This window comes from Paenibacillus sp. Dod16, assembly GCF_049893405.1.
GTDB lineage: Bacteria > Bacillota > Bacilli > Paenibacillales > Paenibacillaceae > Paenibacillus_AQ.
Genome location: NZ_JBNDYG010000025.1, coordinates 1 through 115,343, shown reverse-complemented (window position 1 = coordinate 115,343; position 115,343 = coordinate 1). Strand labels below are relative to the sequence as shown.

At 50.0% G+C, this 115,343-nt stretch carries 107 protein-coding genes, 3 pseudogenes and 1 other annotated feature (1 of these 111 running past the window's edge); of the genes and pseudogenes, 61 read left to right on the top strand and 49 right to left on the bottom strand.

Annotation, left to right across the window (positions count from 1 at the left end; genetic code table 11):
- Window positions 1-778, bottom strand: partial view of a dienelactone hydrolase family protein gene (locus tag ACPV3A_RS18460; RefSeq protein ID WP_426200551.1) — the 5' portion only. The gene continues 728 nt to the left of window position 1, outside the view; the window shows 778 of its 1,506 coding nt (coding positions 1-778); its start codon is at window positions 776-778; its stop codon lies beyond the left edge, outside the window.
- Window positions 779-982: 204 nt separating this feature from the next.
- Entirely contained in the window at window positions 983-1,237 is a 255-nt protein-coding gene (locus ACPV3A_RS18455) for an LPXTG cell wall anchor domain-containing protein (protein ID WP_426200550.1), read from the bottom strand.
- A gap of 244 nt (window positions 1,238-1,481) precedes the next feature.
- Here ACPV3A_RS18455 and ACPV3A_RS18450 point away from each other — a divergent pair, with 244 nt between their 5' ends.
- A complete protein-coding gene (locus tag ACPV3A_RS18450; RefSeq protein WP_426200549.1) occupies window positions 1,482-2,105 on the top strand; it encodes a class D sortase in 624 nt (207 codons plus the stop codon).
- Window positions 2,106-2,334: 229 nt separating this feature from the next.
- Here ACPV3A_RS18450 and ACPV3A_RS18445 read toward each other — a convergent pair whose 3' ends face one another.
- The 3 genes from ACPV3A_RS18445 to ACPV3A_RS18435 are packed head-to-tail and all read right to left on the bottom strand — an operon-like array spanning window position 2,335 to window position 5,214.
- Entirely contained in the window at window positions 2,335-2,940 is a 606-nt protein-coding gene (locus tag ACPV3A_RS18445) for a response regulator transcription factor (protein ID WP_194540180.1), read from the bottom strand.
- Window positions 2,937-4,058, bottom strand: a complete 1,122-nt coding sequence (locus tag ACPV3A_RS18440) for a sensor histidine kinase (RefSeq protein ID WP_426200548.1) — start codon at window positions 4,056-4,058, stop codon at window positions 2,937-2,939. Before ACPV3A_RS18440 ends, ACPV3A_RS18445 begins: the two co-directional genes overlap by 4 nt.
- Before the next feature lie 19 nt (window positions 4,059-4,077).
- The gene (locus ACPV3A_RS18435) at window positions 4,078-5,214 is read right to left on the bottom strand and encodes a DUF418 domain-containing protein (RefSeq protein ID WP_426200547.1); all 1,137 of its coding nucleotides are present in this window, start codon (window positions 5,212-5,214) and stop codon (window positions 4,078-4,080) included.
- A 538-nt stretch (window positions 5,215-5,752) separates the two neighbouring features.
- Between ACPV3A_RS18435 and ACPV3A_RS18430 the strand changes: the two are divergent.
- A pseudogene (locus ACPV3A_RS18430) lies at window positions 5,753-7,857 on the top strand (TerD family protein).
- A 114-nt stretch (window positions 7,858-7,971) separates the two neighbouring features.
- Here the strand turns inward: ACPV3A_RS18430 and ACPV3A_RS18425 are convergent.
- The 3 genes from ACPV3A_RS18425 to ACPV3A_RS18415 form a co-directional block, all read right to left on the bottom strand.
- On the bottom strand, window positions 7,972-8,529 hold the full coding sequence (locus tag ACPV3A_RS18425; protein ID WP_426200546.1) for a YdeI/OmpD-associated family protein: 558 nt from the start codon (window positions 8,527-8,529) through the stop codon (window positions 7,972-7,974).
- Between the two features lie 10 nt (window positions 8,530-8,539).
- Window positions 8,540-8,974, bottom strand: coding sequence for a VOC family protein (locus tag ACPV3A_RS18420; protein WP_426200545.1), 435 nt, complete (start codon window positions 8,972-8,974; stop codon window positions 8,540-8,542).
- Between the two features lie 94 nt (window positions 8,975-9,068).
- Window positions 9,069-10,514 carry a DEAD/DEAH box helicase gene (locus tag ACPV3A_RS18415; protein ID WP_426200544.1) on the bottom strand — a complete coding sequence of 482 codons (1,446 nt, stop codon included), beginning with the start codon at window positions 10,512-10,514 and terminating at the stop codon, window positions 9,069-9,071.
- Between the two features lie 266 nt (window positions 10,515-10,780).
- Here ACPV3A_RS18415 and ACPV3A_RS18410 point away from each other — a divergent pair, with 266 nt between their 5' ends.
- Window positions 10,781-11,653, top strand: coding sequence for an SMI1/KNR4 family protein (locus ACPV3A_RS18410; protein ID WP_194540173.1), 873 nt, complete (start codon window positions 10,781-10,783; stop codon window positions 11,651-11,653).
- Between the two features lie 76 nt (window positions 11,654-11,729).
- On the opposite strand, the gene ACPV3A_RS18405 is transcribed toward ACPV3A_RS18410, so the two are convergent.
- The gene (locus ACPV3A_RS18405) at window positions 11,730-12,083 is read right to left on the bottom strand and encodes a helix-turn-helix domain-containing protein (protein ID WP_220687130.1); all 354 of its coding nucleotides are present in this window, start codon (window positions 12,081-12,083) and stop codon (window positions 11,730-11,732) included.
- Window positions 12,084-12,421: 338 nt separating this feature from the next.
- On the opposite strand from ACPV3A_RS18405, the gene ACPV3A_RS18400 reads away from it, so the two are divergent.
- The 3 genes from ACPV3A_RS18400 to ACPV3A_RS18390 all read left to right on the top strand — a co-directional run bounded on the left by ACPV3A_RS18400 (window position 12,422) and on the right by ACPV3A_RS18390 (window position 16,025).
- Window positions 12,422-13,162, top strand: coding sequence for a Bax inhibitor-1/YccA family protein (locus tag ACPV3A_RS18400; protein WP_426200543.1), 741 nt, complete (start codon window positions 12,422-12,424; stop codon window positions 13,160-13,162).
- A 192-nt stretch (window positions 13,163-13,354) separates the two neighbouring features.
- On the top strand, window positions 13,355-14,833 hold the full coding sequence (locus tag ACPV3A_RS18395; RefSeq protein ID WP_426200542.1) for a protein adenylyltransferase SelO: 1,479 nt from the start codon (window positions 13,355-13,357) through the stop codon (window positions 14,831-14,833).
- Between the two features lie 202 nt (window positions 14,834-15,035).
- Entirely contained in the window at window positions 15,036-16,025 is a 990-nt protein-coding gene (locus tag ACPV3A_RS18390) for a phosphotransferase (protein WP_426200541.1), read from the top strand.
- A gap of 74 nt (window positions 16,026-16,099) precedes the next feature.
- Here the strand turns inward: ACPV3A_RS18390 and ACPV3A_RS18385 are convergent, their stop codons facing one another.
- Window positions 16,100-16,924 carry an SDR family NAD(P)-dependent oxidoreductase gene (locus ACPV3A_RS18385; RefSeq protein WP_426200540.1) on the bottom strand — a complete coding sequence of 275 codons (825 nt, stop codon included), beginning with the start codon at window positions 16,922-16,924 and terminating at the stop codon, window positions 16,100-16,102.
- Window positions 16,925-16,941: 17 nt separating this feature from the next.
- The gene (locus ACPV3A_RS18380; protein WP_426200539.1) at window positions 16,942-17,337 is read right to left on the bottom strand and encodes a MerR family transcriptional regulator; all 396 of its coding nucleotides are present in this window, start codon (window positions 17,335-17,337) and stop codon (window positions 16,942-16,944) included.
- 210 nt (window positions 17,338-17,547) lie between these two features.
- On the opposite strand from ACPV3A_RS18380, the gene ACPV3A_RS18375 reads away from it, so the two are divergent.
- The gene (locus ACPV3A_RS18375) at window positions 17,548-18,684 is read left to right on the top strand and encodes a VanZ family protein (RefSeq protein WP_426200538.1); all 1,137 of its coding nucleotides are present in this window, start codon (window positions 17,548-17,550) and stop codon (window positions 18,682-18,684) included.
- Window positions 18,685-18,867: 183 nt separating this feature from the next.
- Here the strand turns inward: ACPV3A_RS18375 and ACPV3A_RS18370 are convergent, their stop codons facing one another.
- The 4 genes from ACPV3A_RS18370 to ACPV3A_RS18355 all read right to left on the bottom strand — a co-directional run bounded on the left by ACPV3A_RS18370 (window position 18,868) and on the right by ACPV3A_RS18355 (window position 23,915).
- Window positions 18,868-20,031 carry a glycoside hydrolase family 18 protein gene (locus ACPV3A_RS18370; protein ID WP_426200537.1) on the bottom strand — a complete coding sequence of 388 codons (1,164 nt, stop codon included), beginning with the start codon at window positions 20,029-20,031 and terminating at the stop codon, window positions 18,868-18,870.
- Window positions 20,032-20,037: 6 nt separating this feature from the next.
- The gene (locus ACPV3A_RS18365; protein ID WP_426200536.1) at window positions 20,038-21,129 is read right to left on the bottom strand and encodes an acyltransferase; all 1,092 of its coding nucleotides are present in this window, start codon (window positions 21,127-21,129) and stop codon (window positions 20,038-20,040) included.
- Window positions 21,130-21,159: 30 nt separating this feature from the next.
- A complete protein-coding gene (locus tag ACPV3A_RS18360) occupies window positions 21,160-22,512 on the bottom strand; it encodes a glycosyltransferase family 2 protein (protein ID WP_426200535.1) in 1,353 nt (450 codons plus the stop codon).
- A gap of 488 nt (window positions 22,513-23,000) precedes the next feature.
- Entirely contained in the window at window positions 23,001-23,915 is a 915-nt protein-coding gene (locus ACPV3A_RS18355; RefSeq protein WP_194540161.1) for a phosphatidate cytidylyltransferase, read from the bottom strand.
- Between the two features lie 106 nt (window positions 23,916-24,021).
- Between ACPV3A_RS18355 and ACPV3A_RS18350 the strand changes: the two genes are divergently transcribed.
- From ACPV3A_RS18350 to ACPV3A_RS18330, 5 genes are all read left to right on the top strand, one after another.
- Complete coding sequence (locus ACPV3A_RS18350) at window positions 24,022-24,558, top strand: hypothetical protein (RefSeq protein WP_113057934.1); 537 nt, start codon at window positions 24,022-24,024, stop codon at window positions 24,556-24,558.
- A gap of 300 nt (window positions 24,559-24,858) precedes the next feature.
- Window positions 24,859-25,608, top strand: a complete 750-nt coding sequence (locus ACPV3A_RS18345; protein WP_426200534.1) for a class I SAM-dependent methyltransferase — start codon at window positions 24,859-24,861, stop codon at window positions 25,606-25,608.
- A gap of 79 nt (window positions 25,609-25,687) precedes the next feature.
- Window positions 25,688-26,635: a YafY family protein gene (locus tag ACPV3A_RS18340; RefSeq protein WP_339295162.1), complete on the top strand. Its 948-nt coding sequence runs from the start codon at window positions 25,688-25,690 to the stop codon at window positions 26,633-26,635.
- A 63-nt stretch (window positions 26,636-26,698) separates the two neighbouring features.
- A complete protein-coding gene (locus tag ACPV3A_RS18335; RefSeq protein ID WP_426200533.1) occupies window positions 26,699-27,241 on the top strand; it encodes a DinB family protein in 543 nt (180 codons plus the stop codon).
- A 249-nt stretch (window positions 27,242-27,490) separates the two neighbouring features.
- On the top strand, window positions 27,491-27,991 hold the full coding sequence (locus tag ACPV3A_RS18330; protein ID WP_426200559.1) for a cupin domain-containing protein: 501 nt from the start codon (window positions 27,491-27,493) through the stop codon (window positions 27,989-27,991).
- Between the two features lie 130 nt (window positions 27,992-28,121).
- Here ACPV3A_RS18330 and ACPV3A_RS18325 read toward each other — a convergent pair whose 3' ends face one another.
- Window positions 28,122-28,466, bottom strand: a complete 345-nt coding sequence (locus ACPV3A_RS18325; RefSeq protein WP_426200532.1) for a DoxX family protein — start codon at window positions 28,464-28,466, stop codon at window positions 28,122-28,124.
- Between the two features lie 116 nt (window positions 28,467-28,582).
- On the opposite strand from ACPV3A_RS18325, the gene ACPV3A_RS18320 reads away from it, so the two are divergent.
- The 4 genes from ACPV3A_RS18320 to ACPV3A_RS18305 all read left to right on the top strand — a co-directional run bounded on the left by ACPV3A_RS18320 (window position 28,583) and on the right by ACPV3A_RS18305 (window position 31,943).
- Window positions 28,583-29,281, top strand: coding sequence for a Crp/Fnr family transcriptional regulator (locus tag ACPV3A_RS18320; RefSeq protein ID WP_426200531.1), 699 nt, complete (start codon window positions 28,583-28,585; stop codon window positions 29,279-29,281).
- Between the two features lie 119 nt (window positions 29,282-29,400).
- Window positions 29,401-30,417, top strand: a complete 1,017-nt coding sequence (locus ACPV3A_RS18315) for an SDR family oxidoreductase (protein WP_426200530.1) — start codon at window positions 29,401-29,403, stop codon at window positions 30,415-30,417.
- 248 nt (window positions 30,418-30,665) lie between these two features.
- The gene (locus tag ACPV3A_RS18310) at window positions 30,666-31,007 is read left to right on the top strand and encodes a zinc ribbon domain-containing protein YjdM (protein ID WP_216533668.1); all 342 of its coding nucleotides are present in this window, start codon (window positions 30,666-30,668) and stop codon (window positions 31,005-31,007) included.
- A gap of 222 nt (window positions 31,008-31,229) precedes the next feature.
- Window positions 31,230-31,943: a sulfite exporter TauE/SafE family protein gene (locus ACPV3A_RS18305; protein ID WP_194540150.1), complete on the top strand. Its 714-nt coding sequence runs from the start codon at window positions 31,230-31,232 to the stop codon at window positions 31,941-31,943.
- Between the two features lie 28 nt (window positions 31,944-31,971).
- Here the strand turns inward: ACPV3A_RS18305 and ACPV3A_RS18300 are convergent, their stop codons facing one another.
- The 4 genes from ACPV3A_RS18300 to ACPV3A_RS18285 form a co-directional block, all read right to left on the bottom strand.
- The gene (locus ACPV3A_RS18300; protein WP_426200529.1) at window positions 31,972-33,081 is read right to left on the bottom strand and encodes a glycosyl hydrolase family 8; all 1,110 of its coding nucleotides are present in this window, start codon (window positions 33,079-33,081) and stop codon (window positions 31,972-31,974) included.
- A gap of 166 nt (window positions 33,082-33,247) precedes the next feature.
- Complete coding sequence (locus ACPV3A_RS18295; RefSeq protein WP_426200528.1) at window positions 33,248-34,543, bottom strand: polysaccharide deacetylase family protein; 1,296 nt, start codon at window positions 34,541-34,543, stop codon at window positions 33,248-33,250.
- Between the two features lie 38 nt (window positions 34,544-34,581).
- The gene (locus tag ACPV3A_RS18290; protein ID WP_426200527.1) at window positions 34,582-35,322 is read right to left on the bottom strand and encodes a hypothetical protein; all 741 of its coding nucleotides are present in this window, start codon (window positions 35,320-35,322) and stop codon (window positions 34,582-34,584) included.
- Between the two features lie 154 nt (window positions 35,323-35,476).
- Window positions 35,477-36,463: a glycerophosphodiester phosphodiesterase family protein gene (locus ACPV3A_RS18285; RefSeq protein ID WP_426200526.1), complete on the bottom strand. Its 987-nt coding sequence runs from the start codon at window positions 36,461-36,463 to the stop codon at window positions 35,477-35,479.
- 192 nt (window positions 36,464-36,655) lie between these two features.
- Between ACPV3A_RS18285 and ACPV3A_RS18280 the strand changes: the two genes are divergently transcribed.
- The 8 genes from ACPV3A_RS18280 to greA all read left to right on the top strand — a co-directional run bounded on the left by ACPV3A_RS18280 (window position 36,656) and on the right by greA (window position 45,441).
- On the top strand, window positions 36,656-37,351 hold the full coding sequence (locus tag ACPV3A_RS18280) for an FHA domain-containing protein (RefSeq protein ID WP_426200525.1): 696 nt from the start codon (window positions 36,656-36,658) through the stop codon (window positions 37,349-37,351).
- 159 nt (window positions 37,352-37,510) lie between these two features.
- Window positions 37,511-39,139: a glycoside hydrolase family 9 protein gene (locus tag ACPV3A_RS18275; RefSeq protein ID WP_426200524.1), complete on the top strand. Its 1,629-nt coding sequence runs from the start codon at window positions 37,511-37,513 to the stop codon at window positions 39,137-39,139.
- An 11-nt stretch (window positions 39,140-39,150) separates the two neighbouring features.
- Entirely contained in the window at window positions 39,151-39,348 is a 198-nt protein-coding gene (locus tag ACPV3A_RS18270; protein ID WP_426200523.1) for a hypothetical protein, read from the top strand.
- A gap of 97 nt (window positions 39,349-39,445) precedes the next feature.
- Window positions 39,446-40,879, top strand: a complete 1,434-nt coding sequence (locus ACPV3A_RS18265) for a PTS mannitol transporter subunit IICB (RefSeq protein ID WP_426200522.1) — start codon at window positions 39,446-39,448, stop codon at window positions 40,877-40,879.
- A 74-nt stretch (window positions 40,880-40,953) separates the two neighbouring features.
- Window positions 40,954-43,023, top strand: a complete 2,070-nt coding sequence (locus ACPV3A_RS18260) for a BglG family transcription antiterminator (RefSeq protein ID WP_426200558.1) — start codon at window positions 40,954-40,956, stop codon at window positions 43,021-43,023.
- A 16-nt stretch (window positions 43,024-43,039) separates the two neighbouring features.
- Window positions 43,040-43,480: a PTS sugar transporter subunit IIA gene (locus ACPV3A_RS18255; RefSeq protein ID WP_426200521.1), complete on the top strand. Its 441-nt coding sequence runs from the start codon at window positions 43,040-43,042 to the stop codon at window positions 43,478-43,480.
- Window positions 43,477-44,646 carry a mannitol-1-phosphate 5-dehydrogenase gene (locus tag ACPV3A_RS18250; RefSeq protein ID WP_426200520.1) on the top strand — a complete coding sequence of 390 codons (1,170 nt, stop codon included), beginning with the start codon at window positions 43,477-43,479 and terminating at the stop codon, window positions 44,644-44,646. The genes ACPV3A_RS18255 and ACPV3A_RS18250 overlap by 4 nt, the downstream gene beginning before the upstream one ends.
- A 318-nt stretch (window positions 44,647-44,964) precedes the next feature.
- Complete coding sequence (greA, locus tag ACPV3A_RS18245) at window positions 44,965-45,441, top strand: transcription elongation factor GreA (RefSeq protein WP_071220557.1); 477 nt, start codon at window positions 44,965-44,967, stop codon at window positions 45,439-45,441.
- 122 nt (window positions 45,442-45,563) lie between these two features.
- Here greA and ACPV3A_RS18240 read toward each other — a convergent pair whose 3' ends face one another.
- Together ACPV3A_RS18240 and ACPV3A_RS18235 are read right to left on the bottom strand one after the other, a co-directional pair.
- Window positions 45,564-46,778 (bottom strand): MFS transporter, encoded by a 1,215-nt coding sequence (locus tag ACPV3A_RS18240; RefSeq protein ID WP_426200519.1) that lies wholly within the window; start codon window positions 46,776-46,778, stop codon window positions 45,564-45,566.
- Window positions 46,779-47,428: 650 nt separating this feature from the next.
- Window positions 47,429-47,740, bottom strand: a complete 312-nt coding sequence (locus tag ACPV3A_RS18235) for a hypothetical protein (RefSeq protein ID WP_071220554.1) — start codon at window positions 47,738-47,740, stop codon at window positions 47,429-47,431.
- 153 nt (window positions 47,741-47,893) lie between these two features.
- On the opposite strand from ACPV3A_RS18235, the gene ACPV3A_RS18230 reads away from it, so the two are divergent.
- From ACPV3A_RS18230 to ACPV3A_RS18210, 5 genes and pseudogenes are all read left to right on the top strand, one after another.
- The gene (locus ACPV3A_RS18230) at window positions 47,894-48,250 is read left to right on the top strand and encodes a nucleotide excision repair endonuclease (RefSeq protein ID WP_426200518.1); all 357 of its coding nucleotides are present in this window, start codon (window positions 47,894-47,896) and stop codon (window positions 48,248-48,250) included.
- Window positions 48,251-48,519: 269 nt separating this feature from the next.
- Window positions 48,520-48,855 (top strand): ArsR/SmtB family transcription factor, encoded by a 336-nt coding sequence (locus ACPV3A_RS18225; protein WP_426200517.1) that lies wholly within the window; start codon window positions 48,520-48,522, stop codon window positions 48,853-48,855.
- Window positions 48,856-48,880: 25 nt separating this feature from the next.
- On the top strand, window positions 48,881-49,390 hold the full coding sequence (locus ACPV3A_RS18220; RefSeq protein ID WP_426200516.1) for an SRPBCC domain-containing protein: 510 nt from the start codon (window positions 48,881-48,883) through the stop codon (window positions 49,388-49,390).
- 263 nt (window positions 49,391-49,653) lie between these two features.
- Window positions 49,654-50,578, top strand: a pseudogene (locus ACPV3A_RS18215) (LLM class flavin-dependent oxidoreductase).
- A gap of 94 nt (window positions 50,579-50,672) precedes the next feature.
- Window positions 50,673-51,107, top strand: coding sequence for a hypothetical protein (locus ACPV3A_RS18210; RefSeq protein WP_426200515.1), 435 nt, complete (start codon window positions 50,673-50,675; stop codon window positions 51,105-51,107).
- 16 nt (window positions 51,108-51,123) lie between these two features.
- Here ACPV3A_RS18210 and ACPV3A_RS18205 read toward each other — a convergent pair whose 3' ends face one another.
- From ACPV3A_RS18205 to ACPV3A_RS18195, 3 genes are all read right to left on the bottom strand, one after another.
- Complete coding sequence (locus ACPV3A_RS18205; RefSeq protein WP_426200514.1) at window positions 51,124-51,867, bottom strand: zf-HC2 domain-containing protein; 744 nt, start codon at window positions 51,865-51,867, stop codon at window positions 51,124-51,126.
- Complete coding sequence (locus tag ACPV3A_RS18200) at window positions 51,864-52,352, bottom strand: RNA polymerase sigma factor (RefSeq protein WP_194540137.1); 489 nt, start codon at window positions 52,350-52,352, stop codon at window positions 51,864-51,866. The genes ACPV3A_RS18205 and ACPV3A_RS18200 overlap by 4 nt, the downstream gene beginning before the upstream one ends.
- Window positions 52,353-52,432: 80 nt before the next feature.
- Window positions 52,433-53,131: a Crp/Fnr family transcriptional regulator gene (locus ACPV3A_RS18195; protein ID WP_194540136.1), complete on the bottom strand. Its 699-nt coding sequence runs from the start codon at window positions 53,129-53,131 to the stop codon at window positions 52,433-52,435.
- Window positions 53,132-53,232: 101 nt separating this feature from the next.
- On the opposite strand from ACPV3A_RS18195, the gene ACPV3A_RS18190 reads away from it, so the two are divergent.
- The 4 genes from ACPV3A_RS18190 (at window position 53,233) to ACPV3A_RS18175 (ending at window position 56,848) form a co-directional block, all read left to right on the top strand.
- The gene (locus ACPV3A_RS18190) at window positions 53,233-54,006 is read left to right on the top strand and encodes an HAD-IIB family hydrolase (RefSeq protein ID WP_426200513.1); all 774 of its coding nucleotides are present in this window, start codon (window positions 53,233-53,235) and stop codon (window positions 54,004-54,006) included.
- 138 nt (window positions 54,007-54,144) lie between these two features.
- Window positions 54,145-54,735: a TetR/AcrR family transcriptional regulator gene (locus ACPV3A_RS18185; protein WP_426200512.1), complete on the top strand. Its 591-nt coding sequence runs from the start codon at window positions 54,145-54,147 to the stop codon at window positions 54,733-54,735.
- A gap of 91 nt (window positions 54,736-54,826) precedes the next feature.
- Window positions 54,827-56,191 carry an MFS transporter gene (locus ACPV3A_RS18180; RefSeq protein WP_426200511.1) on the top strand — a complete coding sequence of 455 codons (1,365 nt, stop codon included), beginning with the start codon at window positions 54,827-54,829 and terminating at the stop codon, window positions 56,189-56,191.
- Window positions 56,192-56,233: 42 nt separating this feature from the next.
- Window positions 56,234-56,848, top strand: a complete 615-nt coding sequence (locus ACPV3A_RS18175) for an FMN-dependent NADH-azoreductase (protein ID WP_426200510.1) — start codon at window positions 56,234-56,236, stop codon at window positions 56,846-56,848.
- Window positions 56,849-56,980: 132 nt separating this feature from the next.
- On the opposite strand, the gene ACPV3A_RS18170 is transcribed toward ACPV3A_RS18175, so the two are convergent.
- On the bottom strand, window positions 56,981-57,118 hold the full coding sequence (locus tag ACPV3A_RS18170; RefSeq protein ID WP_426200509.1) for a hypothetical protein: 138 nt from the start codon (window positions 57,116-57,118) through the stop codon (window positions 56,981-56,983).
- A gap of 240 nt (window positions 57,119-57,358) precedes the next feature.
- On the opposite strand from ACPV3A_RS18170, the gene ACPV3A_RS18165 reads away from it, so the two are divergent.
- Together ACPV3A_RS18165 and ACPV3A_RS18160 are read left to right on the top strand one after the other, a co-directional pair.
- Window positions 57,359-57,757 (top strand): hypothetical protein, encoded by a 399-nt coding sequence (locus tag ACPV3A_RS18165; protein WP_426200508.1) that lies wholly within the window; start codon window positions 57,359-57,361, stop codon window positions 57,755-57,757.
- A 135-nt stretch (window positions 57,758-57,892) separates the two neighbouring features.
- Window positions 57,893-58,378: a DinB family protein gene (locus ACPV3A_RS18160; protein WP_426200507.1), complete on the top strand. Its 486-nt coding sequence runs from the start codon at window positions 57,893-57,895 to the stop codon at window positions 58,376-58,378.
- A gap of 147 nt (window positions 58,379-58,525) precedes the next feature.
- Here the strand turns inward: ACPV3A_RS18160 and ACPV3A_RS18155 are convergent, their stop codons facing one another.
- The 4 genes from ACPV3A_RS18155 to ACPV3A_RS18140 all read right to left on the bottom strand — a co-directional run bounded on the left by ACPV3A_RS18155 (window position 58,526) and on the right by ACPV3A_RS18140 (window position 63,016).
- A complete protein-coding gene (locus ACPV3A_RS18155) occupies window positions 58,526-60,475 on the bottom strand; it encodes an FtsX-like permease family protein (protein WP_426200506.1) in 1,950 nt (649 codons plus the stop codon).
- Entirely contained in the window at window positions 60,465-61,226 is a 762-nt protein-coding gene (locus ACPV3A_RS18150) for an ABC transporter ATP-binding protein (protein WP_009591195.1), read from the bottom strand. The genes ACPV3A_RS18155 and ACPV3A_RS18150 overlap by 11 nt, the downstream gene beginning before the upstream one ends.
- A gap of 99 nt (window positions 61,227-61,325) precedes the next feature.
- Window positions 61,326-62,330, bottom strand: coding sequence for a sensor histidine kinase (locus tag ACPV3A_RS18145; RefSeq protein ID WP_426200505.1), 1,005 nt, complete (start codon window positions 62,328-62,330; stop codon window positions 61,326-61,328).
- A complete protein-coding gene (locus tag ACPV3A_RS18140) occupies window positions 62,327-63,016 on the bottom strand; it encodes a response regulator (RefSeq protein WP_426200504.1) in 690 nt (229 codons plus the stop codon). The genes ACPV3A_RS18145 and ACPV3A_RS18140 overlap by 4 nt, the downstream gene beginning before the upstream one ends.
- 251 nt (window positions 63,017-63,267) lie before the next feature.
- Between ACPV3A_RS18140 and ACPV3A_RS18135 the strand changes: the two genes are divergently transcribed.
- The 10 genes and pseudogenes from ACPV3A_RS18135 to ACPV3A_RS18090 all read left to right on the top strand — a co-directional run bounded on the left by ACPV3A_RS18135 (window position 63,268) and on the right by ACPV3A_RS18090 (window position 75,184).
- Window positions 63,268-64,779, top strand: a complete 1,512-nt coding sequence (locus tag ACPV3A_RS18135; RefSeq protein ID WP_426200503.1) for a copper amine oxidase N-terminal domain-containing protein — start codon at window positions 63,268-63,270, stop codon at window positions 64,777-64,779.
- A 264-nt stretch (window positions 64,780-65,043) separates the two neighbouring features.
- Complete coding sequence (locus ACPV3A_RS18130; protein ID WP_426200502.1) at window positions 65,044-65,997, top strand: DMT family transporter; 954 nt, start codon at window positions 65,044-65,046, stop codon at window positions 65,995-65,997.
- A 131-nt stretch (window positions 65,998-66,128) separates the two neighbouring features.
- On the top strand, window positions 66,129-69,827 hold the full coding sequence (locus ACPV3A_RS18125) for a collagen binding domain-containing protein (RefSeq protein WP_426200501.1): 3,699 nt from the start codon (window positions 66,129-66,131) through the stop codon (window positions 69,825-69,827).
- 84 nt (window positions 69,828-69,911) lie between these two features.
- Window positions 69,912-70,556: a class D sortase gene (locus tag ACPV3A_RS18120; RefSeq protein WP_426200500.1), complete on the top strand. Its 645-nt coding sequence runs from the start codon at window positions 69,912-69,914 to the stop codon at window positions 70,554-70,556.
- Window positions 70,557-70,692: 136 nt separating this feature from the next.
- Complete coding sequence (locus ACPV3A_RS18115) at window positions 70,693-70,935, top strand: helix-turn-helix domain-containing protein (RefSeq protein WP_071220536.1); 243 nt, start codon at window positions 70,693-70,695, stop codon at window positions 70,933-70,935.
- A gap of 4 nt (window positions 70,936-70,939) precedes the next feature.
- Window positions 70,940-71,458 (top strand): peptide deformylase, encoded by a 519-nt coding sequence (gene def, locus ACPV3A_RS18110; RefSeq protein ID WP_426200499.1) that lies wholly within the window; start codon window positions 70,940-70,942, stop codon window positions 71,456-71,458.
- 233 nt (window positions 71,459-71,691) lie between these two features.
- Window positions 71,692-72,669 carry a ring-cleaving dioxygenase gene (locus tag ACPV3A_RS18105; protein ID WP_071220534.1) on the top strand — a complete coding sequence of 326 codons (978 nt, stop codon included), beginning with the start codon at window positions 71,692-71,694 and terminating at the stop codon, window positions 72,667-72,669.
- A 202-nt stretch (window positions 72,670-72,871) separates the two neighbouring features.
- On the top strand, window positions 72,872-73,360 hold the full coding sequence (locus tag ACPV3A_RS18100) for a GNAT family N-acetyltransferase (RefSeq protein ID WP_426200498.1): 489 nt from the start codon (window positions 72,872-72,874) through the stop codon (window positions 73,358-73,360).
- Window positions 73,360-73,858 (top strand): annotated as a pseudogene (locus ACPV3A_RS18095) (phage tail protein). The gene ACPV3A_RS18100 and the pseudogene ACPV3A_RS18095 overlap by 1 nt, the downstream one beginning before the upstream one ends.
- 105 nt (window positions 73,859-73,963) lie before the next feature.
- A complete protein-coding gene (locus ACPV3A_RS18090; RefSeq protein ID WP_339295139.1) occupies window positions 73,964-75,184 on the top strand; it encodes a hypothetical protein in 1,221 nt (406 codons plus the stop codon).
- Window positions 75,185-75,251: 67 nt separating this feature from the next.
- Here the strand turns inward: ACPV3A_RS18090 and ACPV3A_RS18085 are convergent, their stop codons facing one another.
- On the bottom strand, window positions 75,252-75,656 hold the full coding sequence (locus ACPV3A_RS18085; RefSeq protein WP_426200497.1) for a YybH family protein: 405 nt from the start codon (window positions 75,654-75,656) through the stop codon (window positions 75,252-75,254).
- A 129-nt stretch (window positions 75,657-75,785) separates the two neighbouring features.
- On the opposite strand from ACPV3A_RS18085, the gene ACPV3A_RS18080 reads away from it, so the two are divergent.
- Window positions 75,786-76,124 carry a winged helix-turn-helix transcriptional regulator gene (locus ACPV3A_RS18080; protein ID WP_426200496.1) on the top strand — a complete coding sequence of 113 codons (339 nt, stop codon included), beginning with the start codon at window positions 75,786-75,788 and terminating at the stop codon, window positions 76,122-76,124.
- Window positions 76,125-76,252: 128 nt separating this feature from the next.
- The gene (locus ACPV3A_RS18075) at window positions 76,253-77,803 is read left to right on the top strand and encodes a BCCT family transporter (RefSeq protein WP_194540115.1); all 1,551 of its coding nucleotides are present in this window, start codon (window positions 76,253-76,255) and stop codon (window positions 77,801-77,803) included.
- Window positions 77,804-78,197: 394 nt separating this feature from the next.
- Here the strand turns inward: ACPV3A_RS18075 and ACPV3A_RS18070 are convergent, their stop codons facing one another.
- The 4 genes from ACPV3A_RS18070 to ACPV3A_RS18055 form a co-directional block, all read right to left on the bottom strand.
- The gene (locus tag ACPV3A_RS18070) at window positions 78,198-79,208 is read right to left on the bottom strand and encodes a FecCD family ABC transporter permease (RefSeq protein ID WP_426200495.1); all 1,011 of its coding nucleotides are present in this window, start codon (window positions 79,206-79,208) and stop codon (window positions 78,198-78,200) included.
- Entirely contained in the window at window positions 79,205-80,215 is a 1,011-nt protein-coding gene (locus ACPV3A_RS18065; RefSeq protein WP_426200494.1) for a FecCD family ABC transporter permease, read from the bottom strand. Before ACPV3A_RS18065 ends, ACPV3A_RS18070 begins: the two co-directional genes overlap by 4 nt.
- 69 nt (window positions 80,216-80,284) lie before the next feature.
- Window positions 80,285-81,262 (bottom strand): iron-hydroxamate ABC transporter substrate-binding protein, encoded by a 978-nt coding sequence (locus ACPV3A_RS18060; protein WP_194540113.1) that lies wholly within the window; start codon window positions 81,260-81,262, stop codon window positions 80,285-80,287.
- Window positions 81,186-82,058, bottom strand: a complete 873-nt coding sequence (locus ACPV3A_RS18055) for an ABC transporter ATP-binding protein (RefSeq protein ID WP_426200493.1) — start codon at window positions 82,056-82,058, stop codon at window positions 81,186-81,188. The genes ACPV3A_RS18060 and ACPV3A_RS18055 overlap by 77 nt, the downstream gene beginning before the upstream one ends.
- 324 nt (window positions 82,059-82,382) lie before the next feature.
- Between ACPV3A_RS18055 and ACPV3A_RS18050 the strand changes: the two genes are divergently transcribed.
- A complete protein-coding gene (locus tag ACPV3A_RS18050; RefSeq protein WP_071220523.1) occupies window positions 82,383-83,432 on the top strand; it encodes an NAD(P)/FAD-dependent oxidoreductase in 1,050 nt (349 codons plus the stop codon).
- A gap of 81 nt (window positions 83,433-83,513) precedes the next feature.
- Here the strand turns inward: ACPV3A_RS18050 and ACPV3A_RS18045 are convergent, their stop codons facing one another.
- Complete coding sequence (locus ACPV3A_RS18045) at window positions 83,514-84,125, bottom strand: TetR/AcrR family transcriptional regulator (RefSeq protein ID WP_339220568.1); 612 nt, start codon at window positions 84,123-84,125, stop codon at window positions 83,514-83,516.
- Window positions 84,126-84,297: 172 nt separating this feature from the next.
- Between ACPV3A_RS18045 and ACPV3A_RS18040 the strand changes: the two genes are divergently transcribed.
- The 6 genes from ACPV3A_RS18040 (at window position 84,298) to ACPV3A_RS18015 (ending at window position 91,194) form a co-directional block, all read left to right on the top strand.
- On the top strand, window positions 84,298-85,476 hold the full coding sequence (locus ACPV3A_RS18040; protein WP_426200492.1) for a YhgE/Pip domain-containing protein: 1,179 nt from the start codon (window positions 84,298-84,300) through the stop codon (window positions 85,474-85,476).
- Window positions 85,477-85,977: 501 nt separating this feature from the next.
- The gene (locus ACPV3A_RS18035) at window positions 85,978-86,631 is read left to right on the top strand and encodes a response regulator (RefSeq protein WP_071220520.1); all 654 of its coding nucleotides are present in this window, start codon (window positions 85,978-85,980) and stop codon (window positions 86,629-86,631) included.
- Window positions 86,632-86,678: 47 nt separating this feature from the next.
- A complete protein-coding gene (locus ACPV3A_RS18030; RefSeq protein ID WP_426200557.1) occupies window positions 86,679-87,752 on the top strand; it encodes a sensor histidine kinase in 1,074 nt (357 codons plus the stop codon).
- A gap of 207 nt (window positions 87,753-87,959) precedes the next feature.
- Window positions 87,960-88,895 (top strand): ATP-binding cassette domain-containing protein, encoded by a 936-nt coding sequence (locus tag ACPV3A_RS18025; RefSeq protein ID WP_426200556.1) that lies wholly within the window; start codon window positions 87,960-87,962, stop codon window positions 88,893-88,895.
- Between the two features lie 29 nt (window positions 88,896-88,924).
- Window positions 88,925-90,043 carry an ABC transporter permease gene (locus tag ACPV3A_RS18020; RefSeq protein ID WP_426200491.1) on the top strand — a complete coding sequence of 373 codons (1,119 nt, stop codon included), beginning with the start codon at window positions 88,925-88,927 and terminating at the stop codon, window positions 90,041-90,043.
- Window positions 90,043-91,194, top strand: coding sequence for an ABC transporter permease (locus tag ACPV3A_RS18015; protein WP_426200490.1), 1,152 nt, complete (start codon window positions 90,043-90,045; stop codon window positions 91,192-91,194). Before ACPV3A_RS18020 ends, ACPV3A_RS18015 begins: the two co-directional genes overlap by 1 nt.
- Window positions 91,195-91,268: 74 nt before the next feature.
- Here the strand turns inward: ACPV3A_RS18015 and trpS are convergent, their stop codons facing one another.
- Complete coding sequence (gene trpS, locus ACPV3A_RS18010; protein ID WP_220687177.1) at window positions 91,269-92,252, bottom strand: tryptophan--tRNA ligase; 984 nt, start codon at window positions 92,250-92,252, stop codon at window positions 91,269-91,271.
- Window positions 92,253-92,302: 50 nt separating this feature from the next.
- Window positions 92,303-92,580, bottom strand: a binding site (T-box leader).
- Window positions 92,581-92,840: 260 nt separating this feature from the next.
- On the opposite strand from trpS, the gene ACPV3A_RS18005 reads away from it, so the two are divergent.
- Complete coding sequence (locus ACPV3A_RS18005; protein WP_426200489.1) at window positions 92,841-94,421, top strand: sigma-70 family RNA polymerase sigma factor; 1,581 nt, start codon at window positions 92,841-92,843, stop codon at window positions 94,419-94,421.
- Window positions 94,422-94,584: 163 nt separating this feature from the next.
- Here the strand turns inward: ACPV3A_RS18005 and ACPV3A_RS18000 are convergent, their stop codons facing one another.
- Together ACPV3A_RS18000 and ACPV3A_RS17995 are read right to left on the bottom strand one after the other, a co-directional pair.
- Window positions 94,585-95,349, bottom strand: coding sequence for an SDR family oxidoreductase (locus ACPV3A_RS18000; RefSeq protein WP_194540105.1), 765 nt, complete (start codon window positions 95,347-95,349; stop codon window positions 94,585-94,587).
- A gap of 179 nt (window positions 95,350-95,528) precedes the next feature.
- Window positions 95,529-96,407 (bottom strand): MerR family transcriptional regulator, encoded by an 879-nt coding sequence (locus ACPV3A_RS17995; RefSeq protein ID WP_426200488.1) that lies wholly within the window; start codon window positions 96,405-96,407, stop codon window positions 95,529-95,531.
- Between the two features lie 183 nt (window positions 96,408-96,590).
- Between ACPV3A_RS17995 and ACPV3A_RS17990 the strand changes: the two genes are divergently transcribed.
- The 3 genes from ACPV3A_RS17990 to ACPV3A_RS17980 all read left to right on the top strand — a co-directional run bounded on the left by ACPV3A_RS17990 (window position 96,591) and on the right by ACPV3A_RS17980 (window position 98,685).
- Window positions 96,591-97,046, top strand: a complete 456-nt coding sequence (locus ACPV3A_RS17990; protein WP_220687179.1) for an SgcJ/EcaC family oxidoreductase — start codon at window positions 96,591-96,593, stop codon at window positions 97,044-97,046.
- Between the two features lie 23 nt (window positions 97,047-97,069).
- Window positions 97,070-97,876, top strand: a complete 807-nt coding sequence (locus tag ACPV3A_RS17985) for a phosphotransferase family protein (RefSeq protein WP_220687180.1) — start codon at window positions 97,070-97,072, stop codon at window positions 97,874-97,876.
- A gap of 140 nt (window positions 97,877-98,016) precedes the next feature.
- A complete protein-coding gene (locus ACPV3A_RS17980; RefSeq protein ID WP_426200487.1) occupies window positions 98,017-98,685 on the top strand; it encodes a hypothetical protein in 669 nt (222 codons plus the stop codon).
- Window positions 98,686-98,697: 12 nt separating this feature from the next.
- Here the strand turns inward: ACPV3A_RS17980 and ACPV3A_RS17975 are convergent, their stop codons facing one another.
- The 5 genes from ACPV3A_RS17975 to ACPV3A_RS17955 form a co-directional block, all read right to left on the bottom strand.
- Window positions 98,698-99,786: a DUF418 domain-containing protein gene (locus ACPV3A_RS17975; RefSeq protein WP_426200486.1), complete on the bottom strand. Its 1,089-nt coding sequence runs from the start codon at window positions 99,784-99,786 to the stop codon at window positions 98,698-98,700.
- A gap of 3 nt (window positions 99,787-99,789) precedes the next feature.
- On the bottom strand, window positions 99,790-101,721 hold the full coding sequence (locus ACPV3A_RS17970) for an FtsX-like permease family protein (protein WP_426200485.1): 1,932 nt from the start codon (window positions 101,719-101,721) through the stop codon (window positions 99,790-99,792).
- Window positions 101,696-102,466, bottom strand: a complete 771-nt coding sequence (locus tag ACPV3A_RS17965) for an ABC transporter ATP-binding protein (protein ID WP_071220513.1) — start codon at window positions 102,464-102,466, stop codon at window positions 101,696-101,698. Before ACPV3A_RS17965 ends, ACPV3A_RS17970 begins: the two co-directional genes overlap by 26 nt.
- A gap of 193 nt (window positions 102,467-102,659) precedes the next feature.
- Window positions 102,660-103,670: a sensor histidine kinase gene (locus tag ACPV3A_RS17960; protein WP_426200484.1), complete on the bottom strand. Its 1,011-nt coding sequence runs from the start codon at window positions 103,668-103,670 to the stop codon at window positions 102,660-102,662.
- Entirely contained in the window at window positions 103,667-104,368 is a 702-nt protein-coding gene (locus tag ACPV3A_RS17955; RefSeq protein WP_220687187.1) for a response regulator transcription factor, read from the bottom strand. Before ACPV3A_RS17955 ends, ACPV3A_RS17960 begins: the two co-directional genes overlap by 4 nt.
- A gap of 195 nt (window positions 104,369-104,563) precedes the next feature.
- Between ACPV3A_RS17955 and ACPV3A_RS17950 the strand changes: the two genes are divergently transcribed.
- On the top strand, window positions 104,564-105,979 hold the full coding sequence (locus ACPV3A_RS17950; RefSeq protein WP_426200483.1) for a hypothetical protein: 1,416 nt from the start codon (window positions 104,564-104,566) through the stop codon (window positions 105,977-105,979).
- Window positions 105,980-106,027: 48 nt separating this feature from the next.
- Here ACPV3A_RS17950 and ACPV3A_RS17945 read toward each other — a convergent pair whose 3' ends face one another.
- The 5 genes from ACPV3A_RS17945 to ACPV3A_RS17925 form a co-directional block, all read right to left on the bottom strand.
- The gene (locus ACPV3A_RS17945; protein ID WP_426200482.1) at window positions 106,028-107,233 is read right to left on the bottom strand and encodes a Ger(x)C family spore germination protein; all 1,206 of its coding nucleotides are present in this window, start codon (window positions 107,231-107,233) and stop codon (window positions 106,028-106,030) included.
- On the bottom strand, window positions 107,230-108,336 hold the full coding sequence (locus ACPV3A_RS17940) for a spore germination protein (RefSeq protein ID WP_194540095.1): 1,107 nt from the start codon (window positions 108,334-108,336) through the stop codon (window positions 107,230-107,232). The genes ACPV3A_RS17945 and ACPV3A_RS17940 overlap by 4 nt, the downstream gene beginning before the upstream one ends.
- A gap of 30 nt (window positions 108,337-108,366) precedes the next feature.
- Window positions 108,367-110,034: a spore germination protein gene (locus tag ACPV3A_RS17935; RefSeq protein WP_426200481.1), complete on the bottom strand. Its 1,668-nt coding sequence runs from the start codon at window positions 110,032-110,034 to the stop codon at window positions 108,367-108,369.
- A gap of 225 nt (window positions 110,035-110,259) precedes the next feature.
- Entirely contained in the window at window positions 110,260-112,452 is a 2,193-nt protein-coding gene (locus tag ACPV3A_RS17930) for a GH92 family glycosyl hydrolase (RefSeq protein ID WP_426200480.1), read from the bottom strand.
- A 35-nt stretch (window positions 112,453-112,487) separates the two neighbouring features.
- Entirely contained in the window at window positions 112,488-113,582 is a 1,095-nt protein-coding gene (locus tag ACPV3A_RS17925) for a GntR family transcriptional regulator (RefSeq protein WP_426200479.1), read from the bottom strand.
- A 367-nt stretch (window positions 113,583-113,949) separates the two neighbouring features.
- On the opposite strand from ACPV3A_RS17925, the gene ACPV3A_RS17920 reads away from it, so the two are divergent.
- Together ACPV3A_RS17920 and ACPV3A_RS17915 are read left to right on the top strand one after the other, a co-directional pair.
- Complete coding sequence (locus ACPV3A_RS17920; protein WP_194540091.1) at window positions 113,950-114,429, top strand: MarR family winged helix-turn-helix transcriptional regulator; 480 nt, start codon at window positions 113,950-113,952, stop codon at window positions 114,427-114,429.
- Between the two features lie 202 nt (window positions 114,430-114,631).
- Entirely contained in the window at window positions 114,632-115,162 is a 531-nt protein-coding gene (locus tag ACPV3A_RS17915) for a cysteine hydrolase family protein (RefSeq protein ID WP_194540090.1), read from the top strand.
- The last annotated feature ends 181 nt before the right edge of the window (window positions 115,163-115,343 follow it).

Here is a 115,343-nt window from a genome sequence, read left to right as displayed (position 1 = left end):
TCATGCGTCCGTCCGGAAATGCGGTCATAACGGTACTATAAGTATGATCGACTGCGAATACGATATAGCCGTGGCTGGCAAGATGTTCAGCCTGCGACGTATGCAAAATTCTGCCGACCCCCATGCCGTGTGACAGCAGTACCACTGGATACGGATTGTCCGCGGGATGCAAATCGGTATGGATAGATGTATTGGCCTTGCTGTATTTCCAGTAGTCGAGGGCGGGAGCGGGAAGGCCCAGATATCCGGAATAAGCTTGCATATAGGCATGGAAGAGCCCTCTGTCCTTAGGGAACACTGAATTTTTCTCGGCGCTCCGTCCAGATTCCGCAGCAGGGTACCATACCTGAACGACCAGCTCTCGCTTGTCGCCCTTCTGCTCGGTAAACGTTTCTTCCCGGTCGGCATCGATAAAATGGAATGTTTCCGTTCCCACACTGAACTCGCCTGAAGGCTTGGGTAAATGAAAGACAGGCAGCAATACAGATAAGGCAACCGATACGCCCAGCAAAACAACGGATAGAGCCAAAATCGTGTAACGAAGCGGTTTTCCTACCTTTTTGCGTCTAAATAAGACGAAGGTGAGGAGCAAAGCAGCGACGATATAGGCCGGAATCATCTGCCACCTATAGCCCTCAAACAGCAGTTGCGCTGCTAACAGTGAGCCACAAGCGACGCCGGCTATAGCCCCTGTCATCCGGTTGATTGTGTTACGAAATAGTAAGACCATCAGCACCAAAACGCTGGATGTTATCAACAACATTTCCAATACTCGCATACGTTCTCTCCCTTATTGCTCCAGTTTCTTCTAATCGTAACGGATCAAGGTTAAAACGAACTGGCAGTTCCGTTTAAAAATGGTTTAAATATGGGAGAGTCGTTTGCGTAGAGGATGGGCGTTTCAGCTCATTTAAGGAAAATCGCCTCAAAATAACAGCTGCCCCCCAAGTCGTCTTCACTTGGGGGGGCAACTGTTGGCAGTTTATACTTTTCTTCTTTTTCTTAACAAAAGCAATCCTACAAGAAGCATAATAGCTCCGGCTAACATGTAGCTGTACATATTCGTAGCCGTATTCGGTAATTTATTTCCGTTAGGCTCGTTCGTTGCCGGATCTCCGTACTCAGCCGGATCTCGTGGAGTCGAATCCGATACGCCTAAGGTTGAATCGTCATGATCTTCCGGTGTTTGTGCCCCTGTATTCGAATCCCCGTTGGAGTCTCCATTCGAGGTTAGCAATTGGACGAAGCCCCAACCTAATATAGATTCAGGTGGAGCAAATCCTTAGTACAGAGAGGGGGAAATCCTGCAGGGGGGACATATTACTTTTGGCTTATTGTGCAGCAGAAGTATGGCCTTCAGCTGGATTTTATAGATAAGAAACAGTAAGATAACATTGTAAAAATATAGAGGATAATCAAACTCTTATTGGCTATCCGGCAGTCATCAATTGATATATTAATGCAGACTGGAAGGAGAGAACATGCGAAGAATAGTAGGTATGCTGTTGCTGCTCGCAGGTATGGGGATCGTGACTTTCGCTGTCATTCAGTATGTCGAACACCAGGCAAACTTGAAGGAAGCTATGGCGGAAGCAAACGAACTGATTCGCCAGTCAAATACAATAGATGCTTCGAAAGAACGGCGTGCGGATCCTATATCCTATCGTGATCAAGTGATCGACAAATCCAAGTTCGATCCAAAACCGAACGATGTGATCGGAATGCTTCAAATCCCAAAGCTGGAAGCAGAACTTCCGATCATCGAAGGTACGGATGAAGAGATGCTCGAGAGAGGCGTCGGGCATTACAGCGGTACCGCTTTTCCAATGGATAACGAGCAGATTTTGCTGTCTGGGCACCGGGACACCGTTTTTCGGGATTTCGACATGTTGTCGGTAGGGGATCATTTTATCGTAAAGCTACCTTACGGTACCTTTGAATATGAGATTAAAAGTACGGATATTGTAGATAAAGACGATACATCGGTGATTCGTTCTATGGGAACCGAGGCGCTGGTCGTTTCGACCTGCTATCCGTTTCGCTTTGTGGGAAATGCGCCGGAGCGTTATATTTTCTATGCTTACCCGGTCGGGGAAGATGGATAGATTGGGACACAGACTCGCATTGCCTTTGTAGGTGTGTACTCTATAAAAAACAACGCAGCTAATGAGGCTGCGTTGTTTTTTTATCTAAAGAATGTATACTTTATTACCTTTCGAGCTTTTCGCTGACTTACATAACGCTACTAACCGGTACGGGGTTCAAGCAAAAACAGCAGCGCTGCAATAGCGGGAGCATGCTTATCGGTACCATTTGAGCTGTGTCCGAGGATGTTTACAGCCACCCTTTCTCCTCGGCGATCGCCACGGCCTGCTGCCGGGAATCCGCCTCCAGCTTCTGTATGGCGGAGGAGAGGTAGTTGCGAACGGTGCCTCTCGTCAGGAACAGGGCTTTGCTGATGTCGCCGGTGGTCATGCCTTCCTTGGTTAAGCGAAGCATTTCGATTTCCCGTTCGCTGAGCGGATTCTCCTCCTTCATGAAGAGCGCGGCCGCCAGATCGGTGCTCACAACCCGCTCGCCCTTCATGACCCGCCGAATGGATTCGATCAAGAAATCGATTGGCTCATCCTTTAACAGATATCCCTCTACTTGAGCATCCATTGCTTTTTGCAAATAACCCGGGCGCGCAAAGGTTGTAACGATCATGATTTTGCAGGGCAGACCTGCTTGTCGTATGGATTCGGCCAATTCCAGGCCGCTGATATGAGGCATCTCGATGTCGAGCAGGCACACGTCAGGCTGATGCTGCCGGATCGCGTCCCAGGCTCGCTGCCCGTCGGGCACCTCGGCAACGACCTCGATGTCATCTTCGAAATGAAGCAATGAGGCGAATGCACCGCGAAGCATTTTCTGATCTTCCGCAATAACGATTCGAATCATGAAGCGTCCTCCTTTTCATGCCGGCGAAGCGGGAGATTCAAGGATACCCTGGTGCCTCCCTCAGGCGATGGGGCGATGGCGAAAGAGCCGCCCAGCGTCTTCATCCGCTCCATGATCGACGGGATGCCGTTTCCGTCGCCGTTCCCCGCCAGCCCTACGCCGTCATCCGCGATAAAGATTCCGAAGGCATGGTCCTTCGTTTCTAGTCTGATCGTGCACCGCTTGGCACGGCTATGCTTGATGATATTGGTCATGGCTTCCCGGACGCAGAGAGCAAGCATCGTTTCCTCCACGCTGGATAACAGCGGGAGCTTCTCCGGATTCTCGATGCTCAGCGAAATTCCTGCTGTATGCAGCAGTTTGGCCGAATGCTCCAGCTCGCTTGCCAGCGAGATGAACTTCATATCGGATACCAGCTCCCTTACTTGCTTCAGGGCCGTTCGGGTGGTATCGAGAATCTCGCTTAGCTCTCGCTTGGCTTGGGCAGCATCCTTATCCACCCATTTCGTTGCCAGCTCGCTCTTCATTTTGATCATCATGAGGGTCTGTCCCAAGGTATCGTGGAGATCCCTGGCGATACGCTGCCGCTCCTCCTGCTGGATATACTTTGCAATCTGCTCGTTGGCTTCATCCAGCTCCCCCTGCAGGCTTTTCGCTTTCTCCTTAATGTAGATGACGATCGGATATACCGATTGAATGATCATGATCGGAAGGTAAATGGCATTGGACGTTTCAAGCAGGGGGGCCTTTCGGAAAACGAACACGAGCAGGAATGATAGGGCAATGGCCCCGCTGCCGATGGCGATATGCACCTTGGACTTGGACCGGCCCAGCAAGTCGGCAAAAATAATCCCGAACATCAGGGTGGTCGGCCCCGTATATACCGCGAGTACGCCAATGGCGAACAGGCCTGTCAGCACGGCAGCGAGCAGCCAGCCGTCCCGGCGCCACAGCGCGATATAGAACGAAACAAGGAACAGCAGGAGCAGCAAGAGGCTGCCCCACAGTCCCAGCGCCGTATCCGAACGAAACACCTGGTAGCATAAGAATACGGTCAGTACGACATCGATGAGCAAATAACTTTTAATCTGGTCCCTCGGATACAGCTTATAGAACATATCTAAGCCTCCAATTCGGCTATCTTGATTCGAAGAAACCTACCGCCTGTTTACGGACGCTTTCCATGGGTCCCAGCTTGAAGCCGCGAAGCCACAGGGATGCCATGCCCAGCTGAAACGCGGAGATTACCAGCCAGACGGCGATAATGGCAGTCGAATTCAGCTTGCCGGCAAGGCCCAAGCCCCAGCCGTAGAATACCGCGGATGCCATGATGTTCTGGAGCACGTAGCAGCTCAGCGACATTTTCCCGGCGTTCTCCAGAAGGCGCCACAGCCATTCCAACTTCGTATATTGTATCATTCTCGCCAAAATTGCTATATACCCCATGGACATCAGCGGGGCGAATAAATAGCGCACCGGCAGATCGAAAGCGCCGCCAGGCACAAAAATAAGCAGGTTGAGCGGTACGCCCACATATATCCCCAGCCTAAATAGCCTTTTCCGCAGGCTTTTGCCGTTCTCGTCCGGGGAGAATACGCCTGAGCGCATGAAGCGAATCCCGAGCAGGAACAGAAACACGTTAGTCGGTATCACCAGGATGGCTTCCATTCGCAGCGGAAGGAAGTTCGCCAGCCGATATTGGACTTGCTCCATCCAGGTGCCTTCCTGATAAAGGGCAACAACATCGTCAAAGCTGCCCAACGATACGCTTGCGCCGCTCGCCAGCATTAGTCCCGCGAGGGCCAGAATTGCAATAGCGAAGACGCTGCCGATTACGTTCATCGTACGTGCGATGAGCCGGTCGCCGCCCTTTACGATGAAGGCTGCAATGATGGCGGTTACTCCATAGCTCATTAAGATGTCATACTCCATGACCAATATAAAATGCAGCAGGCCTTCGAAGACCAGAAACAGGACGGCCCACAAATAAACGCCAGGCCACGGCTTTCCCTTGCGCTTGGCCTGCCGATACTTCATTTCCAGACCGACGCCGAACATGATGGTCAGCAGTCCGAGCAGTTTCCCGTTCACCAGAAATAAGACGATCATGCGAAGTAAGTCATTCGCTCCCCACCAACCGGAATGATCAAAGGTAGTAATGTACCTGAGGTCCCCCGCATGCGCAAAAATCCAAATATTCGTCCCGAGCGTTCCCAGGATCGCGAAGCCCCGCAAAATATCCAGCAGGCGGATTCTGTCCTTTCGTTGTTCCATCTCCCATTCCTTCTTTCTTCTAAGTTCTCTTGTCACTATTGTAGGAACGATCCGACCGGCGCAACATTCACACCTGTAAAGAGATCCGTATGACACGTGTCATAAATGTTGGGAAAGGGTGGTGTGAGATGGGGTTCTCGTCATGATTTGAAAATTGTGGAATAATAGAAGAAAACAGGAGGAGTGATCATGTACATCGTATCGGCACCAAAGCCGCTGTCGGATGGCCAAAATCAAGTGCTTGGAAAATCACGAATAAGAGTGAAATAATTCCTCATTTTCCAAAGTCGTAATACTTTCGCCCTGTTGGCCGGCTATCGGGTATGGGATGATGGGTTCATCAAAGATTTGAGGTCTTGGACTTTGAACCTTTGGCCTTCAGGCTATTGTGATCCTTCCTTCTATTTCAATTGGAGAACCTAGGGTCGCAGCTTTCCTGAAGGAGTTTTATTCAAGAGAGGAGGCGTCCAGGCTATCATATTCCTTCCTTCTATTATCCTTTAATGACATTAGGGATATGGCTCTCCTGGACTCTTTTATGATGATGAATACCATTTATTTGCGGAGAGCGAACAAATTGATTGTAAGCGAAGGTCAAGGGCCGGGTCGGCTCTCGAAAGCTTATTTGGCGACGGCCATAAAAAACATCGAACACCTTGGATTTGCGTTCTCATATCCACTATTACACGCGATCCGTACCTTATCCGAGGAGCAGTTTGAAGCGCTTTATCAACCACTAATTGACGATTTAAGGGTGCTGGTAGGTGCGCATGTGAAATATGAGCCGATGTATCCTGCTTTCCCGAAGCAGGTGATGGATGAGGAAGATGCGGAGCTCTATCTGAATGCCATCTATCATTATCTTACATGGGATTTGCCTGAGTATGAGCTTGAGGAGAGACCTCCGCTGCAGGACGAAGTCAAACTGAAGGTTATTGACCTGGGGAGCAAAGCGGACTTCTATGCCATGATACGTCAGCTTATCCAGGCTAAAGGCTCCATCTCCCAGACAGATAAAGAGGATATTGAGACCGTTATCGAGCATGCAAATCCCGATGAACTGGAAGCCATTCTTCCTCCCGAGATTCCGTTCAAGGAGAATGCGGGATTCGTGGCAGCCTCATTAATGAAGCATGACAAGGGGAATGTCGAGCTGATCGGGCGTTATTTCAAAACCGCAACCGATGTCCTTCGTCTGGCGGTGGCGTGGTCAGACGGAGATGTCAGTCTGGCGGAAGCCACGCGGTTTCGTAAATTTAAGCGGCGTGAAAGACGACTGCTGCTCGGATTGCTGGAACGCTGCCATCCGATAACGGAGGATATGCTCAAATTTAAGGACCGTTGGATTCGTTTGGGTGAAATTCTGCATCCATCCGAATATAAGCATCGGTATATACGCTGCGAGGAAGCTTTTGATATTTTACGCAATCGTAAGCCCTTTACCACGTATAACGGGAGTGTGGAGCTTGCTTTTCAGTACAACCAGGTCTGGAATTTGATTGATCTGTTGATGCAGCGTCCGGGGGAATTTGCCCGCAGATTGGATCAGTTATTGCGATCCACCGAACATACGGAGGAGTATGTTGTACTGGCCTTTGGCGAAGTCGCGAGTCAAGTATCGACGCCGGTATTGCTGCAAGTGAAGGACCATTTTGCCCGCCGCCGTGAGCCTCAAGAGCTGCGCGTCTTTTTTCCAAAAGGAAATGTGGCCAAAGCCTTTGCCGTACCCCATACGCTCCCGCAGATTGATGAAGCGGCATGCCGGAACATCGTGCAGGTATGCGAGCAGGCGTTGATCCAGCGGTTTGCCGCACTGCCGCCCTTAGGAAAGGCCTATGTCGACGAGCGCTTGAAGGACTATCACGTGCCGTTCTCCCAGAGATCGGCAAGCAAAGCCCTGCATACGTTGGTTCGGGGAAGCTGCGTGCCGATGACGGAAGGGGATACCATTCGTTTCTTCAGCTGGTGGAAGGAAGGACACGTTGACGGGGAGCCTACGGGCCGTGTGGATATTGACTTGTCCGCCGTCATGTATGATCAAGATTGGCAGTACGTCGAGCATATCTCTTATACGAATCTGCGGTCATCCAATTACAAGGCTGTGCACAGCGGAGATACGTGTCGGCTCCTCAAGGAGCATGCGAGTTCATTGATTTGCATATTCCATCCATCGTCCAATATGGGGGGCGTTATATTGTAGCGACTCTTCATTCGTTTACGAATCAACCGTACTGCAACCTGCCGGAGTGTTTCGTGGGCTGGATGATGCGCAAGAAACCCGGTTCCGGTGAAATATTCGAGCCCTCGACGGTGGCTAATAAAATCGATGTCGCCGCAGATACGCAGATCGCTATTCCTGTTATCTTGGATTTGGTGGAACGTACGGTTATCTGGACCGATCTGTCCCTGACGAGACATCCACATTACTACAATAATGTAGAAGGGAATCAGAAGGGAATGGTCTTGATGGGCAAAGCCATGACAACCCTACGGAAACCTGACCTGTATGATCTTTTCATACTGCATGCCAAGGCAAGAGGAGAGTCGGTAGATACAGCGGATCAGGCGGAAACGATCTTTTCGGTGGAAAATGGGGTTACTCCATTCGATATTGAGCAGATTATGGCGGAGTATGTGGTGTAAAAAGTGGATGCAATGGGAGGTCATGATGAATGAGGAGCAGCTTACGCTGCTCCTTTTGGGGCTGGAGCGTGAAGTAACATAGAAGGTGAAGCATAGTTTCGGCTTTGAGGAGGTTTACTTCCCTAAAAGACGACCATCATCATTCCATTTTCCATACATTTTATTCATACGAGTATGTTCTATAAATTTATCCAATCGTGTATGATACAGACCTGCGTCGCTCTGCACAGACTGGATGTTGTCGATCCTGACTCTAACATACAGCTCTGGCAGGGCTTTGAAGTTGTGATACAGCCCTTCATCCTGCTGCAACTCCATCAATATAGATTCTTGAATTACAAAAGCTTCGGTCCTCATATCAGGCAGTACTTTCTTTCCTGCTTCAGTCATGAGGCCTAATCGCTCTAACCGTCGGACACGCTCTTTATTGAGCTCTGACCAGTTGCTGTTTTTCTTCCTGGGTGAGAATCGTTGTGCTGTATGCGTGGCATCCATTTTTTTACGTGTGCTGTCAATCCAGCCAAAACATAAGGCTTCCTCAACCAAATCCAGATAATTTACGGAAGGATCGGTAATGATCGACCAACAATAATCTTTAGCACGGTGATTATCGCTTAACCACTTCCGCCAATCCTGCCGAGTCTGCACGTGTACCGTCTTATCGATTTCCATGTTTTTTGGGTCACCCCTGGCTTCGTGAATTCAGCATCTCTAGATAGTGAGCATTGTACATAATACCGAGCACGTTGCCGAATGGATCTGTAACAGATGCCGTGATGAAGCCTTCCCCCCGATGTACGAGCGGCTCGTACTCTTTAGCACCCATGGATTTCAATTGGCTGAAGGTGGCTTCTATATCATCGACATGCCAGTACATGATCGCTCCGCCGGGGCCGGACATTGGTTGTGCAGGGGCAAAACGGCGATCAATGAGACCCAGCTCGTGCTGGTAGTCTCCAACTCGAAATTCGGCATAGGCCAGTTGACCATCGGGTCCCGAACGTTCGAAATAAGGTGTTATACCCAGCAGATCCGAATACCAAGCCTTTGCCGCTTCCATATCGTCCGCCCAGTAACTGATGGTCGCAAATCCTCGTAAAGCTGGATGTGTGCTCATAATTTATATTTCCTCCTATAACCCGTTATGATGGTTGTTATAGCTATTATGAGCTGCGATGACTGACGGCGTTATGTCAGTGTTCCTACAAGTTTTATTTATTCCCTTGGCGCACCTTTAACAGTTTGCCTTTTACCGTCGTGTTTTTCATCATTTCAAGCACAAGAGGTCCCTTGCCATTCAGAATCTCAACATCCGTCACAAAATCGTGGATCGTAATAATCCCAATATCGTCGGCGGTTACCCCTTCAAGCTTGGCAATCGTTCCGACAAAGTCTACGGCTCTAAGCTTCTTTTTCTTGCCGCCATTGAAGTTAAGCTTCATAATTTGTTTGTTTAATTGCTCACGCTTATCCTTTTTCAGCTCGGGTTGGATTCTTAGTTTGTGCCCGAAAGCTTCTCGCCGGTGATCGACTTCTTCTTTGGAGGGAGATTTCACTACTGGTATGGGAAACCCAATATACTCTTCAATGTCGGCTAATCTTCTATCGTCCCTTGGTGTGACGAAAGTAATCGCTTTACCGGTTTTGCCTGCTCGTCCCGTACGTCCCGTGCGATGAACATAGCTTTCCTTCTCAAGCGGGATATCGTAATTAATCACATGAGTGATATTCGTGATATCGATACCTCTGGCGGCTACATCCGTCGCTATCAAGTAACGGAATTGCCCTCTTCTGAACGCATTCATGACCTCGAAACGCTCTTCCTGCTCCATTCCACCGTGAATACGATCACATGGGTAGCCAAGATCAGCCAATGATCTGAATAGATTATCCACATGCTCTTGCGTACGGCAGAACACGATACAGCTCTCCGGACTCTCAACAATGAGCAGATCCTGAAGAAGGGCGAGTTTCCTCGTCTCCATCACCTGAATAAGCTCGTGTTCTATCGTGGCAGTTGTTATACCGCTTGCTTGAATCTCAATGTGGGCAGGATGGTTCATATATTTGTGGGCCAAATTGGCCACATCCTCAGGAAACGTAGCGGAGAATAACATGGTGACCCTATCACGCGGCAGCCGTTGAATAATCGACTGAACCTGCTCAATAAAGCCCATATTCAGCATCTCATCCGCTTCGTCAATGACGAGATAAGCAATCCGCTCCAGTGAGAGCGATCCGCGTTCCATATGGTCCAGCACACGTCCCGGCGTACCCACAACCATGTGTGTTCTTTGCTTTAACTCGGCTTTTTGTATGTGAAAAGGATGTTTCCCAAAAAGAGGTGTTGCTTTGATTCGCTTAAAACGCCCAATATTCGTGATATCTCCGTTGACCTGTAACGCCAGTTCGCGGGTTGGCGTCAGGATTAATGCCTGCGGCTTATTCTCATTCCAAACCACTAGCTCGCAGAGCGGGATCCCATAAGCAGCTGTTTTGCCGCTACCTGTTTGTGATTTGACCACCAGGTCCCTTTTCTCAAGCGCAACCGGAATGACTTCCTGTTGTACCTCCGTCGGTGTCTCATAGCCCAAGCTATTCAGCGCTTTCACAATCGATTCGCTTAATTGATAATCCGTAAAGTGTTTCTTACTCATCTTCAACCTCTTCTACGCTATATTCGAATACCTATATATACCGGCTCTCACCGTACATCTACAGTATGCTCATTTATTATACTGTGAATCTGGTTTTGATATTGAAATTTATACATTCTAACCAGAAGGGATCGTAAAGCAGATCCAAATAGAGCATAATCACGTACAAGGGCATAGTATGCACCGCTAGCTTCACTATGCTGGAGAGTGACATGCCGGAATGGTATAATCTCAGAAAGGATGATTAGTGTGGGAGGCGTGAAACGATGAGTGAGGAGCTAATAGAGCAGCTGGAAGAGTGGCATGAAGAGGATGAATTTGAAGAGATCGTAGATGCGATTACGGAGATTCCTGCGGAAGATCGCGATTATGTGCTGATCAGTCACTTGGGCAGAGCGTTGAATAATCTTGAACGTTATGAAGAGGCGGTTGAGCAATTCCTGGCCATTCAAGAAGAGGGCAAGGACGATCCCTTATGGCATTACCGCATAGGCCTTGCTTATTACTATTTGGAGCGGTATGAAGATGCTCGCAAAGCATTTGAAGTGGCCGATCACCTGGATCCCGGCGATGAAGATACGTTGGAGTTTCTGGAGTGGATTCGGAACAAAACCGCTCCGCAACCTGCTAAGGAACCCAATGCGGTGTCTTATACGGACCCCGATGTGCTGAATTTCTGGGATGATGGCGCGCTTGAGGCAGACCAATACGTGTCGGCTCCGCCTACGGATGAATTGATTGAATCCGTGGAGGAAGCACTGGTCTTCAAACTTCCCGCCTCTTATATCCAAGCAATGAAATTACATAATGGCGGGATTCCCCGCAACCGGAAGTTTCCTATCGGAGATGGAGCCCAGGATTATATTGAAATTACAGGTATTTTGGGCATTGGACGAGAGAAGAAAAAATCATTGTGCGGAAGCTTGGGCAGCCGCTATATGATAGAGCATGGCGGATATCCTGAGATTGGTGTGGTCATTTGCGATTGTCCTTCCCAGTCCGAGGTCGTGATGCTTGACTACCGTTCATCCGGAAATGACGGGGAGCCTGAAGTCATCCATGTGGACAAGGCTAATGATTACAAAATAACCCGCCTTGCTGCGAATTTCGAGGCTTTCGTTGGCGGCTTGAAACAATAACATAAGCATAAAATGAATGAAGCATCTCCTACCGTGGGAGATGCTTTTTCTTTGTATATGTAAAGATGGGGGTTGATTAGTTCTCCCGATGATCCAGTGTATCCACGATGTCTTTAAGTACACGAAAGAGCAGCTTGCTTTCAGACAATGTACGAGAATAAAGCAGCGAGCTGATGGATTCTAGGACCTCTGCCTTCTCACTTGCGGTATCCAGACTATCTGTCTCGTGGAACTGGAACATAGCTGCTGACGATACTCCTAATCCCTCGATGATCTTTTCCAGTGTTTCAATGGATATATTTCGTTCCCCGCGTTCTACCGTTCCTATGTAAGAGGCGTTTATCCCAGCCTTTTCTGCTAGTTCCTCCTGTGTCATTCCCTGTTTTTTTCTGAGCTGCTTGATTCGTTCGCCTATCATTTTTAGGAGCATCTTTAACCACCTCTATTTCAGATTAAAGAAGTAGTATGGCAACAAACAGAATATAATATTCAATATTTTATTGTAAATAGTGCTTATATACACTAAGAGTATGGATGTTTGCGGGAACAAAAAGGAAGTTCGATGCGTAGCACAAAAAAGACTAATGGTGTGGATTGCAGAAGAAGATCTTCATGATTTTCAGATCTATGGATTTTATCAGCTTCATCAATAGAGTTATTGAATTGATCCCAATTCCAATTCACCCGTGATGCTATATTTTTTGTATCCTAAAATATTCCAACCTATGCTAAAATGGATACAAAAAAGAAAGTTAGGGAGGCATTTAATTGATAGGGCGCAGTGGAAATCCGACACTAAACGAAGAAACATTTGAGAAGAGTGGGTATTACAACGGTCAGGAAACGATGACGATTGGCGGAACGGTGAATAAATCGTTCATGCTGCTCGCGCTGCTGATCGGGGCAGCGGTCATTTCATGGGCTATGTATTTTAACGGGTATGATGTATTCCCGTTCATGATCGGGGGAGCGATAGGCGGCTTTGTTCTGGCGCTGATCATCAGCTTTGTGCCGAAGGTAGCCCCTTACTTGGCACCGATCTATGCGATCGTGGAGGGGTTTTTCCTCGGTGCATTATCGGCTCATTATGAATATCTGTATTATGGAATTACATTACAAGCGGCTTTACTGACAATGTGCATATTCCTCGGTATGCTGCTCGCTTATAAAACAGGTCTGATCCGGGCAACCGCAGGCTTCAAAAAGGGTATTATAGCAGCAACCATCGGCGTTGCACTTGTATACCTGTTTAGCTTCGTTCTGGGCATGTTCGGTGTGGCGGTGCCTTACCTGCATGACAGCACCCCGATCGGCATCGGAATTTCGGTTGTCATCATCATTATTGCAGCCCTGAATTTCATACTCGATTTTAACTTTATCGAAGAGGGAGCACAGCAAGGTGCACCCAAATATATGGAATGGTACGGCTCTTTCGGTTTGTTGGTTACGCTCGTGTGGTTGTATATCGAAATTATCCGGTTGCTGGCGAAGCTGGCGAATCGGGATTAATATCTGGATGGGTACGGTCAACATCGCTGTCGGGGCATTCTCGACAGCGATTTTTTTTAAGATATCAGAAAGGATATGGCCTTTGAAACAGTCGAATAATAAATTTCCTTCAGTAAACCCTACAAAGAGCGACTTGTGTTTAAATAATAAGTAGATACTGTCATCATCATACTGCTTGAAGAAGGAGATCCCATGACCAATAAGAAAGCCATGATCGATATAGGTTGGAACTTTGAGAACAGTTATGCCAAGCTGCCGGAGTCCTTTTTTACCAAACAAGATCCCACGCCTGTGCGCTCACCGGAGCTGATAATCCTTAATGAGCCGTTGGCGGCATCCCTGGGTTTAAACGCCGAGGGGCTGAAGAGCCCAGAGGGTGCAGCGATCCTCGCGGGTAACGAGATACCTAAGGGGGCATCGCCGCTCGCACAGGCTTATGCCGGGCACCAATTCGGGTATTTTACGATGCTGGGCGACGGCCGTGCGATTCTGTTGGGTGAACAAATCACGCCGCAGGATGAGCGTATGGATATTCAGCTTAAAGGCTCGGGCCGGACGCCGTACTCCCGTGGAGGAGATGGTCGGGCCGCTCTGGGTCCGATGCTGCGCGAATATATCATCAGCGAGGCCATGCATGCGCTGGGGATACCGACTACCCGCAGCCTGGCGGTGGTGTCCACCGGCCAGCCTGTCACTCGTGAGAGGGAGCTGCCAGGTGCGATTCTGACCCGCGTGGCCTCGAGTCATGTGAGAGTGGGGACTTTTCAATACGTAAGGGGAGCGGGTACAACCGAGGATCTGCGGATTCTAGCGGACTACACCCTGCAGCGGCATTACCCGAAGGCTGACGTTGGTGACGGTGCCAACCGTTATCTCGCCCTGCTTCAGGAGGTCATCAAGCGTCAGGCCGCTCTAATCGCCAAGTGGCAGCTTGTCGGATTTATCCATGGGGTGATGAACACCGATAATATGACCCTTAGCGGCGAAACGATTGATTATGGCCCTTGTGCCTTCATGGATACCTTTGACCCGAATACGGTATTCAGCAGCATCGATTCACAAGGTCGTTATGCCTATGTGAACCAGCCGTATATTGCGGCTTGGAATCTCGCAAGATTGGCCGAATCCCTGCTGCCATTGCTGCATGAAGAAGAGGAACAGGCCGTCAAGTTGGCCGAAGGTGCGATTGGGAGTTTTACCGATCTGTATCACGAGCTGTGGCTTGCAGGCATGAGAGCCAAACTGGGGATCTTCGATGAAGAGGAGGATGACGAATCCCTGATCGAAGATCTCCTCAAGATGATGAAAAACCACCAGGCGGATTATACCAATACCTTCCGTGCGTTAACGTTTGACAAGCTGGAGGATACGCCTCTAAACGGCACACCCGAATTGGCTTCCTGGTATGAGCGCTGGCAGGCGAGACTTGGCAGCCAGCAGGAATCGAAGGAACAATCCCATCAATTAATGCGCAGCAGCAATCCTGCGGTCATTCCCCGGAACCATCGGGTGGAGGAAGCGCTGGAAGCAGCGGAGCAGGAGGGGGACTACAGCGTGATGGAGCAGCTGCTTCATGCGCTGTCCGATCCATATGCGCATTCGCCGGAACAAGCGGAATATGCTATCGTGCCGGAGTTGTCGCGTCCTTACCGAACCTTCTGCGGCACGTAAGGATAGCGGAAAGTTCCAATAGCGAGCATGAATCGGATGCTATCACAAAAGCCCTTGGACTGGTGTCCAAGGGCTATTCATCGTATGGCTATTTTATTCGAGACCTTATTCAGCAGAGCCGAAAGAAACAGTCTATATTTTTGCCCGGAAATGCCATAGAGTGGGGAAGCCGGCAAAACCAAATGAAATGGAGCGTGGTCTCATGAGTTGGACTTGTCACCTCGATGAAACAGATGTACAGGAGTATGTCGGAAAGGTTTTGGGTACCGGTTATGTTGTGGCGGATGTCACGAGGATGCATGGCGGGGCGCAAAAGGTTGTCTATAAGATCCAGTGTCAAAATGGATTCTCCTGCGTGTTGTATGTGTGGGACTTGACGAAGAATTATTTTCAGGAAGAAATAGGGAACGAAAGTGTGCATGAACGATCCTTTGGCGGGCATTCGTTCGAAATCAATAACAGATGGTTAAAGGAGCATGGTATTTCGACGCCTGCTCTATATGATCTTCACACGGAACGGGAGCGATACCCTTTTGACTATGCTTTAGTCGAATATATGGAGGGACAGAAGGCGGAAGCCTACTTTCAGCATCCGGATCAACGGGTTCGGGATGAGGTCTTTGAACGGGTGGGCAACATGATCGCACGCATGCATGCAAACCACAGGCAAAACTATGGTAAGCCTGATCAAAGCTGGAATCAACGGGAGCGATGTCATCTTGTGCAGTTGGAAAATGCTAGGGAACAGCTGTCCTACATCATCCTTCATAACGAGAGTATCCTGAACAATCACGACAGGCTGCTCGCTATATTGCATGAGCTTGAATCCAGGATCGATTCCCGTCGGCGTTATGGCTTTATCCACGGCGAGTTGGGCCCTGACCATATCCTGGTTACAGACCGTTTAGAGCCCTATCTCATTGATATTGAAGGTGCGCAATACTTTGACATCGAGCATGAGCATACGTTTCTTGAGCTGCGATTCGGGAAGCATTACCCTTACTTCCACCAAACCGGGCTTGATTTGAATCGGATGTTGTTTTACCGTCTGCATCACTATATCTCATTAACCTCGGGCGGCTTGAAGCTGCTTCACCGTGGATTCCCGGATCAGGCATTTGCATCAAATTTGGCTGATTATCACGCACGCAACACGATCCGTTTCATCGAGGAATGGCAGCAAACCCGATAACAGGGCCTTCATGAGATGGGTTGAACACCATTAACTCTGCTGCATGGGTTTAAGAAAGCGCGGTAAACTCCTGCTTATAGATCCGCTCTACCATGCCAAGCACCTCCATACCCTGGCTCGAGAATTTTCAAAGGCGTTACTTTCCCCTTGTTGAGAAAGACTCCGGTCGATTGTGGGAAACTGCCTAGCGCTGCTTCATACAGACGTGAAGCTCCCTCACTGGGATGAGAGAAGAACAGGTGGCGGATCGGGATCATAAATTTTGGCATCCCGGCGTTGTTGGTGATGGTTGTTTTATTTGCTCCCGGACAGACACTCCGGATCATAATGCCATCCTTCTGTATGGAATTGGCGATCTCCTGAGTCCACAACGATAGCGCTAATTTACTCGCAGCGTAAGGTCCAACCAGCTTTTTGAACACGGTAGGGGAAGCCAACGCATTGTAATCGAACTGTTTGAGATAGAGCAGCGCATTGGAGGACGTATTGATTACCGTCTTGAAGCTGCCTCTCGCTAGGAGCACTTTCATTTCCATCAAGATGATATAAGGCACTACGGAGTTTACTTCAAAATGCATCTCGCGCCCTTGTTTGGAGTAGGATAATTCGCCAAAGGAAACACCTGCGTTATTAAACAGCACATCGATATGCTTCTCGTGTTTCTTGATCTGATTCAGCGAGGTTTGGAGATCCGTAAAATCCGACAAATCGGCCGTGTATATTCTCAGCTGCTGCGACATAATGCAGTCTTGTACAAGGGAATCACCGGATGGAAAGGCAGAACGGATCAAAGCGAGGACTTGCCAGCCTTCGGATAACAATCGCTTGGTTAGCTCCAAGCCAATGCCGGAGCTTGCGCCCGTGATCAAGGCGACTCGATTATTTCTTTTATGTGTCATGTGTCATTCTCCTATACTTAAGATTCTTCGCTGGTCGCCCTATCGGGATTTAACAGGGACTGGTTATGGATCAACTTGTCATCGATGAACCGCAGAATGCGCTGCAGGTCCGAAATTTGATCGGTAATTTTCTGACGGTAATTCTGGAGCATGGCGTTCAGCTCCGGAACGGATTGAATATTTTCCTTAAAGGGAAGATGCACATAGGCTTTCATATCCTCCAGTGACATTCCTGTCTTCTTTAGGCATGTGATGAGTTCCATAATTTCGGCATCCTCTATGTGATATACACGATGGCCATTATCTTTCCTTGCGGGAGGAGGAAGGAGACCGATCTTCTCGTAATGGCGAATGGCATCCTCAGTCAAGCCGGTTCGTTTAGATACTTGTTTGATGGAAAATATGTCTCCCATGTTTGGCACCTCTTTCTGCGGCAGCGCTTGGTTTGCCCTATTATCGTACAACTTGGTGTTAACACCAAGTCAATATCGATTTTTATTCACAGATCATGTACGCTTTCTGTGCACTTTGGTGAAATGGATCATAAGGTATTGGCAAATCAATCGTTTGGAAATACTAATATAAACACTAAAGACTAGCTGCTTCTAGAAAAGGAGAATGAAATGCAAGCCTATGTAATGCCTGTTTTCATTGCTTTATCCATATGTTTTATATTAGCGTCCTTTCTGACGCTCCCTTGGGCCGTTTATCAGTATCGTAAACATGGGTACTTTAGCTTTTGGAGAACATTACTTATCTTAAGTTTTATCTTTTATGGATTAAGTGCTTTCTTCTTAGTGATTTTTCCACTCCCCAGCGCTCGGAATAATTGTGTTTCAATGGATCCCGGCAGGATTTTCATTCAATATCGTCCTTTTCAATTTATACGGGATATTCAACGTGAAAGCGGATTTCGTTGGACGGCCCCTTCGAGTTATATTCATTTGTTAACAACGCGGGCCTTTTATCAAATGTTTTTTAATGTTTTGCTTTTGTTTCCATTAGGTGTGTTTCTGAGGTATTTTTTTAAGGGGAAAGCGAAATGGATTCATGCTGCTCTTATTGGCTTTGGGGTTTCGCTTTTCTTTGAAATAACCCAACGAACCGCTTTGTTTGGCTTTTATGAATGCCCCTACCGTATATTTGATGTAGATGATTTGTTGACGAATACGGTTGGGACTGTACTTGGCTTTATACTCGCCCCCATGTTTTTGGTGTTAATACCATCGCGGGAAACGCTTAGTGAGCAAAGCCACTTCTTTCACAACCAGAGAAAAGCAACCTTTGGTGCACAGCTCATGGAGGTTCTTCTAAATATTATTATTGCCAGAGTGATAACCGGCTTTATATTCGGGTTGCTGAAGAGTCCAGGATTACTTGTTGACGAGATCATCTTTGCCATTGTTTTCTTTGTGTTGATGGTTGTTATCCCTGTGATTTGGAAAGGAAATACGGTGGGTTCTAAGATCGTTCGCATGAGGTTACTTCCGGAAAAGGGGAATTGGATAGGAAGTTTGAGTCGACGTTACGCCATTGTCTATTTGCCTTTATTGTGTTCAGCTTTATCGGAGATATTTTCTAATCATATGGGTGAAGATCTTCTAGCCAACCTTTTTGCAATTGGAGTGGCTTTCCTTACAGGACTGTTATGGTTCTTTATCTTCTGCCATATCGTGATTAGATGGATCAAAAAGGACAAAGCTCTTTACTTTAATCGATACAGTCACATAGAGGCTGTTAGAATTACGGGTGAAAAGTGATCAGGCAAGCTCTTAAAACGACCGTATTAGGCACTCGAGGGAGTCTGATAGAAAATATTAAAAAGCCGATGATCCGCATTCGACTGCGATGATCGTCGGCTTTTTGCGGTAGGGGTGTGGTGACGCCAGGCGCATACCCCAGTAAGGATGCTGTCCAGGATAGCTTAGAAAAGGTTTTGAATGTTACCGCTTGTCGTCTTGCTGTCTCTCATTCAAATGCTCCGTCAGATACTTCACGATGCCATCCTCCGCGTCCTGAGAGTACTGCCAGACCATCGCTCCTCCGAGATTCTTACTCTGGATGTAGGCCACCTTCTCCTTCAAGGCTTCTTGATCCTCGTAACTGATGAAGGTATGGCCGTCATAGAGGTAGGCGGCCTTCGCTTTGTTGTCGTAATAACGCGTGAAGCCGTTTTTGTTCAGGTAGGCTTTCTCGATTTGCTTATAATTGAGGTTCACCTTGTCGATGTCGATGGGCGTTCCGGGAGCGAAGAGTCCGTCTTTGGTGCCCTTGGCTCCGTTCACGTTTTTCCAGCCGTACGAATAAGCAGGGACGCCAAGCAGCAGCTTCTGGCTGTCGATATCATGGTCCAGGTACATCGAGATAATTCCATCAATGGAATGCTTGGATTTCCCCTGGCTGTCCACATACAGATTGGAGTTAAAGCCGGTGGTGTCGGACCACTTGCCTGTCAGGTCGTAGGTCATGACGTTGATGTAATCCACGTATTTCTCCACTTTTTTGACCTCGACGTTTTGGAAATACCAGTCCTGGGTTCCGGAGGCAAACGTCAGCAGATATTTCTTGTTCTTGTGAGGCAGCCTGTACAGCTTCTCGCGCAGCTCCTTCATCAGACTGGTGAAATTCTTCGTATCCTCCGGGCGCGCTTTCTGCGTATTCCAGGCATGAAACGCCGGATACTCCCAGTCAATATCCACGCCGTCCAGATCCAGCTCCTTGACCAGATTGATGATGCTCTCGGTGAAGAGGTACCGGTTGCCGTCCAGCGAAGCGTCGGAGAAGCCGTCTGCACCGTAACCACCTATGGCCAGAACCATTTGGGTCTTCGGATTCGCCGCTTTCAACTGTTTGATGTTTTCTTTGATCTGGTTGTTGGTTGTGCTGTCTTCATGGAAACAGAGATCCGTTCCCTTAATCTTGGCAAAAGCGATAAACGCGATGTCCACGCCTTTCTCCGATAACTTGATGTGTCGGTAATCCTGCCAGGCTTCCACGTAGACTGCCGTGATTTTCCGGTCCTCCGCGGCGGAGATCTGATAGAAATAGAGACCCATACCGACAAGCAGCACCACAATGAATATTTTCGTATATATCGTTATCCGCATCGTTCTTTAACCCCGCCCGCCGAATAGAATGTAGGTTGCCGTCTTGCTTAGGTTCAGCACCTTGACGGTGATGTAGCTGATGGCGAAGATGATGGAGATATTCACGATCAGACTGAGGGAGGCTTCCAGAAACGTGGCCTCGACCTCGGTTCGGCCGGATAACATCATCTCGACCAGCAGGTGAATCAGATAGATGCTGAAGCTCGCCCGGGAGACCGAGCTGATCAATTTCTGGATTTTATGGTTCACTTGATTGCTGATTCGGGCGTCCTTCTCCTTAAAGAAGATAAACAAACCGACAGCCATGAAGAAGGTGGTGACGGAATAGTTGCCGTAGAACATCTCATCCAGGACACCGCTGCGCAGCGAGACAAAATAGGTGGCCACCGGCGTGATAAAAAACGAGATGATGCCCAGATTGTATAGAATGCTCTTGGTTTTGAGCGGAAGCTCAAAGTGGAAGAGATAGTACCCTAGGATAAAATAGCCTAGGAAGCCCATGAAGAACGGGATGTTCATGATGGGAATGTTGATGTATTGATCCGTTGCACGAAATACGGCATCCGAGATGAAGCGATAGGCGATACTGACGATGAACCAGAGGAGCAGATAATACCGGAGATCCTTCTCGCTGCAGGATTTGATAAATTTGCTCATCAGCGGCACCGTCATGTAGATGGCAATAATGGCGTACAGGAACCACAGATGCACATAATTCCGGTCGGTCAGCAGCCGATACCCGAAGTCAACAACGAACTCATAGGCATTCAGCTTGCTTCGCATCAGATAGTATTGATTGTACAAGCCATAGATGAGCGACCAGGTCAGAAGGGGAATGAGCAGCGGTACGACGCGCTTTGCATAGAACTCCCGGTAGGATGTAATCTTCGTGCGCAGGATCATCGCCCCGCTGATCATGAAGAAGACCGGCACGGCGAAGCGGGATATGGAGTTGAACCCGTTGCTGATCCACCAGGAGGAGGAATGGAAATCATTCGTGCTGGTCAGTACCTCCGCTGTGTAGTGCAGGATGATGACGGCAACAATGGATAGGATTCTTAGGATATCGACATAGATAATTCTTTTATTGGGAACCATGCTGTTTCAGGCAGCCTCCTTCACCATAAGTTAATTCGATCCTGCGGCGATGTTCTGGCTGATGGCGGCCACGCCTTTGCGCTCCACGAAGCCCCAGCCTTCATCATTGTCAAAATATTTGAATGTCCCCGCAATGTTAATGTACAGCAGCAAATTTCGGTAGGTTAACAGCTCCGCTTGGCTGAACAAGAACATCTTCATATAATCGGAAAATGTATAGGTACTGCCATATTTACGGCATAAGTACAGGGCGATTATGATCTGTGCCGCATTCAGCAGCACGCTCATCAGCAGGAAGATGATGGCATGCAGGAGGTTTCCGCCAACGATCAGGGTCTGCCCCAGATAAAAAATCGTAGTAAACGCGGAGAGTGTCCCCAGCATAAATCCGTCAATCGCAAAGAACAGGCTCACGCTGACGCTGAATTTTCGGGACAGCCTGGACCAATAGATGAGGATGCAGTCAATAAAGGCCTTTTGCCAGCGGATGCGCTGCTTATAGAAGTTGGGTAGATTCTCCGGACATTCGGTGTAGCATACCGCTTCGGGAGCGTAGACGAGTTTTTTCTTCAACTGATTGGCTTTGATGTACTCGTGGATTTTCAGCGTAATGTCGATATCCTCCCCGACCGTGCTGCGGAAGCCCTCAACATGAACGAGAACGTCTTTATAGAAGGCGCCAAACGCGCCTGAAATCACCACGATGGAATTAAAATACGATTGCGTGAGTTTGCGGACGTAGAAGCCGTGCGTATAATTGATGATCTGGCTCTTGATGAGCCCTCTTCCGCGAAACTTCTCAACGATGGCCCCGTTCTTGTCCCGCGCGGCGCCCTGTACAATTTTGACGGTACCGCCCAGCGCAATGATGTCGTTATCGTGAAAATATTGATTCACATACTTGAGCGAGTCGGCTTCCAGCATGCTGTCCGCATCCAGGGTGATGACGATATCGGAGGCGGCATGATCGATTCCGGCATTCAGCGAATCCGCTTTTCCGCCATTCATCTTATCGATAACGTAAATATGGCGGTAGAGATTCGAGCGATAGAATCCTTTTATCGGCTTGTAGTTCAGCTTGCTGTCGGCCGATCTGGTACTCGGCTCCAAATCCAGAAGCTCGTCTAGGGCGGATAAGGTTCCGTCCTTGGAGCCGTCGTTGATGATCATGATCTCATAGTTGCTGTAGCGCAAGCCCGCCATGGCATCGATGCAATTTCGAATCGTCAGCTCCTCGTTGTAAGCGGGGACGAGCACAGAGATTGATTTTTCGGCGAGATCGGGATTTAGCTTCTTCACCTTGCTGCACAGCAGCGGGATGAAGGTATACAGGGTTTGAAACACGAGAAATACGCCGGCTAATCCATAAAAAAAGTACTGCAAACTCCTCACTCCTCTCTTCTTCGTCTCTCTTTGTGATGAAGACCAGTATGGTGCGCCTACTCTATTGGACTTTAGATTAGGTATGCGCTTTTTCTATAACAAGCAATGTCAAGGGGGAAAATCTAGGTATTAAGGGATAATATAATCCAATTAAAACCTTTCATTCCATATAAACCCATATAACACTCTATGTAATAAACTATCGTAATGGACTCCTAAATGTAAAACCGCTCTATAGAGCAAGAAAACGAATACATAGATGCTTTTCGAGAGCAGTCTCTGTTTTGGTTCCACTTTCTATATTTTAGGCGGATAAAGCGATTTGGCAGGGGGTGCCCATGGATTCTGGAACAAGGATTCAGGGGGATTCGCACTAATAGGATTTCATGCATTGTAAAAAGCCATAACCAAGTTGAGCCTAGCTCGCATGGTTATGGCTTCTAAAGGTTGTATCGCCCCGTGCTGCACCTGAGGGTTGTCTGGCACTTCTACATAAAGTCGTAAAAGTAACGGATGAAATGAAAAAAGATTGGTGAGGTATAGGTCAGGCTGTCGACCCGGCTCAGATAGCTTTTCTTCAAGGCATCGAACCGCCCGTCATCCCCGATTAACAAATCGCGCTTCAGCACCGAAACCGTCAAGCTGCCGAAGAATCCGGCGAGGCTGATCAGCATACCGGACAGAAGGCCAAACGTCGGGCTAAGCGGCGTCAGATAGGGATAGATGAGATAGGAGCTTGCGGTGGTTGCGATAAACGCGCAGGCAAAGCCTTCCCAGGTCAGATTCGGGTTCGAGGTGGGCACGATTCTCCTTCTCCCAAAATAGAGTGAAGCGATTGTGTGCACCACATCGTTTAGCTGCGTTAAGACGACGAGAAACAGCACCAGCCCTGCTCCATACTGAGGCGTGGCGAATTGGAAATAGGCCAGGTGGCTGAGACCGAACACCATGAGCATCAGACCCCATTGGGTGGAGCTGACGCTACGCATAAAGCCGACGGTGCCTTTGTTAATCAACCGCGGAAGCGGCAGCACCAGGAATACATAGATCGGAATAAACACGATAAACATCCCGTACCATTCGATGTAGATCCAATAGAATTGGACGGGTATGGTTAAATACGCCCATAGAAACAAACGACGATCGGCTTTTCGTGTTTTGATCATCGAGAAATATTCTTTGAGCGTAAAGAAGGTTAACACCATAAGGGATAGCAGGGAAACCACAGGATTCAGAAGCGTGGCCAAGCAGAAGATGACCAGCATGCCCCACCAGGTTTTGATGCGAAATCCGACTTCCGTATAGTCGATATTCGGCTGCGTCTTGCTCATCACATAATAGAGCAGCTGGATGACCGATAAGACGGAGAATATTAGAATTAAGGTTAAAAGCGAGCTGTCCATATGCCTATCATCACCAACTTATCACGGGTATCATTCTTGTTCTACTAAAGGAATCATATGTTATTATGAAGGAATAATTCAATACGGATAAGGGGAAATTTCGTAAATGGTAGAGGATCAATCGGTCTTTATATTGCTTACCAATACCGGAACGCTCTTTACGAAAGTCATTCAGGGCTACACGAGGGCGCCTTACAACCATGCTTCGATCTCCTTTAATCGGGAGCTGTCGGAGCTGTATAGCTTCGGGAGAAAGAATCCGAACAATCCTCTGAACGGCGGGTTCGTGAAGGAGGATTTGAAGACAGGAACGTTCAGTAAATATCCCAACACGACGTGTGTCATCTATGAGCTTCAGGTATCGGAACGCGACATCGCGAAGATGAAGCGGGTTCTGCAGGCTTTTATCCGAAAGGACAAAAAGTATTTTTATAATATATTGGGCGTCCTGGGCATCGCGCTAAAAGAACCGATCGAATTCAGCAACTCCTACTTCTGTTCGCAATTCGTGGCGGAGATTCTGCAGCGGTCCGGAGTCAGGCTATGGGATAAGCTGCCGGCCTTGGTGACGCCGGACGATTTTCGCCAAAGCGAGCGCCTGCAACTGGTCTATGAAGGGAAACTGAGCGAGTATGAGCCATAGATACAACTGCGCCGGCAGGTTCGGCAACGACAATTACGACTCAGCTTGACAGACGTCCGTTCCAGTCCTGCAATCCCAGAGAACCCCGGTTTGCCTGCCCAGGTGAATGTGGGGTTATCTGTATTGCAAATGCTCGCACGAGAGTTTCGCCCATCTGGTTAGGCTGTTAGACAATAAATGCTGGCTAATAAGCGAGTGTTGCTATAAAATGGAATTAAAAATGAAATAAGGTTTCATCTAGTGGAACAATAATGTCGTTGTCTGGATTTCGCTTATATCTTGGATGGGAGCGTGGTTAGGATGAACAGCAAGGAACGGTTTTCGAATCGCGTCGATTCGTATACGAAGTATCGCCCGAGTTATCCGCAAGAGGTCATGGATTATTTGTATGATACGGTAGGATTGGATGGCGAGATTGCTGATATTGGCGCCGGGACGGGGATCTTCTCGAAGCTGCTGCTGAAACGGGGAAGTCGCGTGACCGCTGTGGAGCCGAATCAGGCGATGCGGAAAGCTGCCGAGTCGGACCTTGAAGGCGAACCCGGCTTTCGAATGGTCTCGGGTTCAGCCGAAGTGACGGGACTGCCTGATCAATCAGTGGATCATATCGTGAGCGCCCAGGCCTTTCATTGGTTTGACCGTGATGCCGCCCAATCGGAGTTCCGGCGGATCCTGAGACCGGGCGGAAAGGTTGCGCTGATATGGAATTCCAGGCTCACGCAGGGAACGCCGTTCCTGGAAGCGTATGAGCAGCTGCTCCTTACCTATGGCACCGATTATCAGGAAGTGGATCAGAAGAACATTTCGCGTGAAACGCTGGCTGCTTTTTTTCGGGGAGGGGACATGAGGGAGGCGAAGTTCTTCAATCGGCAGACATTTGATTACGAGGGATTGTGCGGCCGCTTGCACTCGTCATCTTACGCTCCGCTGCCGGGACATCCGAACTACGATCCAATGATGAACGAACTGCGCACGATATTTGAACGGAATGAGCAGGCTGGCTGCGTGTTTTTTGATTATGAGACGAAGGTGTACTGGGGAGAGGTGTGAGCTGTCCTTCTTGCTCGGTTTCGCTGTTTGCAGAATAATAGAGCACCGGCTTTAATAATGGAACGGGAGGTACAGCAGCATGAACAAGACAGACCGGATGCTGGCTATCGTGCTTGAGCTGCAGCAGCGAAAGGTTGTTCGGGCTGAAGATTTGGCATCTATATTCGAGACGAGTGTCCGGACCATCTACCGGGATATTCAGGCCCTTAGCGAATCGGGCGTACCCGTGATGGGAGCTCCCGGGCAAGGATACTCATTAATGGAGGGATATTTCCTTCCGCCAGTCATGTTCACGGTGGAAGAGGCTGTGACTCTGCTCATTGGAACGGATTTCGTCGAACAACGCTTTGACCCGGAATATGGTCTGAAGGCTCGGACTTCGAGTAAGAAGATAGAGTCCATTCTGCCGGAGCCTGTCCGCGCAGATGCTTCGCGGGTTCGGAAGACCATGCGGCTGCTCTCACCGGGCAACAGGGTAAGTTTAGGAGAAGAGAAGGATTATGTTGAAATCGTTCGCCGAGCCATCCTGCAGGAGCGTAAGGTCGAATTCAATTATGTGAAAAAAATGCCCGATTCTAACGGCAACAGGAAGAGTTTTCGCTCGGCAGCTCCTTATGGTCTAGCGTTTCTCCAAGGCGCATGGACACTAATTGCATGGTGTGACCTGCGGCAGGGAATCCGCCATTTTAGGCTGTCCCGCATGAAGGAATTGAAGGTCCTTGAGGAGCGTTTTGAGATGCCGCCGAATTTTGACTTGGAAGACTATCGACCTTCGGATGACCGTAACCTGCGGGTGCAAGTTCTGGCAAATCCCGATATTGCGGATCGAGTTAAGGAATCCGACAACTATTACATGGAGACATTAGAAGAATGCGAGGACGGATTGCTTGTGAGCTTCCGCGTTCGCCAGCTGGAGGAGATCCTGCAGTGGGTGCTCGGCTGGGGATCGAATGTCGTCGTCCTTGAGCCGGAATCCTTCCGTGACCGGATCCGCGATGAAGCGGAAAAGATGTTAAAACGCTACTGACATGACGTTGTCAGTAGCGTTTTTGTATATTCGGTACAAAGACGATGTAAGGGAGTGGTTGATATGAATACAACGGAAGCATTGCAGCGGTTTGAAGAGACGGTGCAGGTGTATCTACAGGAGCTGGATGGTTTCAGCATGGAGGAATTAAAGTACAGACAAGCAGAGGACGAGTGGTCGATCGGGCAAATGTATCAGCACTTGATTCAATCCGCGTTATCCATGCATCTGCGAAATATTGAGTTATGTTTAAACCCGATTGAGGATGCAGCAGTCTCTTCAGCGGGAAAAACGGAAGTAGGTATGGCGATATTCGAACAGGGCAGTTTCCCTCCCGTCCGTATTCAGGTTCCGCCGTCTCCCCAATATACCCCGGAGCAGCCTGCAACGAAAGAGCAGTTGATTCGAGGTTTGGATACTGTCGTCCAACGAATGAGACAAACCGAGCCAATGCTTGGAGAGGCATCCCTGCAGGATACCGTTCCCCATCCGAGTTTCGGAGGATTGCATGCCCTAGAGTGGTTTTTGCTCATCGAGATGCATTATCGGCATCATGTCCGGCAGCTAGAGCGGTTGAAACAAGCCTTGGAGCAGCAGCGTGTATGATGGAACGTCAGGTCGTGGACTATCAGGATGTGTTGGAGCAATTAAAAGAGCGGACCCGTTATTAGATTGGAGTAGTATCGGAATCGCATGTGAAATTGGGGGAATGCCTTTCGTTATGGGCATTTCGAGATCAAACGAGAGGATTTTCTGATGATTGCGGAGGCAATGTTGAACAACTCGGTTTGAAAACGGCTCGCCCCGGGTACTGGTACTACGAGTGCATCAATGAGTAGAAAGGAGCGGATGACCGTGGAGGTACATGTCAGATCATTTTTCGTGAAAGACGATGGAGAGGTTCCCAATAATCCCGATCTGCCGGTCATTGTGTACAATGGAGTATTCGCGGATGACCCGAGCGGCTTGGAGGCTGCTTTCCGCCGGCATCACTGGAGCGGGAGCTGGACAGGCGGCGTATACGATTACCATCATTATCACAGCAATACGCACGAAGTCCTGGGTGTGCGGTCCGGAAGCGCGACCGTCCTGGTGGGCGGCGATGCGGGAGAACGGCTGGAGCTTGCCACAGGCGATGTGATTGTCTTGCCGGCAGGCACTGCACATATGAAACTCACCAGCACCCCTGATTTTGAAGTGATTGGTGCTTATCCCGAAGGGAATACCCCGAATATGAGGGAGCGGAACCCGACGGATCGGGCGCAGGCGATCAACGAAATCCGAAGCGTGCCTGTACCGGATATGGATCCTGTCTTTGGAGAGGAAGGGCCACTGCTGCATAAATGGGTGAAATAAAGGAATGAATCGCCATATAGGGAAAAGAGGAAGAGGCTTGCACACGTCTGTTTGGAGACAGCATGTGCAGCCTCTTTTTACGGTGCAGATTACAGAAAGTCTTATACGGCTGCTTTCTTATTCGGAGCGACTACTGAAGTAAAAGGGTAGCTGACAACATAAGCATGAGCAGAGCATTCAGAGCCATGAAGGGTTTATGCCTGGCCCGAACCAGATGGGCATGAATGGCTCCCACCATTAGAACCGTAAATAGAGAAGCAGCGTAGAGCTTGTTCTCTGGAATCCAGAATGCTGATATCATAAGGACAATCCCCGCTGCCTCCAGACCGGCAACAACGAACATCCCCCAGAGGGGGTATCGGTATTCGGTCCAGTGCTGCACCATCGAGCGGGTGCGGAGAAACTTGAACGATGTGGAAAGTGCAAATATACCGATCAATATACTTTGAAACAAAATAATCCAAAGTGGTTCCATGGTGATCCTCACTCCTTTGTTTTCTCTGGTGGCTCATCCTGTCGAGGATTAGTTTACACGCCACAAAACATTGGAGTATGTAGTCCAGAATACACAGCGAAAGGGCGAAACATGGTATGGAGATGATTAAATATCTATCACGAATGGATCTGTTTCATGGACTTAGCGAAGAAGAGCTGCTGCAATTGAACCATGTGACGCCACTTGAAATCCGTAACAAAGGAACCGTGGTAGCCTCTCCTCATATGGAGCCGAAGGTACTGTACATCGTAAAATCGGGAAAGGTGCGGCTCTATAAGCTGACGGCAGAAGGGAAGGAGCTGACGCTTGATATTTTGGGCGCTGGGCATCTGTTTGGGGAAATGACATCCTTTCATACGGGATCCGCCATGTTTGCCATCACGATGGAAGACACCGTCATTTGTGAAATCGAGAGCCGTCAATTCCGAAGGTTGATCAGCGAACAGCCGGATCTGGCATTAAAGTACATTGAACTCGTAACTGGCAGGTTAAAAGAGATGGAAGAACTGCTGGAGTATATGGCTTACGGGAGCGTGCGACAACGTCTGCTATTCTTGCTGCATAAGCTGGCCACCAAATTCTCACCAGATTCGAAGGCTGCAGGGGAATGGGCCCCGCTAGAGATCGAGCTTACCCATCAGGAGCTGGCAACCATGACAGGCAGCATACGAGAAACCGTAACGCCGATCATCAATCAACTGGTGTCTGAAGGGGTATTGCGTAAAGAGGGGGCACGTAAACCGTTCTCGATACATAGGAGCCGTTTAGAGGCTGCATTGGCGGTGTGCAAATAACCAACTTGCTGCTGGCCAACCCTTTTTGGAAATTGTAATGGCAACCGTGCCCATGCTATCGTAAAGGTTAGAAGGTCAAGTTGCAGGTCTTCTCATTATTGCTAGCGGAGGTGCAGTTTATGAAAGCGTTGTTTATTGGAGGAACCGGAACGATCAGCTCGGCGATTACGAAGCAGCTGCTGGAACAGGGATGCGAGTTATACCTGCTCAACCGAGGGAACCGAAACGACACATTGCCCGAGGGCGCACATATTTTGCAGGCCGATATTCATGACGAAGACCAAGTGGCGAAACTTATTGAGCCTCTCGATTTTGATATTGTGGCCGACTTTATAGCATTCGAACCGGCCCATCTGGAGAGAGATTATCGTCTATTCAACGGAAAAACCAAGCAGTTTATATTTATCAGCTCCGCTTCCGCCTATCAGACGCCACTATCCGATTATCGCATTACGGAAGGCACGCCTTTATCCAATCCATACTGGGCCTATTCCAGGAATAAAATCGCTTGCGAAGACTATCTGATGAAGCAGTATCGGGAACATGGCTTCCCGGTAACAATCGTAAGGCCTAGCCATACGTATGATGAGCGGTCCATTCCACTCGGCGTGCACGGCAGCCAAGGAAGCTGGCAGGTCGTGAAGCGGATGCTGGAGGATAAACCGGTCATTATTCATGGGGATGGGACGTCTCTGTGGACGTTGACGCACAACAGCGATTTTGCAAAAGGATTCATCGGTCTGATGGGCAACATTCATGCCATCGGGGAGTCGGTGCATATTACCTCCGACGAGTCGCTCACCTGGAATCAGATCTACCAAATCATTGCGGATGCCCTGGGCGTACAGCTGAATGCGGTGCACGTGTCCTCGGAATTTTTGGATGCAACCAGCACGCAGGACTTTAGAGGTTCATTGTTGGGGGACAAAGCGAATACCGTTGTGTTTGATAACGCCAAGCTCAAGCGGCTTGTCCCTGAATTCGTGGCAACCACCCGGGCGGATCAAGGAATCAGGCAAACGGTGAACTATATCTTGTCCCATCCAGAGCATCAACGGGAAGATGAAGAGTTTGATATGTGGTGTGACAAGGTTGTTTCGGCGTTGGAGAAGGCGAAGTCGATCATAACGGGGTAGGTGGGTTTTGGAAGAGGACGAATGGAATATATAAGAGAGGGCACCCGATCCGGGTGCTCTTGAATCGATTCTGGCTATGGCCCAGCAAAGTGATGATATGGAAGGCTTCCTGGAGGGAATGGTTCATATGTTCTTCTACGGTGTCCGCGGAAAGGCTTAATCCTCGGTAACCGAAGTATGGGTATTGGCCAGCATAGGTTTCTAATATAGGGTATAGTTAGTATAAAACGAATGGAGAATACGAAACGATGTCTACTTTGCCGAATTGCCCGAAATGTAATTCAGAATATACATATGAGGATGGAAACCTCCTGGTTTGCCCGGAATGCGCTCATGAATGGACCTTGGAGTCCGAAGGAGAGCATGATGCAGATACGAAGGTCATCAAAGACGCGAACGGCAATGTGCTGGCCGACGGCGATTCTGTAACGGTAATCAAAGATCTTAAAGTAAAAGGCAGCTCCTCTGTATTGAAAATCGGCACAAAGGTGAAAAATATACGTTTAGTCGATGGCGATCACGATATCGATTGCAAAATCGACGGATTCGGAGCTATGAAATTGAAATCGGAATTTGTTAAAAAGATATAATGTGCATATCGAATATCATCGTGTATATATGGTAACAACAACCCTCCAATCCTGGAGGGTTGTTCTCATCTAACCAAGGCACGCGTCTTACATTTGGTGCACAACATGCACAAATTAAGTACCCCGACTTACCCGTGCCGATGATTCCATTATGTTACAATGGTAGGATGGGGTTGCCTCAAATAGGAGTCTCCCGCAATACGTGAAGAAGGCAGGTGCAGCGTGGATATTATACTGTTTGCGGTCATTATTTTCGTGGCGTCCATTCTTCAGACCAGCACCGGATTTGGGTTCTCTATCCTGGCTACGCCGTTTCTGCTGCTCTTGTTCCAGCCTAACGAGGCTATTCAGATTAATTTAATTCTTTCTCTTGTCATCTCGGCTGCCCTAATCGCGAGGATACGCAAGGACATCGACTATGGCATCCTCAAGCGATTGGTGATCGGAAGTGCGGCAGGACTCCCGCTCGGCATCGTTATTTTTTCCTTTATCGATATTCGTTATCTGAAGTTAGGCGTTAGTCTGATCATATTGGCATTAACCGTCATGCTGATGCTAAAATTCAGAATCCGTCAGAGCCATGGCAGGGACCTGGCGGTAGGGGGGCTCTCAGGCTCTCTAACGACCAGCATTGGAATGCCGGGTCCGCCCCTGCTGTTATATTTCTCGGGCACCGACACGCAGAAGGCAAAGCTCAGAGGGACGACACTCGCCTTCTATTTGTTCATCTATTCCCTGAGTTTGATCATTCAGGTGATCGTGGCGGGAACGAGCAAGACGGTCTGGGTATCGAGTGGAATTGCGCTTCCCTTGGTGTTCGTCGGGCTGTTGATCGGACAGCGACTATTCATTGTCATTAATCAGAGAGTATTCCAGATATTCACCTATATCATTTTAATCTTTACAGGGGTGTACATGCTCATCGAGAGTCTGTAAAGAGATCAAAGATTGCAGCGACGACGGATTATTTCACGGTTGGTTCTAGCAGCGTCTCCGCGAGCAGAGGAAACAGGTTATCAAAAGCATGCGTATTCCCATCAAACACATACCCTCCCGGATAAGCGGGATCTTGGCCTCGGAATTGGATCATTCGATCATGCAGCTCCCGGGCCCAAGGGAGGTCATTCGTTTTTGACGCCAGGATAATAGCCAGTCCGTAGACGGCAGGTGACTCGTATGCCGCGTCAGGCTTTCTTGTCTTCCGGTTGTAGCGCCCTGCCAGCTTCTGATTCTTCTGGAATTCTCCCTTCAAGAATTGTATGAGCTCCTTCGGCGGATGATCCATCTCCGCCAGATGGATGCCAACGATCAGCTGGTCGATTAGATTGACCGATGCGTCATACTCATATTGACCGGAGCGAATTTGATAGGTTTTGGGATAGAAGATGCCGTCAGAAGGCATGTGGGAGAGCAGGTCCTGATACTGTTTATACTCCTGACGGGACAGGATTCCGTTATTCTGCATTTCGCGCAGTGCCGATATGTCAGCGTAGACCAGGCTTAACACGGCTGCCGATGCATTCCGTTCAAAATCATGATAGTCCACGAAGTATCCTTGGGTTTGGGCAGATGCTTGCAATGATGAGCCGATCTCCTTCGCCAATTGAAGGTATTCGTCCCGGTCCCAGAGTTTGTAAGCCTTAAGCAGGGCATCGAGGATTCGGAGATCATCGCCCAGCGCATGGGTCGTTACCTCGGATTGACCGTCTGGTCTGAGCTTCCACCGGATATAAGTTTCCTGACCCTTATGGAGGAAATAGGTTGTAAGAAGCTGGGCGCTATCATCGAACCGGGCTCGATCGCCGGATAAGACAGCATACTGCATCCAAAGTCCGAGCGACTCGGATAACGCTTCTCTCCCGGCAACGATGTCCGGGTTCTCGGAAGAAGCGGGCTTGAGATAGGTAGCAATGGTACCGTTATCGTTGGTCATATGCTCTTCAATAAACGCTGCTGTCACGTCGGGGTTCTCCTTGCTATGGATGATAGCGTAGGCGATGAAGACGACGCCGATTAGAGCAAGAATGGCGATGATCGCAAGAATGGCCTTCTTGCGGGAAATCCGGGTTGTCATAGGTTCACCTCGAACATACTATTCTACGCTTGCGTTCCTAAAGCCTTTAAGAAGACCGAACGAATAAATTTAGCTTCTGAGGCCCCATCGTTCGTTTATCCATAAAAATGCCGTACCCGATGTTTGCAGAACAACGGATACGGCATTCTCTTAAAGGATAGGTTCGCTATTGCAAACTGACGATCGTGAGTCCCTGATCCTGCAGGTGCTTAATAATCTTCGGCAAGGCGTCCACAACCGCCTGCGATTCATGCAGGAGGATGATGGAGCCGGAAGCTTCGATGTGCTGGACATACTCGAGGATTTTATCCTCGTCGCGGGTCAGCCAATCCTCGGGATCCCGGTTCCAGAGTACCATCTTACTGCCTTGCTGTTGGCTTAACGCCTCGGTCCGATCGTCAAAGGCACCGTAGGGCGGACGGAAGAGTACCAGCTTCTCGTCGGTAATATGCTCGATGAGGTCGGACACGCGGGTCACCTCTGCCTGCTGCTGTTCATAGGTAAGGCTTGTCAGCTGGCTATGAGTCATGGAATGGCTGCCGACAGAGTATCCGTTCGCATGGATGGCCCTGACATAGTCGGGATGTTTTTTTACATTGGTGCCAACAAAGAAGAACGTTCCGCCAACCTCGTGGTTTTTTAAGACATTCATAATATCGATAGAGTGCTTCGATGGCCCATCATCAAATGTAAGGGCTACATACCCTTTGGGCAGGCTAAACGAGATGAACTTCTCCAGCTCTAGCTGTGGAATGGAAGCAGAGGGTTTGTTATCCTTCGGTTTACTCTCCTTCGGTCTGCTCTCCGCTGCTTCCTCCTTTGAGGCTGCCACGGGTTTCGCGATGATGGCGCTCCGGTTCTCGGCAAGCAATTGGGTAACGGTCTCTGCTTCCGCAGTGGCCGTTACTGCAGGATAAGGCTTAATATCACCGGGATACGAGTAATTAAATGAACTTAATAACACAACAAAAACCAAGCTCATCATGATGGCGCTTACCAGCTTAAGCGGAAGATGGCGCCGTTTCCTTGCGAAACGATTGGTTTTCAGGTCCTCTTCGGCGGCTGGTATCTCTTCGGGCTGATCCGCTTCGGATCGATGCGTGGAGAGGAAAGGCAGCGTATGCAAGTCATCTGCATGCCGGATCTTCTTAATTGACTCTAATTCGTTCCTGAACGGAACGGAGCAGGCAAATGAAAACCGCTCACTATGTTCACGATATGTACGCGTAATGGAACCTATGTATTGCTGTTTGTTTGCATCCCATGCGGTATGTAAGGATATTCGGTGTTTATGAACCCCGTCGAACTCCGTCACGGCTGCTATATTCGCTATGGTCTCGTTATCGGTTAACCATAATGGCTCCGCTGATTCTATTAGGGATAGCTTGATTCGTAGACCGAATGCTTCGGTATCCCTCTCGATCGCCAGCAGCTCTATGATTCTGCCATAGGATTCTGACATGATGGCCCCCCTTTCTCTAGCTGTTCATGCGGGTAAGATTATTCCGATGGTGTATTGGAAGCCGTGGTTTTCGGTGAGAAGGAGAAGGACATCTTCTCGGTAAAATCATTGATGGTCTGCATCAGCTTGGCTTTATCATCCAGGATATTCTGGTATTGCTCCGCGTACTTCTGGTTGGCAATCTCCAGCTCCCGGACCTTCTCTTCAAGCGAGTTGATCTTGAGCATGCTCTGATATTGGGTGTTGTTAGACTCCTCATAGAGCTTGTTGTACTTGGCGGTCTCCGTTTCGAGCTGATTGGAGAGCTTCTCATACGCCAGGTTCGACGTTAACTGGTATTCCTTGTAATCCTCCAGCAGCTGATCGTAGGCCATCTGTTTGTTCGTCAGCACGTTCTCGAGTTCGCGGATTTCCTTGTTCTTCTCCTGAACCAGCTGATCTCTCTTGATCTGCTCATGCTTATACCGGTTGATCGTCTCGTTCGCGGTAAAGAGCTGATCCTCGAGGCCTCTATTCTTATAGGCCAGCAGCTGCCGTTCCTTCAGCATGTTCTCGATCGAAACAATGACATCGAGGCCGATCTTGTCCTGATTATCCTTGGAGAATAGAGGTTTGTTTCCTTCTGCAGCGGGCAGTTCTGGCTCCGCGGAATAAGCCGCCTCTTCTTCTGCCGTTACAGCAATATCCTCTTGTTCGGTACTGTTCTTCTCGGGCTGGTTCTGATTCGAGCGGGCACTCTTAAACCACGCCATTCCTTTTTTCTCTGTTTCCCTGGCCAAAATATCAACTCCTATATATTCAATGATTCTAGTATGAAATTAGGCTAAAAGACCCCTATTAATAGTAATCGGTAAAAACGTCCCAAAAACTTTGCCCTACACCCCGTGAAAATAAAAAAAGCCCCGCAGCGGGGCGGAGGGGCTTTCCCTTCGATTATTCATTCTTCTTGATGGTCAGCTCCGGGGCGATAACGTCGACCCGATTCGTCCAAATGCCGCCGCTGTAGCCTTCCGGCAGTCGCTCCAAATCCGACACGGAGTCGAACCCTTCCGACCAGCCGCCATCCCCGGCGACGAGGATGACCCGTGTATTGATGCTGTCCATCCGGTTCAGGAATTTATCCGGCCATCCCCACAAGTAACGGGCGTATTTCTCCGGGATATGCAGCTGGGTGTTGCGGCAGACCGATGGGAGGTAGCCGCTCCAGCCGGCTCCGGCGTAGGATGCGAGACAGCTCTTCAGCGTGCCCATCGACATGACGCGTAGGGAGGGGAGCTGTGATTTTAATGCTTGGATCGGTTCGTCATCCCCATATACGGTCAGCTGGCTGAGACGCTTCATCGGCAGTCCGGACAGATACTCTGCCAGGAGTTTTCCCTCTTCGGGGTCGGTGCTTTTGATATGGATCAGGAATGAACCGTCAGGAAATGCCTCCAAGACCTCGTCTAACGACGGAATCAGCCCGACTCCTTTTCCCCGAAAAGGATATGTGGCTCCCTGATCGGCGGTGTAACCATACCCGATGTCTATGTTTTTTAGCTGCTCCATGGTATAATCCTTGACCGAGCCCTCCACGTTGGTGCGGCATTCCAGGGTCCAGTCGTGGAACACGGCGAACTGTCCGTCCTTGGTTGGCTTGATATCCAGCTCGACGATATCGGCGCCTGCTTCGAATGCGGCTTTCATGGACGGGATGGTGTTCTCCAGGTAAGCATGCTCCGGCACATAGATGCGGGAGGCGGTGCAAGTGTCAGCTTGAATGCCTTCCATCGAGAAGGTTTGGCCAAGCCCCCGATGCGCCAGCAGCAGCGGCTCGGCGTCGCGGTCTTTGGTGAACAGGGATGTATTATTTACAAACAGAAATACAAACAACACGAGAAAAAACAGTATGATTTTCTTCCATCTTTTTAGTTTTCGCATGATCCAATCCCCCAAAATCGTATACAATATGCAGTAGTAGATTTATATTTATCTCTATCTAAGTTCTCTATATTAAATCCTTCTTCCATAAATCTTAGTGATTTTGGGCGCATACTCAATAGCTGGATCATAACAATTGCATAATAGCGAACTGATAAACACAATGAGCAGCATATAAGAACGGGAGGGAGCATGATGGACAAATCCTCCTTTTTGATGGTGGAGCGGGGGAATCCCTACGAGCGTGGGGACGTTATAGCTTTGACCAAACCCATAACGGTGCTTGGCCGCAAGGGCCAGCATTTTGATCCGGATATCGCGTTTGATAATATCTTTGTGTCCCGGCGGCATGCAGCGCTGCTGTATCGAAACGGGAAGTTCAGCATTAAGGATCTGAACAGCAAGCATGGTACCTTCGTCAATCAGGAACGGTTGGCTTCCCATGATGAAATTCCCCTCCAGCATGGAGATACCATTGTACTCGCTGGAGATCTGATCGTGTTATCCTTCTCCATCCTCAGCATGGATGAGACGATGGACATTACACCGCTTATCAAACAGCTGGCTGCAGTCGAGGCTTCAGGCGGGCTTAGGTTGAATCCGTTCAAGCAGGAGCTGGTATACGGCGAGGATGTGTATGCTTTTTCGGAAAAAGAGTACAAATGCATGGAGCTGCTGTTCAACCACCGAGGACAGTTTGTGTCCAAGGATCAGCTCAAGGCCTGCGTTTGGCCCGAGCGAAGCTACGGAACGGATGAAGTGCCCGATGTGAGCTCGGAGGAGCTGAATGCGCTGATTTATCGGGTCCGTAAGAAGACGAGAGACGTTCTGGACATTGAGAGCATCCGGGGAAAAGGTTATATTTTGCAGACGCAAGCCGATGGCTAAAAATACACACCAGACAAGCTCTTCCTCATGGGCAGGAAGGGCTTTCTTCATTTTGCATAGCATTTTATAGAGCGGATGAGAGGGGATTGGCAATCGTTATCGAAGTTGTAAAGCGTGGAAGTTTCGAAACGACAATCGGAAAGGGATGAACAGGGGAGCATGAACAATGAGCATGGACAGCATAACAGCATTGCGGTCAACCAGCTAGGCTATCGCAGCCAGGATGCCAAGGTTGCCGTCATTGCCGGTCAGGGTGGACGGTTTTATATCGTCCATGCGTTGAATGGCGAGGTGGTTTGGCAGGGCCATACATCACCCGCCATCGAGGATGTGGCCAGCGGGCAGACGGTAAGCCGGGGGGATTTCGCCGCATGGGCAGTGCCCGGCACGTATCGGATTGAGACGGAGCAGGGGCAAGCGTCTCTGCCTTTCGTCATAGCTGACGAGGTGTTCGAGGATGCGCACCGCGCATTGTTGAAAGCGTTTTACTATTTCCGCTGCGGGACGAAACTGGATGAGCTGCATGCCGGCCCCTGGCAACACGAAGCCTGTCATCTTACGCCCGCCATCGTCCATGGAGACGAATCGCGGCAGGTGGATGCCTGGGGAGGATGGCATGATGCCGGTGACTATGGCAAGTATGTCGTTCCCGGTGCCAAAGCGGTAGCCGACCTGCTGCTGGCTTTTGAGTTTTATCCAGAGGCGTTCGCGCAGCAGCTGCCACTGCCGGAAAGCGACGGTCGCATGCCGGATGTGCTTCATGAGTGCCGGTATGAGCTGGAATGGATGCAGCGCATGCAGGAGGAGGAATCGGGAGGTGTGTTCCATAAACTCACGACCCTGCAGTTTCCGGCGGGAGACGTTATGCCGGAGGACGATACGGCTCCGCTGTATCTGTCACCGATTTCTGCAACGGCAACCGGTTGTTTTGCCGGAGTCATGGCGATGTCATCGCGGATCTATTTCCCCTATGATGAAGCCTTCGCCGCAAGCTGTCTGCAGGCAGCAGAACGTGCTTGGGCATGGCTGGAGGCGCATCCCAACATGCCGGGATTCCGCAATCCGCCAGATATCGCTACAGGTGAGTACGGCGACGGCCAGGATGCGGATGAACGGTACTGGGCCGCGGCAGAGTTATACCGCGCAACGGGCGAGGCGCGGTACCATGATGCTTTTCAAGCATTAGCCAGGCAGGACTCATTCGGGAAATACGAATTGGGTTGGGCGGACATGGGCGGCTATGGAACCTTCGCCTATCTGATGTCGGAGCGGGAAGAGGAGCCCGCGCTGGCACGGGAATTGATGGCGGGTCTGCTTCAGCGTGCGGATGAGCTTGCCGCTGTCAGTGATCGGGACGGTTATGGGATCTCGCTGCTGCCGGATCAATATATTTGGGGCAGCAATATGGTGGTATTGAATCACGCGATGCTTCTGCTGGTGGCGGGAAGACTGTCAGGTTCCGAAGATTATGATCGGCATGTTCACGAGCATATCCACTATGTGTTCGGGGCTAACGTGACGGGGATGAGTTATGTGACCGGGTATGGGACAAAGCCCATCCTGCACCCCCATCATCGTCCTTCCGAAGGCGATGGCGTGGAGGAGCCGGTGCCGGGCCTCGTCTCCGGCGGACCGAACAAGGGGCTTCACGATGACTATGCGCGTGAGCACTTGGCAGGCAAGGCGCCCGCAGCATCTTTTGCCGATGTGATGGAGAGCTATTCTACCAACGAGGTGGCCATCTATTGGAACTCGCCGGCTGTGTTCGTGTTATCTCATTTTGTATAGAAGAATAAAGGATGCTGAAGCAAAAGAAGCGCCGAGAGATGCTCGACGTTTCTTTTTTGTATCGGCCGTTCATGGCTAGCGTCTTGATCAATGGACAGGCTTGCCCTACGAATGAAACCGCGGTGTGGCGGTATTTTCATAAAAACGACATGATCCTTTTAAAAGTTGTCAACAATATTCTTGACGAAACCCGCTTTTCCTTTCGTTGAGCCTTTTGCCGGGCTGACTTAACATAGAGATGTCAGATGAAAGCGACACACAACTACATTCCGTTTTATTTTCAAATATGACTAGGAGGTCTATACGATGTCCAACGAGACAAATACAAACGCTTCCAAAGGCATTCGCGTAAGGGTACAGCAGCTCGGCCGTCTCCTTAGCGGTATGGTGATGCCGAATATCGGTGCGTTTATTGCTTGGGGTCTGATTACGGCTCTGTTCATCCCGACCGGTTGGTTCCCGAATGAGAATCTGGGAGCGCTGGTTGACCCGATGATCAAGTACCTGCTCCCGCTCTTGATCGGTTACACGGGCGGGCAGATGATCCATGGCAAACGCGGTGCGGTGATCGGTGCGGTTACCACGGTCGGCGTTATCGTCGGGGCGGAGATACCGATGTTCCTCGGCGCGATGATCGTCGGTCCGCTGGCCGCATGGGTATTAAAGCAGTTCGACAAGCTGATTGAAGGCAAAATCAAATCCGGCTTCGAAATGCTGGTGAATAACTTCTCGCTCGGGATCATTGGCGGCGCGCTGACATTGGTCGCATACACCGGAATCGGGCCGCTTGTACAAGGGATTACCCAAGCGTTGTCAGCCGGTGTTGACGTACTGGTCAATGCGAATCTGCTGCCGCTGGTCAACATTATCGTTGAGCCTGCAAAAGTATTGTTCCTTAACAATGCGATCAACCACGGGATCTTCAGTCCGATCGCTACAGAGGAGTCGGCACGGATCGGTCAATCGGTCCTGTATATGCTGGAATCCAATCCGGGTCCGGGACTTGGCATTCTTCTCGCCTATTGGTTCTTCGGACGCGGATCTGCCAAATCTTCCGCACCGGGGGCAGTTGTCATTCACTTCCTGGGCGGTATTCATGAGATTTACTTCCCGTATATTCTGATGAAGCCGGTTCTGATCTTGGCTGCCATCGCGGGTGGCGTTGCCGGAACATTCACCTTCCAGATTCTTGGAGCCGGTTTGGTGGGCCCAGCGTCGCCGGGCAGCATCATTGCTTACTTCGCCATGGCGCCTAAAGGCGGCTTGATATCGGTCCTGGCCGGTGTTCTTGTTGCAACGATTGTCTCCTTTGCTGTAGCGGCATTACTGCTCAAAACAGGCAAAAAGACCGACGAAGAGCCGAATCTTGAAGAAGCATCCGCCAAAATGCAGGAAATGAAAGCCGGCGGTATGAACGACCAAGTCGCTCCTGCTTCGGCGGCTGTAGCTAACCTGGACAAAGAGAATGTGAACAAAATCGTGTTTGCTTGCGATGCCGGCATGGGCTCCAGTGCGATGGGCGCTTCGGTACTAAGAAAGAAATTGCAGCAGGCGGGCGTCGATATTACGGTTGTGAACTCGGCGGTAAGTGAAATACCGGATGACGCGGATATCGTCATTACCCAGAAGACACTCACCGAGCGGGCCATCGCGAAGAATCCGAATGCGGAGCATATCTCCATCGACAACTTCTTGAAAAGTCCGAGATATGATGAGCTGGTGGAACGACTCAAAGACTAACATAAGCCTAAAACCATATGACACGCTGGCGTAGCAACGCCGGCGTTGTCTTTCATTTCATGAAGAAGGGGGCCATGCGTCTGGGACACATCACTGCCCGCCAACGACAAATCCTTCTGCTCCTGATGAGCAGGAACGAGGGCATGACGGCTGCAGAAATAGCCGCTGAGGTCGGGGTCAGCGTCAGGACGGTTCACCGGGAAATGGAGGAGATTGAGAAGGAACTGCAGGGCACAGGCGTTCTGCTTCATAAAAAGTCGGGCACGGGCATCCGGCTGGAAGAGGAGACGCCTGAGGACATGGCTCAGCTGCGGAAAAGCCTGCTTACAGGGAAGCCGGCCGATTATTCCGTGGAGGAGCGCAAAATCCTCATGCTCTGCGCCCTGCTTGAGGCGAATGAGCCCGTCAAACTGTTTGCTTTGGCCCATAGTTTAAAGGTCACCGTGCCGACGATCAGTAATGACCTGGATGAACTGGAGCCATGGATGAAGCGGTTTAACCTTACCCTAATTCGCCGCAGAGGCTATGGTATCGAGATTGAAGGCTCGGAAGGCGTAAGGCGGTCGGCGATTTGTCGGCTTGTCGAGGAATATTTGGATTACTCCGATCTTGTCGGGGATGGATATCGTGATCATAACGAGCCTGTGACCGCACGTCTGCTCTCCATGATTGATAAACCGGTGCTGCTGGATGTAGAGAAATGTTTATGGGATATGAACTGGGATTGGACGGAGGGGCTTAGCGAAGGTGCATATACCGCGATGCTCATAGCATTATCGGTTTCCGTAAACAGGATCAAGCAGGGGCGGAGCATTGAGACAACGGATATTACGGCATATGGTAAATCCTCCTCGTCGGTGGAGGAGGCACAGGATTTTGCGAGTCGCCTAGGCCAAACCTTGAAGATTGATTTTAATGATCCTGAAATGAAATATATAGCTCAATTATTCGAATCAGCCAAGGACATGTCCGAGATCAGCGAACTGGCTCACACGGATGTAGAGATGGTGGAAATCGCTCAGCGTCTTATCGAACGAGTTCAGGGGCGCACCGGCATTCCGTTCCAGGAGGACCGCACGCTGCGGGCAGGTCTGGTGGAGCACATCGGGGCTGCCATGAAACGGATTCGGGAAGGGACCCGGATCCGGAATCCCTTGCTGAGCCCGATCCGGAAGGATTATGAGGAGCTGTTCGGAATCGTCCGTCGTTCAGTTGATGACATGAAGATGGACATGATTGTCCCGGATGAAGAAATCGGGTTTCTGGTTATGCATTTCGGTGCTTCCAGCGAACGGCTGAACCAGCTGGGACATCATCTGAAGGCCATCCTGGTATGTTCCAGCGGTCTTAGCTCCTCTAGGCTTCTCGGGACCCGGCTGAATAAGGAGATGCCGCAGATTGAGGTGCTCGGCAACGTCTCGTGGTATGAAGCGGCCCGGATACCGAAGGAGCAATATGACCTTATTATTTCGACTATTGATCTTCCGCTGCCGAAGGATCGGTATGTGAGATTAAGTCCGCTGCTCACGGCGGATGATAAAGAGGCGCTGCTGCAATTTATCCAGAGCACATCCCTGAAGCCGGCTGCGGGCATGGCTGCCAGTAAGCGCATCGAGGAAGAGCGTAAGGTTGCATCATTCGAGCGTCTGCGCATGCAGGCAGCCCTGATGAACGAGATTGTATCGCTACTGGATGGCTTTCATGTGTACCACCTGGATAATCGGCAGGATGATTTGCAGGGCACCTTGAGCGAAGCTTTGACTAAGGTGGTTGAGCGCGGGGCTGTTCGTGATGCGGAGAAGGTGAAGGAGCGTTTGCTTGAGCGCGAACGGATGGGCACCCAGCTCATTCCGGATACGACGCTGGCCTTGTTCCATACGCGCAGCCGCCATATTACCTGGCCGTCGCTAACCTTGTTCCGGCTAACGCATCGAGCGCCGCTGGAGGACGGGGCGGAGGCGGGTGTCATACTGCTGATGCTGGCACCGAAGCAGCTTCCGAAGGAGAGCTTAGAGGTGCTCAGTGAAATTAGCGCCATGCTGCTTCACTCCGAGCTGATTGAGCTGATGGAGCGGGGCAGCGAGGAAGAAATCCGATCCTATTTAGCGGAAGAGCTTCAGCATTTTTTCAATCACAGACCATAGAAAGAAGGAGACCAACATGAGTAACATACTGTCCAAAGATAAAGTCGTACTGAACGCAAAGGCTGATAACAAGAGCGAAGCCATCCGCATGGCGGGAAATCTGCTTGTGCAGGCAGGCCATGTATCCGAAGATTACGTAGATAAAATGCTGGAACGCGAAGAGATTGCCTCCACGTATATGGGCGGAGGACTCGCGATTCCCCACGGCACCAAAGAGGCTAAAGGCATGGTAATCTCGACGGGATTATCCATCGTCCGCTTCCCGGAAGGCGTAGATTTCGGAGGAGATGAGCCGGCGTTTATTGTCATTGGTATCGCGGCTGCCGGTGGTGACCACATGGAGATTCTGACGAATGTGGCCATGATCTTCACGGACGATGAGAGCATTGAGAAGGTGATGAACGCTTCCAGCGAAGAGGAGATTCTGGCCATCTTCGAAGGAGGAATGGGCGCATGAAAGCAGTCCATTTTGGAGCAGGGAACATCGGACGCGGTTTTATAGGGCTCTTGCTGTCACAAGCCGGTTACGAGGTTTGTTTCATCGACGTGAATGAAGAGTTGGTGTCGGAGCTGAAAGCGCGCGGGGAGTATCCCGTAACCTTGGCCAGCGAAGGACAGGAGACCACGATCGTTAAAGGCATCACGGCACTCAATAGCGCCTCGGAGCCGGAAGCTGCTGCACGTGCAGTAGCGGAAGCGGATCTCGTGACAACAGCGGTAGGCGTGAACATTCTGAAGTTCATCGCCGGTACCATTGCCGAGGGGCTGAAACTCCGGCTGCAAGCGGAGTCGGCCGCTCCCCTTCATATTATTGCATGCGAGAATGCCATCGGCGGCAGCACGCAGCTGAAAGAGCACGTCTACGGGAAGCTTGATGATGAAACGAAGCAGAAGGCTGATCAGCGGGTTGCTTTTCCGGATGCGGCCGTAGACCGGATTGTGCCGCTGCAGCAGCATGAGGACCGTCTGAAGGTCGTGGTGGAGCCGTTCTATGAGTGGGCGGTGGACCGCTCGCAGATGTTTAAGGACTATATCCCTGTGGAGGGCATTCACTATGTGGATCGCCTGGAGCCGTATATTGAACGGAAGCTGTTCACGGTAAATACCGGACACTGCTCAGCAGCGTATGTAGGCTTTCTTAAGGGCTACGAGACCATTCAGGACGCGATGAAGGACGAAGAGGTAGCGAGTCATGTCCGTGCGGTGCTGGAGGAGACGGGGGCTGCGCTCGTGCATAAACACGGCTTCAATCCTTCCGAGCATGGAGCCTATATCGATACCATCCTGGAGCGGTTCCGCAATCCGGCGCTGACCGACGAGGTGTCTCGCGTAGGCCGCTCCCCGATTCGGAAGCTGTCCCCGGGCGACCGCCTGGTGTCGCCAGCCATGCTGGCTTTCGAAAGCGGGCTTGCGTACAAGAGCTTGGCGAAATCCATGGCAGCGGCTCTGATGTTCGATGTTCCGGAAGATCCGGAGAGTGTGGAGCTGCAAGCATCCGTCCGGGATATCGGTGCAAGCGACACAGCTTCCCAATATACCGGCATTGCCGGTGAGCATCCGATCATGGGTGAGCTGATGGAGCAGTATGATGCGTTGAAGGCTGATATCGAAGCGGGTTCGTAAGGTATTGGCGGTGAATATCATAGCAGGCGGATGCATGTGCCGATAGGCCACGGCATTCCATCTACCTTGCATAGCCCCTGGTTCTCCTTGCGGAGAAATCAGGGGCTATTCTGGTTCTCTTTTGGGTATACAACGATCCTGATTTGTTTAAAATAATCCTTCATATAGCTGTCCAAGTGGTTCAATTCGGGTAGTCGCAATCCCGTAATTGGTTTTAATTACCAAATATTCCATCCATCGATTTTCAGAAAGTTTTCGCTTATTTTCGAAATAAAGAGTACACTAGAAGTAAGAAATTAAAAAGTGGATGTGATGAACATGGCAGAAGAACTGATCTTGACCCAGGAGGGCTATGATAAACTCCAGGAAGAACTTGATGACCTCAAGTATGTAAAACGCAAAGAGTTAGCGGAACGGATCAAGCTCGCGATCAGCTATGGTGACTTGAAGGAGAACAGCGAGTACCATTCGGCCAAGAACGACCAGGCGTTTATGGAAACGCGCATCATCATCCTGGAAAAAACACTCAACAACGCCCGGATTGTCGACGCCAATCAAGTGAGCTCGAAAACGGTGAATGTTGGTTCGAATGTCGTTCTGAACGACATCGAGTTTGCGGAGAAGCTTGAATATCAGGTCGTAGGACCGGCAGAAGCCGACGTATTGAACAATAAAGTCTCCTATGAAAGTCCACTTGGTAAAGCGCTAATGGGCAAAGCAGTAGGCGATCAGGTCAACGTGGATGCGCCGATGGGTATCGTTAAGTACGAGCTGCTGGAGATCAAAGCTCTGTAATCGCAGAAGAATCAACGAATATATAAATAAAAGGCGTAACCGGGGTGCAATGGCCGGTTACGCCTTTTCAACATGGTTCGTGCCTCGTGTGGTAACGAGAGTTTTTTATCTATCGGGACAGACTAAGCATTAACCGTTACGGCCTTGCGCTCATACATATAACAAGCTGCTCCCAGAATGAAGGCGAGTCCCACCAAACCAGCCCCCACCCAAGGCAGGGCCGTTAAGCTTAGATGGGTAATGACCAACCCTCCGATAAAGGCCCCTGCAGCATTTCCGAGATTGCCCGCAGAGTGGGTTGCCGTAGAGGCGAGAGCGGGAGCGGACTGGGCCAGACTCATGACACGCACCTGCATTCCCGGCATAACGGCGAAAGAGGCAGCTCCCCACAATACGATGGTCAGCACGGCGGTGACCGGGTTATGGATCGTCACGGTGAGGATGGTCAGAATGACGGCTGTCGCAAAGTAAACACCCAGAATGGAGGGCAGCAGCTTCCAGTCGGCCAGCCTGCCGCCCACGATATTACCGACGGTTACGCCGATACCGAACAGGATCAGAATCCAGGTGACGCTTGGTTCGGCAAAGCCGGTAATCTCAATCAGCAGCGGTGCGATATAAGTGAAGACAGCGAACAGGCCGGCGTTGCCAAGCGCCCCGATCAGCAGGAAGAGAAGGAGTTGCGGTCTGATAAGGGCTGTAATTTGCTGAGCGATGCTGGAAGCTTGTTCCTGCCGCAGCTTCGGAATGAAGATCAGGATGCCGATCAATGCCAATACCCCCATAACGGCAATTGCGCCGAATGAAGCGCGCCAGCCCATCGTCTGGCCGATGAAGGTGCCGATCGGAACCCCGATGATATTGGCTATCGTTAATCCAGCCATCATGATGGATACCGCCCCGGCACGCTTGTCCGGCCGCACCAGGTTCGAAGCAATGACGGCTCCCACGCCGAAGAAAGTACCGTGCGTCAGCGCGGTCAGCATTCGGGCACCCATAAGAACGGCATAGCTCGGAGCAAAGACCGAAATGCCGTTACCCAGAATAAATAGGCCCATGAGCAGCAGGAGCAGTTTTTTTTGCGGTATTTGGTGGGTTAGAACCGTTAGAATAGGGGCTCCTACGGCTACCCCAAGGGCGTACATTGTAATCAGCTGCCCGGCCGATGCAATGCTGACATTCAGGTCATCTGCGACATTAGGGAGTATTCCCATGATGACAAATTCCGTCATGCCAATGGCAAAAGCGCCAACGGTTAAAGACAGTATAGAGATGGGAAAGGGCTCTTTCGCGCCTTTTTTCCCAGTGGCGTGCTGCGATAGTTCCGTGGTGTTCAAGTCAACCTTTCTGCTGTGTTTATTAAAGTTATAATCCCAATCTCCATTATCGGTTTTAAAGAGGGACTGTTACATATTATTTAATGTTGTCGGAGGATAATCAAGAACTTTATTTTTGGGGGAAAATGGATACCCTGAAAAGGAGCCCTGCTAAGGAAAGCTTGTCCATGATGCAAAAGTTCGAGAGCGCCGCAGGGGCACTCTCTTGATGAGCGGACGGATTACTGGGGCCATGGATCGTACCTGCTGACTCCATCCCTTGATGATAAGGTTAGTAACAGGTGAACGACTCAATTCTTCTTAAGTCGAATCCTGAGTAGACCCATCTTCTTCCCGTCCATCGGAAACCGGCGACCGAGGTGCGGCCGACGAAGGTCGGAAAAAACCAGAAGCCAGGCCCAAATCTCGGCCATATATAGGTGATGCGAAACAAACATCCTGTGATCGCTCCCGGGTCAACGGCAAAGGTACTGGCCAAAGGTTGTTGGGGGATCGTGGTTGGAGGTGGGGATAAGGGCCCTTGCTGTGGTCCCTGAGGTCCTTGCGGCGGCATAAATGCCATATTGGGTTCACTCCTTAATCGGGTTATATAGGTTGGCAATTGCTCTTGAAGCTGAAACTAAGGCATGCATGGCTGCAGTCCCCAAATTCTAGGTATACAGCAGCGTAATGACAAGCAATTCGAAGAGAACTAGGGGGAGAATGACATTATTATAGTAACCGGGGCCGAAGCCGCGCTGGTTTTCGTACCCGGACAGACTCAAGTACAGAATCCCCTTCTCGCAATGCATGATCGTCCCTTCAAAAACATCACCGTCGAGCGTTTCGACGCGAACCAGCTGATTCGCATGCTGCCCGCATAGATGGTGAATATGATCGCGAACCGATTTGATGTTGTGCGTCATGTTGGGTTCAGCTTGATATAAGGTTTGTTCCTGGTGTCCGGAATGTTGAATGCTCATATTGAAAAAAACCCCCATCGTTATTAGTCATACCTAGTTTCCATCCTATGCGGATGCCTATAGAGAGGTGCTCTTGAATTTCCCGCATGGGCAAATAAGCAGATTAGTGATACGATTTAGATCAATATATGATTGAGGAAGTGAGCGTTAGTCGTGATCAATATAACCATTCCCAAGGTGGACGTTACCATTACCAAGCAGGCGGCTCCGGAGTTGAGCCACATTTACGGATTTACGGATTTCCACCTGATTCCAAGAGATCGGGGCGGGATCTTCATATTCTACAACAGCAAGGAGGAACTCCTGTTTGTTGGCAAAGCAAGAAAGCTAAGACCGCGGATCAAGAAGCATTTTGAAGATAGCGTCTCTCCGATCAAGGAGCATCGGGATGAGGTTACAAGAATCGAGGTCTGCATCATTGAAGACGCCGTTCATAGAGAGATCTATGAGACCTATATCATTAATGAATTCAAGGCCAAATATAATATAGACAAGGTGTTCTTTAAGTAAGGAATACGAAGGATAAATGACAAGAAGCAATAGACGTGGTCAAGTAAAAGACCCGCGTTTATTGCTTTTTTTGTGTTGTGAAAAAAAATCAAAAAATAACTTAAATATTCCTTTACAGGAATATTCCTATTGTGGTATATTGTTATCAGGAAATACGGCACACCATTAAATCAGCAAAAAAAAGAGGTGATGATGGTGACGTGGACAGAGAGAACTGACAATCACCGTACACGCTATAGCAGCGGGTCTGTACCCGTCATCACTACAAGATGGAACTAACAACATTTAACGCTTTGGCCGAACCAAACCGTTTTCGTATTGTGGATCTCCTGTTGAAGGGGCCTTTAACGGTAGGAGAAATTGCTGAACGTCTTGACATTCGGCAGCCGCAAGCCTCCAAGCATCTGAAGGTGCTGCTGGAAGCCGGGCTGGTGGAGGTAAGGGCGGAGGCGAATCGGCGGAACTATATGCTGCGGTCGGAGCCGTTTGTAGAACTGGACCATTGGCTGAATAACTACCGAAGCATATGGAACGAGCGCTTTGACAACTTGGATAAATACTTGGAGAAACTGCAATCGGAAGGAACAGGTAAGAAACAGGATTAACACCTAATATGAGGAGGAATTTATAATGACAAACCAAATGATTACGCGGGTTGAAGGGCAAGTACTTGTATTGGAACGTGTATTTAATGCACCAAGAGAACTGGTATACAAGGTATTTACGGATGGAGAGCATCTGAAGCAATGGTGGGGGCCTCGCGGATGGGAGGTTACCGTATCCAACATGGATTTCCGTCCAGGCGGCTCGTGGCATTACTGCATGAAGTGTTTGGATAAGAACCAGGGCGATTTCTACGGAATGGAATCCTGGGGCAAATCGGTGTACCAGGAGATCGAAGAGCCGGAGAAAATTGTCCTTATCGATTATTTCTCCGATGCGGAAGGTACCATTGCAGAGGGAATGCCTGCTCCTATTTCTACGATGACCTTTGTGGAGCAGGATGGGWAGACCAAGCTGATCAACCGGGCAGTGTACGATTCTCCGGAGGCTCTTAAAACCGTGCTGGATATGGGGATGGAAGAGGGCGTAACGCAAACCTGGGATCGTCTAGAGGAATACTTGGCATCGAAACAATAAACCAATTTTAAATCTATCGTTAAAAGGTAGAATGAATGGCCGGAATCCGCGTGGATTCCGGCCATTTTTGTATTATTTATGAATGGAATCGGTTGAATTCGAGTTATCAGTTAACTTGTAACTTGAAAAACCCAAGCTAAAAGTTCAATATAAAGATAATTGAATGATAGATAACGATGTTGACTGCCCGATGGCATGAAACAACGATAACCTTTTTTGCCACGGTTCTGCCTCGCGGCAAAGCATAATAGGAGGAAATTATGATGGAGATTGGGGTTAGCTCGTTCGTAGAGACTTGGCCGGATGTGAAGACAGGCGAAGTGATAAGCCACGCGCAGCGGCTGCGTGAGGTTGTTGAGGAAATCGTCCTGGCTGATCAGGTGGGATTGGATGTATATGGGGTAGGTGAGCATCATCGTAAGGATTATGCGGCATCATCGCCTGCGGTTGTGGGCGGGCAGAGGTTCATTCATCGAATCATTCCCGTTATTCGGCTACGATCTGAGCCATTATGATGAGCTGTTCGAGGAGAAGCTGGAGCTGCTGCTCAAAATCCGCGAGTCGGAAAAAGTAACCTGGCAGGGCGGGCATCGCCCTGCGATTCATAACTTAGGCGTCTATCCGCGCCCGGTTCAGAATCCGCTGCCGGTATGGATTGGCAGCGGAGGCAATTCGGAATCGGTTGTGCGCGCTGGCCTGCTCGGTCTGCCGCTGGTACTGGCGATTATCGGCGGCAGTCCCCTGCAGTTTGCGCCGCTGGTTAAGCTGTATAAAGAAGCGGCCGCGCATGCGGGACATGATGTATCAAAGCTGCCGATCGGCTCGCATTCCCATGGATTTATTGCGGAAGATACGGAGATGGCAGCGGTCAAGTTCTTCCCATCCACCCAAGCCAGCATGAATGTGTTGGGACGGGAGCGGGGCTGGGGATTCTATGACCGCGCAAGATTCGATGCGGCTCGAAGCTTCGAAGGTGCGCTCTATGTCGGGGACCCGGAGACGGTCGCCCAAAAAATCATTCATCTGCGCAAGCATGTGGGCATTACCCGCTTCATGCTTCACGTGCCCGTGGGAACGATGCCTCACGACGAAGTCATGAGAGCCATTGAACTGCTGGGAACCGAAGTCGCCCCTCGGGTTCGCAAGGAAATCGACCGCTGGGAAGCCGCTGGTGAACCTGCGGAGTAAGCTAGCAGCACTTTTATTCATATGGAATGGAATTACACGGAACTTTTTTCGGCCCGCATCGTTTATGACATAAACGGACAAGGCGGTGTACACCTTGCGGGTTGCCAGATATTTTGTGCTGTGGTTTGTATTTATATTTCTATTTACCGGTGCGATCGTAGGCTTGGAGTATATCGAAGGATATAAGATTGCAACGACGGAATATTACGGCCTTCGTAATTTGGGTTTCGTGTTGGTGATCATCCCGATCTTACTGTCATCGCTCGTATATCCGGTGATCGTGCTTCCGTTATCGTGGCTAATCGGCAGCATGCGATGGGTTAGAGCTTCACTTCTCCTGTATGCTCTGCTGTATGCCGTGATGTGGGCCGGGGTGGGGGGGTTCCTGTTCTACGAATGCTATGATGCTCGATTCATACAGGAATATGAACTCCATGTCAGTACCGCCGTTATTCTGTTCGGTACAGTCGGCTTGGTCTACGCATGGATCGAGTGGAGATTATTGCGTAGATCCGTTACGACGGTTTAAAGGTCAAGAGACCACTTCAGGGCCCAGATGGCTGCCCTGGCGGTCTCTTGTTTTCATTCTCATCACTTTTAAACTGCAACTCGACGGACTCGCTTGCCGGAGGCAGCTCCATGCCTTGTTCCCAGATCAGAATTCGGTCATCGGGCGTTCCCAGGTAGAGGGCCTTGATTTGAACACCATCGCCAAAGCTCTTCTCATAGGCATTCCGCTCTTTAATATCGTTGAAATAGTACATGTTAGAAAGTCCCAGATCCGCGAACTTTTTGGACTTGATAATGGGGCGCTTGGGTGTGATGTACAAATTTCCGTTAGCATCGGAGTGACCGCTAGCCTGATTGACGTTGAAACCGTCGGTCATCTTCACATGATAGACAATGCGTCCATCCTTCAGCTGGCTAATATCGGATACTTGCATAACGCGGGTAGGTACGTTGGTAATGTTCCATTTGAACAGGCCTACATATACCAGGAACAGGAGTCCAACGGCTAGACAAGTGAGCAACAAACCTTTGGTAAACGCGATCCACTTGGTGCGCGACCATTGGGCGGCAACTTGCCGCAATCCGGCTCCCTCATCATGGTTTTGATCAATCGTTTGGGCTGGCAGCGGCATAGGGGAGCTTATTTGGCTTAGCACTTCCCGGCAATCCGGGCAATCGGCCAAATGTTCTTCTACCAGGGCCTTGGTGTCTGCGCTGCACACATGATCATAGTACAAGGGCAGCAAATCCTGAATAATATCACATGAAACTCGGCTCACGGTCGATTCTCCTCCTTGTACAGGCTTTGAATTTTTTGCTTGGCTCGAAAGAAGGTGACTCTTGCCCAGCTTTCGTTTTTTTCGAACAGCTGGCTGATTTCGCCAAAAGACAACTCTCCGAACACCCGCAGCGTGAACACCTCTTTATACGGCTCGTCCATCAAGTGCAGAATCTGGTGGATTCGGAAAGCCTCTGCTTTATCGACGGTTTGCCATTCGATATCCAGACCGCTGCTGTGCTCGACCTGCGAGGCCGGCTCATACCGCTTTTGTTTTTCAAGATAGGAGAAGTATGTATGTTTAGCGATTTGGCAGAGCCAAACGCTTAGTTTGCACGTACCTTGAAACGAATCGATATGCTTCAGCGCTTTGAAAAACGTCTCCTGTGTGAGTTCTTCCGCAACATGCTCATCTCTGCTAAGCGACAGCAGGAACCGATACACGTCTTGAAAGTGCTGATGATAGACCTGGCGCAAATCCGTCACATATTCACCTCCTTGCCTATATGACCGGGTCAGGGCCGATTCGTTACAAGAACTTGAGGAAAAAGTTCCGGCCGGGCGATCTACTCATAGCGGATCCCATTCGATGCCGTCTCCATCGCGTTCCAGTCCAGAATGCGGATGGTCTGTCCGTTTCGCTCCAGGATCCCTTTTTGTACAAAAGCATGCATGACCCTGTTCAAATGCCGGTGTGTGGTACCAAGCAAGCTGGCGATCTCCCCGATATGGTCGGTCTTCAGCTCCATTCCGAAGGAAGGGCTGGATCCCGGCGACATGGTGGACATAAGATAGCTGGCAAACCGGTTCTCGACCGATGCCAACAAATTGACGCGGGAAGCGGTCGTGCACGTCTGGAGTTTGTAGCTCAGGTGATCCAGCAAGGTGGATGTAAAGCGGGCGTTTGTCATTTCATGTTGCTTAATATAGTCAAAGGACAGCCCGATAAAGAGGCATTCGTTAACGGCTTCAATCTGCGATTGGACCGGAACGCTTCGAATCAATTCAATATCCCCGATGATGGAAAAAGGATGGCCAAAGCGCAGAAGAAGCGATTTGCCGGTTTCGATGCTGGAGGTCACTTTAATCTTCCCTTGCACAAGGAACAGAAGGGAATTCATGGCGAAGCCTTCATGCAGGATGATCTCGCCGGGCTCGTATTGCTGCAATGTAAAAGGCACAGGCCTGCTCAGGTCCAGCATGTTCTCGAATTGAAATTGTTCCAGCTTGGCTTTCATCAATGGTGCGTCATGAAGTAGTTTCATGGGTCTTGGGGTTGCTCCTTTCTCTCCTGGACAAATGTCCTTCTCATTATACGATCAACTGCTATGATAAGAGCAATGAGAAGATACAGGAGGGCATGGGCATGAAATTTGTATTCGATCTGGACGGAACGATCTGTTTTAAAGGGCAGCCGGTTTCGGACGAGTTGTTGAAGGCATTGGAGGAGCTAGTGGCCCAAGGGCATGAGGTTATTTTTGCTTCCGCCCGGCCGATTCGCGACTTACTTCCCGTCCTTCATGAGCGAGTTCATCACTACCCGATGATCGGAGGCAACGGTTCGATGGTGGCGGCTGGGGGAAAGCGGGTCTCCACGGCGGGCTTTGACAGCGAGGTGCTTCCGAGCCTTCTTCAACTGTTAACAACGTATAACGTGAGCTATTTGATCGATGGAGAATGGGACTATGCCTATACGGGTCCTGCAGATCATCCGATTCTGCTGAATTTAGACCCGCATAAGCTGGCCAAGAACGTGGCGCTCCAGGAGCTGAATTCGGTTGTGAAAATATTGATGCTGACCTCGGACCATATGGCGGAAGTCGAGGAGAGGCTGAGACAACTGGATGTCGTTGTTCATGTGCATGGAGGGGAAAATGTGCTGGATATCAGCCCTAAGGGGATACATAAATGGAGCGGGCTTCAGCAGCTGGGTGTGAAGGAGGGCGAGTATGTTGCCTTCGGCAACGATGCCAACGATATTACGATGTTCCAGCATGCGCTGCACGCGGTAATGATCGGTGATCATCCGCTGCTGGCACCGTATTCCTCGGAACATCTTCCGCTGGATCGCGATATCGAGCATGCGATTGCGGAACGGCTGCAGGCGCTCGGGCGTCAATATGCTGCGACAAGTGTGTAAAGTCCAGTAAGATCCTTCTGGAAATAGGATGAGCCTATTTTTTGTTAAATGCTTGACAGAGCATATCCGAGTGGAATATGATGGGTTCAATAAATGACAGTAAGTACTGACACACCTACAGAAAGAGGGAGAGTCCTCATGGAGCATAGTGACAACCTGAGCACGGATGATAAGCTGCTGCTGGCCGCGATCGACCTCATCTCTCGGAAGGGCTACAACGGAGTAACCACGCTGGAAATCGCTACCGCTGCCGGCTTAAGCGAGAAAACCTTGTTTCGTAAATTCGGGAGCAAGCAGAACCTCTTGGAAACAGCCTTTGCACGCTATCATTATGGTCAAGAAATGACAAAGCTGTTTGAAGAGAAGCTGGTAGGAGACTTAAGCGAAGACCTGCTTCTTATCAGCCGGACGTACCATGAGCTGATGATTCGGAATCGGAAGCTGATCACGATCAGCGTGAAGGAGAACGATAACTTACCGGGCTTGCGGGTGATTACCAGCAAGCATCCCAAGCAATACATGGATGTATTGACGAAGTATTTTACCGTGATGACCGAGAAGGGCAAAGTGATCGCAGGCGATCCGGAACTGCGGGCCATTTCGTTCATGATGATGAACTTCGGCGCGTTTATGAATGAGCTCGACTCGGAGGAACTTTTCTCTTCCGTGACGCTGGATGCCTTTATCGAGGAAGGCGTGCGGATTTTTGCTAGGGCTTTAACCCCCTAGTATTTTTTTCAAGTAAATTGTCAGTAAGTACTGACAGTCACAACGGTGGTATACCAATTCATAAAGAAGCCAATGAGAGGTGGTTCAGGAGATGGAAACACAGAGATTAATGCGCGTTGTGATGTTCACATTATGTCTGTCCGCGATGAGCGGCTTGATGTTTAACTTCGTGCTGCCGGATATGCGGGAGGAATTCGGCCTGACGACGGCTCAAGTCAGCTGGGTCAGTTCTTCATATTCCTTGATCTATGGCGTCGGAACGGTCCTATATGGGAAGCTCACGGAACGGATTCAACTTCGAAATCTGATTACGATCGGACTGCTCCTGTTCGCGGTCGGATCGCTGGTCGGCCTGTTCTCGCAAGTGTTCTGGATGGTGCTGGTCAGCAGATGTCTGCAGGCCGTCGGAGCCGCGGCGATTCCGGCAACGGCGATGTTAATTCCGATACGCTACATTGCGCCCGAGCGAAGGGGATCGGCTATGGCCACGGCATTCGTGGGATTGTCCATCGGCAGTGCGCTGGGTCCCATCGTGTCTTCACTTGTAGCCAGTATTGCGGATTGGCGCTGGTTATTCTGTATTCCGCTGCTGATCTTAATCACGATTCCTTTATATCGAAAATACTTGAAGGAAGAAGAACTTCAGTCCTCCGGCCAATTCGATTGGCTGGGAGGCGGACTGTTAGCGGCTGCGGTCACCTTTCTCCTGCTCGGCGTCACGAACGGATCCTGGTGGCAGCCTCTTCTTGGGCTGCTGGTAATGGGGCTGCTTATCATACGTATTCGCACGGCTGCCGTACCGTTCGTAGATCCGGGATTATTCCGGAACAAAAACTATACCCTCCGATTAATGGTGATGTTCATCGTAAGCGGCATCGGGTTCTCCCTGCATTTTCTAAGTCCGTTGTTGTTGTCGGAGGTACAGGGGCTCTCGCCGGGGTGGGTTGGTTTTGTCATGGTACCGGCCGCAATCGCGTCGGCCTTGCTGGGTAAAGCAGGCGGAAGGCTTGCGGATGGGAGGGGGAATACGTATCTCTTCCTCGTGGCCGTCGGATTATTGCTGGCATGCTTTGCGCTGCTGTCTACTTTCATTGGCATATCGCCTGTTCTGATCGCGATCTTCTTGATTCTCGGACATGTGGGACAGACGTTTGTCATGATTGCGTTGTCCAATTCCGTTTCCCTCAGCCTGAACAAGGAACAAGCGGGAGTCGGGATGGGACTGATGCAGATGCTGAATTTTATATCGGCAGGCATGGCCTCGGGCGTGTACGGCAAGATGCTGGATATCCAGTCCGGCATCCACTGGAATCCGGTCCACTTCTACACGGAGGGGAACCTCTATAGCAATATCTACCTAGTTTTGGCTGTGCTGCTGATAGCCGTCATGCTGTTCTATTATGTTCAGTTCGGTCAAAGAGAGTCCAAGGGGATTGTGTTGGAAAGCCCAAATTAAGCATTTCATGCAACATCATCATACATTATGGAGGAGATTTATATGACAACAACCTTATTTATCAAAGCCAATAATCGCCAAGGGTCTGTAACGGGAAGACTATATGACGCGTTTCTGGAGAGCTATCGGGTGGCCCATCCGAAGGATACCGTAATTGAAGTGGATCTGTATAAGGAGCAGATTCCTTATCTGGATGAAGTGATGATTAACGGGAATTTTAAGTCTGCTATGGGCATGGAACTCACACCGGAAGAAAAGGCTATGAGTGATATAGTCACCAAACATCTGGAGCAGTTCATAGCCGCAGACAAGGTGGTGTTTGCGTTCCCGCTATGGAACCTGACCGTCCCGGCTGTTTTGCATTCGTACCTGGACTACATGCACCATCCGCGCAAAACCTTCCAGTACACGGAGCGAGGATTGGTCGGGCTCTTATCCGATAAAAAGGCGGCCTTATTGAATGCCAGAGGCGGCGTATATGCGGAAGGAGACACGTCGGAGATGGCGGTAAGCTTTGTTAAGAATCACCTGAACGTATTCGGCATTACGAATGTGACAACCCTTGTGATTGAAGGGCATAATCAATTCCGAGACCGGAGTGAGGAGATCATTGAGCAGGGATTGCGGCAAGCTGCAGAGGCGGCTCAAGGGTTTTGAGATAGGGTGCAGCAGATTAGAAGAAGGGTCCAGCGAACCAATGGCTGGGCTCTTTTTATTTGAATGGATGGTGGTGTGTGGAAGGATAATCCGTCACCTCCGAGAAAATCATGTGGCATAGCCGAATTTCAGCTAACCGATTATTCCCCAATCAAATCTATGTACCTCGACCTGAACATCTCTTTCTATAAGCTCTTTGACAGAATCATCAAATTCCTCAACTTCAATTCTAATAACAGTAGGATTCTGACTTCTATTCTTCTCTGTCATACTTGATACCCCATTATTTTCGACCATTAAATAACTACTAGGGGAAACGGGAAGGTGTTGATAGAGGGATGTCGACATACGAGTACTATAAAGGGATATTCGCGGAGATTCCGAGGCCGTTCGGAGGAAAGACTGCCTTTGGGGCAGTCTTTTTTGGTATAGTGATGAACCCATATGCATGGCGGACTAAATAAGATGAGAAAGGAAATCCTAAGTAGAAAACGAAAAAGGTGAACTCGCATGAAGTCACGATTCTTCTTCTGCCTGCTGCTCACAGGCGGGCTCCTTCTATCAGCCCTTGGAAGCTCAGCGTATGCAGGACCGGAAGGAAAGCCTAGAGAGCAGCAGCTCGAAAAGGCCATGCTGCAGCAGTTATACCCGGTTATCCGATCGTCCCTTCAGGACATATATAGGGAGACGTATCCTGCTTTTGGCTGCGAACGAATTGTATCGATCAATGAGCGGACGACGATGGCGGAGGATAACCAACAGGCCAGTCCGGTTGATGCGATGCATGGGGCAAGTTATTTTGAGATTACGGTGGGCCTGTGCAAGGAAAGCGGAGAGAAGATCGAGCTGCGTTTCAAGAATGATACGCCAACAGCGCAGTATTATTTGGACTTGTTCCATGTGAGGTAGACGCCTCTGCGGGCAGGCTAGTCGAGAAAGAATGATTTTAATCATTTTCTGCGAATCACAGGACTTCATCCTATAGTAAAATTAGTCATGATTTGTGATGCTGCTTATTACAACTCATGAAGGAGTGAATGACCCATGGCGCATGCAAATGATGTTCTAATGAATCAGCTGTTAGCGAACGCAAATGATCCCAGCTGGCATATCCCGTTCCAGCAATCCGTGGAACATTTGACCGAGGATGAAGCGTTCTGGACACCTGCCAACGATAGTCACAGCATTGTCGAGATCATACAGCATCTGCTGTATTGGAATGAAACGTGGCAGACGCGGTACCGCGAATCGCGGGTCGATGCCGTTCCTTCTATTGGAGACAACCATAAAAGCTTTATCATTCCGGATAACGCAACCTTCGCCGAGCTAAGAGACCGATTGCTGAAGGTCCTATTGCGTTGGCAGGACCTGCTGTCAGCGGCCAAGCTGGAGCAGGAAGTGAATGGATTCCCGGAACCGGCCAAGTGGTGGGAGATTGTGAGCAATGCTGCTACGCACAATGCCTATCATATCGGTCAGATTGCGTATATTCGCAAGCTGCAGAAGAGCTGTACCCCCTTAGAATGGTAATCCGCGGTTTTTATCACCCCTGAAGGTGTTCCACGGTTGAAATCTCGTACAGCTTCGTTGTTCCCAGGTTGCTAATAACATCTCCCTGCACACGAAAAATGCATGGATGGTACCCGAATCTTCCCTGGGCCCACCCATGCACCTCGTTTATAACGCTTCTTTAATTACCCGTTTATAGAACATGACCGATAACAACCCGAATATGGAATACAGTGCCGTATACAACAGCATAACCATAACCATGGGCAGCCAGAGCTCGGTTCCGAAGAAGAACCAGCCGGACTTAACGGCGAAGTAACTATGGGACAACCCGACAACCAGCGGAATGCCGAAGTTGAACAGCTGCTTGATCTGAATCCCCTTCAGCAGGTTTCCTTGCGTGAAGCCCAGCTTCCGGAGAATGGTATAATTCGGCTTCTCCTCTTCACCTTCATCCATCTGCTTAAAGTACAGGATACATCCTGAAGTAATCAGGAAGGTAAGTCCCAGGAATCCTACGATGAACATCATCAAGCCCATATTGCTCTTCTGGTTGAAGACCATTTCCGTCTGAGATAGGTTCCCTGTTCCCTCGCTAATGTCGAGGTTCTTAAAGATTTGATTGGCCTGATCCATAGCGTTTGGATCCACAATATCAATGCCGTGATAGACATTGGACTTCTTCTGGATCTTCGGATCAAGGTCTTGAACCAGCTTATCAAATACGGTCTGGTCCACAATCGCCGTCGGCAGTCCGCCGCTTGCATAATAATAGGATACGTAGGCTTCTTTGTCCAAGCCGATCAGCTTCTGCTTAAGGCTGTGTTTAGGGCTTATGAGCTCAATTTCCCCTGTGGTCTGAATCGCCATAAATTGCTGGATTGCGTCACTGTATCCCGTGAACAGCGTCTCCCCGGGGGAAACATCCTTGCCTTCGACGCTGGCATCACTGATTACCGGGATGATCATGGAACTGGAATCGACTTGCCCAGAGACTTCCAGGCTGGCCCCAATAATGTCGGATAGGTCCGCATTCACCTGAATCACGTCCCGTACGGTCTTCGTAAATTCGATATCCTCATCCGTAAGTGCCTGGATGAAGGCGGCATAATCCTTTTGATCCGCTACCGCAAAATGATTGGGTACACTCTGCTCGGCCGATTTCTCCGCAGAATAATATGAGATATAGCTGAGTGACAATAGTCCGATTGCAAGCGCGGATACGGTCGTAATGATGGTCAGCAGCAGCGCATTCGATTTCATGCGGAACATGATGGAGGAGAGGGATAGCACATCGTTGAGGGACAAGTAACCGCCCTTGCTCTTCCGGATTGCGTTGAATAGAAAGCTAACCGACCCTTTATAGAACAGATAAGTCCCGATGATTACCGATCCCAAGATTAGGATCATGGCCATGAACAGCTCGTTCATGGTGGTGAAATCTCCGCTGAACAGCTTGGTCGATACATAATAACCGAGAAGGATGAGTCCGATGCCGAGCAGTCCGAATAACATTTCGGCGAAGGACATTTTCTTAATTTGGTTCTCGGTTGTGGATACGGCGCGGAAGAGGGACAGAATGCTCTGTCTTTTGATGAATGTATAATTCATGATCATAATCAGAACGTAGATGACGGCAAACACAATCACGGTCTGGATCATCGCCTCGGTGGAGAAGGATAAAGCCGCTTCGGTATCTACGCCGGTCACCTTGAACAGAATCATCAGGATTAAGCGCGAAGCCGCGAAGCCGGCAAAAATACCGATGACCATGGAGCCAAAATACAGGATCAGGTTCTCTGCGCTTAGGATCCGGAATATCTTGCCTTTGGTCAATCCGATGAGCTGAAACAGCCCGATCTCTTTGCTGCGCCGTTTAATGAAAATCGTGTTGGCATACAGCAGGAATATCGCTACGATTGCCACGAGCAGCACGGAGGCAGCGCCAAGCGCTGCCGCTCCCTTCACAGAGCCTTTCGCTTCATCCATCGCCGGATCATATTGCAGCGTGACAAACGCGAAGTACAGACCCACGCTGAAGATGAGCGCGAATACGTACAGATAATAATTCTTGATATTCTTCTTCAAATTCCGGTAGATCAGATAATTAATGTTCATTCTGAACACCGCCTAGCACGCCCTGAGTTTTGATGATGTCATTGAAGAAGGCCTGCCGGGACTGCTCACCCTTGTTCAGCTGGGTATAGATCTGTCCATCCTTAATGAAGACGACCCGGGTGCAATAGCTGGCGGCCACAGGATCATGGGTAACCATGATGATCGTGGAATCGATCTTCTGATTTAATTCGCTTAGCTTGTTCAACAGATCGGAAGCGGACTTCGAGTCCAGCGCGCCTGTCGGCTCATCGGCAAAAATAATGCTGGGATCATGGATAAATGCGCGAGCCGCGGAGGTTCGCTGCTTCTGTCCCCCGGAGATTTGGTTTGGATATTTATCCTTGAGTTCGTAGATGCCAAGCTCGGTCGCGATGCGTTGGAATTTCTGATCGGCTTCTTTTTTCGAGACTTTCTTAATGGAGAGCGGCAGCAGCACGTTTTCCTTGACGGTTAATGTATCCAGCAGGTTGTACTCCTGAAAAATAAAACCCAGATGGTGCTTCCGGAACTCCGCCAGCTCCTTCTCCTTCAGGCCCGTAAACTCTTTACCCTCGATCTTGATGCTGCCGAGGCTCACTTTATCGATCGAGGAGAGCACGTTCAGCAGCGTGGTTTTACCTGAACCCGATGCGCCCATGATGCTGACGAACTCGCCCTTATCCACGCGGATATCGATACCCTTCAGCACTTCCTGTTTATTGAATTTGTTGCCGTAGCTTTTATGAATTTGGTTTGCTTCAAGAATTGCCAATTTCACTCACTCCTTCGTTATCTGTCCTTATCATAAAGGAGTTGCAGCGTCTTTTCCTTCGATTCGCCGAACAAAGTGCAAAAGCATGTGACATTGTTGTCACATGCCGGTAACGCTCACGAAATCATTCCGTTTCGGAAAGATCAAGGTGAAGGTGGTGCCGATGCCGAGCCTTGATTCCACCTGAATGCGAATCAGCAGAGCATCGGCTACTTTTTGCGTCAAATAGAGCCCCATGCCGGTTGCGGCACTGTCCTGATGTGAGGTGGTCGAGGTGAAGCCTTTGTCGAAAATACGGGGCATGTCCTTCGGATCAATGCCGCGTCCGGCATCCTGGATGGTAAGTCTGACATGGTCATCCGTGAGATCGCTCTCGATGACGATGTCCGAAGCGTTGCTGTATTTGACCGCGTTGGTCAGCAACTGGCGGATGATAAAGCCCAGCCACTTGGCATCGCTGAGCACTTCCGTTACCTCAAGGGAAACGTCAAATCCGATGCCTTTCTGCATGCACCAGGACTTGAGTGCTCGTATTTCCTGGAAGATGATCGGCTCAAGCGCGAATTCCTCGATCAGCAGATCATTCCGGATAAAGGGGATGCGCTTCTGGTGCAGCTGCTGGTCAAGCAGCAGGTGGATGCGAAGCCACTCATACTGGAGCTGAGCCTTTAACGTCTCATCTTCCATGCGCTCGATCATCAATTGCATCGTGGTGAGCGGCGTTTTCACTTCGTGAATCCAGGATAACAGATCGTCCTTCTCCCCTTGTATCTCCATTAAACGCATGGAGGATTCCTTCTTGAAGCGCTCCGTTTGAAGGGAGAGGATGTCCATGGCAATCGCCTCAAAGGGGTGCTCCGGCTCGCTGATGGCGGCTAAATCGTAGGTGTCATCCCACGTCTGGAGGCTTTTGTAGAACCTGGTTTCCCGGTTGTACCTCACGAACAGAAACACCAGGAAGAACAGCATCGACAGAAACACGATATAAAGGATGGGCAAGAACGGGATCTGGGAGTCCACGGCCGCTATGAACAGAAACATCAGCTGCAGAAACACGAAGAACAGAATCCAGCTTAGTCGTTCCCGGATGTAGGCGATCATCATGCATGGGCCTCTTCCGTGGCGATATAACCTTGTCCCACCTTGGTTTCGATGTAGGGATCAAGCCCGAGGGGCTCCAGCTTCTTGCGCAGCCGGTTGACGTTGACCGTTAACGTATTATCGCTGACAAAATGCTCGTTGTCCCATAAACTCTTGATCAGATCCTCACGGCTGACGATTTGATTCTTTCGCTCCATGAGGATTTTTAGAATGAACATCTCATTCTTTGTCAGTTCAGCGGTGCCCTGAGGGCTGCTAATGGTATTCTTACCGAATTCGACGGTGGCTCCGCGCCAAGTTCTCAGCTCGGTCCGTTCGGTATTGTAATTGTATACCCGGCGTAGAGTGGCCTGGATTTTGGCAATCAGGACATCAAAGTGGAACGGCTTCTGAATGAAATCGTCGGCTCCAAGCTGCATGGACATCACCATGTCGGTCGGATGATCGCGGGAAGACAGGAAAATAATCGGCACGTTCGAGTGGGAGCGAATCATACGGCACCAATGGAACCCGTCAAACTTCGGCAGCTGGATGTCGATAATGACCAGATCGGGCTGAACCGCTGTAAATTCCTGAAGTACGGCGCTGAAATCCCGTACGCCATAAACGTTATACGACCATTGCGACAGTCGCTCCTGCACTTCATGGAATAGGGTCACATCGTCTTCGATTAACATAATTTTAAACAAGAGATTCACCACGCTTTATAAGGTTGTTCAAAGCCCTTTAGCAAGCTTTCCCGGTGCTAATAAAGCTGACTATTGAACTTGCAAATTACTACAGTTTTCATTCCCAGTGTATAGCAAAATGTCGATAAGTGCTATCTGTGAGACCCATCCGCGTGTGCGTATATGACGAGGCTTAAATACCTATTTACAAACATTTCCTACCTTCCCATAATAGAAATGAGCCTATGACCTGGGAGGGGACAAATATCGTTATGTATAAGAAGTTCAAATGGTTGACTGTACTCATTGCAGCTGTGCTGGTTGTTATGACAGGATGTCAGGCCGTCGGGGGACTGGATATCAACAAGGCGTTGCTTACCAGTCTCGATGTTAAATCCAGCGAATCCAAGGCAAGTATTCGATTCGAGGTGGTTCCATCGGACAAGGCCCTATCGACTGAAGATAAAGAAGCGATTGATCTCATTAATTCGTTATCTCTGAATATGGACCATGCCATCGTGCAGGATAGCAAAACGGTGTCCATTCAGGGCAGTATCCAATATTCGGACAAGAAGATTCCGCTTCATGTGTCCATGGATTCCAAAGGAATGGCGATTCAATTAGAAGGCGCCAAGCAGCCGTTCTATTTATCGATGGATACGACCGTTCCCGGATTGCCTGATACCAGTCAGTACGAACAGGCGATTCAAGATGTCGTGAAGAAGGCTGCAGGACTTGTGCTGAAGCATTTTCCAAATCCATCAACAATTGCAGTGAAGTCCGCTCAGGAGAAGGTGAACGGGGAAAGCCTGAACCTGACGCATCTCCACATGGAGCTGACCGGTGAAGAGATCTTGAATATGGTTAAGCCTTTCGCTGAAAGTCTGCTTAAGGATGAAGCTGGTTTGAAGCAAGTGATCGGCGATGCATATGATGCCATTTATCCGATGATAACCAGCATCGGCGAGGCCTACGGCGAAGACGTAGAACTCCTGCCACAGGAATCCAAGGAGGAGGTCGTCGCGTCGCTCTACGAGATCGTGCATGGCGCACTGATCGAATTCACGGAGAACTATGATGAACAGAAGGAACAGTTATTGGAGGAGCTACCGGGATCCGAAACCGTCTTTGGTAAGGATACGATCCTCAAGCTGGACTACTACTTCGATGAGCAGCTGAATACACGCAAGAATGCGCTGGAGCTGACCGTCGCGCTTCCGGCTTCCGAGGACCTGCCATTGAAAGCATTCAAGGTGTATTCCGAAGGTGAAGTCTGGAATATCGGCGGCGCAGTGAAGGCCAATCAGGTGGACACGTCCAAAGGCGTGCTGGACGTTCTGAATGATTCGGTGACGCCGGGTCAAGTGCTGCGGAACTTTGAGAAGGACTCCCTCATCTATAATGTGTTGAAGGATGATCTGAAGATCACACACAAAACGATGTTTCTTAGTCCCGTAAGCGATGATTATGGATATGGTGTAATCAAGAAGAACAACCAGAGCTTCGTTCCGCTTCGTTACTTGACAGACCAATTGGATGCCGAAGTGAAGTGGAGCAAAGGCTCCAAGAAAATTACGGTCATTAATGATCTGACAGGGGAAGAAATCGTATTGACCGTGGGCTCCAAAACAGCCAGCGTCGGCGGTAAAAACGTGACGCTGCAGGAAGCTCCATTCGTTCATACCAACGGATCTACCTTCGTTCCGCTCCGGTTTATGGCAGAAGCGCTCGGTGCGACGCTTCACCTAGAGGGTGATGGCTGGATTTCGATTAAGCGTGATTAGCGCTGATTGTTATCGATAACGGGCTGGCCTGAGTATGCCTGTTATGAAACGTATACAAGTTAAAGTATAGCGGGGCTGTTTCCTATCATCTTGGAATGGTGGGAAACAGCCTTTTTGTCATTCCTTCCTTCATCGCATGAACTGTACCGGTACAGTTGCAGTTATTTCAAATCGTAACGGGGTTCTCCCTGCCGTAAGATAAGTAGCAAATGCATCAACCTTCTGGTTGTCCTGCAAAAGAGAAGATGAAGGAGAACACATATTATGAATATACCGCATACAAGCCGTGCCTATGCCGCCGCGTTAGGATATACGGCCATCATTGGTTTTTCGTTTATGTTTGTAAAGCTGGCGCTGATCCATGCTAACCCGCTGGACACGCTGGCACACCGATTCACCATTTCGTTCATTGCCGCATCGCTCGCGCTACTCATAGCCCGTAGAAAGGTCCCGCTGGATCTGAAAAGGCTGCTGACCATCGTGCCGCTGGCTATATTCTATCCGTTCCTGTTCTTTACGCTGCAAACCTTCGGTTTGGTCTATACCTCTTCGGCCGAGGCCGGAATCATTCACGCTACGGTACCGATCTTTACGATGCTCTTGGCATCACTGCTATTAAAGGAACGCTCCGGCTGTGCACAGAAGCTGTTTACCGTATTGTCGGTGACAGGGATCATCTCTATATTCGTGCTGAAGGGCGTTTCCTTCGAAAGCTCGAGTACGCTCGGGATTGTGCTAATTCTGCTGTCGGCGCTATCCAACGCCATTTACAGCGTGATGGCCCGCAAGCTGACGCAGAAGCAACCGGTACTGGATATAACGTTCATCATGTCGATGATCGGATTCGTGCTGTTTAACCTGATGTCGGCCGCTCAACATGCTGCGCAGGGGACGCTTGTACATTATTTTGCCCCGTTCATGCATCCGTCCTTCGTATGGGCCGTTCTGTATCTCGGCATTCTATCCTCTCTCGGAACATCGCTACTGTCGAATTATTCCTTGTCCAAGATGGAGGCATCCCGAATGGGCATCTTTAACAATCTGGCTACCGTCGTCACGATTTTCGGAGGTGTCGTCTTTTTGAATGAAGAGCTGGCTTATTATCATGTCATCGGCGCAGCACTGGTCATTATCGGGGTGATCGGGACCAGCCTTGCCGGGAGATCCAAGAGCGCTAGTCGTAAAGCGCTTGAGCGGAACAAGTCGAAACCAGCTTAATCTGTTTGTTGTAGAGAAATTGTCGAGTTCCACCATGTATGATTACAGGCTGTAGCATCTGTTCACATTGCCACTTGTCATAATATTCTACTAAAAACAGATGAAATCATACTTAGAGGTGGAGTTAAACTATGAAAAAGAAAGGAAGCATGCTGGCTCTCATTGTCATCTTGATGGTCCAAGGTATATTTGGTACGGGCCTTGGTATGTTTAACGGCCAGAGAGTCAGTGCGGCTGGAGCGGGTAATCCTGCATCGGATCCGGGTAATGGAGTATCCGTTACCAACGCGGTATACGGTTCAGCCGCAGGGCAGAGCATTCTGACAAATGTCACTGTCCAGGATTCGAAGGGGACCGTCATCGACTCGGTCTACAATCCGGATGCGGGTCGGGTAGAGCTTGGCTCCGACGCCATCCTGCTCTACGATTGGGAGCTTGGGGACAATCATAACTATGTGGATGGCTCAACGTTTGAGTTCGACCTGCCCAAGGCATTCAAACTGTACAACAGCATCAACGGGGTTCTTGAGACGGACATCGGGGATGTGGGAACCTTCACCGTATCTGTGGACGGTCATGTTGTGATGACGTTCAACTCTCTGGTGGATAATGCCGAAGTCCGGGGAAAGCTGAAATTCCAGACGGAGCTTAGCCAAGAGGGGATCGGCGGCGGTACTCCGGACGTTGAAATTCCGATTGAGCTTCGGGATGGCGTGAAGCAGATCATTATCCCGGTGAAGCCGGCAAAAGGCAATCTTCTGGGCAAGAACGGCAAGGTTGTCAATGATGGCAGAGGCAAACCTTCCACGATCTTGTGGACGCTTCAAGTCAATACGGTCTTGGAACGGATAGACAAGCCCGTTATAGAGGATTTGATTCCTTCCGGGCTTACGCTGGAAACAGGCTCTGTTAAGATCAACAACCTGACCGTTAATGTGGATGGCAGCACCGCGGTTGGCGCCGAAGCGGCCGTCGGAGAGTTTAGTATCGACACTTCCGATGCTTCAAAATTAGTCGTCACCAAGAGTTCGCCGATGAATTCGGCGTATCAAATCGAGTACTCTACGACGATTGCCGCTGGCGATACAACGGAATTCCTCAATACGGCAACTTTGTCCGATAACGGTCAGCAGAAGGCTTATGCCGAGAATAAACAGACGATTGACCGTGGGGAGTTACTTGCGAAAGAAGTCGTATTGTATGATGAAAACGACCGGACCATCGACTGGTCCATCCTGTACAATTCCCGCGAAACCACCATTCCGGAAGTAGATGCTAGACTTGAAGATCGTTTTAACTCAACGCAAGAGTTGGTAAACGGTTCGCTCCAAGTCAAGGATACACAGACAGGTGCGATTCTCACGGAAGGAACAGATTATGTCCTTACGCCGGTGGTTAACAGCGGAGGGAAAACCGGATTCGATCTGAAGTTTGAAAAAGACATTACCACTGAGCATGAGATTACCTACCAGACCAAGGCAAGTGGGCGTGTTATTAAGGACGAAACTGTAACGAACAGTGTGTACGGAAACGGTGTAACAAGGGAAGCCAAGCAATTGATGCAGAGTAAAGCGCTCATCAAAAGCAACGATGGCTTCGATTACAAGGATAAAACGATCAAATGGCAAATCACGCTCAACCAGGACACTTACAGCATGGACAACGTGATACTGAAGGACATGTTTACGAATGGCGGGCTTGAGCTGACTGGCCCCATCGTTGTAAAGGATGCTGTCGGTACCCTTTGGGATGAGGGTTTGGATTATACGGTGGATGCGAGCACCCCTAACCAGGGCTTTACCGTAGAATTCCTTAAGCCTGTTGACAAGGCGATCATTATCACGTACACAACCAAGTTTGACTATGATCTCCGCCAAAATAAGGATAACGAGAGCTTTTGGAACCGTGCCGATCTATCCTGGGTGGAAGGCAGCAAGCCGTTCTCGACGACTAGAAACGTGAGCCTGAAGCCTAACCCATTGACTGTTGGAAACGGGGATAAATCAGGAGCTTATGATGCCGTTTATAAGGAGATTACCTGGACCATCCAGGGGAACTACAATTTCAATAGTGTTGACAAACCTGTCGTTAAGGACAAGCTGGTTTCACCACAGCAGTACGTCGATGGGTCATTAGAAGTGTATAATCTGAATGTAGACGCTTCAGGGAAAACAAATAGAGGGGTTGTAATCCCATCCACTCAGTATTCGATAACGGAGCCGTCGGAGACGAACGGCAATGAGCTGCAAATTGCCTTTAAGGACAAGATTGACGCTCCGTTCCTGATCACGTTTAAAACCGCGTTGGGTGATCGAATCATAGAGCGGGAATCTATCGCCAACGAAGCGATATTGATGGACGACAATACGCCTGTCTCCAACTGGAATGGTTCAGCTAGAGTTCCGCGGGGCGGAGAGTATGTTGCGAAGACCGGGGTCCAAAACGGCGAAAAGATTGAATGGACGCTGCATATTAATCGGGGTCAGTCCTACGTGGAAGCAGCCAAAGTCAGCGACGAGCCGTCGGGCAACCTGATCTTGGTGGAGGATTCCTTCCGTTTGTACGAGACCAAGGTTGCGGTGGACGGAACGGTCACGAAGACGGACAAACTCGTTAATCCTTCGGATTATAAACTGAAATTCATTTATGGCGATACCGAGAAGTTTGTATTGGAATTCTTGAGCCCGATAGATCGTCCTTACATTCTGGAATACGAGACGCTGATCGACGCTGCCGACCGGGAAGTTGTCAGCAACTCGGCTGGCTTTGAAGGTAAAGGCATTACGGCTGGAATTACAGATAGTAAACAAAGATTCGAAGTTCGCATGTCTTCTGGCTCCGGCAGCGGTTCGGGCGTTCGAGGAAGTCTGGAGGTCTTGAAGGTGGACAGGGCTGATCCGTCGCTTATATTGGAAGGAGCAACGTTTGTTCTCCAAGACACGCAAGGCAAGCGTCCTGAAGTGACGCTTACAACCGATGCAGCTGGAAAGGCTTTGTTTACGAAGCTGCTCTACGGCGATTACATTCTGAAGGAGATTTCGGCTCCTCAAGGATATGTAATTGATCAAGCAACTACAACCATTACGATCGATTCAAGCATTAAACAGACTGGCAACATCAAGCGAATCACCATAACGAACAGCAAGGATAGCGTTACGCCAGGACCGGATCCGGGTAATCCGGATCCAAACCCGGGTAATCCGGATCCAAACCCAGGGAACCCGGATCCAAATCCGAGCAATCCAGATCCAAACCCAGGGAACCCGGATCCAAATCCGAGCAATCCAGATCCAAACCCAGGGAACCCGGATCCAAATCCAGAGAACCCGGATCCAAATCCGGGCAATCCGGATCCAAATCCAGGGAACCCGGATCCAAATCCGGGCAATCCGGATCCAAATCCAGGGAACCCGGATCCAAATCCGGGCAATCCAGATCCAAACCCAGGTACATCACCGGGTGGAACCGAACCACCAGGTGGTAATAACGATGAAGAAACGCCAAACGTTCCTGGGGAAATTGTACGACCTGGAGAAACTGATCCCGTCGTACCGGGCGAAGTTGATCCAGAACCAATACCTGTAGAGGTACCGGAAGAAGATGACACCCTGGTTGGGAACGAGACGGCGAATCCGCAAGATCCTTCTACACCATCCGCCGAGATTGATACAAATCGGAATCCGGTTCAAGAAACTAAGCCGGAAAGCGGCCCGATTGCGATGCTCCCAAAAACAGGAGAGAGCAATCCAGTACCGTTCCAACTCGGAGGACTGGCACTCATGCTTACAGGCTTCATCTTAAGCCGCCGTCTGCGTAACAAACGTCAATAATTTGATGATATCATCCCCTTCTCCCTGCGTGTAACTGGAGAGGGGGATTTAAATTTCAATCGTAATAGGGAAGGAGGGCTCTTCATGCGAAAGCTTTCGGTTGTCTTGATTCTTGTTGGGCTTCTCATATTCTTATATCCGATCCTCCGCGATTGGAATGCAGACCGCCAAAAGAGGGATTTACTAAAGCAAGCAGCGCAAATTGAAGCTGAGGCTCAACAGAGTTCCGCTCGAGATAATGTTGCTGTTCATTACAAGGAGCTGTCCCGTATCCTGGACGAGGGAGAGGCAGCGGCCTCAACACAAGAGGAACAAACCGGTTATGAAGAAGGTTCACCTATCGGCATTATCACCATTAGCAAACTAGAGTTAGAGCTTCCTATTCTGGAGGGAGCAACCCAATCGAATATGAAGAATGCAGCTGCTCGCGTTACGGGGACGGCAAGACTCGGAGAAGCCGGTAATGCTGCCATTGCAGCCCACCGGGCCCATAAGACCGGACGTCTATTCAATCGATTGAATGAGCTCACATACGGGGATGAGATCATCATTAAGACGGATGGCCGTGAATTGATTTACCGAGTCAACCAGATTTCCATCGTGGAGCCGACCGATGTATCTGTTCTGGAAGGAGATTCGGATGAGCAGATCATTACACTGATCACTTGCGATCCTCTCTACGAGGCTACACATCGTTTGATTGTTCAGGCTGAACTCGTTTCCGATTAAGTGTCTCTTAAGGATCATTAAGATCTTGGAGAGAACGACTTTCGTTAGCTCCTAAAAATTAGGCTTGAGATATTAGGCAGTACCTAATAAAATAAGGTATGAGCTAATATTTTTCATGGAACGGGAGGGGGACCCTTTGCTCGAATGGATGCTACGTAATGTGATGGCGGAGAGAGGGATATGGTCGGGAGCGGCTTTGGCGCGGCTGATGAAAGAGAAGGCGAATTATAGCTTATCAGCTGCTTCCATTAGTGCATTGCTGACGAACCAGCCCAGGCAGATGAAGGCAGAGACGTTAGATGCCCTTTGCACAACCTTAGAGTGTACTCCAGGTGACTTATGGGTGCATACACCTCCTTCTAGAACTAAGGGGGCTTAAGTGAATGACGGTTAAAGCTATTGTGCCATTCGGTGATCCGATCTTACGAAAGATCGCCCGGCCAGTCGATACCGTAAACGCCAGAGCATTGAAGATTCTGGATGATATGGCAGAGACACTGTATGACAGTGAAGGGCGCGCTGGTCTTGCCGCACCCCAAATCGGTATATTACGAAGGCTTATTGTCATGGACTGCGGAGAAGGGTTGATCGAGCTGATTAATCCGGAAATCGTAGCGATGGACGGGGAACAGATGGGCCCCGAAGCTTGTCTGTCTTATCCGGGGTATTACGGATATGTGAAGAGGGCCAATAAGGTTAAAGTAAAGACACTAAATCGTCAAGGCCAGACGGTGATCCTGGAAGGTGAAGATTATCTGGCCAGATGTATGCAGCACGAGATTGATCACCTGAACGGCATATTATTTGTGGACCATGTTCGGGATGGATGGTTGTATCACGAGGAGACCCATCAACGCATCGAGCTGTTTCCTGTCATTGGATTATCCAATACTGGCGTATAACGGACATGAGGAGACTCTTATAAGGATAGAAATAGAACGGCCGGATGTCTTTATGTCCGACCGTTTTTTTATATCATCATTCACGACCAAAATAAGATATTGAATTTAGAAGGTTGACGGAACAGAGTTCTCGTGATACTATTATCTTAAATTAGAGATGTTTTAAATCGAAATAATAATTTTTGAAGGTCGGGCAAACACTTTCTAAATAGAAGAGACGGAGGAATTTAACCATGAACGGATTAAAAGGAATTCACCACGTAACAGCCATTACGAGCAGTGCCGAGAAGAACTACGAGTTTTTCACCTATGTGCTCGGTATGCGACTTGTGAAGAAAACAGTTAATCAGGACGATATTCAGACATACCACCTGTTCTTTGCGGATGACAAGGGCAGTGCTGGGACCGATATGACCTTCTTCGACTTTCCGGGTATCCCGCAGGGCAGACACGGTACAGACGAGATTTACAAAACCTCGTTCCGTGTTCCTAACGATGCAGCGCTCGAATATTGGGTCAAGCGATTTGACCGGCTGGATGTAAAGCATCAAGGCATTCAAGAATTGTTTGGCAAAAAAACACTCGCCTTTGTTGATTTTGACGATCAGCAGTATCAGCTCATCTCCGATGAGAACAACGAGGGCGTGGCTTCAGGAACTCCTTGGCAGAAGGGACCGATTCCGTTGGAGCATGCGATTACAGGACTTGGCCCGGTGTTTGTACGGGTGTCCAACTTCGATTATTTCAAGGAAATGATGGAGAAAGTGCTCGAATTCAAGGAGATCGGCAAGGAAGGTTCGCTTCATCTGTTTGAGGTTGGAGAAGGTGGCAATGGCGCCCAGGTGGTTGTCGAGTACAACGCCGTCCTTCCAAGAGCTCAGCAGGGCTTCGGCACTGTACACCACGCGGCTTTTCGGGTAGAGGACCGCTCGGTACTGGAACATTGGATCAAGCGTCTTGACGACTTCCAATTCCATACGTCGGGCTTTGTAGACCGCTATTTCTTCCAGTCCTTGTATGCGCGAGTTGCACCCCAAATTCTGTTTGAGTTTGCAACCGACGGTCCAGGCTTCATGGGTGATGAGCCATATGAAACTCTTGGCGAGAAATTGTCCCTGCCTCCATTCCTGGAGCCAAAGCGCGAACAGATTGAGAGTATGGTTCGTCCAATCGATACCGTGCGCAGCACGAAGGAATTCGTGAAGGAATAATGCAATGAATCTGAAGAAGCAATTCGGCTGTTTAAGACACAGCTGGGTTGCTTTTTTTTGTTCCGTAGTAAAGGTGTGTGACAGGCAGAGCACGACATATTCTGGATTATTGTACCTTACTTTCTTTATCCGCATAAACTGAAGTACCGCGATAACCTAGGGGTTATCGACTTTTAGGCAGGGGCGGGTATCGTATAATCCCATGATCAATATGATTGATGCTAACGAGGAGGATACAGCGTTTTTATATGAGCTGTACCGCAGCACACGCCTTAGAGAAGTTTCCTCCTGGGGATGGGGAGAGCAGGAAATGGAGGTGTTTCTGCGCATGCAGTTTGATCTCCAGCAGCGCTCCTATGCACTGCAGTTTCCTCAAGCATCGCACCTGATTCTTATGAATAACCAGCTACAGGCTGGGCGAGTCATTGTACATGAGACACCTGCCGAAATTCGCCTGGTCGACATCTCGATTTTGCCTGAATTTGGGAATCAGGGTATAGGAACGGCAGTACTGGTTCATTTACAGAATATGGCCAGGACAGACTCGAAGTCCATCCGTCTCCATGTTATCCGCTCAAATCCAGCTATAACATTCTATGAACGCATAGGATTCCGGATAAGAGGGGGAGATGATGTTTATGTACACATGGAGTGGAGCGCTTCGACAGAGAGGACAGGAGGTAACATATAATGGCAGATCCGTTCTTAGGTGAAATTCGCTTATTCGCTTTTAATTTTGCTCCCGATGGGTGGGCGTTTTGTGACGGGCAGTTATTGCCGATTGCTCAGAATACAGCCTTGTTTTCTCTGCTGGGGACAACGTACGGGGGGATACGGCACGACCCATTTTGCGCTCCCGGATTTAAGGGGGAGAGTTGCTGTTCATCGAGGCACCGACTTCCCGATAGGAGAGAATGGTGGAGAGGAGTTCCATACCCTAACGGACGCGGAGCTTCCCAGCCATACGCATCAAGCAATGGGAAGCGCCAATCCAGCTAATAGTGTGTTACCTGTGGATCGAACATGGGCGCTCTCTGACAGCTTGACGTATCACGAAGTCACTAATTCATTCATGAGCCCGGGCGCTATTGCTCCTACTGGAGGAAATCAACCGCATAATAACATGCAGCCTTATCTTGTTTTAAATTACTGCATTGCTATAGAAGGGATATTCCCTCCGATTCCATGAAGAACATCCACAAGTAAAATAGGCCGCTTGCTAGTCACCTGACCACCTCTTGTCTGGTCTTGAGTGCATACACTGAGTTGAACGACGGAGGGAGGTAGTGGTCACTTGTTAAGATGTAAAGTTAAACCTGTTCATTCAAGAAGTGCACCCTTACCAAGCAAATATAGTCATAACCGTAATCATTCAAAACGATATTTTCACTGCAAGAAATCCAAGGTAAGGGGAATCCGGCAACGTGGTCTCCGGGGATTTCGGGGAAGGCCAGGAGCGGTCGGACCGATTGGTCCCGTAGGGCCTGTTGGCCCTCAGGGTCCTCAAGGGATTCAGGGTTTATCGGAAGCAGCGGTAGGTTTGATTGGTCCGGCAGGACCACAAGGGCCGCTTGGGCCGCAGGGGGTAGATGGTTCGCTTGCTGTTTATGGGGATGGCTCAGCCGGTGAATTGCTCATAAACAGTGGCCAGGTTGTGGATTTAAGTGTTCCAGGCTCTCTTGCAGCATTGCCTTCTGGAACAAATCTGCAGTTCTCCAGAGTAGAAATTGCGGGGACACTTATCATTCCAAGCGGCATCACGATCCAATCATCGGGGGATCTCGTGATAAGTGGTGTAGTTACGGTTCTTCCCGGTGCAGCAGACTCTGGCAATGGCTCACCAAACGAGGGAATATCCGCTGCTGCTGCAGGACCATATAACGGCGGAATTGGACTCGGATCACTGCAAGCAGCACAGGTCATTCCAACAGCAGCTGGCGGTGGGGCTGGGAGCCGAACTTTGTTAGGCAGTGGCGGAGAAGGCGGAGGTAGTTTGATTTTGGCTGCCCAGGGCCAAGTCGTAATTGCCAATGGGGCCCTGATTACTGCTAACGGAAATCATGGAGTAAACCCACTCTCTGCGGGTAGCGGTATAGTCGGTAGCGGGGGTGGTGCTGGGGGCTTTATATTGATTGCTGCTAAGAATAGCATAACCATTGCGGGAACCCTTGCGGCGGCTGGAGGGAACGGGGCTATCGGTTGGGATGGTAATGGCGGAGATGGCGAAGGTGGCGGCGGAGGCGGAAGTGGTGGTGTTATCCACCTTATATCAACCGTTTCTCCAACAGTTACGGGGACACTCCAGCTGAATGGTGGTATGGGCGGAGTGAATGCAATGGGTGTAACAGGCATTGTTACCGTTGGCGGTGGAGGTGGGGCCAACGGCGGAAACGGTGGTAACGGGGGAGGAACTCCTGTTGCCGGACAACCTGCGGTTGATCCGCAGCCAGGCCAAGTTGGCCAAGTGCTTGTGACCATAACACCTGAGCCAGAAAATTGGTTTGTAGCTAGATAGCATAACATGGCTGGTGATCCCTTGATGAATTACCAGCCCGGTTACTAAGGTAATTGTATAATTACCTTCATTCCATAACATCTGAACCAAACGGATGGTCCACAATGTACAACCAGCTTCCATCAGGCTGCTGTCTCACGATCTCGGAGGTATAACCTTGCAGCACAAGAGATTGGCCATCCGGGTCCACGGTATGCAAGATGAAATGGGCACGCAGCATAGCGATATTTTCAAAAGGGATGCAGTATAGATTGGTGGAGACCATCTTGCCTTGAAGCAGCAGCAGTTCCTCCAGCGTATGGCGGAAGGAATGAATTCCGATCTCCAAGCTTCCATTGCTGTGGACATGAATACTGTTCGGTTCATACAACGCCAGCACTTGATCGATGTCCCCTGAGTTATATGCATCAGCAAATGCGGCATTCATCTCCTCCGGCTTCCAGACTCGGCTTGCGGGAATGGATGGTTTCATTGAATCTCCTCTTTCTGTATGATGATAGCAATAGCCTATCTGAAAATAAAAGCTGTGATAAGTACGCAGAATTTTATGACTTAGTCATCTATTTATGACCAATGACTTAAAGGGGGTTCAGCAATACATATGCCATATCAGGATGAGCGGTATGGGTGCCCGGCTGAAGTAGGCTTGCACATGATTAGTGGAAAGTGGAAGCCTCGAGTACTGTATGAACTGTTTCAGGAAACGCTGCGTTTTGGTGAGCTGCATCGGAGAATACCGGAAGTATCAAGGCATGTGCTTACCGTTCAATTGCGGGAGTTAGAGGAGAGGGGCATCGTGAAACGGACGGTGTATCAAGAGGTCCCCCCCAAGGTGGAATACTCCATAACGGAGTTCGGTACCCATTTCAAAGCGGTGCTCGAGCAAATGGTCATTCTGGGACAACAGTATATCGATACGAAACAGGTCCCTAACGAATAGGCATCAAGATCGCTTCCTTCCGAAGTACTACCCATTACTGCACACATTCACCGATTAAGTACATCAATTCTGGTTTAAATACAAATACTGTATAGGAATGGATGACTTAATAGCCTGAGGTGGAGCATATGAAAGGGAGTTTATTGAAGAATATCGTGTTTACGGTTTCGGCCGTTATCATTGCCATTCTTGCTATTCTAGGGGCTGCTATGCCTGGAGCATTTGGTGAAGTGGCAGGGTATTTGTACAGATTTACGACGAATACGTTCGGCTGGTTCTATCTGCTCTCGATCTTTGTGATTATTATCTTTTTGATCTGGGTGGCAGCCAGTAAGTACGGAACGATTCGCCTTGGCGGAGATAAGGAGAAGCCCGAGTATCCGTTCTTCACCTGGATTGGAATGCTGTTCTCTGCGGGGTTTGGTGTAGGGCTGGTGTTTTGGGGCGTGGCTGAACCCATGAGCCATTTTTTTAAGACGCCGTTCGGAGGCGTCGAAGCACAAGGTGTGGACGCGGCGCGTGTGGCTATGGGCTATTCTTTTTTTCATTGGGGGATTAGTCAGTGGTCGGTGTTTGCCCTTGTCGGACTTGTGATCGCGTTTCTTCAGTACCGTAAGCAGAAGGATGGGCTGGTGTCGACAGCGCTGGAGCCTGTCACCGGCTCGAAGCCCGCAGTGAAGAATACAATTGATATCCTTGCGGTGATTGCAACGGTCATGGGCATCGCGACTTCCATTGGACTTGGCGTCCTGCAGATGAGCGGTGGTTTGAACACGATTATGGGAGTGAACAATGGTGTCGGGTTGCAGTTAATGATGCTGGGGCTTATTTTTGTCGCTTATATGATCTCATCCACAACGGGATTGGATAAAGGGATTAAATACTTAAGCAACCTGAACCTCGCGTTGGCGCTCATTTTTTTATTGTTTGTGTTTGTTAGTGGTCCCACCGTTTTCATCTTGGAGACCTTTACATTGGCGCTAGGCGATTACATTACGAATTTCGTATCGTACAGCCTGCGGCTTCAACCCTACGCTGAAGGCACGTGGGTACGAGAATGGACGATCTTTTACTGGGCCTGGGCGATTGCTTGGTCTCCGTATGTGGGAGCTTTCGTGGCGAGGGTGTCCAAGGGAAGAACGATTCGTGAATTCATTGTGGGCGTGATGGTTGTGCCGCCGGTCATTGCCTGTCTATGGATCGCGGTATTCGGCGGGACGGCGATCTGGTTTGATCTGCACGAGAGCACCGGGATTGCTGCAGCCGTTAATGCAGATGTGACATCTGCTCTGTTTCAGCTCTTTAACCAATTACCCTTCTCCATGGTCATGAATGTGCTGGCGATCTTACTCATTCTGACGTTCCTGGTAACATCAGCGGACTCAGCAACTTACATCTTATCCAGCATGACCACCTATGGCAGCCTGAACCCTCCGCACATTGCAAAAATCGTGTGGGGCACGCTCATGGCAGCGATAGCAGGTGTACTGCTGTATGCGGGCGGGCTGGAAGCCTTACAGACGGCTTCATTGATTGCGGCATTGCCGTTTACGGTGCTGCTGCTGCTGTTGGTCATTGCCGTGGTGAAGCTGCTGAGCCGCGAGCCGATTCCGATTCGGAAGGCTGATCTGAAACGGTTCCGCCGTCTGGAGGAGGCGGCCAACCGGGGGAAGAAGTAAAGGGCTGACGCTTAGCCGAACGAGGTTTTTTACTCCCTGTTCGATAAAGAGGGCATCCATGCGGTGCCCTCTTTATTTTGTAAGGAGATACGCTCGGAAAAGACGGCAACCATAGCCGAACCAGTATAAGCATAGGAAAGATATGTGCAGGTAATAGGCATACCACGATGGCAATGTAAGAGATCTGAATAAGCCGTGAATCCAATTGAAACATAGGATGGTTAGGATCACAAAGAGGTATATGTCGAACTGAAGGAGGATTCGTTTCTTGAAGGATCCGGACTTCATGAACTCGATGTATGAAATAAAGCGATTCACCGTATACAAAAAAGCCCCTTTTACACCTGAAAGAGTGCAATAGGGGCTTAGGCATTCAGTTAAAAAAGAATAACGGTTATTTTTTCTTCAGAAGCAAATATACAAAATACGGCGCGCCGATGATGGCGACCATAATGCCTGCGGCGATGCCGTCGGGATCCACGATGTTGCGTCCGATCGTGTCCGCGAGCAGCAGCAGCCAGCCCCCGATCAATACGGCAATCGGAATGTACATCTGATTCCGCGGGCCGACCAGCGCTTTAGCAATGTGTGGGCCCATGAGTCCAATGAATGTAATCCCGCCCGTAACGGATACCGCGGATGCTGCAAGCGCTACGGCAGCCAGAAGCAGCACGATGCGCTCCTTCTCAATAGATACGCCGACGCCGATGCCCACGGGATCGCTTAATCCCAGCAGATTCATGCGCTGCGCTTTGTATAGGGTGAACGGAATCAGGATGATCAGCCAGGGCAGCAGCGCCACAATGAAGGGCCAATCAGTTCCCCATATCCCGCCCGCCAGCCACTTGGCGATAAAATCGACCTTGGTCCGCTCGGCAGACGACGTGAGCACAATCATGACACCCGAGAGTGCCATGGAGAACCCGACACCGGTAAGCACCAATTTAACGGGCTGTAAGCCTTCGCCTTTTCGGAAAGAGAACAGGTAGATGCCCACGGCCGTTAGCACAGCTCCGATAAATGCCGCCAAGGGCAGCATGTAAATAAAGGAGCCGGCTTCGATCGGGAAGAACAGGAAAAATACGGCTACGCCGACCCCGGCCCCCGAGTTAATGCCGATAATACCGGGATCCGCAAGATCATTTCGGGTAATGCTCTGCAGAATGGCACCCGGTAAGGCAAGCGCCATTCCGGCCAGCAAAGTAATAAGCATGCGCGGCAGGCGCACATCAAAAATAATGAATTTCTCCTTGAAGCTGCCTTGCCCCAGCAGGGTTGGAATAATCCGGTCATAGCTAACGGATGAATAACCGAGACCCAGACCAACGAGGATAGTAACTACTGTAAGGATCAACAAGACCAGAAATGTAATGCGTTGTTTTCTTATTAACGATGGATGAATCATGACAGTCCCCGCCCTCCTTTGCGTACGATAAACAGGAAGAAGGGCAATCCCATGATGGCGATCAGAGCGGCTACGGGTGTTTCGTAAGGAGCATGCAGCGTTCGTCCAACCGTGTCGGCAAACAGCATGAAGATGGCTCCGACGAGGGCGGACATCGGAATGACATGGCGGTAGTCGGTTCCAACGATCCCGCGTACGATATGGGGAATCATCAGGCCGAGGAAGGCCAGATTTCCCACCAAGGCCACAGAGGTTCCAGCCAGGAGGACAATCACGACAAACAGGATGCCTTTGATAGCGGCAATGTTCTGTCCCAAACCGACGGCGACCTCTTCACTTAGGCTAAGGATGGTCAGCTGTCTTGATAACACGATGGCAATAATAATTCCAATGAGAATAAACGGAAATATCGTCTGCAGCTGTCCCCATGATGTGCCGATCACACCGCCTGCCGTCCACATGGACACATCCTTGGATATTTTAAAATAAATGCCGATTCCTTCAGCGATGGCGTACAGGAATGCGGATACGGCTGAGCCAGCCAGCACCATCTGCAAGGGAGAGAAGCCGCCTTCTCGCATGGCTCCGATACCGAAGACCATCACGGCACCGATCGCTGCTCCGATGAAGCAGGCCACCATAATGCCAAAATAATTGGCAGCCGGCATGAAAGCCAGCGTGAAGGCAAGCGCCGCATTCGCCCCGCTGGTAAGACCGAGCAGGCCGGGATCCGCCAGCGGATTGCGGGTAATGCCCTGCATGATGGCGCCGGAGACTGCAAGCGCGGCTCCGACCAGAATGGCGGCAACCTCACGGGGCAGCCGGATTTCGCGAAGGAGGGATAATTTCTCGCCCTCCATCGAGGTGGTAAGGGCAAACCATACATCCTTGATGCTGGTTTCAGCTGCGCCGAACACCATCGCAACAACAAACATGCCTATAAATACGATGATGCCTGCAATCAATTTGATGGAAATAGGAATGGATCGTTTCGTAGGCATTGTCATGGAATCATCTTTTCATCTTAAAGTTGGAATATTCAATCTACATAAGTCTGAGCAAGTACAGCCTATATGCTAGTTGCCCAAAAAGTGTTCCGTAATGAACTCCAGTTGGTACTCCAGCGTGGTGGCATCATTAAAATAAATCCGGTTTCCGTCTGCTTCGTATACGCGGCCATTCTTCACCGCCGGGATTTGCTTATACGTCTCGGTTTGCTGGAAGGACGTATCGGCATCGGCAAATTTGCTCAGAATAACATAGTCGCCGGCATACTCCGGCAGCACTTCCGCGGAAAGGGCATAGTAACCGTCCTTGAGTGCCATTTCTTTCACTTTTTCCGGCATGTTCAGCTTCATTTCCTGATACAGGATTTCAGTACCGCGGCCCCAGTTATCGCCGTATACATAAAGCTGCTTATCAAAGCTCTCGATAACGGATACGGTGGCGTCTTCTCCAATTTTGGCACGGATGTCCTCACCGGCTTTTTGAGCCCGTTGCTTGAAATCATCGATCCAGGCTTGGGCTTCTTTTTCTTTGTTCACAAGCTTGCCGATTTCAAGATGCTGCGTCAAATAATCGACTTTTCCGTAGGTGAAGGTCACGGTTGGGGCAATCTCTTTCAGCTTATCCACGTTCTTGATAGTGGACAGGCCGATGATGAGGTCGGGGTCCAGCTCGATGATTTTCTCCAGGCTTTCATCCGTGACTTCTTCGGCATCCTTGATTTTGTCCGCAAATGCGGGATTTGCCTTGGACCAGGAATCAACGCCCACCATGTTGACGCCGAGTGCAAGCAGGTCGCCTACGTAGGAGGACAGCACAACCACGCGCTGCGGATTGGCAGGTACTTCGACGGGGCCGTTCTCGGACTCATATGTAATGGTCCCGGATGGAGTTTCGCTTTGTTCCGTTTTCGGTGTTTCGGTCGTTCCTGTATGATTGCTGCTTGTCTCCGCAGGCTTACTGCTGCAAGCGCTAAGAATGAGCAGCAGCGCTATAAACGGGATGAGTAGTTTCTTCGTAGTTGTCGTTTTGCTCCGTTTTGAGTACATCCTCTTTTTCCCCTTTTAATAAATTGTATGTGATACAGATCGGTTTTGCGGTGCGCGGATCGCGGCCGATCTCGGCGTCGATATGGAATACTTTCTTTAATACGTCGTGTGAAATGACGGCTTCCGGATCTCCGGCCTGAATGATATCGCCATCCTTCATCGCGATAATGTAATCAGCGAATCTGGCGGCTTGGTTTAAATCATGCAGGACCATAACAATGGTACGCTCCTGCTCGATGTTAAGTCTCTCCAGCAGTTCCAGGATCTCAAGCTGATGCGCCATGTCCAGATACGTTGTCGGTTCGTCGAGGAAGATCATTTCGGTCTCCTGAGCAAGGGCCATCGCAATCCACACCCGCTGTCTTTGTCCCCCGGATAGAGCATCCACCGAGCGATATTTGTACTCCTGGGTCCCGGTAACCTCCAGCGCCCAGTCAATCACTTCCATATCCTGCTTGGTCAAGCGGCCAAAACCGCGTTGATGAGGATATCGGCCATAGGAGACAAGCTCGCCAACCGTTAAACCGCCCGGTCCTTCCGGAGTTTGGGGCAGAATGGCCAGCTTTTTCGCCAGCAGCTTGGTGTTCATCTTGGCGATTTCTTCTCCATCCAGAATGGCAGCACCGGACTGGTAAGGAATAATGCGGGTAACAGCCTTCAAAAGAGTGGATTTGCCGCAGCCGTTCGGCCCAATGATGGTTGTGATTCTTTTATCGGGAATATCTACGTTAAGACGATTCAATATCAGATTCTCGCCGTAACCGACGCTTATTCGATCTGTACTTAGGCGAATCATCATTTCACCTCCAGAGTAGTTAGCTATCAAACGATAATGATTCTCAATTTCATCCATAAATATAATGTGGGGCCGCGTTGTTGTCAATAAATATCTTAATGGAAATTTTAAATAATATTCATGTTTCATCTGAATCATATCCATATATAGATTGGCAGAGTATTACATGCCTATATATAGGCGAAATTGTGACAATATGAATTTTTTCTAAATGATTGATTGTAAAACGGTGAAAGGCAACGTATACTAATTGATAATGATAATCATTTACGTTACAAGGTGATCGCAAACAGCCTTTTAATCTATAGACCGGGAGTGAAATGCATGAGTGGGAAAGAGATATTTGATGTAACGGTTATTGGTGGAGGACCAGCAGGATTATATTCTGCTTTTTATAGTGGACTGCGCGGCATGAAAACCAAGATTATAGAATATCAACCCATGCTTGGCGGGAAGGTTCACGTTTATCCGGAAAAAATGATATGGGACGTCGGCGGACTGACACCCGTTCCGGGCGCGAAGCTGATCGAGCAGATGGTTCAGCAAGGCCTGACGTTTAATCCCGAAGTGCTGTTAAACGAGAAGGTTGAATCGATCGCCCGCAATGAGGAAGGGCTGTTCGAATTACATACGGCGAATTCCGGCGTGCATCTGTCCAAAACGGTCATCGTGGCGGTCGGCGGAGGCATCCTGAATCCGCAGAAGCTGGATATTGAAGGAGCCGAGCGGTTTGAGGTGTCGAACCTGAACTACACGGTGAAGTCCCTGCAGCATTTCAAGGGCAAAACGGTGATTGTGTCCGGCGGAGGAAACTCGGCCGTGGATTGGGCGAACGAGCTGGAGCCTGTGGCGAAGAAGGTGTACCTGGCCTATCGAAAAGGCGAATTGTCAGGCCATGAAGCCCAAGTCGATCAGTTGATGAACAGCAAGGCCACTTGCCACCTCAATACATCGATCACGAAGCTTATTGCTTCGGATAATCATGAGGTGATCGAGCGGGTGGAATTGACCAATAATGAGACGGGTGAAGTTTCCTATCTGGCCGTAGACGAAGTGATCATTAACCATGGCTATGAACGGGATATGTCGCTCTTGGAGAACAGCAAGCTCGATATTCATCGGGTAGATGATTACTATATCGCGGGCAACGCAAGCTGCAACTCTTCCATACCGGGGTTGTATGCCGCGGGCGACATCCTGCATTTTGACGGGAAGCTGCACCTGATTGCTGGCGCCTTCCAGGATGCCGCGAACGCGGTGAACAGCGCGAAGCAGTTCATTGAGCCGGATGCCAAAAAGTACGCGATGGTCTCCTCGCATAACGAGGTATTCAAGGAGCGAAACCGCGAATTAGTAAAGCAATTGATCAATTAGCGAAGCAGGCAAAGCGCCTATATGCCATTAAGCATAGAAGAGAAGCGAGGGAATTCCCCGCTTCTCTTTTTTTGCATTACCTTACTGTTTTGGGATGATGCCTGAAGTAATCAACGGGCCGTAGTTGATCAGCTGGGTCATCATGATCGCCATTTCTCTTGCGGACTTATTCATGCCGGACTCGATCCAATGTATGACCAGGCCGATATTGGCGGAGGTCATATACGCAATCAGGTAATCGCTCGGAATGATTTGATTCTCTGCTACGGGCTTTCTGAACGCATGCTTAGCAAACATATGCTCCTTCATGAATTCCCTGAATTGTCGCACGAAGGATATGTCCCCGTTCGGGCCGACAACGGCACGGAAGAAGGCGGCATGACGGATGAGCTCCTCGAATATTCGTTCTGACGCCGGATAAGGCTCGCCCTTTTCCGCATAGTCTCTGGAATCCCTGGGGTCAATATGAACGACGATGTCCTTAATCTTCTGGAGCACCTCTTCTTTGAGCTTATCCAGCATATCCGGCACATCCCGATAATGCAGATAGAAGGTACCTCGGTTGATATTGGCGCGATTGGCGATATCGGTGACGGTAATCGCATTTATGCTTTTTTCGTCCATGAGCTCAAACAAGGTCTGCCGCAACAGCTGATTCGTCCGAATTTGCCGGCGATCCGTCTTTTTGATCAAGGAATTCCCCTCCAGTACAATTTTGAACACTTAATCAACAGAATGCTTGAACACTGATGAGTAATGAACACTCCGCCGAAAGCTGATGATTGAACAAAAATCTCTCTTCATTATAATTAACGCTGTGATCTTTAATCAACAGTATGTTCATTAATGACGAGGAGTGGTAGATATGGGTTTCTTAAAACAAAACATGCTGTGGATCGGCGCATTGGTTGTCATTCTGGCCCTGTCGGTCTTCGGCGTGGCCATGATGGGATCGATCGCGGGAGCGAAGCCGAAGTCGCTGCCCGTTGCATTGGTCGTCTTGGATCAGCCGGCAGAGTTACCGAACGGCGAACCCCTTGCTGTTGGCGATATGATGAAGGGGATGCTGCAGGGCAACTCACAGCTGCCCATTCAGTGGAGAATCGTGAATTCGGAAGCGGAGGCACGGGAAGGGCTCGACAGCCAGAAGTATTATGGGGCCCTTGTGCTGCCTGAGGACTTAAGCGCGAGCATCTTGTCGCTGCAATCGCCTGATCCCAAGCCGGCTGTGGTGCAGGTGCTGGTGAACGAGGGGATGAGCACGCAGGCATCCACAGCGGTGAAACAGATGCTCGGGCAAGCGATGAAGATGGCGGGAGGGCAGCTCTCCAACCAGGCATTGACGATGATCAGCACGCAGACGGATATGCTGCCTGTAACAACCGCACAGGCTCTCCTTACCCCGTTTGAGGTTCAGGAGGAGGTTGTACATCCTGTCGGGATTAATCACGCAAGCGGCAATGCGCCGGGCATGCTGGTGCAGATTTTATGGATTGGATGTCTGATCATTAGCGTGTTCATGTTCCAGGCGCTGCAGAAAGCCGTAGCTGACGGCAGCGGCAGGGGAACCTCGATTGTGCTGCAAGGCGCTGCCGGTTTGCTGCTGGCGGGTCTGGCTTCCGGTTTCCTGGTATGGATGGCATCCTCCTGGTATGGCATGGAGTTTACCAACGGGGGCCGCGTTTGGCTGATGCTGTGGCTGGCAGGTTCTGCTTTTTTCCTCCTTCAGTCGACCCTGCTCAACTGGATGGGAATCCCGGCTATGGGCATCTTGGTGCTCCTGATGTTCTTCTCGATGCCGCTTCTTAATATGGCGCCGGAGTTTCTGCCGCAGTCAACACAGGATTGGCTGTACTCGTGGACGCCGCTCCGCTTTGCTGCTTCGGCTCTAAGAGATGTAATGTATTTTGACGGCGTTTCCGCATCTTCTGCGAATGCTGCCGTACTATGGTCTATCGCCGGAGGTTTCCTTGTTCTGCTGCTTGCCTCGGTGCTGAAGAAGGGGAGCCTTTCCGACAAAAGAAAGTCGATGACCGCTTCTTAATAGAGGTTGTTCAAAATGTAGTCTTTTGATAAGAAAACCAATCGAGGCAAATTCAGAGCTGAGCGACCGCGATTCGGAAGTAGGTTTTCTTGCGATATAGAATTTCATCAACTCCGTTGATAACTTATAAATCCTATATCTAACACGAAGGGAGTCAAGAAGGAACTCGGCATCGAATCTTGAATTCAGTCGGGCCTTCCGGTGCTCACGTACCCAAAACGTACGCTCCGCTCCTCAGTCCCTAACTTCATCCAACCTTCTCGGTGCTGAAAATCCGACTTTTTGAACACGCACTAATAGAATAGGCTGGCGAATGGGCAGTGTGGGTTTACCCGCACTGCTTTTTTTGCTACGCTCAAGCAGCTTGGTCCATGTTAGCCGGGAACATGGCAGCAGTGCGTTGGCACCGTGACGGTCCCCCTTGTATTAGGTGAATAAAAATACTATCGTTCTTCAAGATGACGGCCTGTATAATCCTGAATAAGGGAGTGTGAGCGTAAGTTGAAGATTAAAGTGATCATAGCGGACGATAATTCGTTTATCAGGGAAGGTATGAAAATCATTCTGACTACGTTTGATGAGTTCGACGTCGTGGCGACCGTTGAAGACGGCCAGGAAGCGGTGGCCTATTGCGAAGCGCATGAAGTGGATGTGGCGCTGATGGACGTCCGGATGCCGAATCTGAACGGTGTTGAGGCCGCGAAGCAGCTCACGGAGCGTACCAAGACCAAGACGCTGATCTTAACGACCTTCGACGACGATGAATATATTACCGATGCGATCCTGAACGGCGCCAAGGGTTATCTGCTAAAGAATAACGACCCGGAACGGATTCGCGATGCAATCAAAACGGTGTACCACGGCCATCATGTGCTGCAGGACGTCGTGCTGGATAAAATCAAATCCGGGCTCTCTCCCGGAAAGCCTGAAAAGGAAGATAAGGCAGACAAGTTCGACCGGAGTCTATTCACCGAAAGGGAACTGGACATTATGGCGCTCATCGCCAAAGGGCTGGCCAACAAGGAAATTTCGAAGAAGCTGTTTATTTCCGAAGGCACGATTGCCAATCACATCACTTCAGTTCTCAGCAAGACAGGTCTTGAGCATCGAACCCAGATTGCGATTTTTTATCTGACGGGGGAAGTGAATAAGTGAGCGAACGCCGAAATTATGCCGAACTGTGGGTCATCGGTTTCAAAAGCATGCTGTTCCTGTATGTGATCAGCCAGTCGTATGCCTCTGATCTTGCGATAACGTCATGGTATATACTGGTCATGCTTCTCTACCTGTCCGTGAATGTATCCGTCTATATTTTCAAGAGTCGCAATACACAGCCATACTTCATGGTACTGGCTATTCTTGTTGTCGTGGCGTCCTCATTCTACATTCATCCGCTGTTCTTCATGCTGCTTCCCGCGAATCTGTATGAGCTGTTGTCTTTATATCTTCGCAGGAGCTGGATGATCCTGATTCTCCTGCTGGTTCCAGCGTTTATAGTGCCTTACGAGCTTGGCTTGACCTATTTCTTTATATCCGTTCTATCCTATATTTATCTCACCATGCTGAGAGCTTTTATAAGCCGAGTCACATCCTATCAGGAGCAGAACGAGCAGATGCATCGTGAACTGGATCGGTTGACCCAGCGGCTGAGCGAAAATAATGAGTACAGCCGGCAGTTTGAATATATGTTCAAGCTGGAAGAGCGAAATCGGCTGTCCCAGGAAATTCATGACAAGATCGGGCATTCCATGACGGGAGCATTGATTCAGATGGAGGCGGCCAAGCGCTTGATGACAACGAATCCGGACAAGTCCGCCGAGCTGCTGCAGAATGCCATATCCATCTCCAAAGAAGGCATTGAGAGCATCAGGCTGGTTTTGAAGAACGTAAAGCCTCCTACGGAGCAGCTCGGCATCAACCGAATGCGTTTATTCCTAGAGGAGTTCTCCACCCAGCACCCGATCAAGACCGTATTAACGCATGAGGGCAATATGGATGTGATTACACCGCTTCAGTGGAAAATCATTCAGGATAACACCCAGGAAGCGTTAACCAATACGATGAAGTATGCGAATGCAACGGCAGTCTCGTTACATATCGAAGTTCTGGGCACCATGATCAAGGCCAAGGTCAGCGACAACGGCAAGGGCATGCAGAAGGTCATCAAGGGTCTTGGGATCATAGGCATGGAGGAGCGCGCCGCGGTCGTGAATGGTACCGTGATCGTGGATGGCTCCGACGGCTTCTCGGTGACCACTTTAATACCTTATAGCTAAAACCGGTAAGTGCATTTGGCGGATTAGAGATATCGGGTCAAAATGACATTCCCCACAAGGGTGAAGATTTGGATCGTCAACAACATGAAGATTCTCATGGATAAGGATGAACTTGTGCACTATCGCAAGGGCATCCTTTTTTCGTACGATAAATGCAGATCAAGTCCACCGGTTGAAGCGTGGATGGAATATGGAGGCGAAAAACGTATGAACGTGCTGGAGATCAAAGGTCTTACGAAGAAGTTTGGGGATTTCATAGCGGTAGATCAGTTGTCGTTGAACATACGGGAAGGCGAGATCTTCGGCTTCCTGGGCGCGAACGGAGCAGGCAAGAGCACAACCATTAATATCATATCGTCGCTCATGCCCATGACCAAGGGAGAGGTTCATGTCCTGGGCAAGAATCTGATGAAGCACAGAAAGTTCGCGAAGCAGCAGATCGGCATGGTTCCGCAAGAGGTCGCGATATATGAGGATTTGACCGCCTATGAGAATGTTCATTTTTTTGCCGGATTGTATGGAATGAGAGGATCGGAGCTTAGGAGCAGGGCCGAAGAGGCGCTTGCCTTCGTCGGACTTAGTGACAAACATAAGATGTACCCGAAGAGCTTCTCCGGAGGCATGAAGAGACGACTGAATATCGCTTGCGCGATTGCCCACAGACCGAAGCTGATCATCATGGATGAGCCGACCGTCGGCATCGATCCCCAATCGAGGAACTATATTCTGAACTCGGTCAGGAAGCTGAATGAGATGGGCAGCACGATCCTGTACACGAGCCATTATATGGAGGAAGTGGAGGAGCTCTGCACCCGGATTGCCATTATCGACCACGGCAAGATCATAGCGGAGGGCACAAAGGCACAGCTGAAGGCCATTATTACGGACCAGAAGGATATCGGGATCGAAGTGCAAACGGCCGCCCATCTTGAAGCGAGCAAGCTGAAAGAGATCGCGGGCGTCAAATCGGTTGAAGTGAAGGAGAATACCGTGCACATCAGCTCCGACGCAGGGGTCAATAACCTGAATAAAATCATTCAGGTATTCATGGCGCAAGGCATTGAAATTCGTTCCGTTCAAGCGTCCGAGCCGAATTTGGAAACGGTGTTCCTGACGTTGACCGGCCGAAGCCTTCGGGATTAGCGGACCATGGAAGAGGGAGGTGGAAATACATGAACGTACTGAGAATCGCGCTGAAGGAGATGAAGATCGTCCGGGAGCCGCGGATGCTGGTGTTTATGCTGGCAACCCCGGTGCTGCTCATTTTGATCCTAGGGACAGCGCTTTCGAATGCTTTTAACGGCAGTACCACGATTGGAGACATCCGGGTGTTATACCAGAACGACGGTGCAGAACCAGCGCTTACGGAGCAATGGCAGGTTTTCATGCAGGAGGCGGAGCGCTCATCGGGCATGGTCTTTGAGCAAGTCAAGGAAGGCATGGACGGAGGGCAGGAAGTGAAAAACAACCGGTACACCGGTTACGTGGAAATGGACGGCCAAGGTATCCGTTATGATGGAAACAGCCGCAACAGTATGGAGAACGGGATTGTACAGGGGATGCTGTCCGCATTTACCGACCGGTACCGGCTGTCAGCCGAAGCCGCGAAGATCGATCCGGGATATGAGAGCAAGCTGCTTGTTGATGATGGAGGGAGCTATGTGCTGGAGTCTTCCATTCAGGGAGCGAGGCAGCCGGGTTCGCTTGATTATTTTTCGATTGCGGTCACCACGATGATCATCCTGTACAGCGCCTTGACGGCAGGCGGACTCATCGATAGTGAGCGAAAGCGAAACACCGCGCAGCGCCTATTGGCCTCACCGGTGACGAAAGCCGAGATTTTTGCCGGAAAAATAATGGGCACGCTCGCAATCAATGCCGTATTTGTCATCATCGTTGTGCTGATCAGCAAATATATGTTCAATGCCTATTGGGGGGAGAGCCCCATCATGGTATTCCTGGTGTTGTTCACCGAGATCCTGTTTGCGCTCAGCCTCGGGCTCGGCATCAGCTACGTGCTGAAGGGAAATGCAGCCGGAGCTGTCATCATGGTCATTATTCAACTGGCTGCGTTCTTTGGCGGAGGATATACGCCGGTTGCAAGCACAACGGGATTCATGAGGGAGGCCGCAATGTATTCTCCCCTGCATTGGTCTAATGAAGCTCTGCTGCAAATTATCTATTCAGGCGATGGGACTGCAGCCGTGCATGCGATGATGCTGAACGTGGGATTTTCCGTCCTGCTATTGGCGGTAGCCATGATTTCGATGCGAAGAAGGGAAGGGCTGTAATGATGAAGGATATGCTCTGGCTCATTCGAAAGACGATATTGACCTCGTTGAAGGATTATAAAAATCTGCTGCTCGTTATCGCGCTTCCTATTGTCGGCATTCTGCTATCCACCTTAATCTACAAGGGTTCTGGAGAGACTTCGGTTAACATTGGCATCGTGAATCACGATATCGAACAGAAGGTCACGCAAGATACGATCGATTTTGTTGCTCATTTGGAGCATACCGAGGCATCAGTCATTAGGGAATCGGAAGCGGATGACTTGGTTGTGTCGGGTGAACTGGATGCGGTGCTGATTTTCCCCGAGGGGTTTGCGCAGAGCGTAATTCGGGGGGCACCCGAGCCGGTCCGGATCGAGTCGATTAAGGGAGCTCAGGTTACGGGGTATGTCAAATCGTATCTGAACGCGTACATCCGGAATATCTCCTCCATGGGGGTTATGGCGGGTGGCGATGCCTCCGCATTTAACGAATTATACAGCGGTTATCGGAGTTCAACGTTTCAATTGTCCACGACTACGGTTGCGGATCAATCGGTCAATCATGATATGACCAACCGGACGATTGGTTACTTGGTTGTGTTCATGTTATTCTCCGCCGTGAATCTATCGGCATTAACGATCCGGGATCGAGAGAACCGTACGTACTATAGACTCTTATCGTCGCCTATTACGGCCCGCAGTTACGTCTTCTCGAATGCCATCGTGAACATCGTTCTGATGATGATCCAGATTGCGGCCACCTTGTTTGTCATGACCCGGTTCTTTCATATCGAGCCTGGCCTTCCGCTCTGGCAGATGTTCTTGATTCTGTCGCTGTTCGCTCTGGTCGCGGTCAGTTTATCGCAGGTCATTGTCGCGTTCTCGGACAGCACCATGATGGCGAACGGAATCCAGACGATGGTGATCATGCCGACTTCGCTGCTGGCGGGGTGTGTATTCCCGCTTACCGTGATGCCCGAAGCGATTCAGCGAATCGCCGATTTCCTGCCGCAGTATTGGCTGCTCGATACGTTCGGCAAGCTTCAGCAAGGAAGCGCGTTGACCGACATTATGTTGAATGTGGCGATTCTACTGGCTTTTGCCTTGGCCTTATCGCTGATTGCAACCTACAAGTTTGGAAGAAATAGAGATACGCAGAGCTATGTATAAAAAATAAGCAGGGCGCCCCTTAACCTGATTCCTGAAGCAGGATGCAGATATTAAGGGACGCCCTCTCGGTTCTTTCAGAACGTGACCAATCCCATCGCTTTCTTGGCGGCAAGCAGTGTTGGGCCTGCGGTTTCGGAAGCCCGCTTCGCTCCGTCCATCAAAATGCGATCTAGCTCGGAGGAATTCACGATTTGATGGAACCTCTCCTGGATCGGTTGAAGTTTCTCGATGACCACTTCGGCCAATTCTTTCTTGAACGTGCCGTATCCTTGGCCTTCATACCGTTTCTCGATGACGGAGATGGCTTCCTCGGAGAATACCGAATAAATCTCGATCAGATTGCTGACCGCCGGCTTCTGCTCCCAGTCATGCCGGACCTCGCCGTCTGAGTCGGTAACGGCCTTCGAGAACTTTTTGCGGATATCCTCCGGCGTATCCATCATGTGGACACAGCTGTTTTTGTTCGGATTACTCTTGCTCATCTTCTTGGACGGGTCGTCAAGACCCATGATGCGGGAGCCAATATCCTGAATGATCGGTTCAGGCACCGTAAACGTGCGGCCATACCGGTTGTTGAAGCGTTCGGCCACATCGCGGGTCAGTTCCAAATGCTGCTTCTGGTCGTCGCCGACAGGCACATGCGTTGCCTGATAGAGCAGCACATCGGCAGCCATCAGGACGGGATACGTGAAGAGCGCCGAGCTGACCGTTTCTTGACCTTCCGATTTCTCCTTGAATTGGGTCATCCGCTTTAATTCACCAAAATGCGCCTGCGTCTCCAGCAACCACCCGAGCTCTACATGCGCGGGGACCTGGGATTGCAGAAAGATCGTCGCTTTATCGGGGTCAATGCCTGACGCAATGTACAGAGCGGCAATGTCCCGCGTGCGCTGGTGCAGCTCCATGGGATCCTGATAGACCGTTATCGCATGCAGATCCGGCACGAAGAAATAGGACTCATACTCATGCTGCAGCTTCACATATTGACGGAGCGCACCTCCATATCCGCCAATATTCAAATCCCCGCTCGGCTTGATGCCTGACAATAATCGTTGCATAAAAAACACCTCCTAATGGTTTGCGAACAACACAAAAACACCTCATCCCTCTATGGGACGAAGTGTAACTCCGCGGTACCACCCGAATTCGACTATACTGTCGCTCTTTAGCATGACGTGGAAATGGGGAAAACACCATTATTATTCCTGCCATATCTCCCAAAGTAACGGTGGAGAGCCGTCAAGGCCTACTGCTCCGGCACAGCCGAAAGGTTCGGGTTGAAGCGAGAAGATCCATTCACTCATTCCGGGGTACCGGGCCTCGCACCATTCGCCGGTTCGCTTGGACCTCAAGAGATAAGCTACTATTTCTTCTCATAGCCGTGTGGTATGTTGTTCTTAAATTCATCTGCGCAGCTCTTTTCGGATGTAAAGAGAGAACAAGATGATTTGAAGAGTATCATCACACAGGTGTTAAGTGAATGTCAAGAGGAATCGGGTGGTCTGAATCGGGCCCGGGAGGCGCCGGCGAAGGCGATGGAGAATTTTCGATATATCATCCATCCGGTGCAGAATTCTTGAAGAGAGGTAACCTTTTTCGTTCAGATCGGCACTTAAGGGATAGAGACACCATGAAGGGAGGTTTTAGTGAACGTGTTCCAGTGGATTGAGGAAGCCCGGCGGGGCAGTGCGGAGGCCCAGGGAAGCTTGGTCCGGCATTTTACCGGCATGGCGCTGGCCGTAGCCTACGATAAATTGCAGGATCCTTATTTGGCGGAAGATGCCGTGCAGGAGGCCTTTACGGAGGCCTTTGCGAATCTGCACAAGCTGCAGGATCCTCGGCGCTTTCCCGGATGGTTCAAAGTGATCGTGGAGCGGCAGTGCTACAGAGACCGGCGCCGCAAGCAATTGCAGACGTTACCGCTGCATGAGATGGAATTGCCGGCTGGCGACCAGCGGAGCTTGGAGTTTGTCGTGGAAAAGAGAGAGATGATTCGCCAGCTGCATGCCACGATCGCGGATTTGCCGCCCAGCATGCGGATTGCGGTCCAGCTCTATTATTTTCAAGGCTACAGCCTGCGGGAGATCTCACAATATTTGGATATATCCTTGCCGGCTTTGAAGGAGAGACTCTTTGATGCCCGGCGGAAGCTGAAGAACACGCTGCACGTAGCCGACTTTGTATCGGTGTTCACCGATCTGTATGAGGGAGGAAAACGTATGCTGCATATCGTTAACGGGGATTCGGTAGGGGATAAGCTGAAGCAAGGGAACATTCAAGGAGATATCCTGGCGTGGAGGGAGCTATATTCGTTTGGTCCGGTCTTCACGAAGATGGACGAGCCGGATCATCGGAGAACAAGAGCTCGGTATTTGGAGCAAACGCTCGGGATTCCGGAGAAGGAATATATCGAGACCTGCGAGTTGCAGGAGAGGAAGCTACAGGATTTTCGAAAATATGATGAAATCGTGCTCTGGTTTGAGCATGATCTGTTTGACCAGACCATGCTGGCCTACTTGCTGCATTGGTTTAAGGAACAATCACTGGGAAATACGAAGCTGAGTTTGCTGTGCATTGGCGCCTACCCGGGCGTCGAGCTTTTTCGGGGGCTGGGGCAGCTTAGCACGGAGCAGCTCGAGACTTTATCGGGCACATGGCATGCAATTGGAGAAGAAGAGCTTAGGCTGGGCAGCATGTTGTGGGAATGCTATACCTCGGATGGGCCGGAAAGACATCAGCGCATGCTGGAGGTGGATTCCTCGGCACTGCCTTATGCGAGAGATGCGTTCGAAGCCCATCTGGCACGGCTGCCCTCTGTGAACCATGGACTCGGGATCATCGAGAAGACGACGTTAGAGGCTGTAGCGGGCGGAATCCATAAGCCGTATGAGTTGTTCCGAAAGGTAGGTGATAAGCTCCATACACTCGGAATGGGAGATCTGGAGTTCTGGTATTACCTGGCGAAGATGACGGAGGGCCCGAATTCGTTGCTGGTTATCGATGGTACAGCACCGTTTCCGGACTTCAAGCAGGTCGTCCCGCATTTCCAAGACCGGGTGCTGCAAGTGACGAGTGTGGGGCATGGGGTATTAGCCGGGAAGACCGACTATGCCTGCTCCGGAACGATCGATAAATGGGTAGGAGGCCTGCATGTGCGGGGCAAGGCTCCATCATGGCGCTGGGATCCGGAGCGGAAGTCGGTTGCGCGGATAGCTGAATCCGATTGAACAGCAGATATAGGAAAAAAGCGATCTTGAGCAGATTGGCGAATCAGATTAACAGCAGATAAAACATAAGAGCGATCCTTGCTGGCGTTAATGCCCAACAAGGATCGCTTCTTTTTAACATATCAGAAAGGATAAACCTCGGGGGATCTGCTGCCTGATATCGTTACAGATGAGAACCGCCGGTTGCATCGACCATCTGCCCCGTGACCCAGCGCCCGTCGCTTGATGCGAGAAACGCTACGACATCCGCAATATCCGACGGCTGACCGATTCGGCCAAGCGCGGACATCTCAGCGGCATGCTGCTGCCCTTCCGGCGTATGCAGCCATGCAGCATTCACATCCGTATCCACGATGCCAGGGAGAACCGCATTCACCGTGATCCCGCGTGGACCGAGCAGCTTGGCGAGATGCAAGGTGAACGTATTGACGGCTCCCTTGGTGATGTTGTAAGCCATAATATGCGGGTAGGCGATCCGCGTAACGCCGGAGGAAATGTTGACGATGCGCCCGTCGTCACGCAGGAGCGGCAGGGCCTGCTGCACCAAGAAGAACGGTGCTTTTACATTTACGGCAAGCAGCTCATCGAAGCTTTCCTCGGTCGTCTCTTCAAAGGTCTTGGAGGTTCCGATGCCTGCGTTATTCACCAGAATATCGAAACGGTTGTCCCCCGTTACGCGAAGAAGTTCCTCCTTCAGCGAATGAATCAGCCCTTTTACGCCGTCTACCGATTCAAGTTTGGCACCTAAAGCGATAGCTCGCCCACCCTGATCTTGTATGGTCTGGACAACCTGATCCGCCGCATCCCGGCGGGTTCCGTAATGGACAATGACCAGAGCCCCTTCTTCCGCTAACCGAAGCGCGATTCCTTTGCCGATGCCTCGGCTTGCGCCTGTAACTAATGCGATTTTGTTTTCCAATCGTTTCATGAAATCCCACTCCTCTTGTTCGATTTAAAGCTACTGTACACTCTCCTGTTAAGGGGAGAGTCAAGAATTATTCTAGCGTTTTTCATGAACAAAAAGGACATCCGGGGTTACTGCTTCTGCAAGTACGAGTGGAGACGGGGTCGAGGTTCGTTTCGACAGCCTATCACGGGAAGGAAGAGTTACTCCCCGTTACCTTGCAAGGGGATAAGCAATTCCGCAGGGCGCTTCTTGCCGTAGATATCTTTATCCGAGGTGAGATAGATCTCGCGGATCGGCTCCGATTCCGCCTGAACGAGGCCTTGTGACGAAATCCATGCCCTGAGCTCGGGTACGACGGGGCAGGTGTAGGTGTACGGATCACAACGATGTACAAGAGATGCGGCAGATTTCAGCTGCGGCAGAAAGTCCACGCGAATGCGCCCATTAGCAGGTATGTCCCTAGTTATAGGAACTGCGACTTCGATGTCGGCAATGTCGGCATTCCCGCTGCCGTGGTCATGCCAAAGAATGGTTAGCTGCCTGGCCTCCTCTTCTCCATTAGAGACAGCGTATTTCGTAATCTCATCCAGCAAGAGACATAGCTGGCTGCGGGGGACTTGGTCACGAATGAAAGCGGCACGCTGCGATGGGACTTCCCGGATAATGGGACCACTTGGATTCCCTGCTTCGGATCGTTCCAAGCGTGTTATCCTGCTGTTGACCTCATCCAGCTGCAGCTGGAGGGTCCGCATCGCATGCTGAAGCTCCGTCATTTTATCCGCAAGTTTGTTTTTTACGATATCGCTTCCTATATCCTCTTCCAAAAAAGGCTTGAGCTGTTCCAAGGTAAACCCCTGCTCCTTGTAAGCGGCAATCCGCTTGACGGTCAGAAGCTGCTCCTCGGAATAGTAACGGTATCCGCTTTGTTCATCAATATGGGCCGGCTTCAATAGGCCCAGCTCATCATAATATCGCAATGTTTTGATGGAAATGCCGCTGACCTTGGCAAAAGCGCTGATCTTCATCATGCCGGCTGCAACCTCCTTTACGATTCGGTCTCTCATGGATAACGATATCATATCTCGCGCTCCTGCTTACGTAAATAACGCAGTTCGCCGGATCTGAAGGAACAACTCGGTCCCAAGACCGAGTCCGTTTTCATCCCGGGGCGGGAATTCAGTTCGGCCGAATTATCGTACAATATGTTCAAAGAAGATTCGTGATCCCGCTTAAAGAGTAAGAAAGGAAAGGAGATGAGGCTGATGAACGGAACGTACGAGGATCGCCAGGCGATCCAAGCGTTATTCGATTCGCTGTCCAAGGCGTGGGGAGAAGGGAATGGCCGGGCTTATGCGGAATGCTTTACGGATGATGCGGATTACGTCACGTTCAGCGGACAGCACTTGAAAGGCCGCCAAGAGATCGATGAAGTTCATCAGAAGCTGTGGGATGGGGTGCTGCGAGACTCCAAGCTGGTTGCGGGACCAACCTCGACCCAGCTGCGTTTCCTGACCCCGGAGCTTGCGATAGCCCAGGCTACGGGAGCGGTGCAGCTTAGATATCATAAGAAGCCGCCCACCGGCCGCTTTTCCATTAATACCAACGTGCTGATCAAGGTGAACGGGGAATGGAAGATATCCGCATTTCATAACTGCCGGATTCAGAAGCCAGGCTGGATCCAGCGGTTGGTGATGCGTTCGAAATCAAAATCCAGCTGAAGTAGAGAAAGCGGAGGATTGCTTTGAAGAAGGGTTCGCAGATTGGAAAAGGCAGGAGCGCAGAGGTGTATGAATGGGGAGAGTCTCAGGCATTAAAGCTGTATTATGAAGGGTATCGGCCGGAATGGGTGACGTATGAGGCGGAGATGGGCCGCATCGTTGCCGAAGCGGGCGTGCCTGCTCCTGCCGTCTTTGACATGGTGGATATCGAGGGACGAACAGGGCTGGTGTACGAACGGGTTACAGGACCGTCGATGCTGCATCAGGTTCAATCGTCACCGCTTCAGCTATTGAAGTGCGCCCGTGAGATGGCACGGCTCCAGCATGCGATGCATGGCTGCACAACAACCTTGCTGCCGTCGCAAAAAGAAAGGCTGGAGCATGCAATTCTTGATGCAAGCGGCATCCTGCAAGGAAAGGCCCAGGCTATATGCAAGGTACTGGATTCATTTCCGGAAGGCGATTCGATCTGCCATGGCGACTTTCACCCGGACAATGTGATTGTCACCGAGAACGGATGCCGGGCGATCGACTGGAACAATGCCCATGTAGGTAACCCGCTATGCGACGTCGCCAGGACATCGCTGATGTTCCAATCGCCGTTTAACCCGGACGATCAACCGGGCATCCTGCTGCTTCCGCTCCGGATGGCCCGCATGCTGTGGAATAAAGTATATCTGAACGAGTACTGCCGCTTATCCTGTGCGAAGCTGGAGGATATCGACCGGTGGATGCTGCCCGTAGCGGCAGCCAGGCTGAGAGAGGATGTCCCTGGAGAAAGAGAATGGCTGCTGGGTCTAATTGATGATCGGCTGCGTGCATATGCTTGATGGAGATCAGGGCTTCTAAGAACCCATCAAGGCTCCCCGTAACGGGAAAAGTCGCCGAACAATCTCAAAACTTCTAGTTTCAATACGGAACGGGAAGTATAAGGATAGATAGACGACGAAGCAGAAGGTGGGAATCCCTCATGAGCAAATGGAAGGCAAATACCCGAGTTAGCCGTTATGCAGGCATCAGTATTTTATTGGGCGGAGCGCTGTTTGTTACAGCTACACTTATGCACCCGCCGGCTACGGATCCCTGGACGGGTCATCATGTTATTTCGATGATTCCGGACATGCTGATTTATTGGCAATGGGATCACAGCCTGATGCTGGCGGCGATATTATTATGGCTTGGAGGACTGTCTCTCGGGGAGACCATGGCCGGTAGACGCCCGGCTGCGAGGATGGCTGCCCGCTTGTTCATTGCAGCGATTACGATATGGGTGCTCGTGCTCGCGATGGAATTAACCGTTCTCCCGGTGCTGGCCAAGGAGTGGGGTTCGGTGCAAGACCCGGGGACGGCCGCCTTGGGTGTCGGGTTATTTGCTTTCGGCATTATGGCCGGGGATTTTGCCACGATGCTGGCCTGGATCGGAATAAGCCTGCTTAGCATTGCGCTGCTCTCTGAAGAAACTGTGAAACCGGTCATGGCATGGATAGGCATAGCAGCAGGGTTGTGGGGAGCGATTGGCATACCTGCAGCACTGCTGCTTCCGAAACTCGGGGTTATCATCTATCCGATCACCTCAGGTCCGGTGTTTATATGGACACTGATATTTGGCGTTTACATGGTAATAGGGCGAAAAACATAAAAAGCAGGAGACCTATAGGTTTCCTGCTTTTTTGCGAATCGGCACGATCGTCCAATAGGTGCCGCATCTCCACAACCATTCGAGGGGTCCGTATTGGAACCAACGCATCCACAGATTGCTGGCTATGATCTGACAGACCACAATCCCAAGGGAAACGAGTGTAGATACGACATAAGTCGTCGGTGTGGTGTTCAGTATTAGGCGCTGAATACCTACCAGAAAGACGGTTTGTCCGATGTAGTTGGTAAGCGCCATCCGGCCGTATGCCTGTAACGGATACAGTATCTTTGCGCCTAAACGGGTGCACCCCAGCAATAAGAGCGAGCTCAGATAAAATGCAGACACGATAGGACCCGTTGCTACCCCGATGTGTGTCAGAGTTAAGGCTGCTTCCATGGTTGGTGACGGCGATTCGCCTTCTACCTCGAATAGAAACGATGGCATAGGTTCGGAAGGCGCTACCCACCACATGGCGCCGATGGCGAAAATCGTTCCTAACAGAGACAGTACCCAAATCATGCGCAACGAGCGTAATCTTAATCCCTTGTTGATCGCATCAAGTAATCGATATTGGCCTGCAGCTAAACCTAATACGATCAGGAAAGGGATGGTGAGGAGTTTGACGCCCATAACGGCCGCTATAACAAACCCCGCCAATCCGATGAGAAGATTAACCCTCCGCGGAGCCCAATAGAGAGGAACCGCAAGCAGGCCAACAACCGCATAATAGAATAATGCCTCCCCCGATTGATAATGCTGATGTATGAACCCGAGTAGGACCAAGATCGCTAACCGGCGGATATACAGCCGAAGCCTTGGCTTTCCTCCCGCAACAGCGCTTCGGGATAGGAACATGTAGAACCCCAGCCCGAACAGGAACGTGAAGATCGTGTAGAATCGGGCCTCCACGAAAAAGGTAAGCACGCGCTGCAGCCAAAAATCCGCTGAAGTTTCCGGCGTGGCGATGAGCCAAAGCGCCAATACGTTAACAAACGGGAGGCCAAGCAGTGCAAAACCCCTGAACTGGTCTAAAAAGTGCAATCGCCCCTTTCCAGTGGCAGGCTGGCGTTTCATCACGGTCTCATTTTTTACAGGAGCCATTAGTTACACCATCATCCTATTTACAGACTTGATATAACGGGCTCTGGCGATCAGGAAATAAATCATTTGAGCGGCCAAGAATGCCGATGAAGCCGCCAATACAGGACCACTTACGAAAGGAGAATCCAGGTATGCAAGAACCGGGCCGAGCACGACTAAGGACTGCAGGGCTGCAACCAGAATGGGGATAAAGAACAGCACAGCAATCTGAATCGTCGCGGAGATGTTCATCTCACGGGCGCTGAGTCCGATCTTGGACAGGGACCGGTACATCGCCTGGTCAGCTGAAAGCTCCGTATGCAGCTTGAAATACAGGAAGCTGGCGGATGAGATCGAGAAGATTAAGGCGACAAACACCCCGATAAAGCTGAATAATGAAAATCCTTGTTTATTGACGTAATAGTTCTCCGCCCTGGAATCGATAAATCCTTCACTGATTGTACTTCTGTTCCATTCCGACAACTCAAGGCCGAGCTTGGTTTCAGGATCATCCTTCTGAGGGAGCCCTTGCGAATCGGGAAGAATAAACGGATACGTATAACTCACACTGATTTCATCTGCTTTGTTCCCGCCCCTTAGTTCTTCAAACATGGTGTCCGTAACGACAAGCAATCTGCCGCTGTATACCAAAGCCGCAATCCGGTCTGTGCGGTTCTTCAAGATGAAAGAGTAGGGTTGACCGGATAATTCGATATCCGCTTCCGTTAGCTTCCCTTGACTCTTCTTCGCTGCATTCGGCGTTTCCGCCAGTAAGGCTTCATTCTCGCCGAATGTCCCGGCCGGCTTGGTATTTATCAAAGCAGCCAAACGGTCGTATTGGGATTGCGGGATGATGTGTAAGGAGTCCTCTCCATTCGCTGACAAGCGATAATAGATGGTTTCGACCTCCGCCCGTTTATACTCCAGCCCTTCTGTCTGCAGATGATTTTCAATCAGGGCCAACTCATCCTGCACTTTAGTCTCGTCGGCGATATAGCTGTAGCTGTAACTAAGCGCATACGGGTTATCTACATACACCGATTTGATCGATTGCTGCATAGCCAGTACGAAACCGGTGCTCATGGAAGCCAGTGCAACCACAACCGTGACCAGAAACAGCATGCGGGCATTATCCTTAATCTTGTAACTCATTTCGGAAATCCATAGCAGGTTTGTTCCTTTCCAGGTGGCCCTGCGATTTCGCTGCAGCATACGGACAATCCACACGGATAGCTGGGAGTAGAAGAAATACGTGCCCATAATGCCGGTTACCGCGGCAATGATCAGTGCCACAGGATCTAACTCTTTGACGCGAAGGACGGTGAAGCCGATGGTAAGCAGCACCACGCCCAAGAGGGCCAGGAACAGATTGGCTCTCGGTTCGGTTTTCGGTTTGCTGGTGCCTTTGAGAAGCTCCAGGACTTGATTCTTCCGGATAAATAACAAGGTGAAGAGCGAAATGACGAGAAACAGCGCAGCGAACGCACCGGCGGTAAGCAGCATCGCTTTAACCGGCCAATAGAACGGCAGCTCGTCCATATCGATGACTTTGGTGCTGATGAGCAGGAATACTTTGGATAACAGCATTCCGCTGGCGATGCCCGTTAGGATGGCAATGGCGCCAATCAGAATGTTCTCCAGGAAGATCAGCCAATTGATCTGTTTGGCTTCAGCTCCGAGGATGGTCAGAATGCCGAACTCCCGGTTCCGCGACTTCAGAAAGACGCTGATCGAATACAGCACGAATAAGAACGCAAACACGTAGACGATGACCGTGGCGATTGTCATTCCCGTACGCGTCATCGTGCCCATAGGCGAATTCTCAATGGCCGGATGATAGATGAATACCGCATACGTAAAAAAGATCATGACCATGAACGAGCTGCTGAGCAGGTAAGCGAAATATTGACGTGCGTTACGCCGGACGTTGTTAAACGCGAATTGAGGAAAGCTCACTTGTATTCCCTCCCCAGAACGATAGCGTATCGATGATTTTTTGGAAAAAGGCCTGCCGGTTCTCTCCGCGGTGAATTTCGGCGGCCAACTTGCCGTCTTTAATAAAAACGATGCGGTTGCAATAGCTTGCAGCGAGAGGATCATGCGTAACCAGCATTAATGTGGTACGATCCCGCTCGTTAATCTCGGCTAATGACTCCATCACGATCCGTGAGGAGTTGGAATCGAGTGCGCCTGTAGGCTCATCCGCAAGCAGTAACAGCGGCGCGCTGATGATAGCCCTGGCAATCGCGGTGCGCTGTCGTTGACCTCCCGAAATCTCGTACACGCGTTTATTCAGAATTTCGCGGATGCCAAGCCGTGAAGCGGTTTGCTGCAGCAGCGACTCCATGTCCTTGAGCGGACGGCGGTCCAGCGTAAGCGGAAGCACGATGTTCTCGGCAACGGTTAACGTATCGAGCAGGTTGAAATCTTGAAACACAAAGCCGAGCTGTCTGCGGCGGAAGTGGGCAAGCTCGCTTTTTTTCATGGTGTAAGGATTTTTGCCCCCGATCTTGACCTCGCCCGAGCTTGGACGATCGATGGTGGATACCATGTTCAGCAGGGTGGTTTTGCCGCTGCCTGAAGGGCCCATGATGCCGACGAATTCTCCTTCTTTGATAGTGAGATGAATATCGGTAAGAGCTTGTGTCGCCACTTTGCCCGCATATACTTTGTTTAATGCTTTTACTTCAAGAATATCCATAAACCCAGAAGCTCCTTTCTGTATACCTTATTAGTGTAGCCTAACTCTATCGTATACTGACCTGGCCCTGCTATGGATTTAGGTGAAAGGGAGCTTACAACTACCATAAGGTTATGTTCGTATATTCTGTTCGTATCTTAAGATTACCGGCGCGAGGTTTGTGGTCTATTCCCCCGATACAAAGAAGACACACCTAAGTTCCAGATGTGTCTTGGTTTTCGGCTCTGCGCATTGTCAAAGTAACGGTGGTTCCCTCGCCCAACTTGGATTCCAACTCAACGGAGTGCTCCAGCTTATGGGTGATTTCACGGACAAGATACAGGCCCATGCCGGTGGATTCATGATATTGCCGACCGCGCTCTCCGGTAAAGTAGGGATGGAACACCCGGTTGATGTCCTCCGGTGCTATGCCGATTCCCTCATCGCGGATATGGAGTTTGATGTGTTTCCCCGCTGCTTCTGCGGTTAATTGAATCTTCTTGCCGGGGCTGCCCGAGTAGTTCACGGCGTTCGTCAATATCTGACCCAGCATAAAACGAAACCATTTGGCATCCGTATAGACGGAGATCCGATCATCGATTTGGAACACCGGCGTAACCCCCTTACGAATGAACAGCTTGCGGTTCTCGACCACGGATTCGCTTACCGCAGCACGAAGCCCGATGGCTTCTACAGCAAAATCCTGCTCGAACCGGTCCAGGCGCGCGGTGTACAGCACCATTTCAAGGCCTTTGCGAATACGATCAAGCTCTTCCCGAATATGCTCGGCGGGTGCCTCTTCGACTTCATCGAGCGTCAGCTGAATAACCGACAGCGGGGTCTTCATCTGATGTACCCAGCGGTTGACGAAAGCGAGATGCTGGTCGGTTTGGCTTTGATGCCGATGCAGCTGTTGGCGGTATAAGCGCTCATAATGGCCGATCCGCTCGTGTATCGCTTCCGGCAGTGGCGCTTCGCCCAGGGGAGGGCTTAAGAATTCCTTCTCCGAAAGCTTCTCAGAAGAAAGCTCCCGATACATCGTGCGATGGGAAAGATACCGGTAAGCAAGATAGAGAAGCAGCACGACACTGCTTAACAGCACACCGTATAGTACGACAGTAAAGGGCCTGCCTTCACCGGTAAGCCAGTACAGCAGGGGGACAAGCAGCATTTGAACGGTAAAAAACAGTATGAGCGGGAGATGCTCCCGCATGAAAAGTTTCATGGGGTCTCCCTGCCCGTCATGAACCGGTAGCCTGCTCCCCGGACGGTTTCGATAAGATCTCCGGCGCCCAGCTCACGAAGCTTGCGACGAACCCTTGTAATATAAACATTTAACGTATTGTCATCAATGAAGTGCTGATCCTCCCACATCAGGTCCAGCAGCCGCTCGCGGCTGACCACACGGCCCTCTTTTTCCATCAGCATCGTCAGCAGGGCTGCTTCCTTTTGGGTAAGCTCGGCTGATTCGTCTCCATAGGTCACAACGAATCGCTCGGGATAGATGATAAGACCGGCGCTTTCGATGGTATGCTCATCCTCCTGGCCGGAGGCATAGGCACCGACCGCACGGCGCAGGTGGCTGCGGATTTTCGCCAGAACAAGCTCCATGTCAAACGGCTTCGTAATATAATCGTCCGCCCCGTTTTCCAAGGCCATAATCTGATCCATGCCGCTGTCTCGGGCCGAGATGAAGATGATCGGGCAGTGCGATTGGGTACGGATTTGCCTGCACCAATAGAATCCGTCGAATTTCGGCAGATTGACATCCAGCAGAACAAGATCCGGCTTCGTATCCGCAAAAATGTCCATCACGCGGCTGAAGTCTTCGGTGATCCGTACGTTGAAATCATATTTGGAAATAGCCGATCTTAATTTATCCGCGATTCGTTCATCGTCTTCCACAATCAGGATGGTATACACGGTTCCAGCTCCTTTGAACTCCTAAACTACATTATGTACTTACTATACCGAATTGGAGAGGGCGTTGGAAATCCAGAGGTTCATGTTTCTGAACGGAAGGTAACCAATTGTACGATCCCAAATTAACCTTTGCCCAGGCCCATGCATAAGATGTAGTCACATCAAACCTGCTGCCTGGGAAAGGGCGTGATTCATATGGGGATTCATTTAACCGCGATTCACTGGGTGTATCTGGCGTTTATCGTCCTGATCATGACGCTGTTGATTCGGCGGCGCGATACGGCGCTTGTTTGTATTACCGGAATATTTGCGCTTGGCCTTCTGGCAACGGAAACGCTGAGCGGCTCGGTCTCCGGTGTGTTTGATTCATTCATCTATGCGACCAAAGAGCTGATGGGCACCATCATGATTATATCCATCATCGTGGCGATGAGCAGGGTCTTGATCAAGACGGGGCTCAACGAGACGATGGTGGCTCCGTTAACCCGCTTTCTGCGTACTCCCGCGATGGCTTACTGGGGCATCGGAATCATTATGATGGTAACGTCCTTTTTCTTCTGGCCGTCACCAGCAGTTGCGTTAATTGGTGCGGTCTTGCTCCCTGTGGCTATCCGTGTGGGTTTGCCGGCTCTCGGTGCGGCGGTGGCAATGAATCTGTTCGGGCACGGCATTGCGTTATCGGGAGACTATATTATCCAGGGGGCGCCCAAATTAACCGCGGATGCGGCTGGATTGCCTGTATCCAGTGTCATGGCTGCCAGTGTGCCGCTCGTGATCGTGATGGGACTTGTAACAACCGTGGCGGCATTCTGGATGATGCGCAGAGATCAGCGGAACGGCAGCTGGAGAGATGGACTGGTAACCATTAAAAACACGGGAGACACGCTCACCACGCATACCGAAGAGGATGAGGCTGTTGCGGCCATATCCCCGGCTATGAAAAAATGGTTGGCTATCGTCATTCTGCTGTTGTTCGCAGCAGATGTTGTCGTCATGTTCATCCTAAAGCTGCAGGGCGGAGATGCAACGGCCTTGGTCGGCGGCACAGCCATCCTGATCCTCAGTGTCATTGCCCTGGTCGCTCATCGTAACCGGGGATTGGAGAAGGTCACCTCTTATTTGATCGAGGGATTCATGTTTGGATTCAAGGTATTCGGTCCTGTCATTCCTATCGCGGCGTTCTTCTATTTGGGGGATGCGGCATTTACCGATTTATTCGGTAAAGTGCTCCCGGAAGCATCCCATGGCATCGTGAACGACCTGGGGGTTGCCCTCGCGAATGCGGTGCCGCTGAACGGCGCGGTAGGTTCGGTAACGTTGACGATCACCGGTGCCATTACGGGTCTGGACGGTTCGGGTTTCTCCGGTATCTCGTTAGCCGGATCGATCGCGCAGCTGTTCGCTACGGCTATCGGCTCAGGTGCGGCTACACTGACAGCGCTTGGGCAGGTTGCCGCCATCTGGGTAGGCGGCGGCACGCTCATTCCGTGGGCGTTGATTCCGGCTGCAGCCATCTGCGGAGTCAGCCCATTCGAGCTGGCAAGGCGAAATTTGAAGCCGGTGCTGCTGGGTCTGGCCGCTACTACAGTCGTAGCGATGTTTCTGGTGTAATCAACAGCGAGAACTTAAAGAGCGCTGACCGTCATTGTCAGCGCTCGTTTAATCTGTTGAGGAACCGAAGTCCGTGATTCGCATGTTTACTTCATACGTAATGGGGATATGACTGAAGGTTTCATCCCAATTCTCCTGCACCTTCTTCCACACTTTCGGATGTTTGATGCGGATTTCATTGCCAAAACCCCCAACGTCCACATGATAGACATGCTGCATTTTGTTCAGGACCTGTTCGATCTGTTTACGGGCCTCTTCTTCAAACTGCTGCTCCATCTCTGAGATGTATCCACCCGATGAGGGAATTTCCGGAAAGCTCCAATCCTCGATTAGTCTGCCTTCTGCATTAACCTTGATATGAAATGAAATGTCGTCTCCCTGAACCTTTGGTATGATGGTGCTGTGGGATTTCTTGGGTTCAAAGGTTACGGTATGGCCGGTCTTCGGCGCATACGTCTTCAGCGCGCCTCCCATCACGTCTGCCGTAATCCAAGACAAGCCTTCCAGGTCATATTGGCTTAATTCCCCGATCCATTTCTTGGTCTTGCCTTTGAAAATGGCGGCTCCTGAGAATTTATGCTCGCTTTGAGCGGTAACGACATTTTGTAACAGGAAGCTTTCCCCGGATTGCATGGCGCTGTCAAGCTTAATGAGTGTCACGGGCGGGATGATTTTGTTGGAACGATAACGGTTATCCACGAGTCCCATCAAGTAAAAAGCAGGGATCTCCCCGGGTTCAGTAGAGCTTAACGCTTCAAGCGCGCTTCGGTGGCTGACCACCACTAGGCAGCTGGGGCGGATATCATTATCGCGGAGAATAAAGTCAAATACCTGTTCCAGGCTGTACCTTTTGGCTAATTCGCTAGAAACCACGATGACCTTCAGATGATGGCCGATAAGCGGCCGGTCTCTACGTAATGCAAATTGGCGAAAGATTTGAATGATGGAGTCGCCCGTCAACTGTTCGTTCAGGTAGGCCTTGCTTGGCGATGAAGAACTGGAACCTCCTTGCTTCTCGTTCTTTCCCGCAATTGGGGGTACGATCTGAACCGTTGCCGTCAGTACTTTCTTCTTCGGATAGGTTGCTCCTTGTTTATTGATATCTCGTTCGAAACTGGATTCATTCGCTGTATCGAGTCCCAATCCAACATAGACGCTGACATCCTCGATCTCGTTGCTGCTCCAGCAGCCGGTAGTCAGAAACAGCAGGATGCTGGCCGTCCATAGTGACGTAAATCGTAAATACCTGTTCATTTCGGCTTCACACCTTTCTTACGGGCGATGCTGATCAGAAGCAAGAGTAATGGTAAAGCGCCAAATAAGTAGATAGAGGCATTGCCTACCACATCTCCCAGCTTGAATGTTTCCGATACGTCCTTCGGAATCATCGCGATGAGGAAGATGACAGGAAGCAGGATAAAGAGAAAGGGCCGTATTTTCGTCTTAAGCAGCTGGGACCATCCTAACGAGGCTGCGTAATGCGTTATCGCAAAGGTCGAGAATATTTGCATGATCCAGATGACAAGCAGCAGGGACTCAAAACGTTCGAATATCAGTCCCTGCATTTCAAAACTCCGCATTAAGTCCAGTGTCGGCCATGTTCTTGTTTCAACTCCGTTTATGGACAGCCCGCCAATAACCATAATGACGGTGATTAAATAGATAACCAGGGGAACCGTAATGCCAACGAGCATGGCTTTGGTGCCTTTTTTGGGAGACTTCATAAACGCCATGGCAACAAACATGATTTCGTAACCCGTAAAAGATAGCAAAGATGGCTTTAACCCCCGAATCACGGGCATAAACCCTGAGCCGAGTACCGGCCTTAAGTTTTTGATATCAAAAATATTGCTGCTCAACAGGATAGCTATGAGGAAAAAAACCAGCGTAATCGGTAGAATGATCTCGCAGATTCTGGCGATGCTGTTGATCCCCCCGGTGGTCAAATACAGGCCGATCCACATAAAGGTCATCACGATGGCCCAGACGGGTGTGCCTTCCAGCAGATATAACCCCGTTACCTCCGCCATAATCCGGATCTCAAAAGCGGCGATGATAATGAAATAACCAATAAACAGCAGGCCTAGAACAAAAGCCAGCCATTTCCCGGTGATCTCAGGTACAAATTGAAACCATGTTTTCCCTTGAAATCTTCGGCATAACGACACAACGATCATTCCTGCCAACAGGATGATCAAACCGGAGATGAGAATCGAGATCCACACATCCGGCGTTTTGGCAGCCTCTACCGTCGTTCTGGGAAGTGTCAGAATACCGGCACCCAGCATGTAGTTAATGATCATGACGGCAGCTTGAGACGTGGTGATCTGGTCATGGGTGTTATTTGAGCTGCTCATGGTCCTCGCCTCATTTCGTGCTTAGGATGATTAATTTCTGCGGTCAGGGTCGTTCGGTTTTAACATTCGAGGTCGTTTCTTCATCACTTTCAGCGGAAACCGAATGAGGAAGTCCTTCAAGTCACTGATGCCGTAAGGCACCATTGGACTTGCATAAGGTACGCCGAAGCTCTTCAGTATGACCAAATGACTGCAGAGAAGAAGGAAGAACATCACGACGCCATATAGTCCAAGCACTGCCGCAAAGAACATCGCGGTAAACCGAAGAACGCGCAGTGTAATGCCGGCACTGTAGACCGGGATCGTGAAGGAAGAGATGGCGGTTACGGCTACGACAATAACGAGAAACGGACTGACAATACCAGCTTGTACGGCAGCATCGCCAATAATCAGACCGCCTACGATGCCCATCGCAGGCCCGATGGGTTTCGGGAGCCGGATCCCGGCCTCCCGCAATATTTCAATGGCGATTTCCATGATGAGCGCTTCGATGATTGAGGGAAAGGGCACGCCTTGCCTGGTTTCAATGATCGTTAGCGCCAGCTTGGTTGGAATCAGCCCGGGATGAAATGAAATAAACGAAATGTAGAGTGCCGGAGCCAGAAGTGCCAGCAGGGCGGAGAGAAAACGCAATAAGCGGACAAAGGATCCCGAGATCCATCTCTCGTAGTAATCCTCCGGCGACTGCAGCAGCATGCTGAACGTGACAGGGACGATAAGAGCATACGGCGTGCCGTCAAGCAGGATAGCTACTCGCCCTTCCAGTAAAGCCCCGATCACCCTATCGGGTCTTTCCGTGTTCTGCACTTGCTGAAAAGGACTCATGACATTTTCCTCAATCAATTGCTCGATGTATCCTGACTCGAGAGGGTCATCAATTTCGAGTTTCTGAATTCGCGTAACGACCTCCTCGACTAGCTTCGGGTCGGCAATATCCTTCATATAGGCAATGATCAGATCCTTTTTCACGCGGTTCCCAACCTCAAATCGGGTGAGCAGAAGGCTTTCGTTTTTTCCGTGAAGCCGCAGTAATCCTGTATTGTCTGCCAATCTCTCGGTAAACCCGACACGCGGGCCTCGAAGAAGTGCTTCGGATAGAGGTTCCTCCAGATTTCGGCTCTTCCCCTTGGCAGAACCAACCAGGAAGGCGCCTTGCATTCCATCTACCAATAATCCGGTTGTTCCCGCAAGAACAGACTGTACGAGTTCCAGTAATCTAGCGGTATGTTTAATTTCGCTTACAGGGAGCATCTGGCTGCTGATATAGGCTTTGATCGTATCGCTTGAACGATTGAACTGTTCCTGCTCCGCTTCTGGAATTCCCACCAACATGAGGGGCCTTATAAGGTGGGTGTCCATAAGATCATTGTTTATCAATCCGTCGACAAAAACGATGGCTGCCCGCGTTCCCGTTCCCCGGATCGTAAATTCTCTGATTTCTACGTCCCCGTTGTTACCGATTGCTTTACGGACGGATGTTAAATCTGCATCGTAAAGCCCCGTTAAGAGAGCCTGAGGCGAAACGCTATCCTCTCTCTCAGGGGGAGAGGGCTTGTTCGGTTTGAGGGAGTAACTCGAATTAATAGATTTCCGAAACCAATGGGTTAACGCCAGCATGAGGAAGGGTACCAGTACGAGTAGTAAAGCTTGAACCCAAATCGTCCACTTCGGAATATAGGATACAATTACTGACCACAATGAAAGTCACCCCGCAATTTTTTAGCAATAGATCATAGTGTGAATCAAGTGTATTGTTACCCGAGGTGATCTTGAAAATTCCTGTTATTTGAATATCAGGAAGAATACCCTGCGCCGTTGAAGTTATATAACCAATTGCTGAAAAACGGGATAACAAAAAGGGGCATCCCCAGGCCGCTGTCCTGATGGGGATACCCCTTACATATATGAACTAAGCTGTGATCGTTACTTCTTCGATATCGAGAACGGGAGCTCATCAGAGCTGTAAGCACGGTAGCTTGGAGCCAGCCCGAGACGGAAATCGAGGGACTTGCCTGCCAGAATATCCTCATGCGTAATGTACAGTTTGGTGTAATCCTGTCCTTCCAATTGAACGCTGGCCACGAAGTTGGACTGCGGATTGTTGTTGTCGGTATGAATCAACATCTGTTTGCCGTTTGGCAGCTCAATACTCACGCTGTCGAATAACGGGATGCCGAGCACATATTCATTACTGCCCGGACATACCGGATAGAAGCCCATGGAGCTAAACACATACCATCCGGACATGCTGCCGTTATCCTCGTCCCCCGGGAAACCGTCAAAGCCGCTGTTGAACAGGTTCGACATCAGCTGTTTGAGGACGACCTGGGATGATGCGGGCTGCCCGACATAGTTGAACAGATAAGGAATATGGAAGCTTGGCTGATTGGATATCGCCAGCTGGCCATAGTCGATGGCAGCCATCTCACTCATCTCATGAATTTCAAAGCCGTAGCCCCGTACGTCGAAGTCCGGTGCTTTGTTGCACAATTCGGTGATTTTATCGAAAAAACGTTTCTCCGAACCATACGCCTCGATCAAGCCTTGGAAATCCTGGAATACGGCAAAGCTGGTCTGCCAGGCGCTTCCCTCGGCATAATCAAGCCCCCAGCTCGTATCGTTGAAATCCGGACGGAATTGGCCGTCCTGATCCTTGGCCCGCATAAACCCGGTTTCTGCATCGAAAATATTTCTGTAGTTGAGCGCGCTTTGTCTGTATTGGTTTGCAACATCCGATCGGCCCAAGACATCGGCCACGCGGCTGATGCAGTAGTCGCTGTATGCGTAATCCAGCGTGTGGTTCACGCTCTCGTGATAGCTGCTTGGAACATAACCGTACTTGATGTAATCCAGCGTTCCTTGCCGTCCATAACAATTCTGTCCGCTCTGCGTGGTGGCTGCGGTCAGCATGGCTTCCAGCAGTTCCGGCAGCAGGTGCTGAGCCAGTCCCTTAGCCGCCGCATCCGCAATGACGGCGTCAATAAGCGTGCCTGGCATCAGCCCGCGCTCATCCGGGGACAGCCATTTTGGCAGGAAGCCGGTCTCGCGGTAGGAATTCAGGAAACCTTCCAGCATTTCCTCATATTCCTTGGGCGCGATGATGGAATAGAGCGGATATACGGTTTTGTAAGTATCCCAGAAGCCGTTATTGGTATAGAGAATGCCCTTTTTGACGGATCGGGCCGTAGTGTCGTAATGTACCGGCTCCATGTTGGCATCCAGCTCATAAAACTTCTGTGGGAACAGGAACATGCGGTACAGGCAAGTATAGAAGGTGCGCATATATTCTTCGTTCGAGTGAGTGACCCGGATTTTGTTCAGGTAATGATTCCAGGCTTGTGCAGCCAGTTCCTTCTGCTCATCCAGGGATATGTCAAGCTCACGCTCAAGGTTAAGCTCTGCTTGCTCCAGGCTAATAAACGACGTCGCCAGTTTAACATCCAGCACGTCTCTTTCACAGTTTTTGAAACGAATGACGACATGCTGGTCGACTCTGCCAAAAGCAACCGCAGGGAAGAACTTGCCTTCTTCGTTGTAATAACCTGTTGTAGCAAGATCTATGTCCTTGCTAAAGCTCATGGCTACGTACATACGGAACCCGTCATCGTGACAGCCTGCGAAGTTGCTGACATAGCCAGTTAATTTGCGCTGGGCTGCATCCAGTCGGAACTCGCTTATGTTATTAACATTCAGGACAAAGCCTGCCTGCTGCCCGGAATTGTACTTCATACGCATTGCCGCACCGTAGGTGCTGGGAACCAGCTCCGTGGTGATGTTATAACGCTGCTGCTTCACTCTGAGATAGTGGGGTTTGAATGTCGCTTCTTCAGGCCGGTAGGAGCTTTGACAGGTGAAGACGGACCCTCTGATTTTGTCGTCCGCAATCGGAGTCATCAGGAAGTGGGCGAAATCGCCCATCCATGGACTTGGCTGGTGTGTCAGGCGAATGCCTTGGAAGACGCGGTCATTAGGGTTGAAGAACCAGCTTCCTTCGTTTTTGGTCTGGACGACATAATGGTTCATACCGAAAGGTACACCCATATAAGGGAGCGCATTCCCGTTGGAATAGGTATATTGGTTGTTGGTGCCTTGCCTTGTATCGATATAGTTCAGCATGTAAAAGTCTCCTTTGGTTTTTAGAAATAGGCGTGTTACAGCTTCTTCACGGTCTGTCGTTCAATGAGACGAACGGGAACCACGGTATTCTCATGCGGGTGATCCTGGGGATTCTCGATCAGGGTGATAAGGCTCTGTGCAGCCTGATACCCCATCTGTCCGAAATCCTGGGATATGGTGGTCAGCTTGGGTTCAACGAAGCCCGCGAGATGAATGTTGTCAAAGCCCACGATGGAGAAATCATCCGGTACCGACAGGCCCAGCTCTTTGGCAATCTGAATGATCTCGATCGCGATGAGGTCATTCTCGGCAACAATACCCGTAATTCCTTGCGTCACAACGGCTTGAATAAACTGAATATAGTATTCTCTGCCGTTGTCGTTGTCATGGGTTAAGTACCGGTCGGTCAAGTCATTGACGCTGTAATCGATCAGTTTGTAATCATACAAAGCTTTCAAATAGCCGAAATACCGCTCCCGGATCGAGGAAGAGTTCTCTACCTTCAAGGAGGAGATAAAGGCGATCTTCTTATGATTATTCTCGATCAGATGTTTGGAGGCCTGATACCCGCCGCCGAAGTTGTCGGAGACAACCGAACGGAACGGAATCCCTTCAATGCATTTATCCATCGTCACCAGCGGGTACTGTGCCAGGTGATACTGATACAGAATGCCAAGATCCGAGATGCTGCTTATCGGGTAGAGAATCAGCCCCGAATTGGCGCTTTGAAGCGCGGCTTCCAGCAGCTTCCGCTGTCCGACAATCGTATTGGACTGAATGTTCAAAGTGTAGTCGGTCGTTGCGAGATATTCGTTGATGCCTTTTTCGTAATCACCAAGTCCCGGGTTATGAGCGAATGGCAGAATCAGCAGGATCTCCTTATTCGTCTTGCTCAGGTGCCTTTGAGGGGCTTTGTCTGTGCTCACGAAGCTTCCCTTACCTTGGATCCGGTAGATCAGCTTGGCATTCTCCAGCTCGGTCAGCGCCCTCTTCGAGGTGATCCGGCTGACGTTGTATTCCTTCGAAATCTCGGCTTCGGTTGGAAGCTGATCTCCAGCCTGGAGCTCTCCGGATTCAATCTTGGCCGTTAAAGCATTTACGATATGTTGATATAGTGGAATTTGTTCCATAGCGGATCCACTCCCTGAATTTGATATATCATTTTGTGGCGTTTATGTCAAAGTCTAATGATACATTTAATAAAAAGTTACAGTTGTTATGTTTGAATGCACAAAAGGAATACACTGCTCGGGTGCATATAGTTTAAAGATTCTATGTCCATAGTATCGTGTCCATGGATATATTTCAAGATTAGACGCTTCCAACGCCAATAAATTGGAGAGAATAAATTGGTATATATAACAAACGGATAAAGATGTTAATTGTTATATCAAATATTCATAACTGGTTATCGCCTTGCCTGCGGGCGTTGATTTGACAGCCTATCACTTGAGTGATAAATTGACTGTGATTAGGGTAGGGAGGTGAATGGAGTCAATGAAACAATTGGGATTTCATCAGGAGAACCGATTAGCTATGCTGTCCTGGATTCGGATCACCCGTTTTCAACAGATCGGCAATCACCTCTCGAATGAGTTCTTACAGCCGTTCTGCATCACGGTTGCCCAATTCGACGTTTTGATCCAGGTCTTCGCGCACCAACCTTTATCACAGCAGGAGCTGGCCGAATATCTTTCCATTAGCGGCGGCGGTGTCTCCCATATGGTAAAACGGCTGGAGAAGCTGGATCTGATTGTCCGCAAGCAGGATTGGAAGGTAAAGTATATCTCGCTAACGGATAAGGGACAGGCCCTGCTGGAAGAAATTATTCCGCTGCTGTCGGATTTCCAAACCTCTATGTTCGACGTTCTGGATGAACAGGAGTTACAGCAGCTTTACAAGACGATGAGGAAGCTTCATCAGCATAATGGAAAGAAAAAGTCGGCACACCCGAGGGTTATCGTCGAGGAGGAGTAGCTGAAGGTTGCCTTGGCTGCTAGTTATCGGCTTTACGAAGGGAGCCAAAGAAGACGCAGGGGAGTCCTAAGAGAGGGATTCCTTTTTTGTGCGAAATGAGTTCATTTTTTAATGAGAGATCTAAATTTTTATATACATCATAAGAACGTTCGTTCTATAATGAAATCGATGAGTACATGAATCGTACAGGAGGGTGTTGTAGTTGAAGAAGAGTGCGCTTTTGGTCATTGATGTACAGAATGAGATGTTTCAAGTGAATGATCCGGTGTTTGAAGGGGATCGATTGCTCCACAATCTCAAGCAGCTGATCGCAAAAGCCAGAAGCGGCGGCATTCCTATCCTCTACATACAACATAATGACGAAGGTTTGATGGCAGGGTCGGAGGCGTGGAAGATTAACCGTGAGATTGCGCCTGCGATGTCGGATACGATCATTCAGAAGACCAGACCGGATTCATTCTATAACACCTCACTTGAAGAGAAACTGAAGCAGCAAGGCATAGAACATGTGATTCTTGCAGGTATGCAGAGTGAGTTATGCGTAGACACCACGTGCAGGAGAGCGTCCAGTTTGGGCTATGATGTCACGCTGGTATCCGATGCACACAGCACCTGGAACAATTCGGTGTTAACCGCGCAGCAGATCATAGATCATGTGAACGCTACCCTGAGATGGTTTGCCGACGTGAAGACAACAGAAGAAATCCTCATTACGAAAGAAGCCGGCGTGTAATGAACTGCACCCCAATTGTTAGACACATCTAACAGTTGGAGGTGCAGTTGTTTTATGACTAAATTTACTAAGGATAGCAAATTGGCATTAATTCAAGGGTATGACATAGCAAATTGGCATTAATTCAAGGGTATGACTCTGATCTTCTATCTCAGACCGAATACGCAAATCAAATGGGCGT

What these genes read in the sequence shown, in the direction of transcription:
- ACPV3A_RS18450 (WP_426200549.1), top strand. Translation starts at nt 1,482, where the DNA reads ATGCGAAGAATAGTAGGTATGCTGTTGCTGCTCGCAGGTATGGGGATC.
- ACPV3A_RS18445 (WP_194540180.1), bottom strand. Translation starts at nt 2,940, where the DNA reads ATGATTCGAATCGTTATTGCGGAAGATCAGAAAATGCTTCGCGGTGCA.
- ACPV3A_RS18440 (WP_426200548.1), bottom strand. Translation starts at nt 4,058, where the DNA reads ATGTTCTATAAGCTGTATCCGAGGGACCAGATTAAAAGTTATTTGCTC.
- ACPV3A_RS18435 (WP_426200547.1), bottom strand. Translation starts at nt 5,214, where the DNA reads ATGGAACAACGAAAGGACAGAATCCGCCTGCTGGATATTTTGCGGGGC.
- ACPV3A_RS18425 (WP_426200546.1), bottom strand. Translation starts at nt 8,529, where the DNA reads ATGGAAATCGATAAGACGGTACACGTGCAGACTCGGCAGGATTGGCGG.
- ACPV3A_RS18420 (WP_426200545.1), bottom strand. Translation starts at nt 8,974, where the DNA reads ATGAGCACACATCCAGCTTTACGAGGATTTGCGACCATCAGTTACTGG.
- ACPV3A_RS18415 (WP_426200544.1), bottom strand. Translation starts at nt 10,514, where the DNA reads ATGAGTAAGAAACACTTTACGGATTATCAATTAAGCGAATCGATTGTG.
- ACPV3A_RS18410 (WP_194540173.1), top strand. Translation starts at nt 10,781, where the DNA reads ATGAGTGAGGAGCTAATAGAGCAGCTGGAAGAGTGGCATGAAGAGGAT.
- ACPV3A_RS18405 (WP_220687130.1), bottom strand. Translation starts at nt 12,083, where the DNA reads ATGCTCCTAAAAATGATAGGCGAACGAATCAAGCAGCTCAGAAAAAAA.
- ACPV3A_RS18395 (WP_426200542.1), top strand. Translation starts at nt 13,355, where the DNA reads ATGACCAATAAGAAAGCCATGATCGATATAGGTTGGAACTTTGAGAAC.
- ACPV3A_RS18390 (WP_426200541.1), top strand. Translation starts at nt 15,036, where the DNA reads ATGAGTTGGACTTGTCACCTCGATGAAACAGATGTACAGGAGTATGTC.
- ACPV3A_RS18385 (WP_426200540.1), bottom strand. Translation starts at nt 16,924, where the DNA reads ATGACACATAAAAGAAATAATCGAGTCGCCTTGATCACGGGCGCAAGC.
- ACPV3A_RS18380 (WP_426200539.1), bottom strand. Translation starts at nt 17,337, where the DNA reads ATGGGAGACATATTTTCCATCAAACAAGTATCTAAACGAACCGGCTTG.
- ACPV3A_RS18375 (WP_426200538.1), top strand. Translation starts at nt 17,548, where the DNA reads ATGCAAGCCTATGTAATGCCTGTTTTCATTGCTTTATCCATATGTTTT.
- ACPV3A_RS18370 (WP_426200537.1), bottom strand. Translation starts at nt 20,031, where the DNA reads ATGCGGATAACGATATATACGAAAATATTCATTGTGGTGCTGCTTGTC.
- ACPV3A_RS18365 (WP_426200536.1), bottom strand. Translation starts at nt 21,129, where the DNA reads ATGGTTCCCAATAAAAGAATTATCTATGTCGATATCCTAAGAATCCTA.
- ACPV3A_RS18355 (WP_194540161.1), bottom strand. Translation starts at nt 23,915, where the DNA reads ATGGACAGCTCGCTTTTAACCTTAATTCTAATATTCTCCGTCTTATCG.
- ACPV3A_RS18350 (WP_113057934.1), top strand. Translation starts at nt 24,022, where the DNA reads ATGGTAGAGGATCAATCGGTCTTTATATTGCTTACCAATACCGGAACG.
- ACPV3A_RS18345 (WP_426200534.1), top strand. Translation starts at nt 24,859, where the DNA reads ATGAACAGCAAGGAACGGTTTTCGAATCGCGTCGATTCGTATACGAAG.
- ACPV3A_RS18340 (WP_339295162.1), top strand. Translation starts at nt 25,688, where the DNA reads ATGAACAAGACAGACCGGATGCTGGCTATCGTGCTTGAGCTGCAGCAG.
- ACPV3A_RS18335 (WP_426200533.1), top strand. Translation starts at nt 26,699, where the DNA reads ATGAATACAACGGAAGCATTGCAGCGGTTTGAAGAGACGGTGCAGGTG.
- ACPV3A_RS18325 (WP_426200532.1), bottom strand. Translation starts at nt 28,466, where the DNA reads ATGGAACCACTTTGGATTATTTTGTTTCAAAGTATATTGATCGGTATA.
- ACPV3A_RS18320 (WP_426200531.1), top strand. Translation starts at nt 28,583, where the DNA reads ATGGAGATGATTAAATATCTATCACGAATGGATCTGTTTCATGGACTT.
- ACPV3A_RS18315 (WP_426200530.1), top strand. Translation starts at nt 29,401, where the DNA reads ATGAAAGCGTTGTTTATTGGAGGAACCGGAACGATCAGCTCGGCGATT.
- ACPV3A_RS18310 (WP_216533668.1), top strand. Translation starts at nt 30,666, where the DNA reads ATGTCTACTTTGCCGAATTGCCCGAAATGTAATTCAGAATATACATAT.
- ACPV3A_RS18300 (WP_426200529.1), bottom strand. Translation starts at nt 33,081, where the DNA reads ATGACAACCCGGATTTCCCGCAAGAAGGCCATTCTTGCGATCATCGCC.
- ACPV3A_RS18295 (WP_426200528.1), bottom strand. Translation starts at nt 34,543, where the DNA reads ATGTCAGAATCCTATGGCAGAATCATAGAGCTGCTGGCGATCGAGAGG.
- ACPV3A_RS18285 (WP_426200526.1), bottom strand. Translation starts at nt 36,463, where the DNA reads ATGCGAAAACTAAAAAGATGGAAGAAAATCATACTGTTTTTTCTCGTG.
- ACPV3A_RS18280 (WP_426200525.1), top strand. Translation starts at nt 36,656, where the DNA reads ATGATGGACAAATCCTCCTTTTTGATGGTGGAGCGGGGGAATCCCTAC.
- ACPV3A_RS18275 (WP_426200524.1), top strand. Translation starts at nt 37,511, where the DNA reads ATGAACAATGAGCATGGACAGCATAACAGCATTGCGGTCAACCAGCTA.
- ACPV3A_RS18270 (WP_426200523.1), top strand. Translation starts at nt 39,151, where the DNA reads ATGCTGAAGCAAAAGAAGCGCCGAGAGATGCTCGACGTTTCTTTTTTG.
- ACPV3A_RS18265 (WP_426200522.1), top strand. Translation starts at nt 39,446, where the DNA reads ATGTCCAACGAGACAAATACAAACGCTTCCAAAGGCATTCGCGTAAGG.
- ACPV3A_RS18260 (WP_426200558.1), top strand. Translation starts at nt 40,954, where the DNA reads ATGCGTCTGGGACACATCACTGCCCGCCAACGACAAATCCTTCTGCTC.
- ACPV3A_RS18255 (WP_426200521.1), top strand. Translation starts at nt 43,040, where the DNA reads ATGAGTAACATACTGTCCAAAGATAAAGTCGTACTGAACGCAAAGGCT.
- ACPV3A_RS18250 (WP_426200520.1), top strand. Translation starts at nt 43,477, where the DNA reads ATGAAAGCAGTCCATTTTGGAGCAGGGAACATCGGACGCGGTTTTATA.
- greA (WP_071220557.1), top strand. Translation starts at nt 44,965, where the DNA reads ATGGCAGAAGAACTGATCTTGACCCAGGAGGGCTATGATAAACTCCAG.
- ACPV3A_RS18235 (WP_071220554.1), bottom strand. Translation starts at nt 47,740, where the DNA reads ATGAGCATTCAACATTCCGGACACCAGGAACAAACCTTATATCAAGCT.
- ACPV3A_RS18225 (WP_426200517.1), top strand. Translation starts at nt 48,520, where the DNA reads ATGGAACTAACAACATTTAACGCTTTGGCCGAACCAAACCGTTTTCGT.
- ACPV3A_RS18195 (WP_194540136.1), bottom strand. Translation starts at nt 53,131, where the DNA reads ATGAAACTACTTCATGACGCACCATTGATGAAAGCCAAGCTGGAACAA.
- ACPV3A_RS18190 (WP_426200513.1), top strand. Translation starts at nt 53,233, where the DNA reads ATGAAATTTGTATTCGATCTGGACGGAACGATCTGTTTTAAAGGGCAG.
- ACPV3A_RS18185 (WP_426200512.1), top strand. Translation starts at nt 54,145, where the DNA reads ATGGAGCATAGTGACAACCTGAGCACGGATGATAAGCTGCTGCTGGCC.
- ACPV3A_RS18180 (WP_426200511.1), top strand. Translation starts at nt 54,827, where the DNA reads ATGGAAACACAGAGATTAATGCGCGTTGTGATGTTCACATTATGTCTG.
- ACPV3A_RS18175 (WP_426200510.1), top strand. Translation starts at nt 56,234, where the DNA reads ATGACAACAACCTTATTTATCAAAGCCAATAATCGCCAAGGGTCTGTA.
- ACPV3A_RS18170 (WP_426200509.1), bottom strand. Translation starts at nt 57,118, where the DNA reads ATGACAGAGAAGAATAGAAGTCAGAATCCTACTGTTATTAGAATTGAA.
- ACPV3A_RS18165 (WP_426200508.1), top strand. Translation starts at nt 57,359, where the DNA reads ATGAAGTCACGATTCTTCTTCTGCCTGCTGCTCACAGGCGGGCTCCTT.
- ACPV3A_RS18160 (WP_426200507.1), top strand. Translation starts at nt 57,893, where the DNA reads ATGGCGCATGCAAATGATGTTCTAATGAATCAGCTGTTAGCGAACGCA.
- ACPV3A_RS18155 (WP_426200506.1), bottom strand. Translation starts at nt 60,475, where the DNA reads ATGAACATTAATTATCTGATCTACCGGAATTTGAAGAAGAATATCAAG.
- ACPV3A_RS18145 (WP_426200505.1), bottom strand. Translation starts at nt 62,330, where the DNA reads ATGATGATCGCCTACATCCGGGAACGACTAAGCTGGATTCTGTTCTTC.
- ACPV3A_RS18135 (WP_426200503.1), top strand. Translation starts at nt 63,268, where the DNA reads ATGTATAAGAAGTTCAAATGGTTGACTGTACTCATTGCAGCTGTGCTG.
- ACPV3A_RS18130 (WP_426200502.1), top strand. Translation starts at nt 65,044, where the DNA reads ATGAATATACCGCATACAAGCCGTGCCTATGCCGCCGCGTTAGGATAT.
- ACPV3A_RS18125 (WP_426200501.1), top strand. Translation starts at nt 66,129, where the DNA reads ATGAAAAAGAAAGGAAGCATGCTGGCTCTCATTGTCATCTTGATGGTC.
- ACPV3A_RS18120 (WP_426200500.1), top strand. Translation starts at nt 69,912, where the DNA reads ATGCGAAAGCTTTCGGTTGTCTTGATTCTTGTTGGGCTTCTCATATTC.
- def (WP_426200499.1), top strand. Translation starts at nt 70,940, where the DNA reads ATGACGGTTAAAGCTATTGTGCCATTCGGTGATCCGATCTTACGAAAG.
- ACPV3A_RS18105 (WP_071220534.1), top strand. Translation starts at nt 71,692, where the DNA reads ATGAACGGATTAAAAGGAATTCACCACGTAACAGCCATTACGAGCAGT.
- ACPV3A_RS18100 (WP_426200498.1), top strand. Translation starts at nt 72,872, where the DNA reads ATGATCAATATGATTGATGCTAACGAGGAGGATACAGCGTTTTTATAT.
- ACPV3A_RS18085 (WP_426200497.1), bottom strand. Translation starts at nt 75,656, where the DNA reads ATGAAACCATCCATTCCCGCAAGCCGAGTCTGGAAGCCGGAGGAGATG.
- ACPV3A_RS18080 (WP_426200496.1), top strand. Translation starts at nt 75,786, where the DNA reads ATGCCATATCAGGATGAGCGGTATGGGTGCCCGGCTGAAGTAGGCTTG.
- ACPV3A_RS18075 (WP_194540115.1), top strand. Translation starts at nt 76,253, where the DNA reads ATGAAAGGGAGTTTATTGAAGAATATCGTGTTTACGGTTTCGGCCGTT.
- ACPV3A_RS18070 (WP_426200495.1), bottom strand. Translation starts at nt 79,208, where the DNA reads ATGATTCATCCATCGTTAATAAGAAAACAACGCATTACATTTCTGGTC.
- ACPV3A_RS18065 (WP_426200494.1), bottom strand. Translation starts at nt 80,215, where the DNA reads ATGACAATGCCTACGAAACGATCCATTCCTATTTCCATCAAATTGATT.
- ACPV3A_RS18060 (WP_194540113.1), bottom strand. Translation starts at nt 81,262, where the DNA reads ATGTACTCAAAACGGAGCAAAACGACAACTACGAAGAAACTACTCATC.
- ACPV3A_RS18055 (WP_426200493.1), bottom strand. Translation starts at nt 82,058, where the DNA reads ATGATTCGCCTAAGTACAGATCGAATAAGCGTCGGTTACGGCGAGAAT.
- ACPV3A_RS18050 (WP_071220523.1), top strand. Translation starts at nt 82,383, where the DNA reads ATGAGTGGGAAAGAGATATTTGATGTAACGGTTATTGGTGGAGGACCA.
- ACPV3A_RS18040 (WP_426200492.1), top strand. Translation starts at nt 84,298, where the DNA reads ATGGGTTTCTTAAAACAAAACATGCTGTGGATCGGCGCATTGGTTGTC.
- ACPV3A_RS18030 (WP_426200557.1), top strand. Translation starts at nt 86,679, where the DNA reads ATGCTGTTCCTGTATGTGATCAGCCAGTCGTATGCCTCTGATCTTGCG.
- ACPV3A_RS18025 (WP_426200556.1), top strand. Translation starts at nt 87,960, where the DNA reads ATGAACGTGCTGGAGATCAAAGGTCTTACGAAGAAGTTTGGGGATTTC.
- ACPV3A_RS18020 (WP_426200491.1), top strand. Translation starts at nt 88,925, where the DNA reads ATGAACGTACTGAGAATCGCGCTGAAGGAGATGAAGATCGTCCGGGAG.
- ACPV3A_RS18015 (WP_426200490.1), top strand. Translation starts at nt 90,043, where the DNA reads ATGATGAAGGATATGCTCTGGCTCATTCGAAAGACGATATTGACCTCG.
- trpS (WP_220687177.1), bottom strand. Translation starts at nt 92,252, where the DNA reads ATGCAACGATTATTGTCAGGCATCAAGCCGAGCGGGGATTTGAATATT.
- ACPV3A_RS18000 (WP_194540105.1), bottom strand. Translation starts at nt 95,349, where the DNA reads ATGAAACGATTGGAAAACAAAATCGCATTAGTTACAGGCGCAAGCCGA.
- ACPV3A_RS17995 (WP_426200488.1), bottom strand. Translation starts at nt 96,407, where the DNA reads ATGATATCGTTATCCATGAGAGACCGAATCGTAAAGGAGGTTGCAGCC.
- ACPV3A_RS17990 (WP_220687179.1), top strand. Translation starts at nt 96,591, where the DNA reads ATGAACGGAACGTACGAGGATCGCCAGGCGATCCAAGCGTTATTCGAT.
- ACPV3A_RS17980 (WP_426200487.1), top strand. Translation starts at nt 98,017, where the DNA reads ATGAGCAAATGGAAGGCAAATACCCGAGTTAGCCGTTATGCAGGCATC.
- ACPV3A_RS17975 (WP_426200486.1), bottom strand. Translation starts at nt 99,786, where the DNA reads ATGGCTCCTGTAAAAAATGAGACCGTGATGAAACGCCAGCCTGCCACT.
- ACPV3A_RS17965 (WP_071220513.1), bottom strand. Translation starts at nt 102,466, where the DNA reads ATGGATATTCTTGAAGTAAAAGCATTAAACAAAGTATATGCGGGCAAA.
- ACPV3A_RS17960 (WP_426200484.1), bottom strand. Translation starts at nt 103,670, where the DNA reads ATGAAACTTTTCATGCGGGAGCATCTCCCGCTCATACTGTTTTTTACC.
- ACPV3A_RS17950 (WP_426200483.1), top strand. Translation starts at nt 104,564, where the DNA reads ATGGGGATTCATTTAACCGCGATTCACTGGGTGTATCTGGCGTTTATC.
- ACPV3A_RS17945 (WP_426200482.1), bottom strand. Translation starts at nt 107,233, where the DNA reads ATGAACAGGTATTTACGATTTACGTCACTATGGACGGCCAGCATCCTG.
- ACPV3A_RS17940 (WP_194540095.1), bottom strand. Translation starts at nt 108,336, where the DNA reads ATGAGCAGCTCAAATAACACCCATGACCAGATCACCACGTCTCAAGCT.
- ACPV3A_RS17930 (WP_426200480.1), bottom strand. Translation starts at nt 112,452, where the DNA reads ATGCTGAACTATATCGATACAAGGCAAGGCACCAACAACCAATATACC.
- ACPV3A_RS17925 (WP_426200479.1), bottom strand. Translation starts at nt 113,582, where the DNA reads ATGGAACAAATTCCACTATATCAACATATCGTAAATGCTTTAACGGCC.
- ACPV3A_RS17920 (WP_194540091.1), top strand. Translation starts at nt 113,950, where the DNA reads ATGAAACAATTGGGATTTCATCAGGAGAACCGATTAGCTATGCTGTCC.